107 protein-coding genes and 3 tRNA genes (1 of these 110 only partly in view) are annotated in these 114,234 nt (G+C 55.0%); 57 read left to right on the top strand and 53 right to left on the bottom strand.

Annotated elements, in window-relative coordinates:
• Positions 1–437 carry the 5' portion of an EF-P beta-lysylation protein EpmB gene (gene epmB, locus RAC65_RS19585; RefSeq protein ID WP_033739151.1) on the bottom strand. 592 nt of this gene lie to the left of the window's left edge, so 437 of the gene's 1,029 nt are visible here — the first part of the coding sequence; the start codon lies at positions 435–437; the stop codon falls past the left edge of the window.
• 40 nt (positions 438–477) lie between these two features.
• Here epmB and efp point away from each other — a divergent pair, with 40 nt between their 5' ends.
• The 3 genes from efp to RAC65_RS19570 all read left to right on the top strand — a co-directional run bounded on the left by efp (position 478) and on the right by RAC65_RS19570 (position 1,466).
• Positions 478–1,044 carry an elongation factor P gene (gene efp / locus RAC65_RS19580; RefSeq protein WP_006121713.1) on the top strand — a complete coding sequence of 189 codons (567 nt, stop codon included), beginning with the start codon at positions 478–480 and terminating at the stop codon, positions 1,042–1,044.
• Between the two features lie 49 nt (positions 1,045–1,093).
• The gene (locus tag RAC65_RS19575) at positions 1,094–1,225 is read left to right on the top strand and encodes an entericidin A/B family lipoprotein (RefSeq protein WP_006121714.1); all 132 of its coding nucleotides are present in this window, start codon (positions 1,094–1,096) and stop codon (positions 1,223–1,225) included.
• 106 nt (positions 1,226–1,331) lie between these two features.
• Positions 1,332–1,466, top strand: a complete 135-nt coding sequence (locus RAC65_RS19570; RefSeq protein ID WP_006121715.1) for an entericidin A/B family lipoprotein — start codon at positions 1,332–1,334, stop codon at positions 1,464–1,466.
• Between the two features lie 49 nt (positions 1,467–1,515).
• Here the strand turns inward: RAC65_RS19570 and RAC65_RS19565 are convergent, their stop codons facing one another.
• On the bottom strand, positions 1,516–2,040 hold the full coding sequence (locus tag RAC65_RS19565; RefSeq protein ID WP_375097058.1) for a lipocalin family protein: 525 nt from the start codon (positions 2,038–2,040) through the stop codon (positions 1,516–1,518).
• Between the two features lie 134 nt (positions 2,041–2,174).
• On the opposite strand from RAC65_RS19565, the gene epmA reads away from it, so the two are divergent.
• Complete coding sequence (gene epmA / locus RAC65_RS19560) at positions 2,175–3,152, top strand: elongation factor P--(R)-beta-lysine ligase (RefSeq protein ID WP_033739156.1); 978 nt, start codon at positions 2,175–2,177, stop codon at positions 3,150–3,152.
• 120 nt (positions 3,153–3,272) lie between these two features.
• Here epmA and degS read toward each other — a convergent pair whose 3' ends face one another.
• From degS to zapG, 3 genes are all read right to left on the bottom strand, one after another.
• Positions 3,273–4,334, bottom strand: coding sequence for an outer membrane-stress sensor serine endopeptidase DegS (degS, locus tag RAC65_RS19555; RefSeq protein WP_033739158.1), 1,062 nt, complete (start codon positions 4,332–4,334; stop codon positions 3,273–3,275).
• Positions 4,335–4,423: 89 nt separating this feature from the next.
• A complete protein-coding gene (gene degQ / locus RAC65_RS19550; protein WP_039338905.1) occupies positions 4,424–5,800 on the bottom strand; it encodes a serine endoprotease DegQ in 1,377 nt (458 codons plus the stop codon).
• Positions 5,801–5,909: 109 nt separating this feature from the next.
• Positions 5,910–6,311, bottom strand: a complete 402-nt coding sequence (gene zapG, locus RAC65_RS19545) for a Z-ring associated protein ZapG (protein ID WP_006121720.1) — start codon at positions 6,309–6,311, stop codon at positions 5,910–5,912.
• Positions 6,312–6,488: 177 nt separating this feature from the next.
• Here zapG and zapE point away from each other — a divergent pair, with 177 nt between their 5' ends.
• The 5 genes from zapE (at position 6,489) to sspB (ending at position 10,125) form a co-directional block, all read left to right on the top strand.
• The gene (gene zapE, locus RAC65_RS19540; RefSeq protein WP_058702619.1) at positions 6,489–7,616 is read left to right on the top strand and encodes a cell division protein ZapE; all 1,128 of its coding nucleotides are present in this window, start codon (positions 6,489–6,491) and stop codon (positions 7,614–7,616) included.
• 225 nt (positions 7,617–7,841) lie between these two features.
• Positions 7,842–8,270, top strand: coding sequence for a 50S ribosomal protein L13 (gene rplM / locus RAC65_RS19535; RefSeq protein WP_006121722.1), 429 nt, complete (start codon positions 7,842–7,844; stop codon positions 8,268–8,270).
• 15 nt (positions 8,271–8,285) lie between these two features.
• Positions 8,286–8,678, top strand: a complete 393-nt coding sequence (rpsI, locus tag RAC65_RS19530; RefSeq protein WP_006121723.1) for a 30S ribosomal protein S9 — start codon at positions 8,286–8,288, stop codon at positions 8,676–8,678.
• A gap of 316 nt (positions 8,679–8,994) precedes the next feature.
• A complete protein-coding gene (gene sspA / locus RAC65_RS19525; RefSeq protein WP_033739161.1) occupies positions 8,995–9,636 on the top strand; it encodes a stringent starvation protein SspA in 642 nt (213 codons plus the stop codon).
• Between the two features lie 3 nt (positions 9,637–9,639).
• Positions 9,640–10,125, top strand: a complete 486-nt coding sequence (sspB, locus tag RAC65_RS19520) for a ClpXP protease specificity-enhancing factor (protein ID WP_006121725.1) — start codon at positions 9,640–9,642, stop codon at positions 10,123–10,125.
• Positions 10,126–10,232: 107 nt separating this feature from the next.
• Here the strand turns inward: sspB and RAC65_RS19515 are convergent, their stop codons facing one another.
• Both RAC65_RS19515 and RAC65_RS19510 read right to left on the bottom strand, forming a co-directional pair.
• Positions 10,233–11,990 (bottom strand): sulfite reductase subunit alpha, encoded by a 1,758-nt coding sequence (locus tag RAC65_RS19515; RefSeq protein WP_006121726.1) that lies wholly within the window; start codon positions 11,988–11,990, stop codon positions 10,233–10,235.
• A 178-nt stretch (positions 11,991–12,168) separates the two neighbouring features.
• Complete coding sequence (locus tag RAC65_RS19510) at positions 12,169–17,700, bottom strand: glutamate synthase-related protein (protein WP_058702618.1); 5,532 nt, start codon at positions 17,698–17,700, stop codon at positions 12,169–12,171.
• Positions 17,701–18,592: 892 nt separating this feature from the next.
• Here RAC65_RS19510 and arcB point away from each other — a divergent pair.
• The gene (gene arcB, locus RAC65_RS19505) at positions 18,593–20,929 is read left to right on the top strand and encodes an aerobic respiration two-component sensor histidine kinase ArcB (RefSeq protein WP_033739163.1); all 2,337 of its coding nucleotides are present in this window, start codon (positions 18,593–18,595) and stop codon (positions 20,927–20,929) included.
• Positions 20,930–21,802: 873 nt separating this feature from the next.
• On the top strand, positions 21,803–22,522 hold the full coding sequence (gene mtgA / locus RAC65_RS19500; RefSeq protein ID WP_033739165.1) for a monofunctional biosynthetic peptidoglycan transglycosylase: 720 nt from the start codon (positions 21,803–21,805) through the stop codon (positions 22,520–22,522).
• 2 nt (positions 22,523–22,524) lie between these two features.
• On the opposite strand, the gene npr is transcribed toward mtgA, so the two are convergent.
• From npr to RAC65_RS19445, 11 genes are all read right to left on the bottom strand, one after another.
• Positions 22,525–22,797: a PTS phosphocarrier protein NPr gene (gene npr, locus RAC65_RS19495; protein ID WP_006121730.1), complete on the bottom strand. Its 273-nt coding sequence runs from the start codon at positions 22,795–22,797 to the stop codon at positions 22,525–22,527.
• Positions 22,794–23,648: an RNase adapter RapZ gene (gene rapZ, locus RAC65_RS19490; RefSeq protein ID WP_006121731.1), complete on the bottom strand. Its 855-nt coding sequence runs from the start codon at positions 23,646–23,648 to the stop codon at positions 22,794–22,796. The genes npr and rapZ overlap by 4 nt, the downstream gene beginning before the upstream one ends.
• 49 nt (positions 23,649–23,697) lie before the next feature.
• The gene (ptsN, locus tag RAC65_RS19485) at positions 23,698–24,177 is read right to left on the bottom strand and encodes a PTS IIA-like nitrogen regulatory protein PtsN (RefSeq protein ID WP_033739256.1); all 480 of its coding nucleotides are present in this window, start codon (positions 24,175–24,177) and stop codon (positions 23,698–23,700) included.
• Positions 24,178–24,329: 152 nt separating this feature from the next.
• Positions 24,330–24,617 (bottom strand): ribosome hibernation promoting factor, encoded by a 288-nt coding sequence (gene hpf / locus RAC65_RS19480; protein WP_006121733.1) that lies wholly within the window; start codon positions 24,615–24,617, stop codon positions 24,330–24,332.
• 18 nt (positions 24,618–24,635) lie between these two features.
• Positions 24,636–26,072 carry an RNA polymerase factor sigma-54 gene (gene rpoN, locus RAC65_RS19475; RefSeq protein ID WP_039338897.1) on the bottom strand — a complete coding sequence of 479 codons (1,437 nt, stop codon included), beginning with the start codon at positions 26,070–26,072 and terminating at the stop codon, positions 24,636–24,638.
• Positions 26,073–26,120: 48 nt separating this feature from the next.
• Positions 26,121–26,846 (bottom strand): LPS export ABC transporter ATP-binding protein, encoded by a 726-nt coding sequence (lptB, locus tag RAC65_RS19470; RefSeq protein ID WP_006121735.1) that lies wholly within the window; start codon positions 26,844–26,846, stop codon positions 26,121–26,123.
• A gap of 5 nt (positions 26,847–26,851) precedes the next feature.
• Positions 26,852–27,406, bottom strand: a complete 555-nt coding sequence (gene lptA, locus RAC65_RS19465) for a lipopolysaccharide ABC transporter substrate-binding protein LptA (RefSeq protein ID WP_033739170.1) — start codon at positions 27,404–27,406, stop codon at positions 26,852–26,854.
• Positions 27,375–27,956, bottom strand: a complete 582-nt coding sequence (gene lptC / locus RAC65_RS19460) for an LPS export ABC transporter periplasmic protein LptC (protein ID WP_262959772.1) — start codon at positions 27,954–27,956, stop codon at positions 27,375–27,377. Before lptC ends, lptA begins: the two co-directional genes overlap by 32 nt.
• Positions 27,953–28,519 (bottom strand): 3-deoxy-manno-octulosonate-8-phosphatase KdsC, encoded by a 567-nt coding sequence (kdsC, locus tag RAC65_RS19455; RefSeq protein ID WP_039338895.1) that lies wholly within the window; start codon positions 28,517–28,519, stop codon positions 27,953–27,955. Before kdsC ends, lptC begins: the two co-directional genes overlap by 4 nt.
• A gap of 13 nt (positions 28,520–28,532) precedes the next feature.
• Positions 28,533–29,519 carry an arabinose-5-phosphate isomerase KdsD gene (gene kdsD, locus RAC65_RS19450; RefSeq protein ID WP_006121739.1) on the bottom strand — a complete coding sequence of 329 codons (987 nt, stop codon included), beginning with the start codon at positions 29,517–29,519 and terminating at the stop codon, positions 28,533–28,535.
• Between the two features lie 16 nt (positions 29,520–29,535).
• Positions 29,536–30,516 carry a calcium/sodium antiporter gene (locus RAC65_RS19445; protein WP_006121740.1) on the bottom strand — a complete coding sequence of 327 codons (981 nt, stop codon included), beginning with the start codon at positions 30,514–30,516 and terminating at the stop codon, positions 29,536–29,538.
• 212 nt (positions 30,517–30,728) lie between these two features.
• On the opposite strand from RAC65_RS19445, the gene mlaF reads away from it, so the two are divergent.
• From mlaF to murA, 7 genes are all read left to right on the top strand, one after another.
• The gene (mlaF, locus tag RAC65_RS19440; RefSeq protein ID WP_006121741.1) at positions 30,729–31,544 is read left to right on the top strand and encodes a phospholipid ABC transporter ATP-binding protein MlaF; all 816 of its coding nucleotides are present in this window, start codon (positions 30,729–30,731) and stop codon (positions 31,542–31,544) included.
• 4 nt (positions 31,545–31,548) lie between these two features.
• Entirely contained in the window at positions 31,549–32,331 is a 783-nt protein-coding gene (gene mlaE, locus RAC65_RS19435; protein WP_006121742.1) for a lipid asymmetry maintenance ABC transporter permease subunit MlaE, read from the top strand.
• 4 nt (positions 32,332–32,335) lie between these two features.
• Positions 32,336–32,887 (top strand): outer membrane lipid asymmetry maintenance protein MlaD, encoded by a 552-nt coding sequence (gene mlaD / locus RAC65_RS19430; RefSeq protein WP_006121743.1) that lies wholly within the window; start codon positions 32,336–32,338, stop codon positions 32,885–32,887.
• Positions 32,888–32,902: 15 nt separating this feature from the next.
• Complete coding sequence (gene mlaC / locus RAC65_RS19425) at positions 32,903–33,535, top strand: phospholipid-binding protein MlaC (protein WP_006121744.1); 633 nt, start codon at positions 32,903–32,905, stop codon at positions 33,533–33,535.
• Positions 33,535–33,831, top strand: coding sequence for a lipid asymmetry maintenance protein MlaB (gene mlaB / locus RAC65_RS19420; protein ID WP_006121745.1), 297 nt, complete (start codon positions 33,535–33,537; stop codon positions 33,829–33,831). The genes mlaC and mlaB overlap by 1 nt, the downstream gene beginning before the upstream one ends.
• A gap of 122 nt (positions 33,832–33,953) precedes the next feature.
• Positions 33,954–34,211 carry a BolA family iron metabolism protein IbaG gene (gene ibaG, locus RAC65_RS19415; protein WP_006121746.1) on the top strand — a complete coding sequence of 86 codons (258 nt, stop codon included), beginning with the start codon at positions 33,954–33,956 and terminating at the stop codon, positions 34,209–34,211.
• A gap of 63 nt (positions 34,212–34,274) precedes the next feature.
• A complete protein-coding gene (gene murA / locus RAC65_RS19410; RefSeq protein WP_006121747.1) occupies positions 34,275–35,534 on the top strand; it encodes a UDP-N-acetylglucosamine 1-carboxyvinyltransferase in 1,260 nt (419 codons plus the stop codon).
• Between the two features lie 73 nt (positions 35,535–35,607).
• Here murA and RAC65_RS19405 read toward each other — a convergent pair whose 3' ends face one another.
• Positions 35,608–35,889 (bottom strand): helix-turn-helix transcriptional regulator, encoded by a 282-nt coding sequence (locus tag RAC65_RS19405; RefSeq protein ID WP_006121748.1) that lies wholly within the window; start codon positions 35,887–35,889, stop codon positions 35,608–35,610.
• Positions 35,890–36,110: 221 nt separating this feature from the next.
• On the bottom strand, positions 36,111–37,082 hold the full coding sequence (gene ispB, locus RAC65_RS19400; protein ID WP_006121749.1) for an octaprenyl diphosphate synthase: 972 nt from the start codon (positions 37,080–37,082) through the stop codon (positions 36,111–36,113).
• Positions 37,083–37,337: 255 nt separating this feature from the next.
• On the opposite strand from ispB, the gene rplU reads away from it, so the two are divergent.
• From rplU to cgtA, 3 genes are all read left to right on the top strand, one after another.
• Positions 37,338–37,649 (top strand): 50S ribosomal protein L21, encoded by a 312-nt coding sequence (gene rplU / locus RAC65_RS19395; protein ID WP_006121750.1) that lies wholly within the window; start codon positions 37,338–37,340, stop codon positions 37,647–37,649.
• 15 nt (positions 37,650–37,664) lie between these two features.
• Complete coding sequence (rpmA, locus tag RAC65_RS19390; RefSeq protein WP_006121751.1) at positions 37,665–37,922, top strand: 50S ribosomal protein L27; 258 nt, start codon at positions 37,665–37,667, stop codon at positions 37,920–37,922.
• Between the two features lie 243 nt (positions 37,923–38,165).
• A complete protein-coding gene (gene cgtA, locus RAC65_RS19385) occupies positions 38,166–39,338 on the top strand; it encodes an Obg family GTPase CgtA (protein ID WP_033739183.1) in 1,173 nt (390 codons plus the stop codon).
• A 444-nt stretch (positions 39,339–39,782) separates the two neighbouring features.
• On the opposite strand, the gene dacB is transcribed toward cgtA, so the two are convergent.
• Positions 39,783–41,216 carry a serine-type D-Ala-D-Ala carboxypeptidase gene (dacB, locus tag RAC65_RS19380; RefSeq protein ID WP_033739262.1) on the bottom strand — a complete coding sequence of 478 codons (1,434 nt, stop codon included), beginning with the start codon at positions 41,214–41,216 and terminating at the stop codon, positions 39,783–39,785.
• Between the two features lie 245 nt (positions 41,217–41,461).
• On the opposite strand from dacB, the gene greA reads away from it, so the two are divergent.
• Complete coding sequence (gene greA / locus RAC65_RS19375) at positions 41,462–41,938, top strand: transcription elongation factor GreA (protein WP_006121754.1); 477 nt, start codon at positions 41,462–41,464, stop codon at positions 41,936–41,938.
• 106 nt (positions 41,939–42,044) lie between these two features.
• Here greA and yhbY read toward each other — a convergent pair whose 3' ends face one another.
• Positions 42,045–42,338 (bottom strand): ribosome assembly RNA-binding protein YhbY, encoded by a 294-nt coding sequence (gene yhbY / locus RAC65_RS19370; protein ID WP_006121755.1) that lies wholly within the window; start codon positions 42,336–42,338, stop codon positions 42,045–42,047.
• Between the two features lie 126 nt (positions 42,339–42,464).
• Between yhbY and rlmE the strand changes: the two genes are divergently transcribed.
• The 17 genes from rlmE to RAC65_RS19285 all read left to right on the top strand — a co-directional run bounded on the left by rlmE (position 42,465) and on the right by RAC65_RS19285 (position 60,397).
• A complete protein-coding gene (rlmE, locus tag RAC65_RS19365) occupies positions 42,465–43,094 on the top strand; it encodes a 23S rRNA (uridine(2552)-2'-O)-methyltransferase RlmE (protein ID WP_006121756.1) in 630 nt (209 codons plus the stop codon).
• Positions 43,095–43,207: 113 nt separating this feature from the next.
• On the top strand, positions 43,208–45,136 hold the full coding sequence (gene ftsH, locus RAC65_RS19360; protein WP_033739186.1) for an ATP-dependent zinc metalloprotease FtsH: 1,929 nt from the start codon (positions 43,208–43,210) through the stop codon (positions 45,134–45,136).
• Positions 45,137–45,216: 80 nt separating this feature from the next.
• Positions 45,217–46,050 carry a dihydropteroate synthase gene (gene folP / locus RAC65_RS19355; protein WP_006121758.1) on the top strand — a complete coding sequence of 278 codons (834 nt, stop codon included), beginning with the start codon at positions 45,217–45,219 and terminating at the stop codon, positions 46,048–46,050.
• Between the two features lie 5 nt (positions 46,051–46,055).
• Positions 46,056–47,390 (top strand): phosphoglucosamine mutase, encoded by a 1,335-nt coding sequence (gene glmM / locus RAC65_RS19350; RefSeq protein ID WP_033739188.1) that lies wholly within the window; start codon positions 46,056–46,058, stop codon positions 47,388–47,390.
• A gap of 218 nt (positions 47,391–47,608) precedes the next feature.
• On the top strand, positions 47,609–47,944 hold the full coding sequence (secG, locus tag RAC65_RS19345) for a preprotein translocase subunit SecG (RefSeq protein WP_006121760.1): 336 nt from the start codon (positions 47,609–47,611) through the stop codon (positions 47,942–47,944).
• Positions 47,945–47,992: 48 nt separating this feature from the next.
• Positions 47,993–48,079, top strand: a tRNA-Leu gene (locus RAC65_RS19340).
• A gap of 59 nt (positions 48,080–48,138) precedes the next feature.
• A tRNA-Met gene (locus RAC65_RS19335) sits at positions 48,139–48,215 on the top strand.
• Positions 48,216–48,426: 211 nt separating this feature from the next.
• The gene (gene rimP, locus RAC65_RS19330) at positions 48,427–48,879 is read left to right on the top strand and encodes a ribosome maturation factor RimP (RefSeq protein WP_006121761.1); all 453 of its coding nucleotides are present in this window, start codon (positions 48,427–48,429) and stop codon (positions 48,877–48,879) included.
• A 24-nt stretch (positions 48,880–48,903) separates the two neighbouring features.
• Positions 48,904–50,391, top strand: a complete 1,488-nt coding sequence (nusA, locus tag RAC65_RS19325) for a transcription termination factor NusA (protein ID WP_006121762.1) — start codon at positions 48,904–48,906, stop codon at positions 50,389–50,391.
• 17 nt (positions 50,392–50,408) lie between these two features.
• The gene (gene infB / locus RAC65_RS19320; protein WP_028723648.1) at positions 50,409–53,093 is read left to right on the top strand and encodes a translation initiation factor IF-2; all 2,685 of its coding nucleotides are present in this window, start codon (positions 50,409–50,411) and stop codon (positions 53,091–53,093) included.
• Positions 53,094–53,158: 65 nt separating this feature from the next.
• Positions 53,159–53,566 (top strand): 30S ribosome-binding factor RbfA, encoded by a 408-nt coding sequence (rbfA, locus tag RAC65_RS19315; protein WP_006121764.1) that lies wholly within the window; start codon positions 53,159–53,161, stop codon positions 53,564–53,566.
• On the top strand, positions 53,566–54,510 hold the full coding sequence (gene truB, locus RAC65_RS19310; RefSeq protein WP_006121765.1) for a tRNA pseudouridine(55) synthase TruB: 945 nt from the start codon (positions 53,566–53,568) through the stop codon (positions 54,508–54,510). Before rbfA ends, truB begins: the two co-directional genes overlap by 1 nt.
• A 123-nt stretch (positions 54,511–54,633) precedes the next feature.
• On the top strand, positions 54,634–54,903 hold the full coding sequence (gene rpsO, locus RAC65_RS19305; protein ID WP_006121766.1) for a 30S ribosomal protein S15: 270 nt from the start codon (positions 54,634–54,636) through the stop codon (positions 54,901–54,903).
• Between the two features lie 305 nt (positions 54,904–55,208).
• Complete coding sequence (pnp, locus tag RAC65_RS19300; RefSeq protein WP_006121767.1) at positions 55,209–57,338, top strand: polyribonucleotide nucleotidyltransferase; 2,130 nt, start codon at positions 55,209–55,211, stop codon at positions 57,336–57,338.
• A 129-nt stretch (positions 57,339–57,467) separates the two neighbouring features.
• Positions 57,468–58,352, top strand: a complete 885-nt coding sequence (gene nlpI / locus RAC65_RS19295) for a lipoprotein NlpI (protein WP_033739194.1) — start codon at positions 57,468–57,470, stop codon at positions 58,350–58,352.
• A 103-nt stretch (positions 58,353–58,455) separates the two neighbouring features.
• Positions 58,456–58,536, top strand: a complete 81-nt coding sequence (yrbN, locus tag RAC65_RS19290; protein ID WP_100208641.1) for a protein YrbN — start codon at positions 58,456–58,458, stop codon at positions 58,534–58,536.
• Positions 58,529–60,397 carry a DEAD/DEAH family ATP-dependent RNA helicase gene (locus tag RAC65_RS19285; protein ID WP_263757030.1) on the top strand — a complete coding sequence of 623 codons (1,869 nt, stop codon included), beginning with the start codon at positions 58,529–58,531 and terminating at the stop codon, positions 60,395–60,397. Before yrbN ends, RAC65_RS19285 begins: the two co-directional genes overlap by 8 nt.
• 181 nt (positions 60,398–60,578) lie before the next feature.
• On the opposite strand, the gene RAC65_RS19280 is transcribed toward RAC65_RS19285, so the two are convergent.
• From RAC65_RS19280 to RAC65_RS19270, 3 genes are all read right to left on the bottom strand, one after another.
• Complete coding sequence (locus RAC65_RS19280) at positions 60,579–61,589, bottom strand: luciferase-like monooxygenase (protein WP_006121770.1); 1,011 nt, start codon at positions 61,587–61,589, stop codon at positions 60,579–60,581.
• Between the two features lie 112 nt (positions 61,590–61,701).
• Positions 61,702–62,586 (bottom strand): U32 family peptidase, encoded by an 885-nt coding sequence (locus tag RAC65_RS19275; RefSeq protein ID WP_375097057.1) that lies wholly within the window; start codon positions 62,584–62,586, stop codon positions 61,702–61,704.
• A gap of 9 nt (positions 62,587–62,595) precedes the next feature.
• Positions 62,596–63,591 (bottom strand): peptidase U32 family protein, encoded by a 996-nt coding sequence (locus RAC65_RS19270; RefSeq protein ID WP_039338888.1) that lies wholly within the window; start codon positions 63,589–63,591, stop codon positions 62,596–62,598.
• A gap of 206 nt (positions 63,592–63,797) precedes the next feature.
• Between RAC65_RS19270 and RAC65_RS19265 the strand changes: the two genes are divergently transcribed.
• Positions 63,798–64,322 (top strand): SCP2 domain-containing protein, encoded by a 525-nt coding sequence (locus tag RAC65_RS19265; RefSeq protein WP_375097056.1) that lies wholly within the window; start codon positions 63,798–63,800, stop codon positions 64,320–64,322.
• Entirely contained in the window at positions 64,316–64,822 is a 507-nt protein-coding gene (locus RAC65_RS19260; protein WP_033739203.1) for a GNAT family N-acetyltransferase, read from the top strand. The genes RAC65_RS19265 and RAC65_RS19260 overlap by 7 nt, the downstream gene beginning before the upstream one ends.
• Here RAC65_RS19260 and RAC65_RS19255 read toward each other — a convergent pair.
• A complete protein-coding gene (locus RAC65_RS19255) occupies positions 64,806–65,093 on the bottom strand; it encodes a GIY-YIG nuclease family protein (RefSeq protein ID WP_006121775.1) in 288 nt (95 codons plus the stop codon). The genes RAC65_RS19260 and RAC65_RS19255 overlap by 17 nt on opposite strands.
• Before the next feature lie 82 nt (positions 65,094–65,175).
• On the opposite strand from RAC65_RS19255, the gene RAC65_RS19250 reads away from it, so the two are divergent.
• Positions 65,176–65,604, top strand: coding sequence for a YhbP family protein (locus tag RAC65_RS19250; RefSeq protein ID WP_054688234.1), 429 nt, complete (start codon positions 65,176–65,178; stop codon positions 65,602–65,604).
• Positions 65,605–65,641: 37 nt separating this feature from the next.
• Here RAC65_RS19250 and RAC65_RS19245 read toward each other — a convergent pair whose 3' ends face one another.
• Positions 65,642–66,163, bottom strand: coding sequence for a type 1 glutamine amidotransferase domain-containing protein (locus RAC65_RS19245; protein ID WP_006121777.1), 522 nt, complete (start codon positions 66,161–66,163; stop codon positions 65,642–65,644).
• A 145-nt stretch (positions 66,164–66,308) separates the two neighbouring features.
• On the opposite strand from RAC65_RS19245, the gene RAC65_RS19240 reads away from it, so the two are divergent.
• A complete protein-coding gene (locus tag RAC65_RS19240) occupies positions 66,309–66,941 on the top strand; it encodes an NAD-dependent epimerase/dehydratase family protein (protein ID WP_110267944.1) in 633 nt (210 codons plus the stop codon).
• On the opposite strand, the gene nrdG is transcribed toward RAC65_RS19240, so the two are convergent.
• Both nrdG and nrdD read right to left on the bottom strand, forming a co-directional pair.
• Complete coding sequence (gene nrdG / locus RAC65_RS19235; protein ID WP_033739209.1) at positions 66,933–67,400, bottom strand: anaerobic ribonucleoside-triphosphate reductase-activating protein; 468 nt, start codon at positions 67,398–67,400, stop codon at positions 66,933–66,935. The genes RAC65_RS19240 and nrdG overlap by 9 nt on opposite strands.
• Positions 67,397–69,535, bottom strand: a complete 2,139-nt coding sequence (gene nrdD / locus RAC65_RS19230) for an anaerobic ribonucleoside-triphosphate reductase (RefSeq protein ID WP_054634593.1) — start codon at positions 69,533–69,535, stop codon at positions 67,397–67,399. The genes nrdG and nrdD overlap by 4 nt, the downstream gene beginning before the upstream one ends.
• 247 nt (positions 69,536–69,782) lie before the next feature.
• Here nrdD and RAC65_RS19225 point away from each other — a divergent pair, with 247 nt between their 5' ends.
• Complete coding sequence (locus tag RAC65_RS19225; protein WP_375097055.1) at positions 69,783–72,158, top strand: beta-N-acetylhexosaminidase; 2,376 nt, start codon at positions 69,783–69,785, stop codon at positions 72,156–72,158.
• On the opposite strand, the gene RAC65_RS19220 is transcribed toward RAC65_RS19225, so the two are convergent.
• A complete protein-coding gene (locus RAC65_RS19220) occupies positions 72,151–72,345 on the bottom strand; it encodes a hypothetical protein (RefSeq protein ID WP_375097054.1) in 195 nt (64 codons plus the stop codon). The two genes, RAC65_RS19225 and RAC65_RS19220, sit on opposite strands and share 8 nt — an antisense overlap.
• A gap of 21 nt (positions 72,346–72,366) precedes the next feature.
• Entirely contained in the window at positions 72,367–73,377 is a 1,011-nt protein-coding gene (gene galR, locus RAC65_RS19215) for an HTH-type transcriptional regulator GalR (RefSeq protein WP_039338882.1), read from the bottom strand.
• A gap of 187 nt (positions 73,378–73,564) precedes the next feature.
• Between galR and RAC65_RS19210 the strand changes: the two genes are divergently transcribed.
• The 5 genes from RAC65_RS19210 to RAC65_RS19190 all read left to right on the top strand — a co-directional run bounded on the left by RAC65_RS19210 (position 73,565) and on the right by RAC65_RS19190 (position 83,484).
• Positions 73,565–75,838, top strand: coding sequence for a molybdopterin guanine dinucleotide-containing S/N-oxide reductase (locus tag RAC65_RS19210; RefSeq protein WP_283788746.1), 2,274 nt, complete (start codon positions 73,565–73,567; stop codon positions 75,836–75,838).
• 274 nt (positions 75,839–76,112) lie between these two features.
• Positions 76,113–77,852 carry a penicillin-binding transpeptidase domain-containing protein gene (locus tag RAC65_RS19205; protein ID WP_039338881.1) on the top strand — a complete coding sequence of 580 codons (1,740 nt, stop codon included), beginning with the start codon at positions 76,113–76,115 and terminating at the stop codon, positions 77,850–77,852.
• 334 nt (positions 77,853–78,186) lie between these two features.
• Positions 78,187–80,337 (top strand): bifunctional acyl-ACP--phospholipid O-acyltransferase/long-chain-fatty-acid--ACP ligase, encoded by a 2,151-nt coding sequence (gene aas, locus RAC65_RS19200; RefSeq protein WP_375097053.1) that lies wholly within the window; start codon positions 78,187–78,189, stop codon positions 80,335–80,337.
• Positions 80,334–81,527 (top strand): lysophospholipid transporter LplT, encoded by a 1,194-nt coding sequence (gene lplT / locus RAC65_RS19195; RefSeq protein ID WP_324029189.1) that lies wholly within the window; start codon positions 80,334–80,336, stop codon positions 81,525–81,527. Before aas ends, lplT begins: the two co-directional genes overlap by 4 nt.
• A gap of 307 nt (positions 81,528–81,834) precedes the next feature.
• Positions 81,835–83,484 carry a methyl-accepting chemotaxis protein gene (locus RAC65_RS19190; RefSeq protein ID WP_324029188.1) on the top strand — a complete coding sequence of 550 codons (1,650 nt, stop codon included), beginning with the start codon at positions 81,835–81,837 and terminating at the stop codon, positions 83,482–83,484.
• A 98-nt stretch (positions 83,485–83,582) separates the two neighbouring features.
• Here RAC65_RS19190 and ridA read toward each other — a convergent pair whose 3' ends face one another.
• From ridA to argF, 4 genes are all read right to left on the bottom strand, one after another.
• Positions 83,583–83,969: a 2-iminobutanoate/2-iminopropanoate deaminase gene (gene ridA / locus RAC65_RS19185; RefSeq protein ID WP_006121790.1), complete on the bottom strand. Its 387-nt coding sequence runs from the start codon at positions 83,967–83,969 to the stop codon at positions 83,583–83,585.
• Between the two features lie 82 nt (positions 83,970–84,051).
• Positions 84,052–84,516, bottom strand: coding sequence for an aspartate carbamoyltransferase regulatory subunit (gene pyrI, locus RAC65_RS19180; RefSeq protein ID WP_054634587.1), 465 nt, complete (start codon positions 84,514–84,516; stop codon positions 84,052–84,054).
• Between the two features lie 10 nt (positions 84,517–84,526).
• Positions 84,527–85,462 carry an aspartate carbamoyltransferase gene (gene pyrB / locus RAC65_RS19175; protein WP_039338874.1) on the bottom strand — a complete coding sequence of 312 codons (936 nt, stop codon included), beginning with the start codon at positions 85,460–85,462 and terminating at the stop codon, positions 84,527–84,529.
• Between the two features lie 242 nt (positions 85,463–85,704).
• The gene (argF, locus tag RAC65_RS19170; RefSeq protein WP_006121794.1) at positions 85,705–86,712 is read right to left on the bottom strand and encodes an ornithine carbamoyltransferase; all 1,008 of its coding nucleotides are present in this window, start codon (positions 86,710–86,712) and stop codon (positions 85,705–85,707) included.
• Positions 86,713–86,875: 163 nt separating this feature from the next.
• On the opposite strand from argF, the gene rraB reads away from it, so the two are divergent.
• Together rraB and RAC65_RS19160 are read left to right on the top strand one after the other, a co-directional pair.
• On the top strand, positions 86,876–87,298 hold the full coding sequence (gene rraB / locus RAC65_RS19165; protein WP_006121795.1) for a ribonuclease E inhibitor RraB: 423 nt from the start codon (positions 86,876–86,878) through the stop codon (positions 87,296–87,298).
• 57 nt (positions 87,299–87,355) lie between these two features.
• Positions 87,356–88,117: a tRNA-(ms[2]io[6]A)-hydroxylase gene (locus tag RAC65_RS19160; RefSeq protein WP_033739224.1), complete on the top strand. Its 762-nt coding sequence runs from the start codon at positions 87,356–87,358 to the stop codon at positions 88,115–88,117.
• A gap of 5 nt (positions 88,118–88,122) precedes the next feature.
• Here RAC65_RS19160 and RAC65_RS19155 read toward each other — a convergent pair whose 3' ends face one another.
• From RAC65_RS19155 to pepA, 4 genes are all read right to left on the bottom strand, one after another.
• On the bottom strand, positions 88,123–88,620 hold the full coding sequence (locus tag RAC65_RS19155) for a GNAT family N-acetyltransferase (RefSeq protein WP_052133190.1): 498 nt from the start codon (positions 88,618–88,620) through the stop codon (positions 88,123–88,125).
• An 81-nt stretch (positions 88,621–88,701) separates the two neighbouring features.
• Positions 88,702–91,557 (bottom strand): valine--tRNA ligase, encoded by a 2,856-nt coding sequence (locus tag RAC65_RS19150; RefSeq protein WP_325991743.1) that lies wholly within the window; start codon positions 91,555–91,557, stop codon positions 88,702–88,704.
• A 5-nt stretch (positions 91,558–91,562) separates the two neighbouring features.
• Positions 91,563–92,021 carry a DNA polymerase III subunit chi gene (locus RAC65_RS19145; protein ID WP_033739228.1) on the bottom strand — a complete coding sequence of 153 codons (459 nt, stop codon included), beginning with the start codon at positions 92,019–92,021 and terminating at the stop codon, positions 91,563–91,565.
• 69 nt (positions 92,022–92,090) lie between these two features.
• Complete coding sequence (gene pepA, locus RAC65_RS19140) at positions 92,091–93,602, bottom strand: leucyl aminopeptidase (RefSeq protein ID WP_033739229.1); 1,512 nt, start codon at positions 93,600–93,602, stop codon at positions 92,091–92,093.
• 268 nt (positions 93,603–93,870) lie between these two features.
• Here pepA and lptF point away from each other — a divergent pair, with 268 nt between their 5' ends.
• Positions 93,871–94,971 (top strand): LPS export ABC transporter permease LptF, encoded by a 1,101-nt coding sequence (gene lptF / locus RAC65_RS19135; RefSeq protein ID WP_033739230.1) that lies wholly within the window; start codon positions 93,871–93,873, stop codon positions 94,969–94,971.
• Positions 94,971–96,047, top strand: coding sequence for an LPS export ABC transporter permease LptG (gene lptG / locus RAC65_RS19130; protein WP_033739231.1), 1,077 nt, complete (start codon positions 94,971–94,973; stop codon positions 96,045–96,047). The genes lptF and lptG overlap by 1 nt, the downstream gene beginning before the upstream one ends.
• Before the next feature lie 63 nt (positions 96,048–96,110).
• Here the strand turns inward: lptG and RAC65_RS19125 are convergent, their stop codons facing one another.
• The 7 genes from RAC65_RS19125 to RAC65_RS19095 form a co-directional block, all read right to left on the bottom strand.
• The gene (locus tag RAC65_RS19125) at positions 96,111–96,461 is read right to left on the bottom strand and encodes an SH3 domain-containing protein (protein WP_110268096.1); all 351 of its coding nucleotides are present in this window, start codon (positions 96,459–96,461) and stop codon (positions 96,111–96,113) included.
• 193 nt (positions 96,462–96,654) lie between these two features.
• The gene (locus RAC65_RS19120; protein ID WP_375097060.1) at positions 96,655–97,764 is read right to left on the bottom strand and encodes a M20 family metallopeptidase; all 1,110 of its coding nucleotides are present in this window, start codon (positions 97,762–97,764) and stop codon (positions 96,655–96,657) included.
• Complete coding sequence (locus RAC65_RS19115; RefSeq protein WP_033739233.1) at positions 97,764–98,519, bottom strand: glutamine amidotransferase; 756 nt, start codon at positions 98,517–98,519, stop codon at positions 97,764–97,766. Before RAC65_RS19115 ends, RAC65_RS19120 begins: the two co-directional genes overlap by 1 nt.
• A 12-nt stretch (positions 98,520–98,531) precedes the next feature.
• A complete protein-coding gene (locus tag RAC65_RS19110; RefSeq protein ID WP_375097052.1) occupies positions 98,532–99,611 on the bottom strand; it encodes a phosphotriesterase in 1,080 nt (359 codons plus the stop codon).
• Between the two features lie 3 nt (positions 99,612–99,614).
• Positions 99,615–100,616: an ABC transporter permease gene (locus tag RAC65_RS19105; RefSeq protein WP_375097051.1), complete on the bottom strand. Its 1,002-nt coding sequence runs from the start codon at positions 100,614–100,616 to the stop codon at positions 99,615–99,617.
• Positions 100,617–100,638: 22 nt separating this feature from the next.
• A complete protein-coding gene (locus tag RAC65_RS19100; RefSeq protein ID WP_161784123.1) occupies positions 100,639–101,385 on the bottom strand; it encodes an ATP-binding cassette domain-containing protein in 747 nt (248 codons plus the stop codon).
• A 376-nt stretch (positions 101,386–101,761) separates the two neighbouring features.
• Positions 101,762–102,784, bottom strand: a complete 1,023-nt coding sequence (locus tag RAC65_RS19095) for a LacI family DNA-binding transcriptional regulator (protein ID WP_039338863.1) — start codon at positions 102,782–102,784, stop codon at positions 101,762–101,764.
• A 324-nt stretch (positions 102,785–103,108) separates the two neighbouring features.
• On the opposite strand from RAC65_RS19095, the gene RAC65_RS19090 reads away from it, so the two are divergent.
• A complete protein-coding gene (locus tag RAC65_RS19090) occupies positions 103,109–104,059 on the top strand; it encodes a substrate-binding domain-containing protein (protein WP_039339103.1) in 951 nt (316 codons plus the stop codon).
• Here RAC65_RS19090 and RAC65_RS19085 read toward each other — a convergent pair.
• The gene (locus RAC65_RS19085; protein WP_375097050.1) at positions 104,052–104,933 is read right to left on the bottom strand and encodes a PfkB family carbohydrate kinase; all 882 of its coding nucleotides are present in this window, start codon (positions 104,931–104,933) and stop codon (positions 104,052–104,054) included. The genes RAC65_RS19090 and RAC65_RS19085 overlap by 8 nt on opposite strands.
• A 29-nt stretch (positions 104,934–104,962) precedes the next feature.
• Between RAC65_RS19085 and RAC65_RS19080 the strand changes: the two genes are divergently transcribed.
• Positions 104,963–105,808 (top strand): BtpA/SgcQ family protein, encoded by an 846-nt coding sequence (locus RAC65_RS19080; RefSeq protein WP_263757020.1) that lies wholly within the window; start codon positions 104,963–104,965, stop codon positions 105,806–105,808.
• A 623-nt stretch (positions 105,809–106,431) separates the two neighbouring features.
• On the opposite strand, the gene RAC65_RS19075 is transcribed toward RAC65_RS19080, so the two are convergent.
• Positions 106,432–107,721 carry a DUF445 domain-containing protein gene (locus RAC65_RS19075; RefSeq protein WP_375097049.1) on the bottom strand — a complete coding sequence of 430 codons (1,290 nt, stop codon included), beginning with the start codon at positions 107,719–107,721 and terminating at the stop codon, positions 106,432–106,434.
• A 248-nt stretch (positions 107,722–107,969) separates the two neighbouring features.
• On the opposite strand from RAC65_RS19075, the gene RAC65_RS19070 reads away from it, so the two are divergent.
• Positions 107,970–108,464, top strand: a complete 495-nt coding sequence (locus RAC65_RS19070) for a hypothetical protein (protein WP_006121814.1) — start codon at positions 107,970–107,972, stop codon at positions 108,462–108,464.
• Between the two features lie 32 nt (positions 108,465–108,496).
• Here RAC65_RS19070 and RAC65_RS19065 read toward each other — a convergent pair whose 3' ends face one another.
• From RAC65_RS19065 to RAC65_RS19045, 5 genes are all read right to left on the bottom strand, one after another.
• Positions 108,497–109,999, bottom strand: a complete 1,503-nt coding sequence (locus tag RAC65_RS19065; RefSeq protein WP_375097048.1) for a helicase HerA-like C-terminal domain-containing protein — start codon at positions 109,997–109,999, stop codon at positions 108,497–108,499.
• Between the two features lie 91 nt (positions 110,000–110,090).
• Positions 110,091–111,659, bottom strand: coding sequence for an ABC transporter substrate-binding protein (locus RAC65_RS19060; RefSeq protein WP_375097047.1), 1,569 nt, complete (start codon positions 111,657–111,659; stop codon positions 110,091–110,093).
• A 129-nt stretch (positions 111,660–111,788) separates the two neighbouring features.
• On the bottom strand, positions 111,789–112,457 hold the full coding sequence (locus tag RAC65_RS19055) for a MarC family NAAT transporter (protein WP_006121819.1): 669 nt from the start codon (positions 112,455–112,457) through the stop codon (positions 111,789–111,791).
• Positions 112,458–112,469: 12 nt separating this feature from the next.
• Positions 112,470–113,105: a hypothetical protein gene (locus RAC65_RS19050; protein WP_006121820.1), complete on the bottom strand. Its 636-nt coding sequence runs from the start codon at positions 113,103–113,105 to the stop codon at positions 112,470–112,472.
• Positions 113,106–113,286: 181 nt separating this feature from the next.
• A complete protein-coding gene (locus tag RAC65_RS19045) occupies positions 113,287–113,778 on the bottom strand; it encodes a DUF2501 domain-containing protein (RefSeq protein WP_375097046.1) in 492 nt (163 codons plus the stop codon).
• 231 nt (positions 113,779–114,009) lie between these two features.
• Between RAC65_RS19045 and RAC65_RS19040 the strand changes: the two genes are divergently transcribed.
• Positions 114,010–114,094, top strand: a tRNA-Leu gene (locus RAC65_RS19040).
• Positions 114,095–114,234: the final 140 nt, after the last annotated feature.

The raw sequence follows: 114,234 nt of genomic DNA, 5'->3' as shown, positions 1-114,234 counted from the left end.
GCCTGCCAGTTACGCTTATTGCCCTGATTATCCTGATAAGGAAAATGACGGCGGAAGCAGTAACGGCAATTCACGGCGCAGCCACCTTTGACCAGCAGCAGGGCCCGGTTTTGGTATTTGTGCAGTAATCCCGGCACCACGCTGTTTTGCTCATCTAACGGATCGGTGCTATAACCTGGCGCTTCAATGAATTCCTGGCGGCTGGTCAATACCTGAAGCAAAAGGGGATCCTGCGCATCGCCTTTTTTCATCCGCTGGATAAATGCGCGCGGCACGCGCAGGGCAAAAAGCCGACGTGCATCGCTGCCAGCAGCCAGATCCGGAAGATGATCGAGCGCTAAAAGTTGCAGTAATTCATGAGGATCAGTGACAACATCAGCAAGTTGCTGCAACCAATCTTCTCTGGAAGGGGAATTTAGGGTTACAATGTGTGCCATTTTTTTGGCTATTACCAGTTAATATCTACAGAGGGCCTTTATGGCGACTTATCTTAGCAACGATTTCCGTACCGGTCTTAAAATCATGTTCGAAGGCGAACCTTATGCCATCGAATCAAGCGAGTTTGTTAAGCCGGGTAAAGGTCAGGCGTTTGCACGTGTAAAAATGCGTCGTCTGCTGACCGGTTCACGCGTTGAGAAAACCTTCAAATCAACCGATTCTGCCGAAGGCGCAGACGTGAAGGATATGACGCTGCAGTACTCTTACAACGACGGCGATTTCTACTACTTCATGCACCCGGAAAGCTTTGAGCAGTACCAGGTTGAAGCTAAAGTGCTGGATGAAGTACAGAAGTGGTTGCAGGACAATGCGGAGTGTATCGTAACCTTGTGGAACGATAAACCGATTGCAGTTCAGCCACCGAACTTTATCGAAGCGGAAGTGATTGAAACTGACCCAGGCCTGAAAGGCGATACCGCGGGTACAGGCGGCAAGCCTGCCACGCTGTCTACCGGCGCCGTCATTAAAGTACCTTTATTCGTTCAGATTGGCGAGGTGGTGAAAGTGGACACCCGCTCTGGCGAATACGTTTCACGCGTAAAATAATCCTGAGAGGCGCATCCTGTGATGCGCCTTTTTTATGTGAGTTTCAACAATGAAAAAACTGGCAAAACTTATCGCGCTGGCGTTGCTGGTCTCTTCTGGACTGAGCGCCTGTAATACCTTTCACGGTTTTGGCGAGGATGTTTCTCACCTGGGTGGGGCTATTTCTCGCGCCGCGAAGTAACACGGCAGAATTTCCTTTTTTCAGCGGGTTAGGCTCGCAGCGTGGCGTAATCGGTCTATGCTTTAAAAGCTGTACTTTTAATGCAACGTAAAAAAGGAACTGGCTTATGTTAAAGAAAAGTATTGTTGCGATTTTTTCTGTGGTGATGTTATCAGCATTGTTGTCAGGCTGTAATACCACGCGTGGCGTTGGCGAAGACGTTGAAGCAGGCGGTCAGGCGATTCAACGTAGCGCGCAGTAAGCTCCAAAAACCGGTACGAACGTCTTTCGTACCGGCTTTATTTTCTCTTCTATCCCTGTTTAACCCAAATCAACTCATCCACCGGGAAACCGGCCTGACGTGCCTGCTGTACCAGCTTTTGCTTCACGTCGTTGTCCAGCTGCGGCGTGCGGGACAGAATCCATAAATAGTGGCGGTTAGGTCCGCAGACCAGCGCATAGCGGTAGTTGGGATCCAGCGCAATAACGTTATAGCCACCATAAAAGGGGCCAAAGAAAGAAACTTTGAGCGCGGCGCGTTGTTTGTCGCCGGTAAAGTAAGCTTTGCCCACGCTCTCCTGCCAGCGCTGCTTTTTCGGGTTATAGCCGCGGTTAACCACCTTGAGGCCGCCGTCTTCCCGAGGACTGTAGTTTGCCGTCACCTGTTCAAGACCGCGTTCAAAGCCGTGATTCAGCCGGGCGATCTCATACCATTGACCGAGATAACGCTCACTATCGAAGTGTTCAACGACGGTAACATTCTTCGGCGGTGTGGTTGAGCAGGCAACGGACAAGACGGTACTCAGGCTGGCGACCAGTGTTTTCCATGGAGACATAAAAAGATTCCTTTGTTATTTAACCTGTTAATTATAGAACCCGGCCAGTTTATTGGACAGTTTTGCGCCATGATTGTCTGGCACCGCCATTGCGAGTAGACTTCCCACCCTTATTTGTATCAGGAGTCATCACCATGAGTGAAACGGCAAGCTGGCAACCGGGCGCGTCCATTGCCAATTTAATTAAACGCGCAGGCATTGTGGCTGAAGTGCGTCGTTTCTTTGCCGATCGTGGCGTACTGGAAGTGGATACGCCAGCCATGAGTCAGGCGACCGTCACCGATATCCATCTGGTGCCTTTCCAGACGCGGTTTGTCGGCCCCGGCATGTCCGACGGATGCGACCTCTGGCTGATGACCAGCCCGGAATACCATATGAAACGCCTGCTGGCAGCCGGTAGCGGGCCGATTTATCAGATGGGACGTTGCTTCCGCAATGAAGAGGCCGGACGGCACCACAATCCTGAATTCACCATGCTGGAGTGGTATCGCCCCCATTATGATATGTACCGGCTGATGAACGAAGTGGACGATTTGCTTCAGCAGGTGCTGGAGTGCGACAGCGCGGAATCCCTCTCATATCAGCAGGCGTTTATTCGTCATCTTGATCTGGACCCGCTTTCTGCGGATAAAACGCAATTGCGGGAGGCCGCAGAAAAGCTGGGTGAGGGCGAGCTGGCGAATCGGGAAGAGGATCGCGATACCTTGCTGATGCTGCTGTTTATGTTGGGCGTGGAACCCAAAATTGGTCAGGATAAGCCCTGTTTTGTCTATCACTTTCCGGCCAGCCAGGCGGCACTGGCGGAGATCAGCACAGAAGACCATCGCGTTGCCGAACGCTTTGAGGTTTATTACAAGGGCATTGAACTAGCGAACGGCTTCCGTGAACTGACGGACAGCCGTGAACAGCGTCAGCGTTTTGAACAGGATAATCGCCGCCGTGCAGCACGCGGGCTGCCGCAGCACCCGATTGATCATTACCTGCTGGCGGCGCTGGAACATGGCATGCCAGCCTGTTCAGGCGTAGCGCTGGGCATAGATCGGTTGATTATGCTGGCACTGAAGGCCGACTCGCTGAGTGAGGTTATCGCCTTTCCGGTAGACCGCTGCTAGTCAAGGCTTCGCGCCAGCTTACGCTGAGAAGCCTACTGACCTGAGCCAGAAACAGACAAGGCCGCGCATTGCGCGGCCTTGTCTGTTTTTTCCGCGGGCGTTCCCGTCAAAATGTTTTGCCTACTGACTGTTGTCCGGAAACTCCTGAATCGTCACCGGCAGGGTCAGCTTCTTATCATTACGCAGCACCTGGACATCAATCACTGAGCCGGGACGGATTTCGGCAACCTGGTCCATGGTTTCCTGTGCCGATATAGCCGGTTTTCCGTTCACACTCAGCAACACATCGTTAGGCTCAATACCGGCTTTATCTGCCGGGCCGCCGGGCGTAACGACGCTGACGATAATCCCCTGAACTCTGTCCAGACTGTTTCCCTGACCGTGCAGCGGGGGCACTTCGCGCCCTGTGATACCGATGTAGCCACGTATAACCCGGCCATCGCGAATCAGCTTATCCATGATTTTCGACGCAAGTGCGGTGGGAATGGCAAAACCGATTCCCTCGGGCGTTTCACCGTCGCTGCTTTTGTCGAAGGTCAGGGTGTTAATTCCCATCAGCTCGCCCAGCGAATTGATTAACGCGCCACCGGAGTTGCCCTGGTTAATGGAGGCATCGGTCTGCAGGAAATTCTGGCGGCCTGACGAGCTCAGTCCGACCCGACCCGTTGCGCTGATAATGCCCTGCGTGACCGTTTGCCCAAGGTTATAGGGGTTACCAATAGCCATCACGACATCGCCAATGTGTGCGACACGTTTGGGATTAATGGGGATCACCGGCAGATTCGGCGCGGTGATTTTCAGCACCGCTAAATCGGTCATCGCATCCGACCCAACCAGCGTCGCCTCGAAGAAGCGGCCATCCTGCAGAGCGACGATGATTTGATCGGCATTATTAATGACGTGCTTGTTGGTCAGAATATAGCCTTTGGCATTCATGATCACGCCGGAACCCAGCGTGGTGATACCACGGTTATTGTTCCCTTGCGTACTGCGGTTATAAACGTTGACCACGGCAGGCACAGCGCGGCGCACCCCTTGATTGAAGCCAAAGGGCGTTTCATCGTTACTGTCATTTTGACTATAGAGGGCAGCACCGCCCAAACGCAGTGCGGGCAACGCTGCGAGCAAGATGCCCGCAACAATCAGTCCCAACACCACTGAACGCAAAAGTTTAAGAAACATGGTGTTAAATCACGTCAGGGGAGAACGTTGGGGAGAATACCATGCGCGGGGCGGACACACACGTGCTTGTGTCCGCCATTATGCGTGGTTTATCTCAATAACAGATAGATGCTTTCCTGACCGCGCACGACATTCAGCGCCAGCACAGGTGGTTTGGCTTCCAGCACTTTGCGCATTTCGGCAATATTCTGGACGCGCGTGCGGTTAACGCCAATGATGACATCATCTTTTTGCAGGCCCACTTGTTCAGCCGGCGTGCCTTTTTCGATGCCGTCAATCTTCACGCCTTTATCACCGGTTTTCGTCTGACCATCGCTCAGCGTGGCACCCTGAAGAGCCGGTGACAGCAGTTGTGCGCTGGCGGTTGTCTGAGCACTCTGCTCAAGAGTGACCTCAACGCTGACGGGTTTGCCTTCACGCAGCAGGCCCAGCTTCACTTTCTCGCCGGGTGCCGTGGTGCCGATTTTTACGCGCAACTCAGCAAAACTGGTGATGGGTTTATCATTCACAGAAACAATGATATCTCCCGACTTAATACCGGCTTTCTGTGCCGCCGACTGCGGCAGCACTTCTGACACAAACGCGCCGCGTTGGGCATCGACGTTAAACGCCTTGGCCATATCCGCAGTCATTTCCGTGCCTTTAATACCAAGCTGACCGCGTTTGACTTCGCCATACTTAATCAACTGATCGGCCAGGTTGATTGCCATATCGCTTGGAATCGCAAAGCCAATGCCGATATTACCGCCGCTGGAGGCGAGGATGGCGGTGTTAATACCAATCAGTTCGCCGTTTAAATTCACCAGCGCACCGCCGGAGTTACCGCGGTTGATGGCGGCATCCGTCTGGATAAAGTTCTCCAGCCCCTCAAGATTCAGTCCGCTGCGGCCCAGTGCCGAAATAATCCCGGACGTAGCCGTCTGGCCCAGCCCAAAGGGATTACCAATAGCGACGGCAAAATCGCCCACCTTAAGTTGGTCGGAATCCGCGACTTTAATCTGCGTCAGGTTCTTAGCGCCCTGGATCTGAATCAGGGCAATATCCGTTTGTTCATCGTGACCGATGAGTTTGGCGTCATATTCACTGCCGTCGCCCAACTGGACATTGATTTTATCGGCGCCGTTGACCACGTGGTTGTTCGTTAACACGTAGCCCTTCGCGGCGTCGATAATGACGCCGGAACCCAGGCCTTCAAACGGTTGTGGCTGAGACTGACCGCCGCCAGGCAGTTGGCCAAAGAAACGCTTTAAGGGTTCAGGAATATCCTGGGCCTGTGAATCCGACTGCGTGCCTTCAACATGCACACTGACCACGGCAGGTAACACTTTTTCCAGCATCGGTGCCAGGCTGGGCAGTGGCTGCCCCTGAATCTGTGCAGGTAGCGTCGCCATTGCGCCGGGCGCAGCGGCAAGACTCATTCCAATACTCAAGGCTAACGCGCTTAACAGTCGTGCTTGTTTTTTCATTGCTACAACGCTCTCGCTGCAAAAAGTGGGGGGAATAAATCAGTGAGACAGCCGTTTGCGGCCGGGGTTCGCAAAAACAGCGGGCACAGCGTGGCTGTGCCCGATGCGCTTAGTCGCGCACGGCGCGTTCACCGCGCAGTAAACCGGAAGCGCCTTCTGAGTAATCGCGTGGCATCTGAACCGGTGCCTGATCGTTATCGGCTTCCGCTTCGGTCAGTTGCCAGGCAAAGGGATTTTTGTCGCCAGGCATGTTTGGCAGCAGGTCATTAGATCCTTTCGCCATATGCTGGTAAAGCTGACGGTAATCGCGTGCCATGTTGTCAAGCAGCTCGGCGCTTTGCGCAAAGTGGTTGGTCAGCTCTTCACGATAATCAGCCAGTTCGGCTTTCGTTTTATCCAGCTCATACTGCATGCTGCGCTGCTCGCGCAGTTTCCTGTTGCCAAAACGCATGGCTACTGCGCCGACAATGATACCTACCACTAAACCAATTAGCCCGTATTCCCAGGTCATAATGACTCCCGTGTTATTTCCGTTGTTCCGTAGGGCGTTGCACCACTTAATAATAGTCACTATACCCGTTAATCTTATGGATGTGGAACTCTGGAGCGCCATGCCTTAGTGTAGAGCGGCCTTTTTTTCGACAAACGATGTGTGAATAAGACAACATTCAGGGACACTGAGCGAACCATGCAAACCTCATCTCCGCTTGCCCGCTATGAGCAGGCGCTATCGCAGGGCGATTTTAAGCCCGACGATGTACAACGTGAAGCGATCACCCGCTTAGATGCTATCCAGCAAGGGCTCATCGCCCGCCAGCAGACGACTGAACCTGCCTCGCAGGGGTTGTTTGGTCGTCTGTCGAAGCTGATGGGTAAAGAGAAGTCCCAGGTCAAAACGCCGGTACGTGGCTTGTATATGTGGGGCGGCGTGGGGCGCGGGAAAACCTGGGTCATGGATCTGTTTTTTCAGTCTATTCCTGGCAACCGCAAGCTGCGCTTACACTTTCACCGCTTTATGCTGCGCGTGCACGAAGAGCTGACCGAACTGCAGGGGCACAGCGATCCGCTGCTGATCATCGCCGATCGCTTCAAAGCCGAAACCGATATTTTGTGCTTTGACGAATTTTTTGTGTCCGATATTACGGATGCCATGTTGCTGGGCACGTTAATGGAAGCGTTGTTCGAACGGGGCATCAGCCTGGTCGCCACCTCGAATATTCCGCCCGATAACCTCTATAAAAACGGTTTACAGCGCGCGCGTTTCCTGCCGGCCATTGAGCAGATCAAGCAACATTGTGACGTCATGAACGTTGATGCGGGCATTGATTACCGTCTGCGCACGCTGACGTCGGCGCATCTGTGGAAGTCTCCTTTAGGGCCAGAAACCTACGCCGATATGGATCGCATGTTCCAGGCGCTGTCAGGGGAAAAACGCGACAGCGCACCGGTGCTGGAGATCAACCATCGCAAAATGCCCACGCTGGGTGTCAGTGAAGGCGTGGTGGCAATCGACTTCAAAACCCTGTGTGGGGAAGGGCGCAGCCAGCACGATTACATCGAACTGTCGCGCCGCTTTCACAGCGTGCTGCTGTTTGATGTGCCGGTCATGATTTATAAAACGGAAGATCAGGCGCGGCGTTTTCTGGCGCTGGTGGATGAGTTTTACGAGCGCCATGTCAAACTGGTCGTCGCCGCGGAAACCTCGCTGTTCGAAATTTATCAGGGTACGCGCCTGAAATTTGAATACCAGCGCTGCCTGTCGCGTTTGCAGGAAATGCAGAGCGAAGAGTATCTGCGGCTGGCGCATTTACCCTGAGATTCCGGGTAATAAATGAAAATAGAGTTCGATTTTTGTAATCGACTTCTCTATAATCTTGCGACCCCACGTTACGGCACTGGATTTTTTTCCCAAATCCTCTGCGCGCCGGTAACGCTATCCGAAGGGGTGGCTTGCTGGTCAAAATGGTCGTGTGAGCCTCATTCGTTTACTTAAGCGTTTGGGATTTCACCAACGTGTAACTTAATTTGGGTAAGCTTTTCGATGAAAACTTTTACAGCTAAACCAGAAACCGTCCAACGTGACTGGTATGTTGTTGACGCAACTGGCAAAACCTTGGGTCGCCTGGCGACTGAACTGGCACGCCGTCTGCGTGGTAAGCATAAAGCGGAATACACTCCGCACGTTGATACAGGTGATTACATCATCGTTCTGAACGCTGAGAAAGTTGCTGTCACCGGCAACAAGCGTTCTGACAAGATTTACTATCACCACACTGGTCACATCGGTGGTATCAAACAGGCGACCTTTGAAGAGATGATTGCTCGCCGTCCTGAGCGCGTGATTGAGATCGCGGTTAAAGGCATGCTGCCGAAGGGCCCGCTGGGTCGTGCTATGTACCGTAAACTGAAAGTTTACGCAGGTAACGAGCACAACCATGCGGCACAGCAACCGCAAGTTCTTGACATTTAATCGGGATTAAAGGCAATGGCTGAAACTCAAAACTACGGCACTGGTCGCCGCAAAAGCTCATCCGCACGCGTCTTCATCAAGCCGGGTAGCGGTAACATCGTCATCAACCAACGCTCTCTGGAGCAGTATTTCGGTCGTGAGACTGCACGCATGGTCGTGCGTCAGCCTCTGGAACTGGTTGATATGGTTGGCAAACTGGACCTGTACATCACCGTTAAAGGTGGTGGTATCTCTGGTCAGGCAGGCGCGATCCGTCACGGTATCACCCGCGCTCTGATGGAGTATGATGAGTCACTGCGTGGCGAACTGCGTAAAGCAGGCTTCGTTACTCGCGATGCTCGTCAGGTTGAACGTAAGAAAGTCGGCCTGCGTAAAGCACGTCGTCGTCCTCAGTTCTCCAAACGTTAATTGTTGCTGCTTCGGCAGTCACAGTTGGCACAAAAAACCCGCTTCGGCGGGTTTTTTGCTTTTCATGCCAGGCGGCGCAGTCACAGAAAACAACAATGCTGTTCGCATTTTACCCGCAAAAATGCATTCCCCCGCCCACAAGCTGCCTAAAATCTGGTAAACTCCCTGTCACTTTGCGCCCGCAAGCTGGCGCGTTATGCGCCTGGCATCAGTCGGGAGTGGTTAGCGCGGATTGCGAGCGAGTTCTATGAGCAGGTGAGTCGCCGTGTGGTTGGCCATTCGCAGTAACTTTTTGTGAACAAACTGGGAGGTTTTCATGGCTGTCGCTGCCAACAAACGTTCGGTAATGACGCTGTTTTCTGGTCCTACTGACATTTTTAGCCATCAGGTGCGTATTGTGCTGGCCGAGAAAGGTGTCAGCGTAGAGATCGAGCAGGTCGAAATGGATAACCTGCCGCAGGATCTGATTGACCTCAATCCGTACCGTACTGTGCCGACGCTGGTTGATCGCGAACTGACACTGTATGAATCACGCATCATCATGGAATACCTTGATGAGCGTTTCCCACACCCGCCTTTGATGCCGGTTTATCCGGTTGCGCGTGGCGAAAGCCGTTTGATGATGCACCGTATCGAGCAAGACTGGTACAGCCTGATGAGAAAGGTCGAGAACAGCAGCGGTCAGGAAGCCGAAGCGGCGCGTAAGCAGCTGCGTGAAGAGTTACTGGCGATTGCCCCCCTGTTTGGACGTTCACCTTTCTTTATGAGCGACGAGTTCAGCCTGGTTGACTGCTACCTGGCACCGCTGCTGTGGCGCTTACCGTCAATGGGCATCGATCTGCTGGGATCGGGCTCAAAAGAGCTGAAAGGCTATATGAACCGCGTATTTGAACGTGACTCCTTCCTTGCTTCACTGACTGAAGCTGAACGTGAAATGCGCCTGCAAGCCCGGGGCTGATTTATGGAAATGTCGCAACTTACGGCCCGTCGCCCCTATTTGCTGCGGGCTTTTTATGACTGGCTCCTGGATAACCAGCTGACGCCGCATCTGGTGGTCGATATTAACCTGCCGGGCGTTCAGGTTCCGCTGGAATATGCACGGGACGGTCAGATCGTCCTCAACATTGCGCCGCGCGCTGTAGGCAATCTTGAGCTGGGTAACGAGGAAGTCTCGTTCAATGCCCGCTTTGGCGGCGTGCCGCGCCAGGTGAACGTGCCGATGGCGGCCATTCTGGCCATCTATGCGCGTGAAAACGGTGCGGGGACCATGTTTGAGCCTGAACCGGCTTATGAAGGGGCATCCCAGGCGTTCCCGGAAAATCAGGAAGAGACGGTCATGTCAGTGATTGATGGCGATCGCCCTGACGATGCCAGCGATGACGACAACTCACCTGATGACGATCCGCCACCGCGCGGCGGTCGTCCCGCACTGCGTGTGGTGAAATAACTCAGAATGCCTGTCAGCCGACAGGCATTTTTTTGATCGTCAGAATGATGAGCGAAAAAAAATCCGGGCGCACAGCGTACCCGGATTTTTGCTTTCTGCGGCTGAGATTAGTACACGTCGCGCAGGTAGCGTTTCTCTTTCTTCAACTGATCGATGTAGTCCGCCGCGCGCTCGCTGGACAGACCACCAAACTGGCGTACGATTTCATACAGCGCATTATCCACGTCTTTCGCCATGCGTGAGGCATCACCACAGACGTAGAAATACCCACCTTCCTGCAACCAGGCGTACAGTTCGGCGCCCTGTTCCAGCATGCGGTTTTGCACGTAGACCTTTTTGTCCTGGTCGCGTGAGAACGCCAGATCGAGACGCGTCAGCAAACCGCTCTCATGCCAGGCCGTCAGTTCTTCACGGTAAATGAAGTCATGCTCCTGATGCTGATCGCCAAAGAACAGCCAGTTTTTGCCTTGCGCACCGGTCACCTGACGTTCCTGCAGGAACGCACGGAAAGGGGCGATGCCGGTACCCGGGCCGACCATGATCATGGGCGCATTGCCGTTGGCCGGAACCCGGAAGGATTTATTCGGCGAAATAAAGATCGCCGGCTTTTCGCCACGACGCACGCGCTCGGCCAGGTAGGTTGAACAGACTCCGCTACGGTTGCGGCCGCCACTGTGATAGCGCACAGCCGCAATCGTCAGGTGAACCTGGTTAGGATGCGCTTTGGAACTGGACGAAATGGAGTAGGCACGGTGCTGCAGCGGACGCAGCAGGGCGACGAACTCAGGCACGCTCAGGCTGCGGGTCAGCTCAAGTTGCAGCAGGTCCAGCGTATCTTTGCCCCACAGCCAGACACCCAGGGCATCTTTATCATCGTGCTGAAGTACGTGACGCAGTTCCTGGTTCGTGGTGTTCTGTCCAACCCACTCAATCAGCTTGCGTGAAGGCTCAGAAATTTCAAACTGGTAGGTCAGCAGATCGCCAAGACTTCTGTCGAAGCCGGGGACGGGCGTCTGATAATCGGCGTTCAGTTGTGTCAGCAGCAGGCTGACCAGCGACGGTTCGTTCACCGGGATCACACCCAGCGCATCGCCCGCTTCGTACTTCAGACCGCTGTCAGTCAGATCAAATTCGAAATGGCGAATGTCTTTCGCAGACTGCTCACTCGACAGGCGCTTGTTGGTGATGAGGGCTGCGGCATAGGGATTGGATTTGTTGCTGCCGGGGATGACCGGGGCTTCCGGTGCACTTTCCAGAACCGTGCCGCTGCTGCCTGCGCTGCTGGCGAACTGTGGCATCGTGCTGTTCAGCCACGCATGCGAAGGCTCTTCATAATCAATATCGCAGTCAATACGATCAACAACACGTTTGGCACCCAGCTGTTCCAGGCGCATATCCAGGAATTTACCGGCCTGGCAGAAACCGTCATAGCCGGTGTCGCCGATAGCCAGAACGGCAAAGTGCATCTGCTCCAGACGCGGTGCGGTACTGGCGGAGATGGCGTCCCAGAATAACTGGGCATTGTCCGGCATTTCACCTTCACCGTAGGTCGAGGTGACGATCAGCACGTGGCGCATTGTGGCAAACACGTCGAGATCCACATCGCCCAGCGCCTGAACGACAGGCACCAGGCCTTTAGCACGGGCCGATTTGGCCGCAGACTGGGCCAGAGCTTCAGCGTTACCGGTCTGCGAACCATAAAGAATGTGCAGTTGGGTCGTTGCAGCGGCGGCGTTGCCCGCGGCAGGTTGCTGTTTGTCTTCTAACACCAGCAAACGGGAGTGCAGGCCAGCCAGAAAGCCCGCCAGCCAGTATTTCTGATCACCATTGAAAGGTGCATCTTCAGGAATGTATGGAATTTTCATGGATACCTTTACTCAATCCCGCTCTTAACCATCATGTTTCGCACCGCCGTGAGTATGGCGAAACCCGTCCTCTCAGCGGCCGTCTGCCACAGAGAGGCTCGGGATTGACCTCCGCCCGGTACCGCGAAACCCTCCGGGTAATCATGATTAAACACAGTTCAGTTTACAGACGCGGCTGTCAGGCCAGTTTCCCTACCGCCGCCGCAATTTCAGGTAATGCCGCACGTGCAAACAACTCTTCAAAATCAGGCAGACGACCAAGGATTTCACGGTTGCAGGCATCTTGATACATGATCCAGCCATAGGTGGCCAGGCTGTCCATGGAACGGATGTTGCGTTGCGTCAGTGCCGCTTTGTAATCGGACATGCGTTTTGAACCGATCAGGCTGGCTAATTCGCTGTCGCTGTAGTTCTCAATGGCTGCCCGCGCATGGCGCTGCAGTTTACTGACCAGCGAAAAGTCCTCTGTCATCAGTAAATTACGAACCGCTTTCTCGACCGCCGGATCCTCAACGTGGGTGCCTTTCGGTAACTTGCCGAGAGCCAGCTGCTGTGCGAAGCTCAATACGGTGTAGTTATTGAGCAATACAAACATCTCGACCGTATCTGTCGCACCATAAGCCGGTACGGCACCGTCTGCAATGGTTTTGCCCTCACGCCACGCGGCTTTGAATTTCGCCACCTGATGCGCTGCCAGCGCGGTTGAGAGTTCTTCCAGCAAATCCTTACGGGATTTCGCCTTCAGGATTTCACCGCCATCCTGATACAGCAGCAGAGAGCGCGGCATCACATACACGAAGTGCTGACATTCGGTTTCCCAGTGCTCCAGCAGCCAGGCCGCACGTGGTGACTGCGTGGCGTCCAGATGCCAGTTCAGCATGGTCAGCACGGCCTGCTTATGAATCTGTGCCAGCTCATCGGCATCGGCAATGGAACCAAACAGAACGGAATCGCCCGCTGCATGGTTAGCCAGGGAGCCGTACGGATCGTACTGGTAAGCAAAGCCGCCGCTCATGCCGTTACCGAAGCCTTTACCAAAGGTGCCCAGGTTCAACACGGCACCGTTGGTCATGTATTCGCAACAGAAGTCACCGACGCCTTCCACTACCGCAGTGGCGCCAGAGTTACGCACTGCGAAGCGGTCACCCGCCTGGCCCTGCACGAACAGGCGGCCGCCCGTTGCGCCAAACAGAGCAAAGTTACCGATCAGGACGTTGCCATCGCTGTCCTGTGCGCCGCCGCCCGGTGATAACACCACCAGCTCGCCGCCGCACTGGCCTTTGCCCACCCCATCGTTGCAGGTGCCACGATGTTGCATCAGCATGCCGTCATTGCAGAAGGCACCGAAGGACTGACCGGCTGAGCCGGTGGTCGTAATATGCACCGTGGCCGGCGCCAGATAGCGACGACCGCGATCGTCCTGCAGCACAGAGGGCATCGCCTGCAGTTGCTCTGCTGTCAGGGTATGATTCAGCATGCGCTCGATATCGATCGCCAACTGACCGCCCACGCTTTTATTGCGGTTGTTCAGGACGACGTCGTGACCTAACTGCAGCGATGTCTTGCCCGCTGTCACCAGTTGCTGGTTGAGTTCTTCCACCCAGCCATCATCCAGCTCAAAATCTTTTTCCAGATAAACCGGCTTGTCGATTTTCAGCTCTGGCACCACGGTGAGCATGGCGCGCAGATCCAGCTTGCCGACTTCCAGCGGGTGATCCATCAAATGGAGCAGGTCAGCGCGCCCACGGGCCTCACGCAGCGAGCGCAGGCCCATACGCGCCAGGATTTCGCGGACTTCGTGTGCCACATTCAGGAAATACTGTGCGAGCTGACGCGGATCGCCATCAAAGGCTTCAGCATTCGTGGTTAACCCTGCCGGGCATTTGACGTTACAGTTCTTCGCCATCACGCATTTCAGCATCATCAGCGCAGTCGTACCGAATTCAAAGCTGTCACCGCCCAGCAGCGCGGATTTCACCACGTCGCTGCCCGTCTGCTGTGCACCTGAACAGCGCAGCAGGACTTTGTCGCGCAGGCCGTTCGCACACAGCGCCTGATGGACTTCGGCAATGCCGATTTCCGCGACGCGACCGGTATATTTCAGACTGGTCACCGAGGCGGCGCCCGTACCGCCCGTGTTACCGGCGACGTTAATAACGTCAGCACCGGCTTTCGCTACGCCCACGGCAATGGTGCCAATCCCTTCAGAGGACACCAGCTTCACAATGACGCGAACACGCGCCGCTTTGCAGTCGTGAATCAACTGGGCCAAATCTTCGATAGAGTAGGTGTCGTGGTGCGGTGGTGGCGAGACCAGCTCAACGCCCGGTGTGCCGCCACGTGCCGCCGCGATTTCGACGGTGACTTTCGCCGCAGGCAACTGGCCACCTTCGCCAGGTTTTGCACCCTGACCAATTTTGATCTCCAGCTCTTCCAGCATCGGATCGGCCAGGTACGCCGCCCAGACGCCGAAACGACCTGACGCCAGCTGCTTGATACGGGACGCACGGATAGTGCCATGACGGGAATAGTGCTCGCCGCCTTCCCCGCAGTTGCTCATGCCGCCGACCATGTTGGTGCCATGTGCGACAGCTTCATGTGCCGGTGCCACCAGCGCGCCGTGACTCATCGCCCCGGAGGCAAAAGTACGAGTGATTTCACAGGCAGGCTGAATTTCGCTTAACGGCAGTGAGGGCAGCGCAGTAAAAATGCGCGACAGATAGTCGGCAGCTTTACCTACGGCGGTGATTTTCAGGCCGCCTGCGACCACGTCCGCCGATTCGATTTCGTCACTGAAGCGGGCTTTCAGAGCCCGTGACAGATTCAGCAGACGTTCGCTTTCCGGCTTCAGTCCGGCGATGGCATCGGTCAGCCGCAGCATAAAGGTGTTCGGGCTGCCTTCGATGGCCTCGCATTCCAGGCCGCGAGTAGCAAATCCGTTGTTGGTCAGCGAATAACGGCCCAGTTTACGGCGGAATTCCGCTTCGCTGTCGATATGCGTCAGATCGGCCGGGAAGGCCAGAATGTCACGCAGCGCAGCAGGGCGGCGTTTACGCTCTTCATACATCAGGCTGGAGAACTGACGGTAATCGGCTGTGATGGCAAAGTTATTCATCACGTCATCAGGAATGCGCTCAAAGCTGCTGTCCTTGAACGTGTCAGGCTTGATGCCAAACGCATTATCCAGACGGGCCAGCGTCATCAGACGAATGAAATTGTCCTCTTCGCGCGCTTTGTCCGCAAAGCGAATCGGCTCTTCCGTCATATCAATAAAGGTACGCACGGCAATGGTGCCGTAGGAGTGGCCTGCGCCCTCTGCGCGCTCTTTAAACAGCCCCAGTAATGGCACTTCTGATTCGCCCTGAATTTTCAGCGCGCTTTGATGCCAGTCCACTGCCATTTGCGCGATGGTGGCAAAGCCCGCGCCACCAACAGGCGTTTTGATATTCGGGAAATACTTCTTCAGCACCGGATCGTCAGTGTTAAGGAAGTTAGGTTCAAAGAACTCACCGCTACTGTAGCTTTCAACGGTACACAGGCCTACTTTACCCATGGTCTTCATCAGGGCCTTTTCGGCGGCTTTGGCATAGCGTTTAAAGGCTTTATTGCCTTCTTCACCTTCACCGAATTTCTCCTCGGCACGCATCTGTACGCCGAGCGGATAGACAGCAGAGGCACCAAAGCCCAGCGTCGCGGCAATGTGATGCGACGAGATAATCTGCCCACTCTCCACCACCAGGGACACGTCAAGACGTAATCCTTCCTGTACCAGGCGCTGGTTCACCGCAGAAACCACCAACAGCATGGGCAGGGCGGCATGGGTGGACGAGATGTGGCGGTCGGTCAGGACGGCTATCCCGCCCTGAGAACGCGCGAAATCCACGACCTGCTGAGCCAGATCGTCAATCGCCTTCTCCAGCGCAGTGGCGTTGGCCGTACGGCTGAGCAGGTCTTTGCCGGTGACAGGTTCGTACAGCATGTCAAAACGGGCATAAGGTGCGACGTTCTGTTCGCGCAGCTGTAGCATGTCCAGGTGCGTCAGAATAGGCGTCGGCACAATAATCTGACGGCCTTTACTGCGTCCCAGGTGCGGTTTGGCTCCCAGTGCCACGCGCAGCGTCATACCGTCCGCTTCACGGATGGAGTCCAGCGGTGGGTTAGTGACCTGTGCAAAACGCTGCGAAAAGTAGTGCGCCATGCCGCCTTCGTGATCGGACAGACCATTGATCGCGTTGCCGTAACCCATAGCAGAGATTTTCTCGGCCCCGGTGTTCAGCATCGGGTCCATCATGAATTTGAAGCTTTCCTGGTTATAGTAGTAAGCCACAAAGCGCTGATAGGTTTTCAGATCGCCGCGATAGCGCAGAGGCGACCCTTGTTTCTCAGCAGGGATGACAGGCAACTCCTTGAGATCGACGCGAGATTTGCCGAGCAGTGCAGCGTAATCTTTTTCCGCAGCCAGCTTTTCCAGCGCTTCATGCGTGGTATAGCTGCGTTTTTCGCGATGATCAAAATAGAGCATGCCGCCGGCTTCGATACGACCACGGCGCAGTACGCTTTCCGGGGGAAAGGCAATCTGGCCGGCTTCCGACATGGCACCAATATACTCGGCGGTTTCTACCGAACGCAGTGGACGAAGACCCAGACGGTCAAGACGTGCGCCAATCACTTCCCCATTACCAAAGATCAACGCCGCAGGGCCGTCGTTCTTCTCTTCATAAAGTGAGAAATATTCCAGCATGTCACGCACCGCCGGAGAGAGCGCGGTGTCATTTTCCCATGCAGGTGGCATCATCGACACCACGGCGGTAATTAAGTCGAGATCGTCTTCCATCAGGCGGCTGTGAATGCTCTGGTCAAGACGGGAACTGTCTGACTGACCTTTCGGGCGAACGATAGTTTTTCCACGCGCAGAGGCCAGCGCGGATTCAGCAATCCGGTTTTTACGATCGGTATTCAGCTCACCGTTATGGGCCATTAACCGGAAAGGTTGCGCCATAGTGGTGTGCGGATCGGTATTGGTTGAGAAGCGGGTATGGAAAAACAGCCCACGGACCTGATGATCGGGATCGGTCAGATCTTTGAAATAAGGAATGACCTCATTGGAATTCAGACGGGCTTTGAATACCTGGGTACGGGACGAAAGCGACAGCGGATACAAACCGCCAAACTCACTTTTCGTAAAGGCCTCTGCCTCAATCGCCAGCAGGGCGCGATAAATCCGTTTTTCAAAATCGTTCTGGTGGCTGACATCCTGAGGCGCAGCAAAAATCCATTGCACGATGGGCAACTGAAACTGGACAGCGGCCGGACGCGTCACGCTGTTATCCAGCGGCATTTCGCGTTTCATGATCACCGGCAGATTAAAATGACGCAGCGTCTCTTCTACCAGGCGCTCCGCATTGGCACGCAGTTCAGCATCTTTAGGAACGAAGAAGTTACCCACGCCAAAGCGACCGGCTTCCAGCGCCTGACCGGTAATTTTACGGAAAAAGTGCAGTGAAAGATCGACGTTGACACCCGCGCCATCACCCACGCCTTCAGCGGACATGCCACCACGGTGCGGAACCGTGCAGAGTGCACTGTGCGCCATACGCAGAATGTCGTGGGTCTGCTCGCCGTCCTTACGGGTAATGAAACCTACACCACAGCTGTCACTTCCTGCTGCTGGGTTATATAAGCCATAGGATTCAGGTTTTTTAGTGGACATTGAGGGTCTCCTTAAACTGCTTTTGACATTACCTGCATTGTTTCAGGCACTGAGCTTTGTTAAACACTCTTCCCAGCGCGCATTCTTTTATTCCCGCGCCTGACAGCCTGCGCGATTTCGTTTTACGCACTTTTCATCGGCAGGAGGATAAGTCCGTGGATGTGTAGCGCGTGGTGTTTCCGTTCTCGAAAGGAGATGACTCAAACCATGCGGGCGTCATGTTGCATAGATATGCCGTGACGCTTGCCCATCATGAAAGCTTTCAGCGGAATTCCAACTTATCGGGAAAGCGAATCAAGGTCAAATAGCGAGCCTGACACAGTTTAATCACGTCTTTATGTCGATAACCAAATGAATTTATTATGCTTTTGTGTCTAAAATGTGTCAGTTTTTCATTAAGCGGCAGAGAGGGAAATGTGAACTCTATCACTGTGCCAGTGGCGTGAAATCGCTGAAGTATGCTGGCGACAGGGTACTAAACAGCATCAAATGCTGCTACAGGCAGTGGAAGCGCAGGATGTATCTGTTTTTCTTATAGCAGCAAATTTGAATCAATAAGGGGCATGTGATTAGTAAAATTAATCAGGTCGCGCTGCTTAAAACTTCGAATAATGTGAATGGCTATGCATGAAAAACAGGGCGTCGTGACAATAAAGCCTTGTCAGACGGAAAAGAAGAGGTTGGATACGCGCGCCTGTTTAGCAGACGGCCCTACAGATTCATTGAGTTAGCACAATTAGTCAAGGGTTTTAGCAATAATGGGGCAAACGTCGGCGAAGCAACGGCGTTTTGCACCATATAAGTGCATGACGGTCGCGATCTCGCCGGATGCACTAAGACGACGGTGACGTAAATACGCTATCATGTGGCTGTTCTCACCCAGGGAGTGTTTATGAAACAGATTCGCCTGCTGGCGCAATATTATGTTGATTTAATGGTCAAGCTTGGCCTGATCCGTTTTTCGCTGCTGCTGGCGTCTGCACTGGTCGTGCTGGCCATGATTGTGCAGATGGCGGTGACCATGGTACTGCGTGGCCATGTCGAAAGTATTGATATGGTGCGATCGGTCTTTTTCGGTCTGTTGATCACGCCCTGGGCGGTTTATTTTCTTTCCGTGGTGGTCGATCAGCTGGAAGAGTCACGCCAGCGTCTTGCCAGGCTGGTGGATAAGCTGGAAGAAATGCGTACGCGCGATCTTGAGCTGAATCAGCAGATGAAAGAGACCATTTCCCGACTCAATCAGGAAATTGCCGATCGTAAAAAAGCGGAGCAGGCACGTGAGCAGGTCATGGCTAAGCTACGCGAAGAGGTGGCGCGGCGCGAGCAGGCGCAAATAGAGCTGGAACAACAGTCGTCTTTCCTGCGCTCTTTTCTGGATGCATCACCAGATCTGGTCTTTTATCGCAATATCGACAAGCAGTTCTCAGGCTGTAACCGCGCCATGGAGCTGCTGACTGGTAAAAGTGAAAAACAGCTTATCGGGCTCACGCCACATGATATTTATGACAATGACACGGCGACTAAAGTGTTGGAAACCGATGAAAAAGTCTTTCGTCATAACGTCTCGCTCACCTATGAGCAGTGGCTGCAGTATCCCGATGGGCGGAAAGCCTGTTTTGAAATTCGTAAAGTGCCTTATTATGACCGGGTCGGTAAGCGCAGCGGCCTGATGGGCTTTGGCCGCGATATAACCGAACGTAAACGCTATCAGGACGCGCTGGAGAACGCGAGCCGGGAAAAGACCACCTTTATCTCTACGATCAGCCACGAGCTTCGTACGCCGCTTAACGGCATTGTCGGTCTGAGCCGCATTTTGCTGGATACCGATCTGAATCAGGAGCAGCTCAAGTACCTGAAAACCATCCATGTCTCTGCCATCACCCTGGGCAATATCTTTAACGACGTCATCGAAGTGGACAAAATCGAGCGACGCAAGGTACAGCTGGACAACCAGCCGCTGGATTTCACCAGTTTCCTGGCCGATCTGGAGAATCTCTCTGGCTTGCTGGCGCAGCCAAAAGGCCTGAAGTTTGTCATGGCCCCGCAGTTACCGCTGCCCCATAAAATCTCAACGGATGGTACACGACTACGGCAGATCCTGTGGAACCTGATCGGCAATGCCGTGAAGTTTACTCAGCAGGGTGAAATCATCGTGCGTATTGCCTATGAACAGGATGAAACGCTGCGCTTTGAGGTACAGGATTCCGGGCAGGGCATTCGCGAGGAAGAGCAGGACAAAATTTTTGCCATGTATTATCAGGTTACCGATCAGCATGGCGGCAAACCAGCAACCGGAACCGGTATCGGCCTGGCGGTCTCCCGCCGTCTGGCGCAGGCGATGGGCGGGGATATCAGCGTCAGTAGTGCACCGGGCCAGGGCTCCTGTTTTACCGTGGTGATTAAAGCGCCGCGTATTGCCGAGGAAGTAGAAGATGAAGGCGTTGACGATACGCTGCCGCTTCCGGCCCTGCACGTGCTGTTGGTGGAAGACATTGAGCTGAACGTCATTGTGGCACGCTCGGTTCTGGAAAAACTGGGATGCAGCGTTGACGTTGCCATGACGGGGCAAGCAGCGCTTGAGATGTTTGACCCGCTGGAGTTCGATTTGGTGCTACTGGATATTCAGTTACCGGATATGACCGGCATGGACGTGTCGCGTGCCATTCGTCAACGGTATCCTGATGCGCATTTGCCGCCGCTGGTTGCCTTAACCGCCAACGTATTGAAAGATAAAAAAGAGTATTTTGATGCGGGCATGGACGATGTGCTCAGTAAACCGCTTGCCGTACCTGCGTTAACGGCCATCATCAAAAAGTTTTGGGATGACCAACCCGGAAACGATGATCAGGCCGTTATGACGCCGGGCAGTCGTCAGTCCGATACCTTGCTGGACATTCCAATGCTTGAACAGTATCTGGAGCTGGTGGGACCCGGTCTGATTACGCAAAGCCTGACCATCTTCGAACAGATGATGCCGGGCTACCTGGAGGTACTGGACTCCAACCTGATGGCACGCGACGAAAAAGGCATTGCTGAAGAGGGCCACAAAATCAAAGGTGCCGCAGGGTCCGTTGGCTTACAGCATCTTCAACAGATCGCGAAACAAATTCAAAGCCCAGAATTACCGGCCTGGTGGGATAACGTGGGCGAATGGGTGGAAGAGCTGAAGCGTGAATGGCGGCACGATGTGCAGATATTGCGCGAGTGGGTGGCTGAGAAACAGCGGTGATCCAAAAAAAATGACCCCAGCCGAGGCCGGGGTGCGCTAATACTGCGCCAACACCAGGGAAAAAGTCGCTGCTGCTATGCTTAGTGTTTTTCAAGGCAACAACGGGTATTGGTTAACACATGCAACACCTTATCAAATTCGAATTAGCTTGTGACAAGATTCATTAAAATTTGTGATGTTGAACAGCGTTTAAATACAGGAAACATTAATTTGCCAACATAGTCAAGAAAGGAATCAATTTTACCGTTACATTGGTTGTTTTTTGAACAAAAGTTCTGTTTTTTGTACGGGTTTAACCCAAATTTGTTAACAAAGCCTGTGTTAAGCCTCTTAACACAAATGATTCGTCACTGATGCGAACTAAATTGGCTATAAGCTTATGATAATAAAGAATAATAAAAGGATTGGGTCAGGAAGGTCCAAAACGTTTCGGAAAACGTCATCCGCCCTGGCGCTTAAAAGGTTTTATCAATAGAAAAGTTTGTAATGTTTGGAGAAACATATTAATAAAAAAACATGCATTGCGGTTAAGAAATGCCATAAGTACGTTAATGCCTGCCGCATTGCTGCAACCTGTGTTCAGGCGCGCCCGAAATAAAATATAAGTTTTATGAAACATTGATGGCTGCAATTATCACGAATTAGTCTCATCGCTCTGCAAGGAATGGTGTGAGACTTCGTAAATGGAACCGATTCCTTTTTAAGGGAACTTATTGAACTCATTCATACTATTGTTGCATCGCAGATGCATTTTCTTTGCCATATCATAAAGGTGACAGGCCCGGACGGCGAATTTTTCAGGAACGCTTTTTATCATCAGGGGTGATTACACCTGAAATTAATTAAAAAACGACATAATGATGAGACGATTGTATGAGTAAGCATAAAGGGAAGCTTTGGCAGGGTGTAAAGCGCATTGTGCTGCGCATTCTGCTGATTTGGGCAGGGCTGTGGCTGGCAGGTATTTTACTTTTTTCCTTTCTCCCGGTGCCTTTCTCTGCCGTGATGGCTGAACGCCAGATCGGTGCCTGGCTGCGTGGCGATTTCAGCTATGTCTCACATTCGGATTGGGTGGGGACACAGGCGATGTCGCCCTGGATAAGGCTGGCCGTTATCGCGTCGGAAGATCAAAACTTTCCTCACCACTGGGGCTTTGATGTGGCAGCCATTCAGTCTGTACTGGACAGCGATGATAACCGGATGCGCGGTGCGTCAACGCTGTCACAGCAAACGGCTAAAAATCTGTTTTTGTGGGATGGACGTAGCTGGATGCGTAAAGGACTGGAAGCGGGTCTGACGGTCGGCCTGGAAACCGTTTGGACTAAACGCCGTATCTTAACGGTTTACCTGAATATCGCGGAGTTTGGTAAAGGGACCTTTGGTGTTGAGGCGGCGTCCCGGCGTTTTTTCAACAAGCCTGCCAGTCGCTTAACCATGTCAGAAGCGGCGTTACTGGCGGCCGTTTTACCTAACCCGCTGCGCTTTCGTGCCGACGCGCCGTCAGGCTATGTGCGTCAGCGCCAGCAATGGATACTCCGACAGATGCGCCAACTGGGAGGAGAGGGCTTCCTGCAGCGCAATCATCTGGACTGACGTTACTCTTCGTCGAAACCGGCTTCGAAGAGTTCAATGACGGCGGCCAGCGCGTCAGTTTCCTGGGGGCCGCTGGCTTCGATCTCAATATGGCCGCCCTTGGCGGAATCCAGCATCAGCAACGCGATAACGCTGCTGGCTTCGGCTTCTGTGCCGGCCTCGTTGCGTAACAGCACTTCGGCATCGAAACTTTGCACCAGTTCAAACAGCTTCATGGCGGGGCGTGCATGCATGCCCAGCTTGTTTCTGATTTCCACGGTTTGCTTAACGGTCATGATTTACGTTTTTCCAGTGTGCGATGACGGGACTGTACATTTTTACCCCGGGAGCGGAAATAATCAGCGAGCTGTTCTGCAATATACACCGAGCGGTGTTTGCCACCGGTGCAACCAATCGCCACGGTGAGATAGCTGCGGTTGTTCGTTTCCAGCATGGGCAGCCAGAGTTCCAGATAACTGCGTGTCTGATAAATGAAGTTATGGACTTCGGTATGACGATCCAGAAAAGCCGCGACGGGACGATCCAGCCCCGTCATCGGGCGCAGTTTGGGATCCCAGTGTGGATTGGGCAGGAAACGCACGTCAAAGACGTAGTCCGCATCAATGGGAATACCATGTTTGAAGCCAAACGACTCAAACACCATAGTCAGCTCCCGCTCGCGTTTACCCAGTAAGCGGGTACGCAACATCTCAGCCAGTTCATGCACCGACATCTCTGACGTATCAATGATCAAATCGGCACGCGAGCGCAGCGGCTCGAGCAGGTCACTCTCTTCATCAATCGCGCTTTCCAGCGACAGATTTTTGCTGGACAGGGGATGGAGGCGACGCGTATCACTGTAACGGCGGATCAGCGTATTGCGGTCGGCATCAAGAAACAGCAACTGGGGCGAGAATCCGGAAGGCAGATTATTCAGCGCGGTTTCAAAAATTTCAGGCGACTCAGGCATGTTACGCACATCGATACTCACCGCCGCTGAGATATTGCGCTCAACCAGTGATTCTGCCAGCTGAGGCAACAACACGACCGGCAGGTTATCCACGCAGTAAAAACCCATGTCTTCCAGTGCGCGCAGCGCCACTGATTTTCCTGAGCCTGACCGACCGCTGACGATCATCAGCACCATGACCTTCTCTCCCGTTTTAAAGCCGGCTCACGCCGGTAAATCACGCGCTTTATTGCTCTGTTTGTTCTTCGGTAATGATGGCATACAGCTCTTCATCGCTCTGCGCAGCACGCAGACGGCGGCAAACCGTTTTATCCGCCAGCCGTTTGGCGACTAACGACAGTGTATGTAAGTGAGTTTTACACTGGTCCGCGGGCACGAGGAGCGCAAAAAGGAGATCGACAGGCTGATTATCCACGGCATCAAATGCGATGGGTTGCTCAAGGCTGATAAAGACACCGACGGCACGTAACGTATCCTCCTCCAGCTTGCCATGCGGAATAGCAATACCGTTGCCAATACCGGTACTTCCCATGCGCTCGCGGGTCAGTATCGCTTCAAACAGCGTTTGATGCGGCAGGTTGAGCTGCTTAGCGGCCAGTTCACTGATAATTTCCAGCGCCCGTTTTTTGCTTTGGCAGTGTACGCTGCTGCGGGTGCAGTCTGGCGAAAGCACTGTGCTCAGTTCCAGTGTTAAATCATTGTTCATTTTCGTTTCACTTGCGAGTTCACTTAGCCAGTAAACCGGTACGCGGTAATCACGTAGCGGAATCATGGCGCTGGCACAGATGACAAAACGGGGCGGTTAATCCGCCCCATCCTTTCAGCTCTGCGCGCCCGGCGCGCCTGCCAGCGTGAAGGTTAGTGTTTTTTTAACTTGTCTTTATATTTGGTCAGTTGACGGGCCAGCTTGTCAATCAGCCCGTCAATTGCCGCATACATATCTTCCGCTTCCGATGTGGCGTGCAGCTCGCCCCCGTTCACGTGCAATGTGGCATCAGCAACCTGTGTCACCTTCTCAACGTTCAGGACAACATATACCTGGTTGATATGATCAAAGTAGTGTTCCAGTTTGGCAAATTTCGCCGTGACGAATTCACGCAGTGGCTCGGTGATTTCAACATTTTGCCCGGTAAGGTTCAGCTGCATAGGTCTTCCTTCTCTCTGTTAAACCAACTGCTTACGTTGGTTTGAAGGCGGTATGGACAAAGACTCTCGATATTTTGCAACGGTACGACGTGCCACTATGATCCCTTGATCAGATAACATGGAGGTCAGTTTACTGTCACTCAAGGGCTTAGCGGGATTTTCCGCCGAGATTAATTTTTTTACCAGTGCCCGTATCGCAGTAGATGAGGCTTCGCCTCCTCCTTCAGTATTAACATGACTGGAGAAAAAATACTTCAGTTCAAAAATGCCACGCGGGCTGTGAAGATATTTTTGCGTGGTGACGCGGGAAATCGTGGATTCATGCATATCCACCGCCTGGGCAATATCGGCCAGCACCATCGGACGCATAAACTCTTCGCCCTGCTCAAAAAAGGCCTGTTGCTGTTCAACAATGCAGCGTGAGACTTTTAACAGCGTCTCATTGCGACTTTCCAGACTTTTGATCAGCCAGCGCGCCTCCTGCAAATTACTGCGGATAAACTGACTGTCACTGTCATTACGCGCAGCACCGCCCATGGCGGCATAGTGCTGGTTGATTTTAAGCCGCGGCAGACTGTCGGTATTGAGTTCTACCGTCCAGCGCGTCGCAATTTTACGGACCAGCACATCAGGAATAACGTATTCAGGTTCGCCAGTATTGATCGACTGGCCCGGACGTGGATCGAGCGACTGAATCAGCAGCATTGCCTCTTTCAGTACGTCTTCCTTTAAACGCGTGACGCGCATCAGGCTGCGGAAATCATGGTTGGCCAGCAGATCCAGATGATGGCTGACGATCAGGCGGGCTTCAGAGAGCGTTGGCGTTTCAGGCGCATACTGCGACAACTGTACCAGCAGGCAATCACGCAAATCACGTGCACCTACGCCGATCGGATCAAAATGTTGAATGCGCTTTAAAACGGCCTCAACTTCGTCCATTTCCAGCTCATCGTCGCCGATACTGTCGAGAATGTCTTCAAGCGAAACGGTAAGGTAACCCGTATCGTCAATGGCATCGACGATAGACGTTGCGATCGCCCGATCGGTATCGCTAAACGGCGTCAGCTCAACCTGCCACATCAGATAATCTTGCAGCGACTGGGTGGTTTCGCCCTGGTAGATGGGCAGTTCGTCATCCTGATAGTCCGTACCGGTTCCTGATGGCGTTCCCGCGGTATAGATTTCATCCCAGGTCGCGTCGAGCGGCAGCTCTTCGGGCATATCCTTTTGTTCCAGCGCTTCACGCGTATCAAGTCCCGCTTCGCCTTCCTGATACTCTTTTGCGTCTATTTCTTCATGCTGTTCAGTCTGTTCAAGCAGGGGATTACTTTCCAGGGCCAGCTGTAGCTCTTGCTGAAGTTCAAGCGTAGAAAGCTGCAACAGACGTATCGCCTGTTGCAGTTGTGGGGTCATCGCCAGTTGCTGGCTGAGCCGGAGTTGTAAACCTTGCTTCATAGACAGGATGAATATTCCCGGGTAACCATCAGTATTAACGACACCTTATCAGAGTCTGAACTCTTCACCCAAATAAACACGTTTAACCTGCTCATCTGCAAGGACTTCATTCGGCGTACCGTGAGCAATCAGGTTGCCCTGGCTGACAATATAGGCCCGTTCACAGACCGCCAGCGTTTCACGCACGTTGTGGTCAGTGATTAACACGCCAAGCCCACTGTCGCGCAGATGTTCAATAATCTTTTTGATATCAATAACGGAAATCGGGTCAACACCGGCAAAAGGCTCATCCAGCAGAATGAATTTGGGATTTGCGGCCAGCGCACGGGCAATTTCCACACGGCGACGTTCACCGCCCGACAGTGACTGTCCCATATTGTCGCGCAGATGTGCAATATGGAACTCATCCATGAGCTCATTCGCCCGATCCTGTCGCTGTTCTTCGGTTAAATCATCACGAATTTGCAGCACGGCCATCAGGTTGTCGTAAACGCTCAGACGCCGGAAGATTGACGCTTCCTGGGGCAGGTAGCCGATACCGCGACGCGCACGCGCGTGGAGCGGCAGAATACTGATGTCTTCATCGTCGATGACAATGCGGCCCGCATCGCGCGGAACAATCCCGACCACCATATAGAAGGTGGTGGTTTTACCGGCACCGTTTGGGCCGAGCAGGCCGACGATTTCACCGGATTTTACCTGCAGACTGACGTCTTCAACCACGCGACGGCCTTTGTACGCCTTCGCCAGGTTCTCTGCGATTAATGTGGCCATAGTGATCAGTTACTCTTTTTTTCGCTATTGGTTGACGCGGGCTTGTCCTGCAACTGCGACGGCACCAGAACTGTGGTCACGCGCTTGCTCTGGCCCTGGCTGTAAGCCTGCATTTTTTGCTCTTTGACCAGGTAAGTAATGCGGTCGCCTTTAATATTGCTGTCCAACTGCTCAATGTACGCATTGCCCGTCAGCTCAACAAAGTCATTAGCAAGCTCGTAATGCAGTTTGGACGCGTGTCCCTGTACCGGTTTACCGTTGTCCTGCATCTGATAGAAGGTCGCCGGATTGCCGTAGGCATCAACGATAGTTTTTTTGCTGTCGCCGCCCGGACGGGTCACCACGACTTTATCTGCCGTAATCTTGATCGACCCCTGAGTTACGACCACATTACCGGTAAAGGTCGCGACGTTGCCTTGCAGGTCCAGCGACTGATTTTCAGAGTCGATATTAACGGGTTTGTCCGAGTCACCGGTCAGCGCCAGCGCCGGCAGGCTGGCTGCAAGCAGCAGGCTGGCCAGTAAAAACTTAATGCTGTTTTTGTTCATTTTGAATTTCATAAGAGGTTTTGACCTTTTCGAGTAACTCGGCTTGCTTTGTCCGTAAATTTCCACGCATTTTCATGCCGGTAGAGTTAAAACTGCGGCCATATAACGTCACCTGATCGTCCGAGGCGACGTCCTGAGTGACAAGATTGACCTGAGCGTTATCCGTTTTGATGCGCTCCAGTTCAGAATCTGGCGCCAGCGCATTCAGCTCAACATGACCATATAAATACAGCATACGATCTTTAGTGAGCTTTGCTTTATCTGAACGTACCGTCCAGGTCGGCATTTTATTCTCGTCGTAGGTTGTCATGACCGGATTATCAAACCAGCTGGTTCCCGTATTTTCGAAATACGTAACTTTGTCCGAGATCAGCTTATAAGCCAGGCCACCCTGAGGGTTGTAGACTAAGGTATGCGAATTGGCACTGGTGTAGGTTGGCGTTTGATCATTATTCATTACCGGTGCGCCATCGTCGCTGTCCCGGTTAGTGAAATTCCAGCCAATGAGCACCAGCGCAATCAAGGCCAGCCCCAACGTTATCCAACGCCTGCTTTTACTCATACTGATTGCCCTTTGGCATCCTCAAATTTATTTTGCGCCATCAAAATGAGATCGCACAGTTCACGCACTGCGCCGCGCCCACCGGCGATACGTGTGACGTAACGCGCTCGTGCTAACAGCAGCGGGTGCGCATCGGCCACCGCTACGCTGAGCCCTACTTTTGCCATAACTGGCCAGTCGATCAGATCGTCACCAATATAAGCCACCTGCTCGTCAGAGAGCGACAGTGTATCCAGAAGTTCGCGATAGGCCAAAAGCTTATCTGATTGCCCCTGATAAAGATGGCGAATCCCCAGCGTTTTGCAGCGGTCTTCCAGTAACCGGGCCGTGCGACCGGTAATAATAGCCACTTCAATGTCCGAGGTCAGCAGGCAACGAATGCCGTAACCGTCGCGCACATTAAAGGTTTTCAGTTCTTCTCCACTGTTACCCATGTAGATCAGGCCATCAGACATCACGCCGTCCACATCGCAAATCAGCAGGCGAATGTGCCCGGCACGGGCCATAATGTCGGCACTGACCGGGCCGTAACATGTTTCTATAGCGGCAATCTCAGACTGCATTGTGTCTTCCTGTTTACACTACGCCTGCGCGCAGCATGTCATGCATATGTACCACACCCAGCAGATGGTCGTCATCGGCTACCAGCAGGGAGGTAATGTTTTTGGTTTGCATTAAATTCAGCGCATCGACGGCCAGCACGTTCGGACGTACGCGGATGCCGCCACGCGTCATGACTTCTGCAATGGTCGCTTTTTGAAAATCGATGCCCATGTCAAAGATGCGGCGCAGGTCACCATCGGTAAAAACGCCTTCAATCTTCATCAAATCGTCAACAATCACGGTCAGGCCCAGATTTTTACGGGTTATCTCCAGCAACGCATCCCGCAATGATGCATCCCGCGTGACGTGCGGTAACTCATCACCGCTGTGCATGATGTCGCTCACGTGCAGCAGCAGTTTACGGCCCAGCGCACCGCCCGGATGCGACAGCGCGAAATCTTCAGGCGTGAAGCCGCGTGCCTCCAGCAGGGAGACCGCCAGTGCATCGCCCATTACCAAAGCTGCGGTGGTACTGGTTGTAGGGGCCAGGCCCATTGGACAGGCTTCCTGCGGCACCTTGACGCAAAGATGAATATCGGCGGCCCGGGCCATGGCGCTTTCAGGTCGACTGGTCAGACAGATCAGTTTAATCTGCTGGCGTTTCACCACCGGAATCAGCGCCAGAATCTCGCTGGATTCGCCGCTATTGGAAATGGCAAGCACCACGTCGTCTTTACCCACCATTCCCAGGTCGCCGTGGCTGGCTTCCGCTGGATGCACAAAGAAAGCCGGCGTGCCGGTGCTGGCAAAGGTCGCCGCCATTTTTTTACCAATATGACCTGACTTGCCCATCCCCATAACCACCACTTTTCCCTTACAGGCATAAATCATGGCGCAGGCGTCGGAAAAAGCCTCGTTGATATACTGGTCAAGCTGCTCAAGGCCTTCGCGCTCAATGCGCAGAACCGTTTTACCGGCTCGCTGAAAATCAAACTCTACCGTTGGTTGCTGATGTGACATGGCAAATCTGTCCTTTTTAGCCGCCCATAAACGCTGGCTGTAGCCACAGCAACGTTACCCAGACGAAGAAACCACAGAGTAAAAGCGTCCCCGCCGTACGGCCAATGCGTCGGTGGCGCAACAGACAAAGCATGGCGAACAGTACGCTTACGCCAAGCATTATCCAGTAATCGCGTGCAAAAGCGTGATAATCGACGCTGCCGGGGTGAATCAGTGCCGGCAGGCCCAACACGATAGCGAGGTTATAAATATTGGCCCCAATCAGGTTGCCAATCGCAATATCATCTTCGCCTTTCAACGCACCGGCGATGACCGTAGCCAGCTCCGGCAGACTGGTGCCGACGGCGATAAGCGTCAGCCCCATAACCAGTTCACTCACGCCAAAGTAGTCGGCAAAGACCGTCGCATTATCAATCACCATGTGTGTCGACATGGGCAGGATAATCAGGGCGACAGCCAGCCAGAGAAAGGCCACGGTGTTACCCGTCTCTTCGCGTGGCAGCTCAGCCAGTTGTTCACGCGTCAGCGTATCGTTATTGTCATTTTCTGCTTTACGCGCGATGCGAATAGTCACAATCAGATAAATCGCGGCGATGGCAATCAGGGCGATACCGTCCAGTCGACTAAGATAGTTATCAAACAGCGTAATACCGCTCAGTAATGAGACCAGCACCATCAGCGGCAGTTCACGGCGAATTAAGTTGGAATGGATACTGAGCGGATGCAACAGCGCCGCGCCGCCGAGAATCAAAAGTATATTGGTGATGTTCGAACCAAGCGCGGTGCCCACCGCCAGATCCATTTGGCCATACTGCGCAGCGGAGAAGGAAAGGATGATCTCCGGAAGCGAGGTACCGATACTGACGACGGTCATGCCGATGATTAACGGTGGGATCCCGAACGATCGGCAAAGTATTGCAGCACTAAACACCAGACGATCGGCACCATAAGCCAGTAAAAGCAGTCCGATAATCAGCAGTGCGGTTGCGACGAACATGAAAAATCCTTGCTTAAAACCCCTGTTGGCTTGCCTTCAGGTTCGATGTGACAAAACAGGCGCTGATTTTGACCGTCCGAGCGACAAAAGTAAATTTTATGACCGTTTTCGCCAAATCTTTGCATTAAGTTTCTGTAAAGCTATCGTGCGTTTAACCTTAACAGGCTACCATCGTACCCTATGTTTACGCCCGATCCGTAATAGAGGTGATAATGATCCAACAAAAAACGAACCTGGTTGAGGTTCGTGGCGTGAGTTTCTCACGTGGCGATCGCAAAATTTTCGACGATATTTCCCTTACGGTACCCAAAGGCAAAGTGACGGCGATCATGGGGCCGTCAGGGATCGGGAAAACAACGCTGCTGCGCTTGATTGGCGGGCAACTTCAGCCTGACAGCGGCGAGATCTGGTTCCGGGACGAGAACATTCCGACATTGTCGCGCACCCGATTGTATGAAGCGCGTAAAAAGATGAGCATGCTGTTTCAGTCCGGTGCACTTTTTACCGATTTAACCGTCTACGAAAATGTGGCCTGGCCGCTTCGTGAACACACACGGTTGCCGGCGGCGCTTCTGCACAGCACCGTCATGATGAAGCTGGAAGCCGTGGGGTTACGGGGTGCCGCGCAGTTGAAACCTGCGGAGCTTTCGGGCGGAATGGCGCGCAGGGTGGCCCTGGCTCGGGCTATTGCCCTGGAGCCCGAGTTAATTATGTTCGATGAGCCGTTTGTGGGTCAGGATCCTATTACCATGGGCGTACTGGTTAAACTGATTGATGAGCTTAACCATGCACTGGGACTGACATGCATTGTGGTGTCGCATGACGTGCCTGAAGTGTTAAGTATTGCCGATTATGCTTATATCGTGGCGGGACAAAAAATTATCGCGCACGGGACCACGCCCGATTTGCGTGCCAACAATGACCCACGCGTGCGCCAGTTTATCGACGGCATTGCGGACGGGCCCGTACCGTTTCGTTTTCCGGCGGGCGATTATTTGGCCGATTTAACCGGGTCAGGGAGAAGCTAAGCTGATGTTGTTAAAAGCACTGGCGTCATTAGGACGTCGGGGGATTGGAACCTGCGCCAGCTTTGGGCGTGCCGGATTGATGCTTTTTCATGCGCTGGTCGGTAAACCCGCGTTTCGCAAACACTTCCCGCTGTTAGTCAAACAACTCTACAGCATTGGCGTCCTGTCTTTGGTGATCATTGTGGTCTCCGGGTTATTTATCGGCATGGTGCTGGGGTTGCAGGGCTATCTGGTATTAAACACCTATGGTGCAGAAACCAGCCTGGGCATGTTGGTGGCACTGTCATTGCTACGTGAACTGGGGCCGGTTGTCACAGCCCTGCTGTTTGCAGGTCGGGCAGGGTCGGCGTTAACGGCTGAGATTGGGCTGATGAAGGCCACGGAACAGCTGTCCAGCATGGAGATGATGGCGGTCGATCCTCTGCGCCGTGTTGTCTCACCACGTTTTTGGGCAGGCTTTATCAGCATGCCGCTGCTGGCACTCATCTTCACCGCCGTAGGGATTACCGGCGGCGCGCTGGTGGGCGTGAGCTGGAAAGGTATTGACCCTGGCTTCTTCTGGTCGGCGATGCAAAATGCCGTCGATTTTCGTAGCGATGTGGTTAACTGCATTATTAAAAGCGCCGTTTTTGCCGTCACGGTTACCTGGATCGCGCTGTTTAATGGTTACGATGCGATTCCGACCTCTGAAGGTATTAGTCGCGCCACGACGCGCACCGTGGTGCATGCATCACTGGCGGTCCTCGGTTTAGATTTTGTGCTGACAGCACTGATGTTTGGGAATTGATGCGATGCAAAGCAAAAAAAGCGAAATTTGGGTTGGCGTTTTTATGATCATGGCACTGTTAGCGGTGCTGTTCCTTTGCCTGCGCGTGGCGGATCTTAAATCGCTGGGGACAGAACCCACCTGGAAGCTGTATGCCACCTTCGATAATATCGGCGGCCTGAAAGTCAGTTCGCCTGTTAAAATTGGTGGTGTCGTGATTGGTCGGGTGACAGATATTTCACTTGAACCGAAAACATTACTGCCACGCGTCACGATGGATATCAGCGACAAGTATGCCAACCAGATTCCGGACACCAGTTCGCTGGCCATCCGTACTCAGGGCTTGCTGGGCGAGCAGTTTCTGTCGTTAAACGTTGGCTTTGACGATCCTGAGCTGGGCTCGGCGATGTTAAACGATGGTGGCACGATACGCGATACCAAGTCGGCGATGGTACTGGAGGACCTGATAGGCCAGTTCCTGTATAAAAGCGGCGACAACAAAGGTAACAAGCAAACCGGTGACAGTAAGGATGCGCAGGGTGGCGATACTGCCGCTCCCGCAGCCGCTCAACCTTAACAGAGGGATAACATGATGTTTAAACGTTTTCTGATGATTGCCATGCTGGCGATCGCGCCATTGGCGGCGACAGCAGCCGATCAAAGCAATCCTTATACGTTGATGAATGAAGCGGCTAATAAAACTTTTACCCGCCTGAAAAGCGAGCAGGCGAAAATCAAGCAGGATCCCAACTACCTGCGTGATATCGTCCGCCAGGAGCTGCTGCCTTATGTGCAGATTAAATATGCGGGGGCGTTAGTCCTGGGCCGTTTCTATCGGGAAGCCACACCGGCACAGCGCGAAGCCTATTTTAAGGCTTTTGGTGATTATCTGGCTCAGGCCTATGGCCAGGCGTTAGCGCTTTATCACGGTCAGACTTACCAGATCGAACCTGCGAAACCGCTGGGCAATGCCAATATTGTCGCCATCCGTGTGACGATCATCGATCCTCAGGGCCGTCCGCCAGTGCGCCTGGATTTCCAGTGGCGTAAAAACAGCCAGACCGGTAACTGGCAGGCGTTCGATATGATCGCAGAAGGGGTCAGCATGATCACCACGAAACAAAATGAGTGGGGCGATCTGTTACGTACGAAAGGGATTGATGCATTGACTGCGCAACTTGAAGCGTCAGCGAAACAGCCAATCACACTGGATCAAAACAAATAATGCAGCCCTCACTGCACTGGAGCCGCGAGGCGAACACGCTACGGCTGGAAGGTGAGCTGGATCGTGACACGCTGCTGGATCTCTGGGAGCAGCGTGAAACGTTGATTAGCGGGGCGACGCTGATCGACGTTTCAGCTCTGGAACGTGTGGATACCTCAGGCCTGGCGCTGTTGGTCCACCTGCGGGAAATCGTCTCGCAGCAGGGCGGCGCGCTGCAGTTTGTTGGCATCGGTGACAAACTGCAGTCGTTGATCACCCTTTACAACCTGCAACAAATTATTGTTTCTGCGGATTAAAGCGCCTGTATTCGCCTTCTCAGCCTTAGCCCCGGTCGCCGACAGGGGCTTTTGCGTATTTAAGAATCAGGCACTTTCCTCTACTATGTCAGCCTTATTATTATTAAGTGAAGTTAAGAGCAATGGAAAACAGTGAAATTCAGGCTGTGCTGATGGCAGCACTGCCTTTAGAAGAAGTTCATGTCATGAGCAACGATGGCAGCCATTTCCAGGTGATCGCCGTGGGCGAACTGTTTGGTGAGTTAAGCCGCGTTAAGAAACAGCAGGCTGTTTATGCGCCGCTGATGGAATTCATTGCGGATAACCGCATTCATGCGGTATCCATCAAAACCTACACGCCTGCAGAGTGGGCGCGTGACCGTAAACTGAACGGTTTCTGATCCCCGCAAGGGCTGCGCCACCTGCGCGACCGTTTAATAGCCAGTTAATTGAGAACCGTGTTAATGGATAAATTTCGTGTGCAAGGCCCCACCCGTTTAAGTGGTGAAGTCACCATTTCCGGGGCGAAGAACGCCGCACTGCCAATTCTGTTTGCAGCTTTACTGGCCGAAGAGCCGGTTGAGATTACGAATGTGCCGAAGCTGCGTGACATCGACACCACTATGAAGCTGTTAACCCAGTTAGGTGCGAAGGTTGAGCGCAACGGTTCCGTTCACGTCGATGCCAGCGGCGTAGACGTTTTTTGTGCACCCTATGACCTTGTGAAAACCATGCGTGCCTCTATTTGGGCGCTTGGTCCGTTAGTGGCCCGTTTCGGTCAGGGCGAAGTCTCACTGCCTGGCGGTTGCGCCATCGGTGCGCGCCCGGTAGACCTGCATATCTCGGGTCTTGAGCAGTTGGGTGCCGAGATTAAGCTGGAAGAAGGCTATGTAAAAGCCTCAGTTAACGGTCGCCTGAAAGGGGCGCTGATCGTGATGGATAAAGTCAGCGTAGGCGCGACGGTGACCATTATGAGTGCCGCGACGCTGGCAACCGGGACCACGGTGATTGAGAACGCGGCGCGTGAACCTGAAATCGTGGATACCGCCAATTTCCTTAATACGCTGGGTGCAAAAATTTCGGGCGCAGGCACGGATAAAATCACCATTGAAGGCGTTGAGCGTCTGGGCGGTGGGGTTTATCGCGTCCTGCCAGACCGTATTGAGACCGGCACCTTCCTGGTGGCGGCTGCTATTTCGGGGGGGAAAGTGCTGTGCCGCAATGCGCAGCCTGACACTCTGGACGCAGTGCTGGCGAAACTGCGTGATGCCGGTGCAGACATTGAAACCGGTGAAGACTGGATCAGCCTGGATATGCACGGTAAGCGCCCTAAAGCGGTCAACGTGCGTACCGCTCCTCATCCGGGTTTCCCGACCGATATGCAGGCGCAGTTCACCCTGCTGAATTTGGTCGCGGAAGGCACGGGGCTAATCACCGAAACCATTTTTGAAAACCGTTTTATGCACATCCCTGAACTGATTCGTATGGGTGCTCACGCAGAAATTGAGAGCAATACCGCAATCTGTCACGGTGTGGAAACCTTGTCGGGCGCGCAGGTGATGGCGACGGATCTCCGTGCATCGGCAAGCCTGGTGCTGGCAGGGTGTATTGCGGAAGGCACAACGCTGGTCGATCGCATTTACCACATCGATCGGGGTTACGAGCATATCGAAGATAAGCTAAAAGCGATGGGCGCAAACATCGAGCGCGTCAGCGGCGAATAGTGTTTCGGACAGGCCTGTAAAAAACCAGCCTGGCATACGGGCTGGTTTTTTTTCGTCTGGCACTAACCCGATGTTAGTTTTTGGTCGTCTGATCGGACGATCGCACACGTTTTTTTCGATCCAGTAGGCTGTTCGTTTCAGGATCGTAATAGCGGCTTGGCCATATCTCTGATGGGTGGACATTGATCGCATCAGCAATCAGCCATTCCCCTTTTGGCCATGGCCGTGAAAGGGCGTTAGCCAGTGTTGATGAGCTTAATCCTGCCTGGCGGGACAATGCCGCCAGCGTTGTACCACGTTTGCGCAGTGCGGCAATAATATCGGCAGGATGCCAGTCCTCTGTCCTTTTTTGCATTACTGTTTTCTCCTTGTCAGTGCGAAGCGTGCGGGGGGATTCTGACGTGCTTTAAAATACATCTGGAAACTTATGGTGGTTTATATCAGAAAGTTTCCATAAGGTTCCAGTAATATTTCCGTAAGCAGACAGAACTGCGCGGCCTGACGCAAAAGGATGGTAATGACTGCAACAGCGGCGGGGGAAAGAAAGAAGACGAGGCCGTCAGGCCCCGTCAGCGATTAGAAATCGCGTTGAACCGACATGTGAGCCAGAGATTCCAGCGCCGTGCGCCATGGGGTTTCAGGCAGGATTTGTAATGCCGCGATGGCTTTATCCGCTTCCTGCTCAGCACGCTTGCGCGTCCATTCCAGAGAGCCGCACTGGTTCATCGCTTCCAGAACGGGAGCCAGTAAATGGCGGCCGTTCCCCTGTTCAATCGCCTCACGGATCATTTTAGCCTGTTCAGGCGATCCGTTGTTCATGGCATGAAGCAGAGGCAGCGTGGGTTTACCTTCGCTGAGATCGTCACCGGTATTTTTGCCCAGGGTTTCACCATCGGCACTGTAGTCCAGTAAATCATCGATTAACTGGAAAGCCGTTCCCAAATAACGTCCGTAATCCTGCAGCGCTTTTTCCTGCGCTGGCGTCGCTTCCGCCAGAATCGCCGAGGCCTGAGAGGCGGCTTCAAATAAGCGCGCGGTTTTGCTGTATATCACCCGCATATAGCTCTCTTCGGTGATGTCGGGATCGTTGACGTTCATCAGCTGGAGCACTTCTCCTTCAGCGATCACGTTCACCGCCTCGGACATCAGCGCCAGAATGCGCAACGAGCCCATGCTGGTCATCATCTGGAAAGCGCGGGTATAAATAAAATCACCGACCAGTACGCTGGCCGCGTTACCAAATGCGGCGTTCGCGGTGGCTTTTCCACGGCGCATATCGGATTCATCCACGACATCGTCATGCAACAGCGTGGCGGTGTGGATAAATTCGATTAGCGCCGCGTTGGTCACGTGTAAATCGCCCTGGTAACCCATGGCGCGAGCAGACAGCACGGCAATCATGGGCCGGATGCGTTTACCGCCGCCACTGATGATGTAATAACCCAGCTGGTTGATGAGCGAGACATCTGAATTCAGCTGGTCGAGTATGGTCTGGTTAACGGCAGCCATGTCCTGTGCGGTTAATTCGTTAATCTGTTCTAAGTTCATTCGTCTTTTCAGCTATGACTCGTTTCTCTGCCATGGTAAGCGGTTTTACCCAGCCAGCGTTCAGTAATCTGTTACTGATTGTACTTGAATTTTCAGGTTGAGAAACGTTTGCATTGAGCCTGTGTTTTTTTTCTGCAAGAGTGTGCAAAGTGCTCTTGTCTTCTGTTTGAGTTTTGCGTAGAATTCGCGCCCTATTGTGAATATTTAGCGCGCCGCCTGATGAACTAAAAGGCAAGCGCAGAAGCGGAGTTTTATATGTACGCGGTTTTCCAAAGTGGTGGTAAACAACACCGAGTAAGCGAAGGTCAGACCGTTCGCCTGGAAAAGCTGGACATCGCAACCGGTGAAACCATCGAGTTTGACCAGGTTCTGATGATTGCAAATGGCGAAGACGTGAAAATCGGCGCGCCACTGGTTTCAGGCGGTGTGATCAAGGCAGAAGTTGTTGCTCATGGTCGTGGCGAGAAAGTTAAAATCGTTAAGTTTCGTCGTCGTAAGCACTACCGTAAGCAAGCTGGCCATCGCCAGTGGTTCACTGATGTGAAAATCACTGGTATCACGGCGTAAGAGGAGATCTGACAAATGGCACATAAAAAGGCTGGTGGTTCGACTCGAAATGGTCGTGACTCCAATGCAAAACGTCTGGGTGTAAAACGTTTCGGTGGTGAATCTGTTCTGGCAGGTAGCATCATCGTTCGTCAGCGTGGTACCAAATTCCACGCCGGTAACAACGTAGGTTGTGGTCGTGACCACACTCTGTTTGCTACCGCAGACGGCAAAGTAAAATTCGAAGTTAAAGGTCCGAACAACCGTAAATACATCAGCATCGTTGCTGAGTAAGGTTGTCGTGACGCAGACGGCTACCGTCTGAACGCACGAATTGAAGGCCCCGCAACTCTTGCGGGGCTTTTTACATTCTGCGACCTGTCGCCAGACAGGCGACATAGCCTGGCTGCGTGTTGTACACTTTATGTACATGCTGGCGAGAGCCAGTTTTGATTTATCCGCCGCTGGTCAGCGCAGAACGACCCTGGCGGACCCGTTTGCAGCCTGTTGCAGACGATTGTGTGACGGAGAAAGAAAATGAAGTTTGTTGATGAAGCGACAATTTTGGTCGTCGCAGGTGATGGCGGTAATGGCTGTGTCAGTTTCCGCCGTGAAAAATATATCCCAAAAGGCGGCCCGGACGGCGGTGATGGTGGTGACGGCGGTGACGTATATTTAGTCGCTGACGAAAACCTTAACACCCTGATCGATTATCGTTTCGAAAAATCTTTCCGCGCTGAGCGTGGTCAGAATGGTCAGAGTCGCGACTGTACGGGTAAACGCGGCAAAGATATTACGATTAAAGTCCCCGTCGGAACCCGCGTTATTGACCAGGGAACGGGCGAGACACTGGGCGATATGACGCGTCACCAGCAGACGCTGATGGTGGCAAAAGGCGGCTGGCACGGTCTGGGTAACACCCGTTTTAAATCCTCGGTCAACCGTACCCCACGGCAGAAAACCATGGGCACCGCAGGCGAGAAACGTGACCTGCAACTGGAGCTGATGCTGCTGGCTGACGTGGGCATGCTGGGCTTACCGAATGCCGGTAAATCCACCTTTATCCGTGCGGTTTCCGCTGCCAAGCCGAAAGTGGCTGATTATCCTTTTACCACCCTGGTACCCAGCCTGGGCGTTGTACGTATGGACAGCGAGCAGAGCTTCGTCGTCGCCGATATTCCGGGGCTGATTGAAGGTGCTGCAGAAGGCGCCGGTCTGGGGATTCGCTTCCTGAAACATCTGGAACGTTGCCGTGTTCTGTTGCACCTGATTGACATCGCCCCGATTGACGAGAGCGATCCGGTTGAGAACGCCCGTATTATTCTGGGTGAGCTGGAAAAATACAGCGATAAGTTATTCAACAAGCCGCGCTGGCTGGTGTTTAACAAAGTCGATCTGATTGATGAAGAAGAAGCACAGGCGCGCGCAAAAGCCATTGCTGAGGCGCTGGGCTGGGAAGAGAAGTACTACCTTATCTCGGCGGCCAGCCGTCAGGGCGTGACCGACCTGTGCTGGGATGTGATGAGCTTTATCAACGCCAATCCGAAAGAAGCGGACGTTGAAGAAAAACAGCCTGAGAAAGTGGAATTCATGTGGGACGACTACCACAAAGAAGCCCTCGAGAACGCGGCTGTTGAAGACGATGAAGAGTGGGATGACGACTGGGATGAAGATGACGACGAAGGCGTCGAAATCATTTATCAGCGTTAACACACTTTGCTGCCCCCTTCTGCCGGAATGGGGGCAGTTTTCTTTCCGGCCTGTCTTTGCCCGCTATCACGCCTTGCCGTTGATAACTCAAATGCCGCAGGCAGTGGACAAACCGCCTGCTACCCGCTTCGACGTATACGCCGAAATCCAGCGGGCAGGCGCTGGGTTCACCCGCGCAGCCCTGGCGTATGTCTGCCAGTTTCTTCATACAGCCTGTATCTCACTATGCTTTCCCTCCTTCGCATAAAAGCCTGAGGTTCACTTACGTGGCTAACGTGTCGCGGCTCACGGCGTGTTTAATGGCCCGTGGCGTCAGCCCGAGGAACGTCACTAACGCGATGGCAGTAAGAATAAAACAGTGAGGCAAAGGGGAAGGGCGAACGCCTGTCAGGGCAATAAAAAAGCGCAGCGGCGTTGATCCCACTGCGCTTTTATCGACATCAGTTAGTAGTTCTTGTTGATATCGCGATAGAGCCGACTTTCGAACCGCACCAGTGGAATACGGCGCGTGCGCTGATCTTCCGGCGGTACCGCATAGCCGGACAGGAACTGCACAAACGCGACGCGCGCCCCGCTGGACGTGGTGATAAAACCGGCAAGGTTGTAAACGCCCTGCAGTGAACCCGTTTTGGCAGAGACTTTGCCATCCAGACCGGCTTCATGCAGGCCGCCGCGATATTGCAGCGTGCCGTCATGACCCGCCAGGGGCAGCATGGAAATATAATCCAGCTTGCTGTCATTTTGCGCAATGTACTGCAGCACCTGCATCATGGTGGCGGGAGAGATGAGATCGTGGCGCGACAAGCCGGAACCATCAACCTGAATACTGTTACCCAAATCGATATTCGCTTTTTCACGCAGGATACGGCGCACCGCGTCTGACCCGGCGCGGAAGGTGCCCGGCACATTAAAGTAATGATGGCCAATGGTGCGGAACACCGTGTCGGCGATCATATTGTCGGACTTCTTCAGCATCATATGCAGCAACGTATGCAGCGGCGCAGACTGGGTTGAGGCCAGCACGGTGCCCGGCTCAGTGACCTGTGTCTGGCGCAGCAGATGTCCGCTGTAATCAATACCGGCGGAACGCAGTTCAGATTTCAGAATCTCGCCGGCCCAGGCGGCACCATCCTGAACGGCAAAGGCCAGCGGAAGGGGATCGCTACGCTGACGCAGACAGCCGGTCAGGGTATAGCGGTTCAGCTCACCTGGCACCACATCCAGTTCGCAATACTGACCCTCGCCACTGTTGCGCCCAATGGTGCGCACCTGGCTCAGCATGTGCGCCGGATAATAAGAGGCGATGCGCACGAAGGCGTTTTCGCCGGGCTTATCCGCACTGTAGAGCGACACGGAGAAACAGTTTTTATCGACGATAGCCGCAGCGGGCGGTGCGCTAAAGCACTGCGTCATATCGTTCCACGGCCAACCCGGCGCCGCATCATGGCTGGCAAACACCGAGGTATCAATGACCAGATTGCCTTTGATATGCGTGATGCCTTGTTTTTTTAAGGCTGCGACCATATTACGCAGATCCTGGCGGCCCAGCGTGGGATCGCCAGCGAAACGGGCAACAAGATCGCCATTCAGTGTGCCATCGATCAGCGCACCTTTGGTCTCAAAGGTCGTTTGAAAACGATAATCACCGCCCAGTTCCAGTAATGCCGCCAGCGCGGTGATGACTTTCATGGTACTGGCGGGAAGCGCCATCTGTTTCCCGTGGTAATCAATGATCGGCGTAGTTGCGCCCACTTTTTGCACCAGTAAAGCCAGGTTGGCACCATCTGGCAGATACTGCATGTATTCATCAACGGGTGCTGCTTGTGCCTGCAGCATAAACGCACAGGTTAATCCGGTAACAAGTCGTGAAAATCGCATAATCTCGCGGCAACTGACAGGTGAAGGCGACAATACTACGTCCCTGGACGGTGCAAAGTAAACGATGACCCGCAGGGAACTCTGGGGTAAAATACGTATCAAATTGCAAAACCTTTTCTGGCCTGGAACATTTCCGGGTCAGTCTTCTTTTATTTGCAAAATGAGGCATGGCGCCGCAGAACGCTTTTTTCTGCAGTCACCGGTCAGGATGCACCGTGAAACAGGATTGATGACGAGGAGCTAAAATGAACCAGATTCCGATGACGTTAAGAGGCGCTGAAAGGCTGCGCGAAGAGCTGCATGAGCTGAAAACGGTGAAACGCCCGCGCATTATTGCCTCCATCGCGGAGGCCCGCGAGCACGGCGATTTGAAAGAGAATGCCGAATACCACGCTGCGCGTGAAGAACAGGGGTTCTGTGAGGGACGTATTCAGGAGATTGAGGCCAAACTCTCTAATGCGCAGGTTATCGACGTCACCCAAATGCCTAAAACCGGCCGCGTCATTTTTGGCGCGACGGTGACGGTCCTGAATGTGGATACGGATGAAGAGTTTACGTACCGCATCGTAGGTGACGATGAAGCAGACTTTAAGCAAAATCTGATTTCTGTTAACTCGCCAATGGCGCGTGGCCTGGTGGGGAAAGAAGCCGATGACGTGGCGATTATTAAAACGCCGGGCGGCGATGTGGAGTACGAAATCCTGAAGGTGGAATACATCTGACAGGTGGCAACCTTTTGTAACGGGTTGCAGTACAATGTAAAGAAAGGAAAAAGGCCGCGCTGCGGCCTTTTATCCCATGTAAGAGCATGGCACTTTCTTTGCCCACTTAACGTGGCAGAGAAATCTTGCTCTCTTTAGCGGGGCGATACAGCACCAGCGTTTTACCTATCAACTGAACGTTGACGGCGCCAGTTTCACGTACGATAGCGTCGACGATCAGCTGCCGGGTCTCACGATCTTCAGAGGCGACTTTCACCTTGATTAACTCGTGGTGTCCCAGCGCGTGTTCGATCTCTGCCAGCACACCTTCGGTCAGGCCATTGCCTCCGAGCATGACGACTGGCTTGAGCGGATGGGCGAGGCTTTTCAGGTGCTGTTTTTGTTTGGTACTTAGATTCATCGTATTATTTACTTACTCGGGGATTGAAAACGGTTCATTCTACCGCCATCTCGGGTATATCGCCAAATCGACGCAACCTACTGCGTGCAGATTTATCGCTACGATGACGATTTAGTTGGAAATTTTATGACCGGTAAAAAGCGTTCAGCCAGCTCCAGCCGCTGGCTACAGGAACACTTTAGCGATAAATACGTGCTCCAGGCACAGAAAAAAGGGTTGCGTTCGCGCGCCTGGTTTAAACTTGATGAAATACAACAGGGTGACAAGCTTTTCAAACCCGGTATGACCGTGGTAGATCTGGGTGCTGCACCCGGTGGCTGGTCGCAATATGTGGTACAGCAAATTGGGTCCAAAGGGCGTGTCATTGCATGTGATATCCTGCCTATGGATCCTATTGTTGGTGTCGATTTTCTTCAAGGCGATTTTCGTGAAGAATCGGTGATTAACGCGTTGCTTGAGCGTGTGGGCGATCAGAAAGTCCAGGTCGTCATGTCTGATATGGCACCGAATATGAGTGGTACACCTGCCGTAGATATTCCCCGGTCGATGTATTTGGTTGAGCTGGCGTTAGAGATGTGTCGTGACATTTTGGCTCCCGGCGGGAGTTTTGTAGTGAAAGTGTTCCAGGGGGATGGCTTTGATGAATACCTGCGGGAAATTCGATCCCTGTTCACGAAAGTGAAAATACGTAAGCCTGACGCTTCACGTTCACGTTCACGTGAAGTTTATATTGTGGCGACTGGGCGCAAGCTGTAGCCAACGTGGTGGATCATCCAGCCTTCCCGCTGCGATTCCATGTACGAAGGATCTATAGTACCCTACGCTATCTGTTAACACCGTTGTAATATGAGGTTAATCCCTTGAGTGACATGGCGAAAAACCTGATTCTCTGGCTAGTCATCGCGGTTGTACTGATGTCAGTCTTCCAGAGCTTTGGGCCCAGCGAGTCAAATGGCCGTAGGGTTGATTATTCAACCTTCCTGTCGGAAGTGAACCAGGATCAGGTCCGCGAGGCACGTATTAACGGGCGTGAAATTAACGTAACCAAAAAAGACAGTAATAAATACACCACCTACATTCCTGTCAATGATCCCAAGTTACTCGATAACCTGTTGACCAAGAACGTTAAAGTGGTTGGTGAGCCGCCTGAAGAGCCAAGCCTGCTGGCGTCGATCTTCATTTCCTGGTTCCCAATGTTACTGCTGATTGGTGTGTGGATTTTCTTCATGCGGCAAATGCAGGGCGGTGGCGGCAAAGGCGCAATGTCCTTTGGTAAGAGCAAAGCCCGCATGCTAACGGAAGATCAGATTAAAACCACTTTTGCTGACGTAGCAGGCTGTGACGAAGCGAAAGAGGAAGTCGGTGAGCTGGTCGAATACCTGCGTGAACCGAGCCGTTTCCAGAAGCTGGGGGGTAAAATCCCGAAAGGCGTTCTGATGGTCGGCCCGCCGGGTACCGGTAAAACCCTGCTGGCGAAAGCCATTGCCGGTGAAGCGAAAGTACCGTTCTTTACCATTTCAGGTTCTGACTTTGTTGAAATGTTCGTCGGTGTGGGTGCGTCTCGCGTCCGTGACATGTTTGAACAGGCTAAGAAAGCGGCACCGTGCATTATCTTCATCGATGAGATCGATGCCGTTGGTCGCCAGCGTGGTGCCGGTTTAGGGGGAGGGCACGATGAGCGTGAACAAACCCTGAACCAGATGCTGGTTGAAATGGATGGCTTTGAAGGTAACGAAGGCATCATCGTGATTGCCGCGACCAACCGTCCAGACGTACTTGACCCTGCGCTGCTGCGTCCGGGCCGCTTTGACCGTCAGGTTGTCGTGGGCTTGCCAGACGTACGTGGTCGTGAGCAGATTCTGAAAGTGCATATGCGTCGTGTACCCTTGGCAACCGACATTGATGCGGCCATCATTGCGCGCGGTACGCCAGGCTTCTCCGGTGCCGATCTGGCGAACCTGGTGAACGAAGCGGCGCTGTTTGCTGCACGCAGCAATAAACGCGTTGTGTCGATGGTGGAATTCGAAAAAGCCAAAGACAAAATCATGATGGGTGCAGAGCGCCGTTCCATGGTGATGACCGAAGCACAGAAAGAGTCTACGGCTTACCATGAGGCCGGCCACGCGATTATTGGTCGTCTGGTACCGGAACACGATCCGGTGCACAAAGTGACCATTATTCCGCGCGGTCGTGCATTAGGTGTGACCTTCTTCCTGCCTGAAGGTGATGCGATTAGCGCAAGCCGTCAGAAGCTGGAAAGTCAGATTTCGACCCTGTACGGCGGTCGTCTGGCGGAAGAGATCATCTACGGTGCAGAACATGTCTCTACCGGTGCCTCTAACGATATCAAAGTGGCAACCAACCTGGCCCGTAACATGGTAACCCAGTGGGGCTTCTCTGAGAAACTGGGCCCGCTGCTGTATGCTGAAGAAGACGGTGAAGTGTTCCTGGGCCGTTCAGTGGCAAAAGCCAAGCATATGTCAGATGAAACTGCCCGTATTATCGACCAGGAAGTTAAACACTTGATCGATACGAACTATCAGCGCGCTCGCCAGATCCTGGGCGAAAACATGGACATTCTTCACGCGATGAAAGATGCGCTGATGAAGTATGAAACCATTGATGCACCGCAGATTGACGACCTGATGGCACGCCGTGAAGTGCGTCCGCCAGCAGGCTGGGAAGATCCGGGCAGCAGCAATTCAGACAGTAACGGTACGCCAAAGGCCCCGCGTCCGGTCGATGAACCGCGTACGCCGAATCCAGGCAATACCATGTCAGAACAGTTCGACAAATAAGACGTCAGGTCTTTTAATAAAACCCCGGCTGGTCCGGGGTTTTTTACATCTATACATTGAGCCACAAGGAGTTTTTCACCATGAAACTGTTCGCCCGTGATTCCCATCTCGATTTGTCATTTCCACATGTGATGGGCATTCTCAACGTCACGCCGGACTCTTTTTCCGATGGTGGTAAACACAATGCGCTGGTCGATGCGTTAACGCACACTAACGAGATGGTGAACGCTGGCGCAACAATCATTGACGTGGGGGGCGAGTCCACGCGTCCGGGCGCTGACGAAGTGAGCGTTGAGGAGGAGCTTGAACGGGTGATTCCGGTGGTCGAAGCTATCGCTCAACGCTTTGAGGTATGGATATCAGTCGATACGTCCAAAGCCGACGTGATTCGTGAAGCCGCCAGCGCAGGGGCTCACATTATCAATGATGTGCGCTCGCTGTCTGAGCCTGGCGCGTTGGCAGCGGCAGCGGCAACGGGCTTACCGGTTTGTCTGATGCATATGCAGGGCGAACCGCGTACGATGCAGCAGGCACCCGCCTATAAGGATATTGTAAGCGAAGTGGACACTTACTTCGTTGAACAACTGGCCCGCTGCGAAGCCGCAGGCATAAAAAAAGAGAATCTGTTACTCGACCCGGGCTTCGGTTTCGGTAAGAATCTCAGCCACAATTATGAACTGCTGGCCCACCTCAGTAAATTTCACCGTTTTGCGCTGCCGCTGTTGGTTGGCATGTCACGCAAATCAATGATTGGACAACTGCTGAATGTGGGGCCTTCCCAGCGCCTGACGGGCAGCCTGGCCTGTGCGGTTATTGCCGCCATGCAGGGCGCGCACATTATTCGCGCCCACGATGTAAAAGAAACCGTCGAAGCGATGCGGGTGGTTGAAGCGACACAAAGAGCGAAAGGATGAAGAGGATGAGCGAACGTAAATATTTCGGTACCGATGGGATTCGCGGCAAAGTCGGTGAGTCACCGATTACCCCTGACTTTGTATTAAAGCTCGGTTGGGCGGCGGGTAAAGTACTGGCCCGTCACGGCTCCAAAAAAATTATCATTGGTAAAGACACGCGCATTTCAGGCTATATGCTGGAATCCGCGCTGGAAGCCGGTCTCGCAGCCGCAGGGTTGTCCGCGGCGTTTACCGGCCCAATGCCCACGCCCGCTATTGCCTATCTGACCCGCACGTTCCGTGCCGAAGCCGGCATCGTGATTTCCGCGTCGCACAATCCGTTTGATGATAACGGCATTAAGTTTTTCTCCGCCGAAGGGACGAAACTGCCCGATGACGTGGAAGAGGCGATCGAACTGGAAATGGAAAAACCGCTTACCTGCGTGGAATCCGCCCAGTTGGGGCGTGCCAGCCGTATTGTTGACGCGGCCGGGCGTTACATTGAATTTTGTAAAGGTACGTTCCCCAGCGAACTCAGCCTTAGTGGCCTGAAAATTGTCGTCGACTGTGCAAACGGTGCCACTTATCACATTGCGCCTAATGTCCTGCGTGAACTCGGTGCGACGGTGATTGCAGTTGGCGTCCAGCCTGATGGCATGAACATTAATAAAGCATGCGGTGCGACCGATCTCAGGATGCTGCAGGAACGCGTACTGGCTGAAAAAGCGGACATCGGTCTGGCCTATGACGGTGACGGCGATCGCATCATGATGGTCGACCACCTTGGCAAGAAAGTGGATGGGGACCAGATTCTGTATATCATCGCCCGCGAAGGTCTGCGTCAGGGGCAGTTGCGCGGTGGTGTGGTCGGCACGCTGATGAGCAACATGGGGCTGGAGCTGGCGCTGAAACAGCTGGGTATTCCGTTCGTTCGTGCAAAAGTGGGCGACCGCTATGTACTGGAAAAAATGCAGGAAAAAGGCTGGCGCCTGGGAGCGGAAAACTCCGGTCATGTGATCCTGCTGGATAAGATCGCTACGGGTGACGGCATCGTTGCAAGTTTGCAAGTACTTACAGCTATGGTTCGTAACCATATGAGCCTGCACGATCTCTGCACCGGCATGAAAATGCTGCCTCAGGTGCTGGTAAATGTCCGCTTCGCCGGCGAGCACGATCCGCTGGAAAGCGATGCCGTTAAAGCGGTAGCCGAGGACGTGGAAAAAGCCCTGGCCGGAAAAGGACGCGTGCTGCTGCGTAAATCGGGCACGGAACCGCTAATCCGCGTAATGGTAGAGGGTGAGGATGAAACCCAGGTGACGGCGCTGGCGAATCGAATTGCCGATGCGGTTAAAGCCGTCTGAGGCAGCTGGCAGGCGGGGACATCGCAGTGAACCTGCCTGCAAAATCATCGCACTGGCGCTTTTTTCTGCAATCAGCGTGCCGCATGTAAATTGCACTTGCAGAGGTATGCGCCATTGGTTAGTATTCACACCCGCTTCTGATGGGTGATGAAGAAACTCCCCGTCAAATTGGTTGAAGCTTTAACTGTGCGGATTACGCGCAAGGAAACAGGTTGATTATGTACGAAGCTCTGTTGGTTGTTTTCCTTATTGTAGCAATTGGCCTGGTAGGTCTTATCATGCTGCAGCAAGGCAAAGGCGCTGATATGGGTGCATCATTCGGTGCAGGCGCGTCAGGTACGCTGTTCGGTTCAACCGGGTCAGGTAATTTCATGACTCGTATGACCGCCGTACTGGCTACGCTGTTTTTCGTCATCAGCTTGATTCTGGGTAACCTGAACAGTAATAAAACAGCCAAAGGAAGTGAGTGGGATAACCTCACTGCGCCAGCTCAGTCTCAACAGCAGACTCAGCCAGCTAAACCGGCTACGCCGGGCAACGATATCCCGCACTAATAGCGTTAAGCGTCATAAGCGGCAGTTCAACGTCGCAGTCAGTGCAGTACCGAGGTGGTGAAATTGGTAGACACGCTACCTTGAGGTGGTAGTGCTCGAAAGGGCTTACGGGTTCAAGTCCCGTCCTCGGTACCAAATCTTAGTTAGACTTGCATTTTATGCATGATCGGCGTAACATTCGCCACGTTTTCGGACGCGGGGTGGAGCAGCCTGGTAGCTCGTCGGGCTCATAACCCGAAGGTCGTCGGTTCAAATCCGGCCCCCGCAACCACTTTCCCTTAGAGTTCTTTTTCAAATATACTGTATGCATCGACGGGCGCATTAGCAGCGAATTTTGAAAAAAATTCTTTTGGATGGGCGTCCGGGCCGCAATGCGGCATACAGGGTCCAGTGATAAAAAGCCCCGACTATTCGGGGTTTTTTGTTATTAGCGAATCGTAATACTGGGCTATAGGCCCTTTTTTTATGTCTTGGGGGTGGGCTTGTCCACATTAGAGCAAAAATTGACAGAGTTGGTATCTGCTCCGGTAGAAGCGCTCGGCTACGAACTGGTCGGAATTGAATTCGTTCGTGGTCGCACATCAACCCTGCGCATCTATATTGACAGTGAAGATGGCATCAATGTTGACGATTGCGCGGACGTCAGCCACCAGGTGAGTGCCGTGATGGATGTGGAAGATCCCATCACCGTCCCTTACCACCTTGAAGTGTCCTCACCGGGGCTCGACCGTCCTCTGTTCACTGCAGAACATTATGCACGCTTTACCGGCGATGAGGTGAGCCTGGTGCTGCGTATGGCCGTTCAAAACCGCCGTAAATGGCAGGGAATCATCAAGTCTGTAGAAGGCGAGATGATAACGGTAAACGTTGAGGGTAATGACGAGGTGTTCGCGCTGAGTAATATTCAGAAAGCGAACCTGGTCCCCCACTTTTAAAAGTCCGGATTGAGGCTAACCAGGATGAACAAAGAGATCTTAGCTGTTGTAGAAGCCGTTTCTAACGAAAAAGCCCTGCCGCGTGAGAAAATCTTCGAAGCGCTGGAGAGCGCGCTGGCGACTGCGACCAAGAAAAAGTACGAGCAGGAAATTGACGTCCGCGTCAGCATCGACCGCAGAAGTGGCGACTTTGATACGTTCCGCCGTTGGGAAATCGTAGAGCAGGTCACTCAGCCAACGCGTGAGATCACGCTGGATGCGGCTCGCTACGAAGATGAGTCCCTCAATCTGGGCGACTACGTTGAAGATCAGATTGAATCTGTCACCTTTGACCGCATTACTACCCAGACCGCAAAACAGGTTATCGTGCAAAAAGTACGTGAAGCCGAGCGCGCAATGGTCGTGGATCAGTTCCGTGAGCAGGAAGGCGAAATCATCACCGGCGTGGTGAAAAAAGTTAACCGTGACAATATTTCACTGGATCTGGGCAACAATGCTGAAGCGGTAATCCTGCGTGAGGATATGCTGCCGCGCGAAAACTTCCGCCCTGGTGACCGTATTCGCGGTGTTCTGTATGCCGTTCGCCCGGAAGCGCGTGGTGCACAGCTGTTTGTGACCCGCTCAAAGCCAGAAATGCTGATCGAACTGTTCCGCATTGAAGTACCAGAAATTGGCGAAGAAGTGCTTGAAATTAAAGCCGCAGCCCGCGATCCGGGTTCACGCGCTAAAATTGCAGTAAAAACGAACGACAAACGTATTGATCCGGTGGGTGCCTGCGTCGGTATGCGCGGTGCGCGTGTTCAGGCCGTGTCCAGTGAACTGGGCGGCGAGCGTATCGATATCGTGCTGTGGGACGACAACCCGGCACAGTTTGTTATTAACGCCATGGCTCCGGCTGATGTGGCGTCAATCGTGGTTGATGAAGACAACCACACGATGGATATCGCCGTTGAGGCTGGCAATCTGGCCCAGGCGATCGGCCGTAATGGCCAAAACGTGCGTCTGGCTTCACAGCTGAGTGGCTGGGAGCTGAACGTGATGACCGTCGATGATCTGCAGGCGAAGCATCAGGCTGAAGCCCATGCAGCGATCGATATGTTCACTAAACATCTCGACATCGACGAAGAGTTCGCCACCATTCTGGTGGAAGAGGGCTTCTCATCGTTGGAAGAACTGGCCTATGTGCCAATTAACGAGCTGTTGGAAATCGACGGCCTCGACGAAGAGACCATTGAAGCCCTGCGTGAACGAGCAAAAAATGCGTTAACCACCCTGGCACTGGCTAAAGAAGAGAGCTTGGGGAATCAGGAACCTGCAGAAGACCTCTTGAATCTTGAGGGTCTGGATCGTGCACTGGCTTTCCGCCTGGCATCCAAAGGCGTTTGCACGCTGGAAGACCTTGCTGAGCAAGGTGTTGACGATCTGACTGATATTGAAGGGCTGACTGATGAGCAAGCTGGCGCGCTGATTATGGCCGCACGCAATATCTGCTGGTTCGGCGATGACGCGTAATAACAGGAAGGAACAGCATGACAGATGTAACCGTAAAATCGCTGGCAGCAGAAATTCAGACTTCGGTCGATCGCCTGGTACAGCAGTTTGCTGATGCGGGGATCCCAAAGTCTGAAAATGATGCGGTGACCCAGCATGAGAAAGAAACCTTACTGTCTCACCTGAAGCATGGTCAGGCCGGTTCAGGCAAACTGACCCTGCAGCGCAAAACGCGTAGTACCTTGAATATTCCTGGCACCGGGGGTAAAAGTAAATCGGTGCAAATCGAAGTCCGCAAAAAGCGCACGTATGTAAAAGGTGATGCAGAGTCTGAGCAAGCTCAGGCAGAAGCAGAAGCCGAGGCGCAGCGTGAAGCGGAAGAGCAGGCGCAACGCGAGGCCGCTGAACAGGCGCGTCGTGAAGCGGAACAAAAAGCGCAACGTGAAGCCGAAGAGAAAGCCAGGCGCGAAGCCGCTGAAAAGGCTAAGCGTGCAGCAGCGGAAAATGAGAAAGTGACTAATCAACCTACCGACGAAGTGACCAAGGCCGCCCAGTCCGATAAAGCACGTCGTGAAGCTGAAGCCGCTGAACTGAAGCGTAAAGCGGAAGAAGAAGCGCGTCGTAAGCTGGAAGAGGCTGCCCGCCTCGCCGCGGAAGAAGCCCGCCGTTTAGCCGAAGAAAAAGCGGCTGAATGGGAAAAGCCTGAAGAAGAGGATAAGGGCGACTATCACGTCACCACCTCAACACATGCCCGTCAGGCCGAAGACGAGAACGATCGTCAGGTCGAAGCGGGTCGTGCCCGCACGCGCAGTGCTAAAGCCGCGCGTCCGGTGAAAAAAGGCAACAAGCATTCAGAAGCCAAAACCGACCGCGAAGAAGCCCGTGCGCAGGTTCGTGGTGGTAAAGGTGGTAAGCATCGTAAGCCAAGCGCTCTGCAGCAGGGCTTCAACAAGCCAGCACAGGCGGTTAACCGCGATGTGGTGATTGGCGAAACCATCACCGTTGCTGAACTGGCTAACAAAATGGCCGTTAAAGGTTCACTGGTCATCAAAGCGATGATGAAAATGGGCGCTATGGCGACCATCAACCAGGTTATCGACCAGGAAACCGCACAGCTGGTTGCCGAAGAAATGGGCCACAAGGTGACCCTTCGTCGTGAAAACGAGCTGGAAGAAGCGGTAATGGACGATCGTGATACCGATGCAGCGCAGGAAGCACGTGCGCCGGTTGTGACCATTATGGGCCACGTTGACCACGGTAAAACCTCACTGCTGGATTACATCCGCTCGACCAAAATCGCCTCTGGCGAAGCGGGCGGGATTACACAGCACATCGGTGCATACCACGTCGAAACCGACAACGGTATGATCACCTTCCTGGATACCCCGGGCCACGCCGCGTTTACCGCGATGCGTGCACGTGGTGCGCAGGCAACGGATATCGTTATCCTCGTGGTGGCGGCAGATGATGGTGTGATGCCACAAACCATCGAAGCGATTCAGCACGCCAAAGCCGCGAAAGTGCCGGTTGTGGTAGCTGTCAACAAGTGCGATAAGCCAGAAGCCGATCCGGATCGTGTTAAAAATGAACTGACACAGTACGGCATCATTCCGGAAGAGTGGGGCGGCGAAAACATGTTCGTCAACGTCTCTGCGAAAGCGGGTACCGGTATTGACGATCTGCTGAACGCGATTCTGCTGCAGGCAGAAGTGCTTGAGCTGACGGCCATTCGTGCCGGTATGGCCAGCGGCGTTGTGATCGAATCGTTCCTCGACAAAGGTCGTGGTCCGGTTGCGACCGTTCTGGTACGCGAAGGTACGCTGAACAAAGGCGATATCGTTCTGTGTGGCTTTGAATACGGCCGTGTTCGTGCAATGCGTGACGAACTGGGACGTGAAGTCATGGAAGCGGGCCCGTCTATCCCGGTTGAGATCCTCGGCTTGTCCGGTGTTCCGGCGGCAGGTGATGAAGCGACCGTGGTGCGTGACGAGAAGAAAGCCCGTGAAGTGGCACTGTATCGTCAGGGCAAATTCCGCGAAGTGAAACTGGCACGTCAGCAGAAATCTAAGCTGGAAAACATGTTTGCTAACATGACCGAAGGCGAAGTATCTGAACTGAACATCGTGCTGAAAGCCGACGTTCAGGGCTCTGTGGAAGCGATCTCCGACTCCCTGCTCAAACTCTCCACCGACGAAGTGAAGGTGAAGATTGTGGGTTCAGGCGTAGGTGGTATCACCGAAACCGACGCGACGCTGGCAGCCGCATCTAACGCGATTATCCTTGGCTTTAACGTCCGTGCTGACGCATCTGCGCGTCGCGTCATCGACGCTGAAAGCCTGGATCTGCGTTACTACTCCGTCATCTATAACCTGATTGACGAAGTGAAAGCCGCAATGAGCGGTATGCTGGCACCAGAGTACAAACAGCAGATCATCGGTCTGGCTGAAGTGCGTGACGTGTTCAAATCACCGAAATTTGGTGCTATCGCAGGTTGTATGGTGACGGAAGGTAACATCAAGCGTCACAATCCAATCCGCGTACTGCGCGATAACGTGGTGATCTACGAAGGTGAGCTTGAATCACTGCGTCGCTTTAAAGATGACGTTAACGAAGTGCGTAACGGCATGGAGTGCGGTATCGGCGTGAAGAACTATAATGACGTTCGTGTCGGCGATATGATCGAAGTCTTCGAAGTGATTGAAGTTAAACGCACCATCGCTTAAGTCCTGGCGTTGATGATGCAATTTGGGAGGCCGCTGGCCTCCCGAATTATTTGGGAGAAATAAAAATGGCGAAAGAATTTGGCCGTCCGCAGCGTGTATCACAGGAGCTGCAAAAAGAGATTGCGATGATTCTGCAGCGTGAGATTAAAGATCCACGCCTTGGCATGATGGTGACCGTTTCGGGTGTTGAGGTATCACGTGACCTCGCTTACGCCAAAGTGTTTGTGACATTCCTCAACGATCAAGATGAAGAAGCCGTAAAAAATGGCCTGAAAGCGTTGAAAGAAGCCTCGGGTTATATCCGTACGCTGCTGGGTAAAGCCATGCGCCTGCGTATCGTGCCTGAACTGACCTTCTTCTACGATAACTCGTTGATTGAAGGGATGCGCATGTCCAACCTCGTGACTAACGTGGTGAAAAAAGACGTTGAGCGTCGTGGTCCAGAAACCACGGATGATGACGAGGAGGCGTAATGAGTCGTCCTCGTCGTCGCGGTCGCGACGTCCATGGCGTTTTGTTGCTGGATAAGCCACAAGGCATGTCGTCTAACGATGTTCTGCAGAAGGTGAAGCGCATTTTTAACGCTAACCGTGCAGGACACACCGGTGCACTAGATCCGCTGGCAACCGGCATGTTGCCGATCTGTCTGGGTGAAGCCACCAAGTTCTCGCAGTATCTGCTGGATTCCGATAAGCGTTATCGCGTGATTGCCCGGTTAGGTGAACGTACCGATACCTCCGATGCGGACGGGAACCGGGTACAAACCCGTCCCGTGACCTTTACCCAGGCCGATCTGGATACCGCACTGGACAGTTTTCGTGGTGACATTATGCAGGTGCCGTCGATGTTTTCAGCATTGAAACATCAGGGCCGGAAACTGTATGAATATGCCCGCGAAGGCATCACTATCGAACGTGAGCCCCGGCCGATCACCGTGTATGACTTGCAGTTTATTCGCTGGCAGGGCAGTGAGCTTGAGCTGGAAATTCACTGCTCTAAAGGTACCTACATCCGTACCATTATTGACGATTTGGGTGAAAAGCTGGGCTGCGGTGCGCATGTCATCATGCTGCGTCGTTTGCAGGTAGCACGCTATCCCTTCGAAAGAATGGTCACGCTGGAGCAGCTTCAGGCGTTGCAGGCAGAGGCGAACGCCTCAGGCGACGATCTGGCGTTACAGCTCGATCCTCTGCTGCTGCCCATGGACAGTCCGGCTGCGGATTTTCCTGCGGTCAACCTGTCAGCGGATGTGGCGGCCTACTTTAAACAGGGCCAGCCGGTGCATGCAAGTCAGGCACCTGACCAGGGGCTGGTTCGGGTCACCGAAGGTGAAACACGCAAGTTTATCGGTATGGCAGAAGTGGCCGACGATGGCCGGATTGCTCCACGCCGTTTAGTGGTTGAGTATCAGAATTAAGTTGTGCGCTTTTCATTAAGGGCATTTGCGTTGCCTTCTGGCGAAGAGTAGAATAGTGCGGCTTTAAAGCGGGATGCTGAATTAGAGATCGGCGCCCATACATTCATTTAACTGGAGTTTATTATGTCTCTAAGCGTAGAAGCTAAAGCAGAGATCGTTGCTAAATATGGTCGTGGTGCTAACGACAGCGGTTCAACTGAAGTTCAGGTTGCACTGTTGACCGCGCAGATCAGCCATCTGCAGGGCCACTTCTCTGAGCACAAAAAAGACCACCACAGCCGCCGCGGTCTGCTGCGCATGGTATCTCAGCGTCGTAAGCTGCTGGACTACCTGAAGCGTAAAGACGTTGCACGCTACAGCAGCCTGATCGAAAGCCTCGGTCTGCGTCGCTAAGTCTTAAAATCGGATCGTCTGGGATGCCACAAATGTGTGCTAAAACCCCTTTGGCGATCAGATTTGTGCGAGTTTCATGAAAAGGGGGCCTTTATGGCCCCTTTTTTCGAGCAATGCGCAGCAATCCTGAGCAAACTCATGTATTGTTGTTGGGTGTGATCTTTGTTTGCAGAGGTTCGCGCGGCTAATGAGAGGCTTTACCGCAGGGGCGGTTAAGGGTTGTCATTAGTCGCGAGGATGCAACGGAGATCGGTAATTAATGGCAGGCTCAAGATAGCACTGCCCCGATGTTAAGGACTTTGATTTTGCTTAATCCGATCGTACGCAAATTCCAATATGGTCAACATACCGTCACGCTGGAAACCGGCATGATGGCTCGCCAGGCGACTGCCGCCGTTATGGTGAGCATGGATGACACCGCTGTTTTTGTCACCGTTGTTGGCCAGAAAAAAACCAAACCAGGCCAGGACTTCTTCCCACTGACCGTTAACTATCAGGAGCGTACTTACGCTGCTGGTCGTATCCCGGGCAGCTTCTTCCGTCGCGAAGGCCGTCCAAGCGAAGGTGAAACGCTGATTTCACGTCTGATTGACCGTCCGGTGCGTCCTCTGTTCCCGGAAGGGTTCGTTAACGAAGTTCAGGTGATTGCGACCGTTGTTTCGGTCAACCCACAGGTTCACCCAGACATCGTTGCGATGATCGGTGCCTCTGCCGCGCTGGCGCTGTCGGGTCTGCCTTTCAATGGCCCAATCGGTGCGGCGCGTGTGGGTTATATCAATGACCAGTACGTACTGAACCCAACGGCTGACGAACTGAAAACGTCACGTCTGGATCTGGTGGTTGCAGGTACGCAGAACGCCGTTCTGATGGTGGAATCTGAAGCAGAAATCCTGTCTGAAGAACAAATGCTGGGTGCTGTGGTGTTCGGCCACGATCAGCAGCAGGTGGTGATTGAAAACATTAATGCACTGGTCGCTGAAGCGGGCAAACCGCGTTGGGACTGGCAGCCAGAAGCGGCCAATACTGCACTGATTTCACGTGTCGCGGCCCTGGCTGAAGCGCGTATCAGCGATGCGTACCGTATCACTGACAAGCAAGCGCGTTATGCCCAGGTTGACGCCATCAAAGACGAAACCATCGCGGCGCTGCTGGCGGAAGACGAATCTCTGGATGCGGCTGAAATCGGTGATATCGTGCACAGCCTGGAGAAGACGGTTGTTCGTACCCGTATTCTGAACGGCGAGCCGCGTATCGATGGCCGTGAAAAAGACATGATTCGTGGTCTGGACGTGCGGACCGGCGTACTGCCGCGTACCCATGGTTCAGCCCTGTTCACCCGTGGTGAAACACAGGCGCTGGTGACCGCAACGCTGGGTACCACCCGCGATGCGCAGAACCTGGATGAACTGATGGGTGAGCGTACCGACAGCTTCCTGTTCCACTACAACTTCCCTCCCTACTCAGTAGGTGAAACCGGTATGGTGGGCTCGCCTAAGCGTCGTGAAATTGGTCACGGTCGTCTGGCGAAGCGCGGCGTGTTGGCCGTAATGCCAAAAGTGGAAGATTTCCCTTACACCGTTCGTGTCGTGTCTGAAATCACTGAATCAAACGGTTCATCTTCTATGGCTTCCGTCTGTGGTGCTTCTCTGGCGCTGATGGACGCGGGCGTACCTATTAAAGCGTCTGTTGCCGGTATCGCGATGGGCCTGGTAAAAGAAGACGACAAATTTGTTGTTCTGTCTGACATTCTGGGTGATGAAGATCACCTGGGTGATATGGACTTCAAAGTGGCGGGTAGCCGTGACGGTATCACCGCGCTGCAGATGGACATCAAAATTGAAGGCATCACCCGCGAGATCATGCAGGTAGCGCTGAATCAGGCCAAAGGTGCACGTCTGCACATTCTGGGCGTGATGGAGCAGGCTATCAGCACGCCGCGTCAGGAAATCTCTGAGTTCGCACCGCGCATTTACACCATCAAGATCAGTTCAGATAAGATCAAAGATGTGATCGGTAAAGGCGGTTCTGTTATCCGTGCGCTGACCGAAGAAACTGGCACCACCATCGAAATCGAAGATGACGGTACGGTGAAAATCGCGGCAACTGATGGCCTGAAAGCGAAAGAAGCGATTCGTCGCATCGAAGAGATCACCGCTGAAATCGAAGTGGGCCGCATTTACAGCGGTAAAGTCACGCGCATTGTCGATTTCGGTGCTTTCGTTGCTATCGGCGGCGGTAAAGAAGGTCTGGTGCACATTTCACAAATCGCTGATAAGCGCGTTGAGAAAGTGACGGATTATCTGCAGATGGGTCAGGAAGTACCGGTGAAGGTGATGGAAGTGGATCGCCAGGGCCGTGTTCGTCTGAGCATCAAAGAAGCGACAGAAACCAAGCCTGAGGCTGTTGCAGCTGAGAGCGCACCTGACGCTGAATAAGTCTTTCCTGATTTGCCTCTCCTTGCCTGGCAGGGGGAGGCTTTTGTGTCATCGCGAGGGCAGGAATCCTTGTGCACAGCAGGCGGATGACAGGACGGTTGTCCCAATGTTTGTATTCGGGAGTGGGAAATGAAGCCTTTTTTGCGCTGGTGTTTTGTTGCGACAGCTTTGACGCTGGCAGGATGCAGCAACTCCAATTGGCGTAAGAACGAAGTTCTTGCAGTACCTTTACAGCCCACACTGCAGCAGGAAGTGATTCTGGCTCGCATGGAACAAATTCTTGCCAGTCGAGCCCTTACCGATGATGAACGCGCACAGCTGTTATATGAGCGCGGAGTGTTGTATGATAGTTTGGGTCTGAGGGCATTAGCGCGGAACGATTTTTCGCAAGCGCTGTCTATAAGACCTGATATGCCAGAAGTGTTTAACTATCTTGGTATATACTTAACGCAGGCGGGCAACTATGATGCCGCCTATGAAGCGTTTGATTCTGTACTTGAGCTTGATCCAACTTACAACTATGCGCATTTAAATCGTGGTATCGCCCTCTATTACGGTGGTCGATACAAGTTAGCGCAAGATGATCTGCTGGCGTTTTATCAAGACGATCCTAACGATCCTTTCCGTAGCTTGTGGCTCTATCTTGTTGAAAGCAAGATGGACGCAGCCAAAGCAAAAGTGGCGCTTAAACAGCGTTACGACAAAGCGGTTAAGGACCAATGGGGATGGAATATTGTCGAGTTCTACCTGGGCGACATCAGCGAAGCAACACTGATGGAACGTCTCAAGGCGGACGCAACGGATAACACCTCGCTCGCTGAACATCTCAGTGAAACCAACTTCTATTTAGGTAAGTATTACCTAAGTCTGGGGGAGAAGGACAACGCAGAAGCGTTGTTCAAACTGGCGGTCGCCAACAACGTGAATAACTTTGTTGAACACCGATACGCATTGTTGGAACTGGCGCTACTCGGCCAGGCACAAGACGATTTATCAGAATCTGACCAGCAATAGCTGACGAACTTTTTTGCCTGTAAACCTGTCAAGTCATCATCTTCAGGGATGAGGGCTTTTCTGTTCGTCAAAACTTCTAATTTGAGCCGGTTCACACTTTTTGATGAAAATGACTGAAAGTTTTCACGACGAGTTATGTAGACTGGCCGCCGCAATCAACGAGGCACGTGTACTACATGACTGATATTCAAACCACTTTTGCAGACCTTGGCCTGAACGCCGACATCCTTGAATCACTGAACGGTATGGGCTACGTAAAGCCATCCCCAATCCAGGCTGAGTGTATTCCTCACCTGTTGGCGGGCCGTGACGTGTTAGGCATGGCGCAGACCGGGAGTGGTAAAACGGCAGCGTTCTCTCTGCCGCTGTTAAACAACATTGATCCGACTATTAAAGCACCGCAAATTTTGGTGCTGGCTCCGACCCGCGAACTGGCGGTTCAGGTTGCTGAAGCGATGACCGAATTCTCTAAGCACATGCGCGGTCTGAACGTAGTTGCCCTTTACGGCGGCCAGCGTTATGACGTGCAGCTGCGTGCTCTGCGCCAGGGACCCCAGGTTGTTGTGGGAACCCCAGGTCGTCTGCTGGATCACCTGAAGCGTGGCACGTTAGATCTGTCTAATCTGCGTGGTCTGGTGCTGGACGAAGCAGATGAAATGTTACGTATGGGCTTCATCGAAGACGTTGAAACCATCATGGCGCAGATCCCGGAAGGTCATCAGACCGCGCTGTTCTCTGCCACCATGCCAGAAGCGATTCGTCGCATCACCAGGCGTTTCATGAAAGATCCGCAGGAAGTGCGTATTCAGTCGAGCCTGACAACGCGTCCTGACATCAGCCAGAGCTACTGGACGGCTTACGGCCGTAAAACCGATGCACTGGTTCGCTTCCTGGAAGCAGAAGATTTTGATGCGGCGATCATCTTCGTTCGTACCAAAAATGCCACTCTGGAAGTCGCTGAAGCGCTGGAGCGTAGCGGTTACAACAGCGCGGCCCTGAACGGTGATATGAACCAGGCCCTGCGTGAGCAGACGCTGGAGCGTTTGAAAGATGGTCGTCTGGACATCCTGATCGCGACTGACGTTGCGGCCCGTGGCCTGGACGTTGAGCGTATCAGCCTGGTTGTTAACTACGATATCCCGATGGACGCCGAATCTTACGTTCACCGCATTGGCCGTACGGGTCGTGCGGGTCGTGCGGGTCGTGCACTGCTGTTCGTTGAGAACCGCGAGCGTCGTCTGCTGCGCAACATCGAACGCACCATGAAGCTGACTATTCCGGAAGTTGAGCTGCCAAACGCAGAGCTGCTGGGTCAGCGTCGTCTGGCTAAGTTTGCCGCGAAAGTTCAGCAGCAACTGGAAAGCAGCGATCTGGAACAGTACCGTGCACTGCTAACCAAAATGCAGCCTGAAGAAGAGCTGGATATCGAAACGCTGGCTGCCGCCCTGCTGAAAATGGCACAGGGTGAGCGTCCGCTGATCGTACCTGCTGACGCACCGCGTCCTCCGCGCCGCGAATTCCGTGAGCGTGATGATCGTCGCGACAGCCGTGGTCCACGTGACAACCGTGATGGCGATCGTCCACGTCGTGAGCGTCGCGATGTTGGCGACATGCAGCTGTATCGCATTGAAGTGGGCCGTGATGACGGTGTTGAAGTTCGTCACATCGTTGGCGCGATTGCTAACGAAGGCGACATCAGCAGCCGTTACATCGGTAACATCAAACTGTTTGGTACGCACTCGACGATCGAACTGCCGAAAGGCATGCCGGGCGATGTCCTGCAGCACTTTACCCGTACGCGTATTCTCAACAAGCCGATGAATATGCAACTGCTGGGTGATGCACAGCCGCATGAAGGTGGCCGTGGTGAGCGTCGTTCAGGTTCTGGCGAGCGTCGTGGTCCTCGTCCTGAAGGTCAGGGCCGTCGTTTCTCTTCTGAGCGCCGTGAAGGTGGTCGTGAAGGTGGACGCAGCTTTAACCGTGAAGGCGGTCGTGGTCCACGTCGTGAAGACGGTGCTGCTGCACCTCGTCGTCGTGACGCATAAGCGAGACGATTTCGCATGATAAAAAGGGAAGCCTGCGGGCTTCCCTTTTTTTTGCCCTTGCGGTAAATCCATGTCAGGGCAGACCGGCTGAGACAGCGGGGAAGCAAGATAAGTAAAGGGAAGCCAGCAGGCTTCCCTTTTTGTCTTTGTCTTTTACCTGGCGCGAAACAGAACGAGGCGTTTACAGCCCGCGTGCCGCCTCCATCGCCAGCTTAAAGGAGTGCAGACGTGCATCGGTATCGTAAATCTGACCGTTAACCATGATCTCATCGGCCTGCGTTTCACGCAGCAGCGAGGCCAGACCGTGACGCACTTTATCCACGTCCCCGACCAGCGACATGCTCAGAGCCTGCTGGACGCCATACTGTTCTGACGGCGACCAGAGACTGTCCATGTTCTGCACCGGGGCAGGTAACGGACCGGGCTTGCCGCGACGCAAATTAATAAACTGCTGCTGCATTGAGGTAAACAGAAAACGGGCGTCGCTTTCCGTGTCCGCCGCCACGATGTTAATGCAGACGGTAGCATAAGGTTCAGCAAGGCGCGCTGACGGTGTAAAGTTTTCACGATAAACATGCAGAGCCTGGAACAGCTGGTCCGGTGCGAAATGCGAGGCAAACGCAAACGGCAGCCCCATTTTGGCCGAGAGCTGGGCGCTGTACAGGCTGGAACCCAGTAACCAGACGGGAATTTTCATCCCTAAACCAGGTACCGGCTGAACAGGCGGCTGCGCGCCAGCTTCTGCATCAAACCAGTGAATCAGCTCGGCCACATCATCCGGAAACGTATCGGCCTGCATGCCTGACAGGTTGCGACGTAAAGCCAGCATCGTGCGCTGATCCGATCCTGGCGCACGGCCTAATCCCAGATCGATGCGATCGGGATACAGCGATGCCAGGGTGCCGAACTGTTCTGCGATCACCAGCGGCGCGTGATTGGGCAACATAATGCCGCCAGAGCCCAGACGCAGCGTCGTGGTGTTTGCGGCCAGATAGCCGATTAACACGGCTGTGGCGGCGCTGGCGATGCCGGTCATATTATGGTGCTCAGCTAACCAGTAACGTTCAAATCCCAGAGCTTCGGCCTGACGTGCCAGCGCAAGTGAATTCTGAAACGCATCACGTGGCGTAGCGCCCTGAGGAACAGGGGCAAGATCGAGTACAGAGAGGCGAACGTTTTTTTTCTCAGACATGGGTACTCCAGAGGTTATAGCGCAGGTTTCATACCCTGCACTATTAAGTATTGCGCAACATTCGCTATATTAAAACGCTTTACGCCCACTCTCTGTTGCCTGTATGTGCGTTTCAGTCGGTGGTCTGTAAAACCATCCCCGGCAGTTTACGCCAGTAGCCATTGCAGTCCCGGTTTTTCTCGATCGCTAACGGGGCCTGACCCGCTTCGTTGTCGCGAAAACGGTCAACAAGGCTTAAGGTTTCCTCGCTTTGTGGTGAAAGTCGCACGATATCGACACAGTTGTGCATGCTTACCAGATCATTGCCCAGGTTGTAACAGTAGCCACTCAGCGTCTGAATACCGTTCAGAACGAAAACCTGTTGTTGCTCCTGCGAAAGCACCCTGCGTCCGTTCGGATAATGACGGCAGCAGGTTTCGCAGTCATCTTTAGCACGATTCTCCGAGCGGGCCGTAAAGCATCGCGCTGACAGGGCTAGCGGTAAATGCCCATAGCCCAGCACCTCCACTTCAAACTGTTCGCGAATACCGCGCGTTTCGCACTGCGCCAGCAGAGTTAACAACCAGTCTCGTGGCATTTCAACGGGCAGGCACCAGCGCGTCATACCTTCTTTCACCAGCAGATGTAAGGTGTCAGCGTTATAAACGTTCAGGGTAGGACCGGCGACAAAGGGCAGCTTGCGCTCCGCCGCCATATTGACCGCCCCCATGTCGTTGGCCTCGATAAGAAACTCGCCATTTTCGACATAACGCTGTAACTCTTTCAGTTCGGATGGGGATTGCAGCAGCGCCAGCGTGCTCACGACAACCTGCTTGCCGCTGGCAGCCAGCTCACGCGCTAAATCCATCCAGGCGGCAAACGAGGTTGCGCGGCGCTTGCTGCATACGGTTTCGCCCAGGTAAATGATGTCGGCACTGCTTTGGGCGGCGAGGTGGTAAAAGTATTGCAGTGTGTCGCCAGGCCAGTACCACAGCACCGGGCCAAGGGAATATTTCATGCTGTCTCCTTATTGCCAGTCACGATGGTAAGCACCTAACGTGGTTTGCGTTCCTTCAGACAGCGCCCCTAATGTCTGCATCCATTTCTCGCTGACATCAAAGCTATCCGGCGCGGCCTGACAGCGATTGATCGCCTGACGCCAGACGCGCGCCACCTCAGAAATATAGGCGGGGCTGCGTTGACGGCCTTCAATCTTCACTGAGGCAATGCCCGCCCGCAGCAGCTCAGGCAGCAGTTCCAGGGTATTCAGGCTGGTGGGCTCTTCCAGCACGTGGTAGCGCTGTTCGTCAATCTCGTAACGCCCTTTACACAGGGTGGGATAACCCGCGCTTTCATCCGCACCGTAACGGTCAACCAATACGTCATTCAGGCGCACCTCCATCCCGGCAGGCGTTTGCTGCCAGCGCACAAACTTCGCTGGCGAGCAGGCGCCTTTGCTGTTTGGCGATTCCCCTGTGAGCCAGGAGGACAGGTAGCAGCGACCTTCGGCCATAATACACAGGCTGCCAAAGGCAAATACTTCCAGCGGGACTGGCGTACTGCGCGCCAGTTGTTTTACCTGATGGAGGGATAAAACACGGGGCAGCACTACGCGATGCAAAGTGAAATGACGGTGATAAAAACGGATGGCTTCCAGATTGGTGGCCGAGGCCTGAACGGACAAGTGTCGCGCTATGTGTGGATAGCGTTCGCGGGCATAGGCCAGCGTGGCGATATCGGCCAGTATCAGCGCATCCGCTCCACAGTCCGCCGCCACATCAATGGCCCGCTGCCAGCGATGCACGCTATCAGGGTGTGCAAAGGTATTAATGGCAACGTGCAGTTTGCGACGATGCTGATGTAAATAACAGGCTGCTTCACGTAATTTCTTATCCGTAAAGTTTAGCCCGGCAAAATGACGCGCATTGGTATCGTCTTTTAGCCCGACATAGACCGCATCGGCCCCATTCTCAACGGCGGCGCGCAGGGCTGGCAGGCTCCCGGCCGGACACAGCAACTCCATACCCAATCCTCTCGACATACAGATGGAGCCCGAGTCTAGTCATGCCGCGTTGCGCAAATCTTGATTTGGGGCAGTGAAAGCCATTTTGATGCGTGAGGCTGGCGTATTTTTAATCGGTCAGCTGTTGGTTTTATTGATCTCACCGACAGCGATAACCGGTGTCTGTGGCAATATAGCTAAAATTTTTTTTAACAGGAGTGACGAGCGTGCTTCAGCGGTTTTCAGCCAGTTTAGTGAAAAATGGCCCTAAAATTATTGGTTTACCGGCGAAGATTGCCCCGTTTACCTTGAAGAAGCCCCTCTTGCAGCAACTCTTAAACTGGCAATTTCGTCATGTTTTGGCTGAAGGTGAGTTAGACTTCCTTCAGGGACGCTTTTTAGGCATTGAGATCCTTGATATGCATCTCACCTGGATGACCACGCTAGAGGATGGCCAACTGAAGGTGTTGCAGCATGCCGAAGCAGATGTCTGGTTCCGGGGCAATGCCAATGATTTGTTGCTGGTAGCCGCGCGTAAAGCGGATCCTGATATGCTTTTCTTTCAGCGTCGATTGCTGATTGAAGGGGATACTGAACTGGGACTGGAGGTTAAGAACGTAATGGATGCAATAGAACTCGACACCATGCCCGTAGGGTTACGTACCGCCATTCAGCACATGGCTGCGATTGTGGAAACAACGATGCAACAGGACGCGAACGCCGCACAGGCACGCGCAGGTGTTTCATGTTAATACGAACGGAAATTGGCGTTGACGCCGCCGGAATTGATGCACTGCTGCGACGTTGTTTCCCTACATCGGCCGAGGCGGAACTGACACAGGCACTGCGCGAAGATGGCCTGTTAACGCTTGGCGTCGTGGCAACCGATGATGAAGGACAAGTGCTGGGTTATGCTGCCTTTAGTCCGGTCACGATGCAGGGCGAGGATCGCGGCTGGGTCGGCCTTGCGCCGCTGGCCGTTGATGAACCTTTACGGGGGCAGGGCATTGCGAAACGCCTCATTTACGAAGGTCTGGATACGCTCAATGAGTTTGGTTACAGCGCGGTAGTCGTACTTGGCGAGCCTGCGCTGTTTCATCCGCTGGGATTTGAACCTGCGGCGCGCCGGGGATTGCACTGTCGCTGGCCGGACAGTGAAGCCGCTTTCCAGGTTTACCGTCTGGCCGATAATGCCTTTGACGACGCGGAAGGGCGCATTGAGTATGCAGCTCCCTTTAACGCACTGCGCTAAGCCAGGTTTCGAGACTCTGCGGTTGCTCGGCAACCAGTTGCAGTTTGCGTTGCCGGGGAAGTTGTTTGACCTGATATTCCAGCCTGGATGCCTGCGCGCGGTCACCTGCCGCGCAGGCATAAACCAGCGCCAGTGGGCCTTTTCCGCGCAGGGCCCGGGCTCCACGACCACACTCATGTTGCGCAAGGCGGCGCGTGACGTCGGTCGTGATGCCGGTATATAACAGACCGGCGGCCGTTTTTATCAGGTAAAGTTGCCAGTGCTGACTCATAATCTGTCCCAGAAATGCCTGCCCGGCAGTGTAACGCGCTTCCCCATCGTGCGCTATCCGTTGCCCTTATCCGGAGTTGATTGTGTCTGATCTTTCCCATCTTATTCGCTACCTTAAGAAGCAACATGTCCTGTCACTGTGCTGCAGTGCCGGAAATGAACTGTGGTGTGCAAACTGTTACTACGTGTTTGATGAGGCACGTATGGCATTCTGGCTGATGACGGAACCGGATACACGCCATGGCCTTCTGGCCAGCAAAAATCCTCACGTGGCCGGAACGATCAATGGACAGCCGAAAACGGTCTTACTGATAAAAGGGGTGCAGTATCGTGGACGCATCAGGCAACTGTGTGAGGAGGAGGCGGTTGAAGCACGCCATGCCTATCAGCGCCGTTTCCCGATGTCACGCAGCGTGTCTGCACCGCTGTGGGAAATCACGCTCGATGAGCTGAAAATGACCGATAACGCGCTGGGATTTGGCAAAAAGATTGCCTGGCTGCGGGAAGAGTAGTGCGCCCTGATCCCTGACGGAAAAGGGCGCCAACGCGTTACAGCGCTTCCAGAATGCGCAGGGACTCACGGTTAAAAGCAGGCAGGTCAGCCGGGGTGCGGCTGGTTACCAGCTTGTCACTGTCCACCACCACTTCTTCATCGCGGAAATCAGCCCCGGCATTAATCAGGTCGACCGCAATGGCTTTTACGCTGGTCATTTTTCGGCCGCGGACACCATTGGCACTGATCAGCAACTGTGGCCCGTGGCAGATCGCAAACACCGGTTTGCCGCTTGCCACGAAGTCTTTGGTGAAAGCGACGAAGCGGTCGTCGCCGCGCAGGGCGTCAGGTGAATGGCCGCCAGGCAGCAGTAGCGCGTCAAACTCAGCCGCACTGACATCGTCGATGCTGCGGTCAATCTTCACTTCCGCATCACCCTGTTTGCCTTTAACGGTTTTACCCGCCTGCTCCTCAATGGTCACCACCTCGTAGCCAGCACGTTTATACACTTCCGCTGGCGAGGTAAACTCAGAGTCTTCAAATTCATCGGTGATCAATACCGCAATTTTGGTGCTCATCTTTACCCTCCTGTAGGCATGTTAGGCGCTTAATGCGCTATCCTGATACGCATTAAGCCTGGCTGCCGACATCAGGAAAGCAAGCCAGACGGCGCACATTGACCAGATTTTGCACGGCTGGTGATGAAACAGGGACAATTCTGAGATGAATCGCGTATTAGTGACCGGCGCAACCGGATTAGTCGGGTCATATCTGCTGCGTTTACTGGTTGATGATCCTCGCATCGATGAGATTATCGCTCCGACGCGCCGCGCGTTGCCTGTTATGAACAAGGTGATCAATCCGGTTGAGGACGATCTGACCGATGTGCTTCAGCCCCTGGATGGGCCACTGACCACGGTATTTTGCTGTCTGGGCACCACGCGCAAACAGGCAGGCAGTAAAGCGGCCTTTATTCATGTGGATTACACGCTGGTGGTGGACACCGCCTTGAATGGCTTACGACTGGGCGCCACGCAGATGCTGGTGGTGAGTGCGCACGGCGCGCATCGCCATTCGCCCTTTTTATACAGCCGCGTAAAAGGTGAGATGGAGAATACGCTGCGCCACCAGAACTGGGCACGCCTGGTTTTCGTCCGGCCATCTTTATTGCTCGGTGAAAGAAAAGAGAAACGCCGCGGAGAAAGCCTGATGGCACCGTTGTTTTCCTGGTTGCCCGGCAACTGGCGTGCAGTGTCAGCACAGGATGTGGCCCGCTGTCTGCATCAGCAGGCCTTCATGGATAAAGCCGGCGTCACCCTCATTGAATCCGGGGCGATTCCCCGCTCTTCAGCGTAAATACCAGATGTGCTGATTACGACTGCCGCGCCATAAGAGGGTGGCGTCTTTTTCGGCCTCTTCAAAGCGCCCGTCGATCAGAACGTCAATCCAGGGCAGCACTTCACGCTGCGCGGACGTCAGTGACGCCATTTCATAGCCGGTCCATAGCCAGATATCTTTGCCCGGGCAGGTCTGTTTGACGCGTTTCACCAGACGACGAATATGCGGCACATTCTGTGGATGCAGGGGATCGCCGCCGCTTAACGATAAGCCCTGTCGTGGGATGCGCGTGTCGTTCAGATCGGCCAGCAGTTGTTCTTCCATCGCCAGGGTAAACGGCACCCCGGAATCCAGCCGCCAGGTACGTTGATTGTAACAGCCGCGGCACTGGTGCTCGCAGCCAGAGACAAACAGCGTACAGCGGGTGCCGGGGCCGTTCACGATATCGACATCGTAGTAACGATGGATGCGCATCATTCCAGCTGGCCGCTAGTAAGATGTTTCACCCGACGCTGCACTTCCTGTTGTTTTCCCGCATTAAACGGGCGCGCGTCCGGACTGCCCAGATAGCCACAAACCCGCCGTGTGACTGAAACCCGTGCAGGATCGTGATTGCCGCAGTTCGGGCAGGTAAATCCGCGGCTGGTACAGGTGAATTCCCCGTTGAAGCCACAGTCGTAACATTCGTCAATTGGCGTGTTGGTGCCGTAGTAAGGCACGCGGTCGTAGCTGTAATCCCAGACGTCTTCCAGCGCCTTAAGGTTGTGCTGCACATTGGGATATTCGCCGTAGCAGATAAAACCGCCATTGGAGAGTGGCGGATAGGGAGCTTCAAAATCGATTTTTTCGTAAGGATTCACCTTCTTCTCAACGTCCAGATGGAAGCTGTTGGTGTAATAACCTTTGTCGGTCACGCCTTTTACCACACCAAATTCAGCCGCATCCAGACGGCAGAAACGGTCACATAAGTTTTCGCTGGGTGTACTGTAGAGGCTAAAGCCATAGCCTGTTTCCGCTTTCCAGGCGTCGGTCGCCGCGCGCAGACGTGCCACGATGGCCACGCCTTTGGCGCGCAGGGCTGCATCATCAAAAGGATGGACTGAGGCGCCGCTCAGCGCATTCAGTGTTTCGTGCAAGCCGATGAAACCGAGAGACAAGGAGGCGCGGCCATTGCGGAAAATCGAACCCACCTCATCGTCTGCCTGCAAACGCACGCCGCAGGCACCTTCCATATAAAGAATGGGCGCAACCCGGGCTTTGGTTTTTTCCAGCCGGGCAACACGCGTCATCAATGCCCGTTTCGCCAGCATCAGCCTGTCATCCAGTAACGCCCAGAAACGCGCCTCATCACCCCGTGCTTCCAGCGCGATACGTGGCAGATTCAGACTGATGACGCCGATATTGTTGCGCCCTTCATGAATCTGCTCGCCATTTTCTTCGTAAACGCCCAGAAAACTGCGACAGCCCATCGGCGTTTTAAAGGAGCCGGTAACCTTAACAACCTGATCATAGTTGAGAATATCGGGATACATTCGTTTGCTGGCACAGGCCAGCGCCAGTTGCTTAATGTCATAGTTCACATCGCCCGGACGACGGTTAACGCCTTCCCGAATCGCAAACACCAGCTTCGGGAAGACGGCCGTTTTGCGATTTTTACCCAGTCCTGCCAGGCGGTTACGCAAGATGGATGTCTGCACCAGACGGGCGGCCCAGCTTGTCCCCAACCCGAACCCAAACGTGACAAACGGTGTCTGACCATTTGCCGTATGCAGCGTGTTCACCTCATATTCCAGCGACTGAAAGGCGTCATAACACTCTTTTTCGGTACGCTGGCGGGCATAGGCTTCCGCCTGCGGGATATCCCAGTGCTGCGCTACCTCTTTATGCCGGGCAAAACTTTTTTCAACATAGGGTGCCAGCACCTCGTCAATTCGATTCAGCGTGGTTCCGCCATAGATATGGCTGGCAACCTGGGCAATGATTTGTGCGGTCACTGCAGTGGCGGTAGCAATCGACCTGGGCGGCTCGATCTCCGCGTTACCCATTTTAAAACCGTTGGTCAGCATGCCTTTCAGATCGATCAGCATGCAGTTAAACATGGGGAAGAAAGGCGAGTAATCAAGATCGTGATAATGGATCTCGCCGCGCTCATGCGCCTGAACCACATCACGAGGCAGGATTTGCTGCTGGGCGTAATGTTTCGCCACAATCCCGGCCAGCAAATCGCGTTGGGTCGGGATCACTTTGCTGTCTTTATTGGCATTTTCATGAAGCAGGGCGGCATTGGTCTGATCGACCAGGCCACGGATGGCATGATGCAGCTGGCTGCGGCGTTCGCGCTCGACGTCACGATCGTGACGATAGGCAATATAAGCCCGTGCCAGTTGTGGATAAGGTCCGGCCATCAGCGTCTCTTCCACCGCACACTGAATATCCTGAATGTCGACGTCCTGACGATCCACCAGTTGTGCGCTAACCTGTCCGGCTACCGCGTCGCACCATGCGGCATCGTCGACGTTCGCTGCCCGCGCAGCCGCCATAACGGCCGCTGCGATACGTTGTGCATCAAAGCTTACGCGGCATCCGTCGCGCTTTATCACCACCGTTGCCATGCTCTCTCCGTTAACTACATATAGGTGTTGTTTCGGATTTTAGGCTCAACATGTAGTGACTGCAGCGAATTAATTCGTCTCGTTTTGACCTGAAACAAAGAAGCCGTAAACACGCGCAGAAAATCAGCACGACAAAAAAATCGCCCCGGGGTCGCCTTTTCGGACGGACTGATTTGATTAGCCACGCAAAATGACATTACTCTGGTGACCGACCTTTTTTGCCATCGACTTGCAGGGTACCGTGCCAATGTCGCTACGCCGAAATGTGCTTATCTGTTGTTGTGCTTTGTCCTTTTCTGCCGCAGCGGACACGTTGCCGTTAATGCCATGGCCACAGCAGGTAGAGCAACCTGCCAACGCAGGCTGGCTGACGTTGACGCCACAGCTCACCTTGCGCATCGAGGGGGACAGGTTACCCGGTGCCGAAACGCGCTGGTTGTCACGCATTGCCCGACAAACCGGCTGGCCTTTACTGCCCATCGATCAGACTGTGACTCCGCCTACGATTCGCGTGCAGATTGCAACGGTCACCGATCCCATTCCACAGCCAGACAGCGATGAAAGCTACCAGCTTAACGTCAACAGTGATGGTGTTCTGCTACGGGCTACTACCCGTTTTGGCGCGATGCGCGGCATGGAAACACTGCTGCAACTAATTGAAAACACGCCCGAAGGCACCCGCATTCCCTGGGTGACGATCCAGGATAAACCGCGCTTTGCGTGGCGCGGCATCCTGATCGACAGTGCCCGCCATTTCATGCCGGTCAGAACGATTAAGCGGCAGATTGATGGCATTGCGGCGGCACGGATGAACGTGCTGCACTGGCATCTGACGGACGATCAGGGCTGGCGTTTCGCCTCCAGCCGCTATCCTCAGCTACAACAAAACGCCAGCGACGGCCTTTTCTATACCCAGGAAGAGATGCGCGACGTGGTGCAGTACGCGGCGGAACGTGGCGTGCGCGTAGTGCCGGAACTCGATTTTCCCGGACATGCCTCTGCGCTGGCAGTGGCGATGCCGGAACTGATCAGCGCCCCCGGTCCTTATCGGATGGAGCGCGGCTGGGGCGTCTTTAAGCCGCTACTGGATCCCAGTAATGAGCAGGTTTACCAGGTCATTGATGCGCTAATCGGGGAGGTCGCCGCCATTTTTCCCGATCCGTATGTGCATATTGGCGGCGATGAGGTCGATCCCAGCCAGTGGCAGGCATCATCCCGCATTCAGCAATTTATGCACGATCGTGGTCTTGCCGACAGTCACGCGCTTCAGGCGTACTTTAATCAGCGCCTTGAAAAAATTCTGGAAAAACATCAACGACACATGGTGGGCTGGGATGAGATCGCCCATCCGGATCTGCCCCACAGCATTCTGATCCAGTCCTGGCAGGGCCAGGATGCGCTGGGTACCGTCACCAAAAATGGCTATCGCGGCATTCTCTCCACCGGGTTCTATCTGGACCAGCCTCAACCGGCCAGCTATCACTATCGCAATGAAATCTATCCCCAGGGGCTTGAGGGCAAAGATGTCATTCAGCCGGGTGACAAGGCGCAGAGCTGGTCGTTCTCTATGCCGCGGTTAAAAGGCAGTCCGGTGACGGGCAGCTTTACGCTGATTAAAGGTCGTGACGGCTGGCGCGGGTTTATTGATTTCGCGGGTAAGTCGCGCCGTCTGGTGAAAGGGATTGCGTGGCTGGCACCCGATCGTCTGACGTTCGAGGTCGATACGTGGATGGGACCGTTCCAGCCCGTGGTGACGCTGACGGGTAACCAGCTCAGCGGGTATATGCGGGTGGGGAACGTACGCTATGCCACCGAAGGCCGACGCCTTGATGCCGTGCCAGCCGGTATTCAGCCGGTGCTGCCCGATGCGCGGCAGAAGCAGCAAAACCTGCTGGGCGGCGAGGCCGCGCTGTGGGCTGAAAACGTCAACAGCACGATCATTGATACCAAACTCTGGCCGCGCGCTTTTGTGGTGGCCGAACGGTTATGGTCAGCGCAGAACGTCACCGACCCTGACAGCATGTATCAACGGCTGGCGGCGATGGATCGCTGGACAACGATCTCCGTCGGCCTGCAACAGCACGATCAGACGGAACGACAGATGATGCGGCTGGCCAACAGTACCCATATCGAGCCGCTGCGCGTGCTGGCCCAGGCGCTGGAACCGGCACAGTACTATACGCGTCAGCATCTCAAGTTTCAGGCCGGGCATTACAACTACTTTGAACCGCTGAATCGCCTGGCGGACGTCTTACCGGCTGAAAGTGATACCGTCCGGGCGCTGGATAAGCAGGTTGCCCTGCTGATTGAAGACCGGACCGATCCTGCCGCCGCGACGGCGATTCGTGCACAGTTACAACGCTGGCACGAAAATTATTCGCAGGTTCAGCCGCTACTGAATGCCACCCAGCCGCTCCATGCGCTGGCGGGCAGCGCCAGGCAGGTTGATGCACTGAGCGTGATGGGCATGGCGATGGTGGATGCCTATGTACGTAACCAGGCCTTTGGGGCGGGCGAGGTGGCGCAGATGCAGGCGAAGCTGGATGCAGCGGCACAGGTGCAGGATGAGACGGTCATTGCACTCGTACGGCCGCTTGAACGCCTCCTCCATGCTTTCAAATAAGCTGGCGACCTGCGCACAGCAGGCGCGTTGTCAGCGGTTCGCCATCACGGTCACTGACAACAGTAAGTTCCCGGGGATGACTCATCTTGCCGCCTTCCTGCAGCGCGAAGGCCCGGCTTATTTCGCAGAACAGGCAGAGAGAGAAAAGATGCAAAAAATGGTGGGTATCATCCTGCACCATCAACATATGCCGCGCCAAAGCAGGAACTCAGGACGAGGTGGCCGGGCCGCTGACCGAGTGGCGGCGGACTAACGTCGGGCTGAACATATTGGTCACTTCAGGAACGGGCTGGTGGTGAGCCAGCGCCAGCGCCAGTTCGGCGGCTTGCTGCGCCATAGTGACGATGGGATAACGCACCGTCGTCAGGCGCGGGCGAACGTAGCGGGAAACCAGCACGTCATCAAAACCGATCAGGGACATTGCTTCGGGAACCTGTACGCCATTATCGCTTAAGACCGCCAGCGCCCCGGCAGCCATAGAGTCGTTATAGCAGGCTACGGCAGTAAAGTTTCTGCCGCGTCCCAGTAATTCCGTCATCGCCTGCTCGCCGCCGACTTCATCCGGTTCGCCCCAGGCGACCAGCCTGTCATTGCAGGGCAGGCCGTGCTCTTCCAGGGCATCGTAATAGCCCTGCAGGCGGTCTTCCGCATCCGAAATGGTGTGAGTGGAACAGATAAACGCGATATTTTGATGGCCCAGTTGAATCAGATGGCGCGTGGCCAGCCAGGCACCGTAGCGGTCATCAAGCGCAATACAGCGTTGTTCAAACCCCTTTAGCAGGCGATTCACTAATACCATGCCGGGCATCTGCTTCATCAACACTTCCAGCTCGCTGTCGGGGATTTTCTTGGCGTGAACCACCAGCGCCGCGCAGCGATGACGCATCAGTTGTTCGATAGCCTGGCGCTCTTTTTGCTCATTATGGTAACCGTTACCAATCAGCAAAAAGTTGCCTGTCTGGCCTGCCACTTCATCTACTGCTTTCACCATCGCGCCAAAGAACGGGTCGGATACATCGCCCACCACCAGCCCCAGGGTTTCGGTTGACTGCTGTGCCAGCGCCCGTGCATTGGCGTTTGGATGGTACTGGAGCGATTCCATGGCCTGATTCACCGCCTGGCGCGAACTGTCACTGGCCTTAGGCGAATTGTTGATCACGCGGGAAACCGTGGCGACAGAAACACCCGCCAGCCGGGCAACATCCTTAATGGTAGCCATGGGTTTACCTGATTTTGGGGAAACGTTTACACATCGCTCCAGTGTTACGGAAAAGCGCACGTACATCAAGCCAACAGAATGCCAGCAAGGTCGCAAACAGGGCAAAATCAGACGATGGGTGATGCCTTCTGCTACGGTCACAGCCCGTGATATGCTGCTTATCCCAACACCTGCCGAAGCGATGACCATGAAAATAAAAGTGCCACATCTGGCGCACTGGGGCGCCTTTACCGCGGTAAGCGAAAACGACCGTCTCATCGGTTGCGAACCTTTTTTTGCCGACGCCGATCCGTCGCCCATGCTCAACACCATTCCTGAACTGGTCTACTCGGATAAACGCATCCGCCAACCTATGGTGCGGCGTTCGTGGTTAACCTCCCGCGAGAACAGCGATCGCACCTTGCGTGGACGTGAAGATTTTGTCGCCGTTGACTGGGATACGGCGCTGGATCTGGTGGCTGAGGAAAATCGCCGCATTCGTGAACGCTACGGTGCCTCCGGCATTTTTAATGGCTCTTACGGCTGGTCATCGGCAGGGCGCGTCAACCATGCGCGCACGCTGGTACGGCGTTTCTATTTTCAGGGCGGCGGCGGGGTCGATCAGCAAGGCAACTACAGCTGGGGCGCAGCGCAGTTTTTCCTCCCTTATGTCATGGGCACCTACATGCCGCTCACCGGGCGCGTCACCGACTGGCCGCAGGTGGTGGAACACGCCGAGATTTTTGTCGCCTTTGGCGGACTGGCGCTAAAAAATGCCCAGGTGGCTTCCGGCGGTGCAGGTCAGCACAGCCTGAAACCGGCGCTGGAACAGCTGGCCGCGAAAGGCACGCCCGTCATCAACATCAGCCCCATGCGCGACGACTGCCCTGAATTTGTTCGCGCCGACTGGATCCCGATCCGGCCGAATACCGATGTGGCGCTGATGCTGGCCCTCGGTTATGAAATTTATCAGCGCGGTGCGACCGACGAGGATTTCCTTGCCCGTCACTGCACCGGCTGGCCGCAGCTGCGTGCTTATCTGCTGGGCGAAAGCGATGGCATCGCCAAAACGGCGGGCTGGGCGAGCCGGATCACCGCGGTCCCGGCGGAGCGCATTGTGCAACTGGCGCAGCAGCTGATCGGCAAACGCAGTTTTATCACCTGCTCCTACTCTGTCCAGCGTGCTCATCGCGGCGAACAGCCCTACTGGATGATGATCGCGCTGTCCTCCATGCTCGGACAGCCAGGCCTGCCGGGCGCGGGCTTCTCATTTGGTCACGGCTCCATGAACAGCGTGGGCAATCCGCGCCAGGAAGGGCCCGCGCCGATGATGAGTACCGGGCCCAATCCGTCGGGCCTCTCTATTCCCGTGGCGCGCATCAGTGACATGTTGCTTAACCCCGGCCAGCCCTATAGCTTCCAGGGCGAAACCCTGCACTACCCGGACATTCACATGGTGCACTGGGCGGGCGGCAACCCGTTCCACCATCATCAGCAGTTGAACCGGCTGGTGGAAGGCTGGCAAAAGCCGGATACCGTCGTGGTGCAGGATATCGTCTGGACACCGGCCGCACAGATGGCCGATATCGTACTGCCGGCAACCACCACGCTGGAGCGCAATGATATCGGGGGCTCGTCGCGCGATCGCTTTGTGCTGGCGATGCATCAGGCGATTAAACCCCAGCATCAGGCACGTAACGACTTTGATATCTTTGCGGATCTGGCCGAGCGACTGGGCTATCGGGATACCTTCACGGAAGGGCGCAACGAGATGCAGTGGATCGCGCATCTTTACCAACAATGCGCCGTCGCCCATGGTCGTCGCGGCATTGCTTTCCCCGAATTTGAGGCGTTCTGGCAGCGCGGCTTCGTTGAAATCCCCGAAGGCGGTAAACCCTACGTCTTTATGGCGGACTTCCGCGCCGATCCCCTCGCGCATCCGATCCAGACCGCCAGCGGCAAAATTGAGCTGTTCTGCCAGACCATTGCGGATTATCAGCTGGAGGATATGGCCGGTCACCCGGAATGGCGTGAGCCGCGGGAATGGCTGGGAGCGCCGGCAAGTCAGGACTATCCACTGCATATGATCTCCATTCAGCCCTCGGATCGCTTGCACAGTCAGCTGGATGCCACTGCCACCGTGCAGGGCAATAAAACCGCCGGCCATGAAACGCTGTACATGCATCCTGAGGATGCGAACCCGCGCGGCATTGTCGATGGTGATGAGATTGAAGTCAGCAATGCGCGCGGCAGGATTCTGGCTGGGGTGCGTTTAACCGATGGCCTGAAGCAGGGCGTGGTGATCATCTCTACCGGTGCCTGGTTTGATCCCGGCTTTGGCAACGCCTGGCAGCCGTTTGATCGGGCGGGCAATCCGAATGTCTTAACGCTGGATATCGGCACCTCGTCACTGACCCAGGGGCCGAACGCCATGAGTTGCCTCGTGGACATCAAAAAACATGTCGTTTGCACAAATACGTAAGGATCACACGGCTGGTTACATTTTGCAGGTAACTGTTGCGTTTCTGTCGTGGCAGAACGGGATCGCCGCTTGCTACAGTCAGGATCCCAGAGGTATTGATGGGTGAACATCAACTGATTTTTTTGATTACACCAACCTGCGTAGATACGCAGGTTTTTTTTGCCCCGAGGAAAACGATCAATAACGAACTGATACACAGTTTTCCTGTGTTTTCACCCGCGCTTTGATTATAACTGCTGGATTGACCTCTTTTTTTTAAGCGCAGCGGATTGCTATGCCCCGGATAAAAAAATTACTGGGTAAAGACCAGATAAAAGCCCCGTTTAACCCGTTTCGTTTTCGCCTGATTTGTCTGGGCGTATTGGCCTGTATGGTCGTTTTGCTGGCGCGCGTGGCCGATTTGCAGTTCCTGAATCAGCCGATGCTGGAGCATGAGGCGGATCAGCGTTCCCTGCGTACCGTGACGCTGCCCACCAGCCGGGGCACCTTACTGGATCGCAATGGTGAGGCACTGGCACTCAGCGTGCCCTCGCGTGACGTGATCGCCGATCCGCAGCGCGTACTGGAAAGTAACCCCGACTTTACCAGCGCCAAATGGGCCTATCTGGCGGCGGCGCTGGGCATGCGGCCTGAAGAGGTCGCGTCACAGATCACTGCGAATCCTAAACGTCGTTTTCTCTATCTGGGACGTAAAGTGGAGCTGGGGATCGCCAAAGACATCAAAGATCTCAAGCTGAAAGGCATCAGTGAGGTCTATGACGACAGCCGCTTCTATCCGATGAGTGAAGCCTCGGCACCGCTTATCGGCATCGTTGGTGCTGACAACACCGGTCTGAACGGCCTGGAAAAAGGCTTCGATAAAGTGCTGCAGGGTCAGCCGGGCAAAGAAGTGTATCGCCAGGATGCGGCCGGCAATATCATTTCGATGATTAGCTATCAGCCGCCAACGCAGCCGCCGACGGTACAGCTCAGCATTGATAAATTCAGCCAGTACACGCTGTACAGCAAACTGCGTGACGGCGTGTTGCTCAACAAGGCCGACTCCGGTGCGGCGGTGCTGGTCAAAATTGATACCGGCGAGATTCTGGCGATGGCCTCTTATCCGTCGTTCAACCCCAACAACTACCAGGGTGCCACACCGGCACAGATGCGCAATACCGCCATCAACGACAGTTATGAACCGGGTTCGACAGTGAAACCGCTGGTAGTGATGGAAGGGCTGGAGCGCCACCTGGTGCGACCGGATTCTGTACTGGATACCACGCCTTATCGCGTGAACGGCCACCTGATCCGTGACGTCGGGCACTGGCCGCGTCTGACGATGACCGGCATCCTGCAAAAATCGAGCGATATCGGCGTCTCGCATATTGCCCTGGCAATGCCTGCGGAAGCCCTGGTGAACACCTACTATGCCTTTGGCCTCGGTAAACCCACCGGACTGGGCTTAACCGGCGAAAGCGTCGGCTACTTCCCGCTGCACCGCACGCGCTGGGCCGATATCGAACGCGCGACCTTCTCCTTCGGCTATGGTTTACGCGTGACGCCGCTACAGATTGCCCGGGAATATGCCACGCTGGGTTCCTATGGGGTTTATCGTCCGCTGTCGATCACCAAGGTCACGCCACCCGTGCTGGGCAAGCAGGTGGCCAATCCTGAAACGGTGAAAGAAGTGGTGCATATGCTGGAAAGTGACGTCTTACCGGGCGGGACCGGGGTGAAGGCGGCGGTACCCGGCTATCGTCTGGCTACCAAAACCGGGACAGCGGAGAAAATGGGCAGCAGCGGTAAATATGACGGCGGCTATGTGAACTACACCGCTGGTATTGCTCCCGCCAGCCATCCTGAAGTGGCGCTGGTCGTCATGATTAACCACCCGACCGCTGGCGATCACTTTGGTGGCTCCGTGGCCGCGCCGGTATTCGGCAACATCATGGGGCCGGTGCTGAAGCACATGAATATCGCCCCCGATGCTATCTACAGTAAGCCTGTGGATAACGGTTCAGATAAATCCTAATCAAATCAAACTGTAAGCGAGGTGTGGATGTTTTTACACCTCGTTTCATTTCGGCGAATTCATTTTCTTTTTTCATCTGTCTCTGACCGACTAAAGGGTGAGAGGATAGAAATCCCAGAGGTATTGATGGGTGTGAAAACGGGCACTGCTCCGGCAAGGCCAGTCGTTATTACACCGACCCACGCAGATGCGTGGGTTTTTTTTGCCTGAAATCTGGCCTGGTCTTGTCATGATCTGCGTCAGCTTTCTCCGGCGCATCCGCCAATAATCAGTTGTCGATTACCGCTAAATCCTGCATCGTGAGTGGCTGTTTTCACCATGCTAAGGAGCCGGCATGCTATTCACTTTTTTCCGTCTGCTTTTTCGCCTGCTGTGGCGGGTTGAACTGCGGGGCGATACCGCTGAGCTGCGCAAGCAGAAAGTGTTGATTACGCCCAATCACACTTCATTCCTGGATGGCGCGCTACTGGCGCTGTTTCTGCCCGTTAAGCCAGTATTTGCAATCTACTCGTCTATTAGCGAACACTGGTTTTTACGCCTGATAAAACCCTATGCGGATTTCGTGCCGCTCGATCCTATGAAGCCGATGGCGCTGAAGCAGCTGGTGCGGCTCATCGACAGCGGCCGCCCGGTGGTTATTTTCCCCGAAGGCCGCATTACCGTGACCGGATCGCTGATGAAGATTTACAGCGGCGCGGGCTTTGTCGCAGCCAAATCCGGCGCGACCGTGGTGCCGATGCGCATTGAAGGGGCAGAATTTACGCCGTTCGGTCGCCTGGCGGGCGTTTTCAAGCGTCGCCTGTTTCCCCGTATTACCCTGAGCATTTTACCCGGCACCCACATTCCGATGCCCGAGGCGAAGCGCGCCCGCGACCGTCGCGTGCTGGCCGGAGAGCACCTGCACCATATTATGATGGAAGCACGCATGGCGGTGCGACCCAGGGAAACCCTGTATGAGGCTTTTCTGAGTGCCCGTCAGCGCTATGGCGCGTTTAAGCGGTGCATCGAAGACGTGAATTTCAAACCCGACAGCTATACCGGCCTGCTGAAAAAAGCGCTGGGCGTTGGACGCATTCTGCAACGGTACAGCCAGCCTGGCGATTACGTCGGGTTGCTGCTGCCCAACGCCACGGTCACGGCGGCGGCGATCCTGGGCGCATCATTACGTGGGCGCGTGCCCGCCATGCTGAACTACTCTGCGGGCGTAACGGGCCTGCGTGCGGCGCTGACTGCGTCACAGGTAAAGACCGTGTTCACGTCGCGGCAGTTCCTGGATAAAGGCAACCTGTGGCATCTGCCGCAGGCGCTGACCGAGGTGCGGTGGATCTATCTGGAAGATCTGAAAGATACCGTCACGTTGCAGGATAAGCTCTGGATACTGGCGCATTTGCTGGTGCCGCGTCAGGCGCAGGTGACGCAACAGCCGGAAGATGCCGCGATGGTGCTGTTTACCTCTGGCTCCGAAGGGCATCCGAAAGGCGTGGTGCATTCTCATAAAAGCCTGCTGGCGAACGTTGAGCAGATTCGCACGGTAGCCGACTTTACGCCACGCGATCGCTTTATGTCAGCGTTGCCGCTGTTCCATGCCTTCGGCTTGACTGTGGGGCTGTTTACGCCGCTGATGACCGGGGCGCAGGTCTTTCTGTATCCCAGTCCGCTGCACTACCGCGTGGTGCCTGAGTTGGTGTACGACCGCAACTGTACCGTGCTGTTTGGCACTTCAACCTTCCTGGGGAATTACGCCCGTTTTGCGCAGCCTTATGACTTTGCCCGTCTGCGCTATGTGGTCGCGGGGGCAGAAAAACTGCAGGAGAACACGCGCCAGCTGTACATGGAAAAATACGGCATCCGGATTCTGGAAGGCTATGGCGTCACCGAATGCGCGCCTGTTGTCGCCATCAACGTGCCCATGGCCGCCAAAGCGCACACGGTAGGTCGTATTCTGCCGGGAATGGATTCGCGCCTGATGTCCGTGCCGGGCATTGAACAGGGCGGGCGGCTGCAACTGCGTGGTCCAAATATCATGAAAGGCTACCTGCGGGTGGAGAATCCCGGCGTACTGGAAACCCCGGCGGCGGACAACGGGGAAGGGCAGATGGAAGCGGGCTGGTACGATACCGGCGATATCGTCAGCTTTGATGACGGCGGATTCTGCCAGATCCAGGGCCGGGCGAAGCGCTTTGCCAAAATTGCCGGGGAAATGGTCTCGCTGGAAGTGGTCGAGCAGATCGCCCTGAGCGCGTCGCCGGATAAACAGCACGCGGCCTCGCTGCGGCCCGACGGTAATCGGGGTGAAGCATTAGTGCTGTTTACTACCGACAGCGCCTTAGCGCGTGAGGATTTGCAAAAGGCGGCCCGGTCGCTGGGTGCCGCGGATCTGGCCGTACCGCGCGATATCCGCGTGGTCAAACAGCTGCCGCTGCTGGGCAGTGGCAAACCTGACTATGTCACCCTGAAGAAAATGGCGGAAGAGGACCAGGCATGATCCCAGAACGTGATGCGCCGTTACTGTCGCGCGGCATGATAGCGGTAATCGTGGCGCAGTTTTTCTCCGCGTTCGGCGATAACGCCCTGCTGTTTGCCACGCTGGCGTTGCTGAAAAACCAGTTCTATCCCGACTGGAGCCAGCCGGTACTGCAGATGCTGTTTGTTGCCACTTATATTCTGCTTGCGCCCTTTGTCGGCCAGATGGCAGACAGCATTGCCAAAGGCCGGGCCATGATGTTTGCCAACAGCCTGAAGTTGCTCGGTGCGATGGTGATCTGCTTCGGTTTTAATCCTTTCCTGGGTTACACCCTGGTGGGAATCGGGGCTGCCGCGTACTCCCCGGCGAAGTACGGCATTCTGGTTGAAATTGCGCATGGCGAAAAGCTGGTTAAAGCCAACGGGCTGATGGAAGCCTCCACCATTGCAGCTATTCTGCTGGGCTCGGTGGCGGGCGGCATCCTGTCGGACTGGAATCTGGTTGCCGCACTGGCCGCCTGTGCTCTGACCTATGCGGTGGCGGTGGTGGCGAACCTGTTTATTCCCAGACTGCGCGCCGCGCGTCCGGGGCAGAGCTGGAATGTGGCGGCCATGCTGGGCCGTTTTCTCCGCGCGACGCGCCTGCTGTGGAACAATGCCGAAACCCGATTTTCTCTGCTCGGTACCAGTCTGTTTTGGGGCGCAGGTGTAACGCTGCGTTTTCTGCTGGTGCTGTGGGTACCCGTGGCGCTGGGCATCAGCGACAACAAAACGCCGACCATGCTGAATGCTATGGTCGCGGTAGGGATTGTGGTGGGCGCGGCACTGGCGGCAAAGCTGGTGACGCTGGAAACCGTGCGCCGCTGTATGCCCGCGGGCGTTCTGATCGGCGTGATGGTGGTGATTTTCGCCCTGCAACATACCCTGCTGAATGCTTACCTGCTGCTGATGATCATCGGCGTGCTGGGCGGTTTCTTTGTTGTACCCCTCAACGCGCTGCTTCAGGAACGCGGTCAACAGAGCGTCGGCGCGGGCAATGCGATTGCAGTGCAGAACCTGATTGAAAACACCGCCATGCTCATCATGTTGGCGCTGTATACGCTGGCTATTCGCGCCGGTGCGCCCGCCGTGGCGACCGGCATTGGCTTTGGCGCCTTGTTCGCGCTGGCGATTACCCTCCTGTGGCTGTGGCGTCCGTCTTCCCGCACCTGATGCAACAACCGCGGGGCGCGCTGTCCCCGCGGTTCCGCTTTTCTCCTTTATGCTGGCCCCGAGGGTATTACGCCTTTTTTTGATGTATCACCAAAAATTTACTATTCAAAAAAATATAGTTTATTTTGTTATTGTTTTTTTTCGGTCGTTTATTTAACTTCGATAATTTTTTGCAATGAATAATTAATTTAAACTTGAAATCGAATTCAGGTTTAAAAAAATTGAAATAAATTTTTATTTATTATTGCCGATTAATTTCTGGCTTCCTTCGGGAATAGGCTCGGAGGAAAGAAAGGAGCTCGGTTTAATGAATATGACGCAAAGACTTTCTCTGGCTTTTTCGCTTTTAGCAGGTTCGTTGATTATTCTGGGGATCGTAACGCTTTCACTTCTCGCCGGTTTTCAGGCGAGATTTGAATATGTGCAGGTAAACACGATTGATTCGCTCAAGGTATTAAACCGGCTGGTGGATGAAAGTAATCGCCTCTCTGTGGCGTTATATCGTCATCAGACAGAGGATGAGAGCGGCAAGCTGGCCAGTCTCGAAGCGGTTATTCAAAAACGCATTGAGGACATTTCGACACTGACGAAATATTATTTCGATAACGACATTACCAACGATGACGATCGGGTGATGACAGAAAAGTCATTCCGGTTAATCGATGCCGTTAAACAAAATCTTCCGGCATTTCTCACGGCTTCCCGGGCACATCAGAATGAACGCAGCCTGGCGCTGTTAAGTGATGATGAAGGTATTGGCGGCGCCATCACCCAGCTAAAAAACAGTTACCGCGATCAGTTTGAATTTAACAGCAAAATGGGTGAAGCGTTACGCCTGCAAAACCAGCATATTTATCGGCTGACCAAATGGGGCATGGCCGCCGGTATTGCCCTGGCGATTACTGGCCTGGGGATGCTGACGATACTGACCATCTTGCGCGTCCGCCGCAGCCTGAATGCCATGGGCGGGCTGATGGAACGCGCCAGCAATACGCTTGATCTTTCCCTGAAGGCCGATGACAGCCGCCGTGATGAAGTCGGTATCATGGCACGCTCTTATAATCGTCTGATGACAAGCATTTCGTCCGCTATGCATGCGGTCAGCAGTGCCTCGCAGTCCGTCAGCAGTGCGTCGGCACAGATTGCGGCAGGGAATGAGGATTTGTCTGCCCGTACAGAAGAGCAGGCTGCCTCGCTGGAGCAAACGGCTGCCAGCATGACGCAAATAAGCGAAACCGTCAGACAGACCGCCGACAACACGCGCCAGGCGAGCAATCTGGCTGAAAACACGCGCAACCTCTCCGAAACCAGCTCTGCGGCGCTCACTACCATGCTGGATACCATGACGTCGATCCGTGACAGCGCGGGCAAGGTGGGCGACATTATCACCCTGATTGAAGGCATTGCGTTTCAGACCAATATTCTGGCGCTGAACGCGGCGGTTGAAGCGGCGCGAGCCGGCGAACACGGGCGCGGCTTTGCGGTCGTGGCAGGGGAAGTGCGCAATTTGTCGCAGCGTTCCACCACCGCCGCCCGTGAAATCAAAACGCTGATTCAGTCGTCGAATGCGTTGATTGAATCGGGAACGTCCCAGGCGGATAACGTGAATCAGAATATGGAGACGATGCGCGGTGCGGTCAGTCAGGTTACCGATCTGGTTAACGAAATCGCCGCTGCTGCCACAGAGCAGAGCCAGGGGATCGCGCAGGTGCATCAGGCGGTCAATCAGATGGACGACGTGACCCAGCAGAATGCGGCCCTGGTGGAAGAAGCCTCGGCCGCATCGCTCTCACTACAGGAGCAGGCCAACGGCCTGGCTGCGCTGGTGCGCAGGTTTACGCTCGCGGATCAGCAGGCGGCTGATGTGACGCCTCAGCGCCAACCCACAGCCGTTGTTGCGCCCAAACCCGTGATGGCTCTGGCGACAGGCGGACAGGATAACTGGCAAAGCTTTTAAGGCTGATTACACCGTGAACGGTCGGCGTTAAGCAGGGCAAATTCCGTGCTTAATGGCAGACCGAAAGCCGCGTGCGCACCCGGTGCGCACGCGTTTTATCAGCGACGCAGTGCAATCGCTTCGATTTCAATCTTCACATCTTTTGGCAGACGGGCGACTTCCACGCACGAGCGCGCCGGGAAGTTTGCCTTGTGCTCAGTAAAGAACGCCTCGTAGGTGGCGTTTACGGTCGCAAAGTCATTCAGATCTTTCACGAACACGGTGGTTTTAACGATATCGCCTACCGTCAGTCCCGCCGCTTCCACGATTGCCTTCACGTTTTCCAGCGACTGACGTGCCTGCGCAGACACATCATCGGCGACCTCACCGGTGGCCGGGTTCACGGGAATCTGGCCCGAGGTGATGATCATGTTGCCGAGATCAACGCCCTGTACGTAAGGGCCAATGGCCGCAGGGGCTTTTTCCGTACTGATTTCACGAGACATCATTTCTCCTTAAAGTAAGGCCGGGGCAGCAACGATGCCGCCCGCAACAGAACGCGTTCCATTATAGGCGCGCCCGGGACGATTAAAAGTGGCCCAGCACGACATGGCGGGCGAACTCTTTCTCACAGTATTTGCACTTCAGGTGCACTTCATCGGCGCGGTGCTTGACGGCGAAGCTGGAGAACACCGGCTCGCTGCGGCTGATGCAGTTGCTGTTCGGGCAGGTAAGCACCCGATCGATGTGATCCGGCAGCGTCGGGGCGATCTTGGCCACCACTTCATAGTCGTCGATGCGGTTGACCGTCGCATGCGGCGCATAGAACGCCAGCTGATTGATCTGATCGTCGGTCAGGTAGGTGTTTTCGATCTTGATCAGGTCCTTACGGCCCATTTCACCTGACGGCAGGTTCAGACCAATAGTGATGCGCTGGTCAGTTTCGGTCAGGCGAAACAGCGACAGGAGCTTAAAGCCCACCTGCGCCGGGATATGATCGATAACCGTGCCGTTTTTGATGGCTTCGACCTGCAGTTTGTTATCGTGGCTCATTGTTCACTCCTTACAGGGCGATGTCGCTGTTCAGTACCAGCGCCAGCAGGGCCTGGCGCGCATAAATACCGTTACCTGCCTGCTGGAAATACCAGGCGTACGGCGTGGTGTCCACGTCAGGGGTAATTTCATCAATACGGGGCAGCGGATGCAGCACTTTCATGTTATCGCGGGCCCCGACCAGATCGGCTGCCCGTAAAATAAACTGGGCTTTGACGTTGGCATATTCTGAGGGATCGAGCCGCTCTTTTTGCACGCGGGTCATATAGAGAATATCCAGCTCAGGCATCACCTCTTCAAAGCTGTCATGGCGCGACCAGGCAATATTCTGCTCATCCAGCATATCGGTGATATAGGCAGGCATTGCCAGCGCATCCGGCGCGATAAAGAAGAAGCGGTTACCGTCGAACTTGGCCAGCGCCTGGGTCAGCGAGTGAACGGTACGGCCATATTTGAGATCGCCCACCATGGCCACGTTCAGATTGCTGAGACGACCCTGGGTTTCGTGGAGAGTAAACAGGTCCAGCAGCGTTTGTGTCGGGTGCTGATTCGCGCCGTCGCCCGCGTTCAGAATGGGAATGCCGTTGGAGAACTCCGTGGCCAGTCGGGCTGCCCCTTCCTGCGGATGACGCATCACAATCGCGTCCACATAGGTGCTGATGACGGAAATGGTATCCGCCAGGGTTTCCCCCTTCTTGCCCAGCGAGGTGTTACTGCCATCGGCAAAGCCGACGGCGGAGGCACCCAGGCGATGAATGGCGGTTTCAAACGACAGCCGGGTGCGGGTGGAGGCTTCAAAGAAGCAACTGGCGATCACGTTGTGTTTCAGCAGTTCCGGCTGAGGGTTGGCTTTGAGCCGGGCGGCGGTATGCAGCACCAGCTCCAGCTCGTCGCGGCTGAGATCGTTAATTGAAATGATGTGCTTGCGATATAGCGGGTTAGCCATAGCTCTCTCCTCTGCGCGGCCGGATTGCGGACAAAAAAAAGCCCCTTAGAAAGGGGCTTTTTTGAGATCGGTTCGATGACGGAAAGAAACAGCGGTGCCGCCTGCGGTCAGGCGAGATAGCGCGTCACATTGTCCACGATGCTGTTGCATGTTTCCTCCGGCAAATTGTGGCGCATTATACGCCATCGCGGGTTGGCATCAAGGAAAAATCGCGTAACAGGTAACCGTTTGCGTCTGTCTGATTAGCGCTGTCCCAGCGTGGCGACCATTACCGCTTTGATGGTGTGCATCCGGTTTTCAGCCTGGTCAAACACGATGCTGTGTGCCGACTCAAAGACCTCATTGCTGACTTCCATGCCGTCTTTAAGGCCATACTGTTCTGCCATCTGGCGGCCCAGCGTGGTCTGATCGTCATGGAAAGCCGGTAAGCAGTGCAGGAATTTCACCGCCGGGTTGCCTGTCAGCGCCAGCATCGCACGGTTCACCTGATAGTCGCGCAGCAGGGCAATCCGTTCTTCCCACACCGCTTTGGCTTCGCCCATGGAAACCCAGACGTCGGTATAGATAAAATCGGCACCTTTTACGCCCTCGGCAATATCCGCCGTCAGGGTGATTTTACCGCCGGTCTTTTCGGCGACCTGACGGCATTCTGCGACCAGCCCGGCTTCCGGCCAGCAGCTTTGTGGCGCAACCATGCGCAGATCCAGCCCGACCAGCGCGGCGGCTTCCAGCATGCTGTTGCCCATGTTATTGCGGGCATCGCCAACGTATACCAGCGTCATCTTATTCAGCGGTGTAGCGGGCAGATGCTCCTGCATGGTCAGCAGGTCAGCCAGCAACTGGGTGGGGTGAAACTCGGTGGTCAGGCCGTTCCAGACCGGCACGCCCGCGTGCTCGGCCAGCGTTTCCACCAGTGCCTGACCGTAACCCCGATACTGAATGCCATCATACATGCGGCCCAGCACGCGTGCGGTGTCTTTCATCGACTCTTTATGGCCGATCTGGCTGCCGCTCGGGCCAAGATACGTGACGTTAGCTCCCTGATCGTAGGCGGCAACTTCGAAAGAGCATCGGGTGCGGGTCGAGTCTTTTTCGAAGATGAGCGCGATGTTTTTGCCTTTCAGGTATTGGGTTTCGCTGGCGGTTTTTTTGGCGTGTTTTAATTCGGCAGACAGGGCAAGCAGGTAATCGATCTCGGCCGGGGTAAAATCCAGCAGCCTGAGAAAATGACGGTGATACAACTGACTCATACAGCACTCCGGTACGGGTTTCGTAATGAATTAAAATTCAATTTAACCGTATGAATATGCATTTTCAACCCTGGCGAGAATAATCTTTTCTGTTTTGTGTAGTGGCGCGACAGGCAGTATGGGAAAATAATGACTTATTGCCGAACTCAGAGAGGATATCGCCATGGCATTTGAAGCATTGTTGGAAGAGCAGCGTGAAGAGACGCGGCTGATCATCGAAGAACTGTTAGAGGATGGCAGCGATCCCGATGCGCTCTATACCATTGAGCACCATCTCTCCTGTAATAACTTTGACTCGCTGGAAAAAGCGGCGGTGGACGCGTTTAAGCTGGGCTATGAAGTCACCGAGCCGGAAGAGCTGGAGCTGGAAGACGGCACCACCGTCATGTGCGTGGACATTCTCAGCGAAGGCGCGTTGAAAGCGGAGCTGATCGACGCGCAGGTAGAGCAGCTGGTGAATCTGGTGGCAAAATATAATGTCGACTACGACGGCTGGGGCACCTACTTTGAAGATCCGAATGCCCAGGATGACGATGAAGACGATGGCGATGTCATCGACGAAGACGATAACGGCATTCGCCACTAATCTGACGAGGGCGGAGTCTGCTCCGCCTTTTCTGTTTTCCGGCCCTGTCTGAAATTCATGAATTACGCACCCTTACTTGAACCGATACAGCAATTTTTACACTGCCGCACGCCGCAGGCCTGGATTGATGAAGCGCGCAAACCTGAAAACCTCACACTGCTCCTGACCGACCATCTGGTGTGTGAACTGAAAGCCGCACAGACCGCCGTCTGGCTGATTCGCAAATATGTCGCCGACAAGCCAAGTGGAGACCGGATTCTGGCGTGGCTGCGGCCTTACGAGAATTTTATCTTTCGCGAAGACGGCGACAGCGATTTTATCAACGCCCATAAAAATCTGACTAAAACGATCATCGTACGCAATGCGCTACCGTGGGCGGACGATCTGGTAGAGAAAATGGTGCTGCTGATTAAAGAAGAGCTGCATCACTTTTACCAGGTGTGGGAAATTATGCAGTCGCGTGGTCTGGTGTACGAGAAAATCACCTCAAGTCGTTACGCCAAAGGGCTGCTGCGCGAAGTGACCACGCACGAACCCGATACGCTGGTGGATAAGCTGATTTGCGGTGCCTATATCGAAGCGCGCTCCTGCGAACGGTTTGCCAGCCTGGCGCCTTTCCTGGACAGTGAACTCGAGAAGTTTTATATCTCGCTGCTGCGTTCTGAAGCCCGCCATTACCAGGATTACCTGGCGCTGGCGGCACAGATATCACCCAAAGACATTACGGCGCGCGTACGGGCGATTGGTGAAGCGGAGGCCAGGCTGATTAGTGAGCCGGACACGGAGCTGCGCTTTCACAGCGGCGTCCCGGCTTTTTGACGGCGTTACAGCGTTTTCAGCATCCTGAACTCGCAGTCGCCATGGCCGGTGCAGCCCAGCGCATGGTCGATACGCGCAAAGCCCAGCGATTCATAAAGCTTAATGGCGCGCGTCAGGCTGCCGGTGGTTTCCAGATAGCAACGACGAAAGCCCCGCTGGCGCGCATGATCCATGGCTAACAGCGCCAGTTCGCGCGCCACGCCGAAGCCGCGGATAGCGGGCAGGAAATACATCTTTTGCAGTTCACAGATATCCGGCGCGCTGCAGGCGAGCGGGGCAATGCCGCCGCCGCCCATCACCTTCCCCTGATGTTCCACCACCCAGTAAGCGCTGTGTTCAGCGCTGTACAGCTCAAACAACTGGTCCAGATTAGGATCGGCAACGGTGTAGCCTTTATCCGCCGTCAGGCCAAATTCCGCAGAGACGTCGCGGATGACCCGGGCGATATGGGGATTGTCGGCGGCAGTAATGGGCCGCAGCTGAATATCGGCAGTGGTTCTCATCAGGATTCCGGTACAAAGTCAGCGCAATAAAAAAGCCGGGCAAAGCCCGGCTTCAGGTTCAAGCTATCGGACTACGACGCATTACAATGCCGCAATCACCGCCTGCTGTTCAATCAGTTTTGCTTTGGACTGTTCCATGTCGGCAACGCGTTCACGCTCTTTGGCGACGACCGCTTCCGGGGCACGGGACACAAAGCCTTCGTTGGCCAGCTTGGTCTGAATCTTCTCGATTTCAACATCGAGTTTCACCAGCTCTTTCGCCAGACGTTCCAGCTCGGCGGCCTTATCCACCAGATCCGCCATCGGGATCAGGAGCTCGGCGCCTTCGACAATTTTGGTCACCGAAACCGGCCCTTTCTCGCCCGCAGGCAGAATGGTCAGGCTTTCCAGACGCGCCAGGCGCGACAGGAAGTTACGGTTGGCCTCAACGCGGCGCTGGGCCGCCGGCGAGCAGTCACGCAGCAGCACATCCAGCAGCTTGCTCGGCGCGATGTTCATCTCCGCACGGATGTTACGCACCGCGATGATCGCCTGCTTCATCCACTCAATGTCGGCTTTGGCGTCGGCATCTTCTTTCGCCGCATCAAACTGCGGGAACGGCTGCAGCATGATGGTGTCATCGCTGATATTTTTCAGGCCCTTCACGCGCTGCCAGATGGTTTCCGTGATGAACGGAATGATCGGGTGCGCCAGGCGCAGCAGCGCTTCCAGTACATGAACCAGCGTATGGCGCGTACCGCGCAGTTCTGCTTCGCTACCGCTGTTCATCACCGGCTTGGTCAGCTCCAGGTACCAGTCACAGAACTGGTTCCAGGTGAAGTCATACAGAATGTTGGCGGCGATATCGAAGCGATAGCTGTCCAGGGCTTCACGGTAAGCTTTCACCGTATGGTTGAACTCGGTCAGAATCCAGCGATCGGCCAGCGACAGCGTCATCTCGCCACCGTTCTGACCACAATCCTGATCTTCGGTGTTCATCAGCACAAAGCGGCTGGCGTTCCACAGCTTATTACAGAAGTTGCGATAACCTTCCAGGCGCTTCATGTCCCAGTTGATATCACGACCGGTTGATGCCAGCGCGGCCAGCGTAAAGCGCAGCGCATCGGTACCGGATGGCTCAATACCGTTCGGGAACTGTTTCTCGGTGCGCTTACGGATTTTCTCGGCCAGCTGCGGCTGCATCATGTTACCGGTGCGTTTTTCCAGCAGATCTTCCAGCGAAATGCCGTCAACCATATCCAGCGGGTCAATCACGTTGCCCTTGGATTTGGACATCTTCTGGCCTTCTTCATCGCGGATCAAACCGGTCATATAGACGGTTTTAAACGGCACCTGCGGTTTGCCGTTTTCATCTTTGATGAAGTGCATGGTCAGCATGATCATGCGGGCAATCCAGAAGAAGATAATGTCAAAACCACTGACCAGCACGCTGGTCGGGTGGAAGGTCCGCAAGGCCTCGGTGTTTTCCGGCCAGCCCAGCGTTGAGAACGTCCACAGACCTGAGGAGAACCAGGTATCCAGTACGTCGTCGTCCTGGCGCAGCGCCACATCGGCGGCCAGGTTGTTTTCACTACGCACTTCGTCTTCGGTGCGACCAACGTATACGTTGCCGTCGTTATCGTACCAGGCCGGAATGCGGTGACCCCACCACAGCTGACGGGAAATACACCAGTCCTGAATGTCACGCATCCAGGAGAAGTACATGTTCTCGTACTGTTTTGGTACAAACTGAATATCGCCGTTCTCAACGGCTTCAACGGCCACTTTTGCCAGCGGTGCCGTGCGGACGTACCATTGGTCGGTCAGCATCGGCTCGATGACCACACCGCCGCGGTCGCCGTAAGGAACGGTCAGATCGTGTGGTTTGATCTCTTCCAGCAGGCCCAGTTCGTCCACCGCGGCCACGATGGCTTTACGCGCCGCAAACCGTTCCATCTTCTGGAACGCAGTCGGGATCGCGTCACTGTAGACAGTGCTGGCTTCGCCGTTGGTATCGTAAACCTGCGCGCTTTCACGGATATCCCCGTCAAAGGTCAGGATGTTGATCATCGGCAGCTTATGACGACGGCCCACTTCATAGTCGTTGAAGTCGTGCGCCGGGGTAATTTTCACGCAGCCGGTGCCTTTTTCCATATCCGCGTGCTCGTCACCCACGATTGGGATCAGGCGATCAACCAGCGGCAGCATGACAAACTTGCCGATCAGATCTTTATAACGTGGATCGTCCGGGTTCACGGCTACGCCGGTATCGCCCAGCAGCGTTTCCGGACGCGTGGTGGCGACAACCAGATAATCTTTCCCGTCGGCGGTTTTGGCGCCGTTGGCCAGCGGATAGCGGATGTGCCACATGGAGCCTTTGCTCTCACGGTTTTCCACTTCCAGGTCAGAGATCGCGGTGCGCAGTTTCGGATCCCAGTTCACCAGACGCTTGCCGCGGTAAATCAGGTTCTCTTTGTACAGGCGCACAAACACTTCTTTTACGGCATTGGACAGGCCTTCATCCATGGTGAAGCGTTCACGCTCCCAGTCCACAGAGTTGCCCAGGCGGCGCATCTGGCGGGTAATGGTGCCGCCGGATTCGGCTTTCCACTGCCAGATTTTGTCGATAAAGGCATCACGACCGTAATCCTGACGGGTTTTGCCTTCTTCTGCGGCGATCTTACGCTCAACCACCATCTGCGTGGCGATGCCCGCATGGTCGGTACCGGCCTGCCACAGGGTATTTTTGCCCTGCATGCGCTGGTAGCGAATCATGGTATCCATGATGGTTTGCTGGAAGGCGTGACCCATGTGCAAGCTACCGGTGACGTTCGGCGGCGGGATCATGATGCAAAAGCTTTCCTGGCTGGTGTCGCCATTCGGTTTGAAGTAGCCCTGCTTTTCCCAGTGCTCGTAAAGCGGCTGCTCGATATCTTGCGGGTTATATGTCTTATCCATTTCTGCTATGTCGTTTGCGGCTGTGGTGGCGTTGCCGTATTCAATTGGAAGCCAACGCTGCGATAGGCTTTATAGCGATCGCGCGCTAACTGTTTGAGCGATTCTTCATAAGGAACGAAGTCTATCACTTCATGGAAAGCAGTAGCAAAATCTGCAAACTGCGGCAGCAGGCTGATCAGCAGGTCGCGCGGTGAATTGCCCCGACGCTGCGGCCAGGCCAGCTCGACCGGTGCGCCGTAGCGCGGGCCTTCGCCAGCCAGATTATGTGGCACAAAGGCATTGGCAGGGCGCTGCCAGAGCGCCTCATCCAGCCGAATGGCTTGCTGCTCATCTTCACAGGCGATGAGCACTCGCTTACCGGCCCGCCAGCGTGTTTCCGCCAGATCGCACACCAGCGCTTCCACAGCGGTTAAGCCGTCGCGGGATGCATCGGTTTCCAGCACGTAGAAGGTTGCGTTTTTCATCGAATTGCCTGCTAAAAGAAAAGCGGGGCGACATGGCGTCCACCCCGGTTGGTTCGGTTGCCTGGGCGTTTAGTCGTCGCCGTTCAGACCTGCACGGTTCAGCAGGAACTGTGACAGCATCGGCACCGGACGGCCGGTGGCCCCTTTGGCCTTGCCGGAGCGCCACGCGGTGCCGGCGATGTCCAGGTGCGCCCAGTTATATTTGCGCGCAAAACGCGCCAGGAAGCAAGCGGCGGTAATCGCGCCGCCCGGACGGCCACCGATGTTGGCCATATCGGCAAAATTGGATTCCAGCTGTTCCTGGTACTCATCGGCCATCGGCAGGCGCCAGGCGCGGTCGCCCGACTGTTCTGACGCGCTGATTAGCTCATGGGCCAGCGGGTTGTGGTTCGACAGCAGGCCGCTGACGTGATGGCCCAGCGCGATCACGCAGGCGCCGGTCAGCGTCGCCACGTCGATGACCACTTCCGGATCAAAACGCTCGACGTAGGTCAGGGCATCGCACAGCACCAGGCGACCTTCGGCATCGGTATTCAGCACTTCAACGGTCTGGCCAGACATGGTGGTCAGCACATCGCCCGGGCGCATGGATTTGCCGTCCGGCATGTTTTCACAGCCGACCAGTACGCCCACGACGTTCAGCGGCAGGTTCAGCTCGGCGACCATGCGCATCACGCCATAAACGGATGCCGCACCGCACATGTCGTACTTCATTTCATCCATGCTGTCCGCAGGCTTAATAGAAATACCGCCGGAGTCGAAGGTCAGCCCTTTACCGACCAGCACGATGGGGCGTGCATCGGTATCCGGGTTGCCTTTGTACTCAATCACCGACATCAGGGATTCATTGTGCGAACCGGCCCCGACGGCAAGATAGGCGTTCATGCCCAGCTCTTTCATTTGCTGCTCGCCAATCACGCGGGTTGAGATGTGTTTACTGTAGGCATCCGCCAGCTGACGCGCCTGAGAAGCCAGGTAAGCCGGATTACAGATATTTGGCGGCATGTTGCCCAGATCTTTGGCCGCTTTCACGCCCGCCGCAACGGCCAGGCCGTGCTGAATCGCCCGTTCTCCGCTGGTTAACTCACGGCGGGTCGGCACGTTAAACACCAGCTTGCGCAAAGGACGGCGCGGTTCGGCTTTGTTGCTCTTCAACTGGTCGAAGTTATACAGCGCCTCTTTAGAGGTTTCGACAGCCTGACGCACTTTCCAGTAGGTGTTGCGCCCTTTGACGTGCAGTTCGGTCAGGAAGCACACGGCTTCCATCGAGCCGGTGTCATTCAGCGTGTTAATGGTTTTCTGAATCACCTGCTTGTACTGACGCTCATCCAGCTCGCGTTCTTTGCCGCAGCCAATCAGCAAAATACGTTCTGACAGGATATTCGGCACATGATGCAGCAGCAGCGTCTGACCCACTTTACCTTCCAGCTCACCGCGGCGCAGCAGGGCGCTGATATAGCCATCGCTGATTTTATCTAGCTGCTCGGCAATCGGTGACAGACGGCGCGGTTCGAAAACACCAACTACAATGCATGCACTGCGCTGTTTTTCCGGACTACCGCTTTTTACACTGAACTCCATGCACTCTCCTGAATCTTAAAGACAACAGCCGTAGCTGCCGCTAGAATGTAGCGCATTCATGACTCATTTATTAATCGGTGCAACATGCTAGCATGCTGTCGACGGTCGTAATGAATCAGGGTGACAACGTGTTGTTTTTTCACCACCCACTTGCAATTCGTATACATTTTTAGCGCTGGCTTCGGCCATTTATGAAGAAAAATGGCTAATAAGCGTTGAAATTAGCGATTTTCCTGCAAAAAGACAAGTTTTCACAGGCGTATTAAGCGTGATCATTATTAGATATCTGGTTCGGGAAACGCTCAAAAGCCAGCTGGCTATCCTGTTTATCCTGTTGTTGATCTTCTTCTGCCAGAAGTTGGTCAGGATTTTAGGGGCTGCGGTGGATGGCGAAGTGCCGACAAACCTTGTTCTGACGCTGTTAGGACTCGGTGTGCCTGAAATGGCGCAACTTATTCTGCCCCTTAGCCTGTTTCTGGCGATTTTAATGACGCTGGGAAGGCTGTATACGGAAAGTGAAATCACCGTGATGCACGCCTGCGGGCTGAGCAAAGCGGTGCTGGTCAAAGCGGCGATGATTCTGATGCTGTTCACGTCGATTGTGGCCGCGATTAACGTCATCTGGCTCGGCCCCTGGTCGTCACGTTATCAGGATCAGGTTACGCAAAACGCCAAGGCCAACCCCGGCGCAGCGGCCATGGCGGCCGGGCAGTTCCAGACCTCCAGCGACGGCAATAATGTGCTGTTCGTGGAAGACGTAAAAGGCAACCATTTCGGCCATGTCTTCCTGGCGCAGCTACGGCCAAAAGGCAATGCCCGCCCGTCCGTCGTGCTGGCCGACAGCGGCCATATGCAACAGGAAAAAGACGGTTCGCAGATCGTCACCCTGGATAAAGGTACTCGCTTTGAGGGCACAGCGTTGTTACGTGATTTCCGTATTACGGATTTCACCAACTACCAGGCCTATATAGGCTATAAACAGGCGACGCTGGATCCTAACGATGTGGATCAGGCTCCCCTGAGTACGCTCTACGCTAACAACACGCCGGAATTTAAGGCCGAGTTTCACTGGCGTCTGACGCTGGTGTTCTCTGTGCTGGTGATGGCCCTGATGGTGGTACCACTCAGCGTAGTCAATCCACGTCAGGGGCGCGTACTGTCCATGCTGCCCGCCATGCTGCTGTACCTGATCTTCTTCCTGCTGCAGAGTTCGTTGCGTTCAAGTGGAGCCAAAGGCCGCCTGGATCCGGCCATCTGGATGTGGGTGGTTAACCTCAGCTACCTGGCGTTAGCGATTGTGCTTAACCTGTGGGATACGGTGCCTGCGCGCCGGATTCGCGCGCGCTTTTCACGCGGAGGATCGATCTGATGTTTCGCGTTCTTGATCGCTACATTGGTAAAACCATCTTTAATACCATTCTGCTCACGCTGTTTATGCTGGTCTCGCTGTCCGGCATCATCAAGTTTGTCGATCAGTTGCGTAAGACCGGGCAGGGTGCATACAGCGCGCTGGATGCGGGCTACTACACCTTGCTGAGCGTGCCAAAAGATATCGAAATCTTCTTCCCGATGGCCGCCCTGTTAGGCGCATTGCTGGGACTGGGAACGCTGGCGCAGCGCAGTGAGCTGGTCGTGATGCAGGCGGCGGGTTTTACCCGCATGCAGGTGGCGCTGTCGGTGATGAAAACGGCGATTCCGCTGGTCCTGTTGACCATGGCTATCGGCGAGTTCGTTGCCCCGCAGGGCGAGCAGATGGCGCGTAATTTCCGCGCGCAGCAGCTCTACGGCGGCGCGCTGGTTTCAACACAAAACGGCCTGTGGGCAAAAGACGGCAACAGCTTTATCTACATTGAGCGCATTAAAGGCGACGATGAGATCGATGGCGTCAGTATTTATAACTTCAACGACGCGCGCCGCTTAGAGAATGTTCGCTACGCGGCCTCGGCCAAGTGGGATAAAGACAAAAAGCTGTGGGTGCTGTCGCAGGTGGATGAATCGAACCTCACCGATCCCAAACAAATTACCGGCTCACAAAGCCTGGGCGGCGAATGGAAAACAAATCTGACGCCTGACAAGCTGGGCGTGGTGGCGCTGGATCCGGATGCGCTCTCGATTACCGGCCTTTACGATTACAGTAAATACCTGAAGCAGAGCGGCCAGGAATCCGGTCGTTACCGCCTGAATATGTGGAGCAAGATCTTCCAGCCGCTGTCGGTTGCGGTGATGATGCTGATGGCGCTGTCGTTTATCTTCGGCCCCCTGCGCAGCGTTTCAATGGGCGTTCGCGTGGTGACCGGCATCAGCTTCGGCTTTCTGTTCTATGTGCTGGACCAGATTTTCGGCCCGCTCAGCCTGGTTTACGGCCTGCCGCCGATTTTCGGCGCGATACTGCCAAGTTTCGTCTTCTTTGCCATCAGTCTGTTTATGCTGGTGAAACGGCGTTAAGCGTCTGCCGTGAAAAAGGCCGCCCGAAAGGCGGCCTTTTTGTTTGCAGCTACTACGCATCGGTCAGTCATCCAACAGCCTGATGCATTCTCCAGGCACCCAGCCGCACTCGCCCGATGCGCGTTCAGCCCAGTACCAGTCGTTCAGCGATGTCGTTACGCTCACCGGCTCACCAGGACTGACCGTCAGTTCCTGCGCACTGTAGGCTTGCCGACAGATAACCTGATTTGGACTACGTAGCGAAAAGTATTGCTGAGGTGCCCAGCCTGCTTTTCCACCGGGCAAAATTATCCACAGCCAGCCTCGCCATGCCAGATCACAGTGGCTGACCACCGCAACGTCGCCTGCCTCCACGAAAAGGGGATCGGGATATGCAGACACATAACGCTTTATCACGCATGCTCGCCGTCTCATCATGTTCTCTCTGGCCTGAAACACCGCAATCATTATAGAGGGGAAATCCCTGATCGCTTTTACGCCGATATCAGGCCGTGTCGGCGCAGCGTAAAGGCGGAAAGGTTTGAAGTGAAAAAGCCCGCCGTGCAGGAAAAGATTAAGCCTCAGGAAAACGGGGCTGACACCGCTCCGCGCATGCATCATCTCTTCATCACGTCATCCAGTCGTGAATCAACGCACCATACAGCACCTCCGCTTCCGCTAACCGGCTCAGCAGACAGTATTCATCGGTCTGGTGCGCCATCGACGGCTCGCCGGGGCCGAGGATAATACAGGGCGGATTGCCCAGCGCGGGCAGCAGCAAGGACGCATCGGTGAAGTAGGGCACAATGCGCGGTGTCAGCGGTGCATCATGTAACGGCTGGCAGTGCTGATAAACCGACTGAATCCAGGCCTGATTGTCTTGGCTCAGCACCGCGGGCAGATCCACCAGCGTGGTCACCGTTACGCTGTCGCCCAGTAACGTCGTGAGCTGCTGACGAATGGTGGCGTGCTGCAGATTGGGGGCGCTGCGGATATCCACGTCAAACTGCGTGTGATCGGGCACGGAGTTAATGTTCAGGCCGCCCACGATGCGGCCGACGTTGAGGGTCGGCTGCTTCATCAGCGGATGCGGCGCGCCGGGTGAGAAATGCTGAATTTTGCCCAGCGCGTCCGCCGCCAGATAAATGGCATTGATACCCAGCTCCGGCATCGCGCCGTGGGCCGTTTTGCCCCGGGTTTCACAGCGCAGCCAGAGTGCGCCTTTATGGCCGATAACCGGATAGTTGGCGGTGGGCTCGCCGACGATCAACGCGCCCACTTCGGGCAGGTCAGCGCTGTCGATCAGCGCCCGCGCACCATCGCAGCCTGTTTCTTCGCCGCCGGTAATTAACATCACCACGCCGGAACCCTGTCGAATCGCCTGCTGGTGCGTAACGCAGGCGACGGCAAAGGCCGCAACGGCGGCCTTCATATCACTCGAACCGCGCCCATACAGTTTATCCCCGACGATTTCACCGAACGGATCGTGCTGCCAGTCGGCATTGCCGAGCGGAACCGTATCCAGATGGCCGGTAAATCCCAGTTGCGGTCCGGGCTGGCGGCCAGGCAGGCTGGCAATCAGGTTCAGGCGGTTTTCGCCGAAGGTGGACAGGGTGACGTCAAAGCTCCGTTCCGCCAGCCAGTCCGCCAGAAAGTGCATGCAGGCTGCTTCGTTGCCCGGCGGATTAATGGTGTCAAAGCGCAACAGCTGCTGCGCCAGTGTCTGGCTCTCGCTCATCAGCCGCGCACCGTTAACCAGTCCAGGCAGTTGATCCACAGCTGGCGATAACCCGGCCACTGAGCAAATTCCTGCGGCAGCCAGTGGGCAGACATATCGCTGGTCCAGACCAGCGAGCGGCCCTGTTGATATTCGCGCACCGCCAGCAGGGGATGTGACGTTCCGGCAATGGTCGCCAGCAGTTTACCTTCCGGGTGCATTTCCACTTCGTTATAGCCCAGTAACCATGGCCAGTCGCCCGGCATATCGGTAAACAGCGCGTGAGATTCGGTCACGCTGGGATAGGCCCCTTCGGGCGTTTCGATGCGGTCATCCCAGGCCAGGCAGCGCACCGGCAGCACCTTCTCGACCGCCGTGTTGCGATAGCGCGCGCCGCCGTTGATGCCCTGAAAACTAAAATAGCCGCCAATCATCATCAGCGCGCCGCCCGCCGCCACGTAATCGTGGATCAGCGTCAGGCGGTTTGCCGTGCGCTGGCTCTTCAGCCAGGTATCCGGGTGCAGCAGCAACGTATTGGCGCCGATGTCGGACAGAATAATCGCATCCCACTGCTGAAGCCCGGCAGGCGTCAGCGGAAACTCGGTCGCGGCGGCATGGGCGGGCATGTAGGTAATGGCATAATCACTGTCGGCCAGCGCCGCCATAAAGTCGGTTGCGCCATTGTGCCAGGTGGCGGTGGCAAACTGATCGAAGCCTTTGACGTGAACGGATGTGCTTGTCCAGGATTCCCCGACCAGTAAAATTTTCTTCTGCATTACGCTTCTCCCTTACCCACCAAAAACGCGCTGTGGGTTAGCAATCAGTAAGGTTTCAAGTTGTTCGCCGCTGACGCCGTGGCGTTTCAGGCGCGGGACAAAATGTTTAAGGATGTAGCCATAGCCGTGACCACCGTAGCGGGTCAGCATGGTTTTCAGGAACACGTCCTGCGATAACAAAATCTGTTCGATAAAGCCGTCATCGATCAGCTCGCGAATGGCGCGGGCATTCTCTTCATCGGATGGTGACTGCGCGGACTCATCGGCGTAGTAATAGCTCATGCCGATCATGTCGTATTCCAGAAAGGCGCCGCGCTGCGCCAGGTCGCGCTGGTAGCGCTTATCGGCAAAGCTGGGGTTCATGTGGCACAGCACCACGTGACGCAGGTCAGCGCCTTCTTCTTCCAGAATATCCAGCACCCGATGGCCTAATCGCTCCCAGCCGGGCAGATGCACCTCAACCGGCACCCGTGTCGCGGCACTGGCGCGGCCCGCGGCCCGCAGGGATTTCTCCTCGTTGGGAGTAAAGCGGCTGGAGACGCCGATTTCGCCGATCAAACCGGACAGCACCTCGGGTTTCTCTTCCCGGCCGCCCAGGTCGTAAATCAGCTTGTCAGCAAGCGCTTCGATGCTGATCGTTTTGACCCAGTCCGGATGAGATGGCTCCAGATACAGCCCGGTGCTCATGATGATGTTCAGCCCGGTCAGGCGTGCGATGCGCTGCAGCGCTTTCGGGTCACGGCCAATGCCGATATTGGTGGGATCCACCACCGTCTCGCCGCCCAGTGCCCGAAACTTCATCAGCTCTTCAATCGCCAAATCCACATCAAACAGCTGACAGTTATCGCGGCTGATCAGCGGGTTAAGCGACAGCTCGCCCAGGTTTTCGATGCTGACCGGCATTTCCGCCAGGTGACGATCGCCACAGCAGCAGGGCGGCACCCACTTGCCGGAGGCATCCAGCAGAATATGTTCGTGCATCAGCGTCACGCCCATTTCACTCACCGGCAGCGGACCGAGTACGGTCATCACATAGCCGCTGTTGATGCCCAGCGGCAGCGGATCGGGATGGCGAAAAATAGAATGTTTCATCAGCTATCCTTTCGCCGCCGATCGCGTCGGGTTGAGAATGCGGGTGTTCAGCCAGATGGCCAGCAAAATAATCGTACCGGTGGCGATCTGCGTATAAAACGGGGAGATGTGCGACAAAATCAGGCCGTTCTGGATGATGGCAATCGACAGCGCGCCGAGCAGCGTGCCGATAACGGTACCGAAACCACCGAACAGGCTGGTACTGCCCAGCACCACCGCCGCGATAACCTGTAACTCGAAGCCTTCGCCCTGGTTAGAGGAGCCGCTGCCCAGACGCGCAGTGATGATCATGCCCGCCAGCGCCGCCGCCATGCCGCTGATGAGGTAGACCTTCATGGTCACGGCTTTGGTGTTAATCCCGCTCCGGCGCGCGCCTTCCGCATTCGCGCCAATCGCCGTGACATAGCGACCAAAGCGCATATGATTCAGCACGATATGGCCGACGATCAGCACCACGATGCCGATCAGCGCGGGCATCGGCACGCCCAGTACCCAGGCGCGGCCCATAAAGGCGAACGGGCTGTCGGCAGGGATGGGAATGGAATAGCCCTGCGTAATCAGCAGCGCCACGCCGCGCACTACCGCCAGCGTCGCCAGCGTGACGATAAAGGCCGGAATGCCTTCATAGGCGATAAAGAAGCCGTTGATGGCTCCTACCAGCGCGCCCAGCAGCAGGCCACCCAGCAATACCACCGGCCAGGGCAGGCCCCAGTTATTCAGCGCGATAGCCGACAACGCGCCGACCAGCGCCAGCGTCGATCCTACGGAAAGATCGATGCCGCCCGTGGTGATCACCAGCGTCATCGCCGTGGCGACGATCAGCAGCGGCGCGCTCTGGCGAATGATATTCAGCCAGTTAGCACTGCTGAGAAAGTTGCCGGTGATCAGGGAGAACACCACGCAGCAGAACACAAAAAACAGCGCGATGCTCACCACGCCAGAGTGGTTGTGCAGCAGGCGGCGCGGCAACGAGTGTTGCGCCATACGGGAACTGCTCAGATTCATAATAGTCATCCTGTTACCTCGCTCAGTGCGCGGCGGCCGAGCGGGCGACAAACTTCTCACCCACGATCAAATTGACGATCTCGGTCAGATCCGTGTCGGCCACGCGGCGCTCCGCTACGTTGGTGCCCTCGTACATCACCATGATGCGATCGCACACCAGGAACAGATCCTGTAAGCGATGGGTGATCAGGATGACGCTCACGCCACGCGCCGAGACCCGACGGATCAACTCCAGCACCGCCTCGACTTCGGCGACGGCCAGCGCGGCGGTGGGTTCATCCATAATCAGCACTTTGGGATCGAAGGCGGCGGCGCGCGCAATGGCAATCGCCTGGCGCTGACCGCCGGAGAGATTGCGCACCAGTAAGCGCGTGTCGGGGATTGAAATGCCCAGGCCTTTCAGCATTTCCCGCGCATCTGCGTGCATTTTTTCTTCGTCCAGAAACGGAATGCCGAGAATCGACTTCATCGGCTCACGTCCCATAAACAGGTTGCCCGCCACATCGACGGTGTCGCACAGCGACAGGTCCTGATACACCATCTCGATATGGCAGCGGCGGGAATCCGCCGGGTTACTGAAATGCTGGTCTTCACCATCGATACGAATCGTGCCGCTGGTAGGCACGACTGCGCCTGACAGCACTTTGGTCAGCGTGGATTTACCCGCGCCGTTGTCGCCCACCAGGCCCAGCACTTCGCCCGGGGCCAGTTGCAGATTAACGCCGCGCAGGGACCGTATCGCGCCATAAGTCTTGGTAATATTCACCATTTCTACCCGTGCCGGGGCAGGTTGTATTTGCTGCATGTGATCACTCCCATCACCGCTAACGGGAAAGTTGTTCTGCGGGCAAAAAGAGGTTATCCGGCACGGTTTACGCCCTTGTAAACCGGTTTACCTGCGAGATAAACCCTTTGTCATTACATACAGAACAACGCGCTACAACGATATTTGTTTGCCGGGTACGACATTGCAGCTTCCGTGCCAGCCTGGGAACAGGCGCGACATTCACGGTCTAACCTTTTGTAATGAAAAGCATTTAAATGTTAATTACAGGTAAACCGGTTTACTCACTATAACGCTGTGAAATTAAAAAGCGCGTTATTTGCGCTAAAACTGTGCACTTTTGCGCCATTTTGGGACGTTGTTAACACATTTGTATCGAATCGCGCGCCACCCATTCCACCGGCAGGCGGGTTTCGGCGGGCACAGCGAGGTCGTCATTCAGAATGCGCAACATGATGTGAACCGCTGTGCGGCCCAGTTCCCGCGCAGGCTGGCGGATGGTAGAAATGCGCGGTTGGGTAAAGTCGGCATAGGTCGCGTCATCAAAGCCCACCAGCGACAGCGCCTCAGGGGCTGTGAGTCCGCGTGCGCGCAGGCCATCCAGCAGTCCCAGCACCAGATAATCACTGGCGGCAAAGACAGCGGTAGGGCGCTCATCGCGGCTGAACAGCCGTTCCAGCGCCTGCTCACCGAATTCACGCTGGTATTCGCCGTACATCACCCATTCGGGCGGCACGTGCAGGCCCGCCTGCGTCATCGCGGTGCAAAAGCCCTGATAGCGTTCGCGCACACTCATCAGCTCATCCGGCCCGCCGACAAAGGCGATATGGCGGTGACCGGCGGCGATCAGGTTTTCGGTGGCAATCCGGCCGCCCTGTACGTTATCGGCAAAGACCTTGGGCACCATGCTGCCGGGAATGTCTTCATCCAGCAGTACGATGCGCTGGTGGCGGTTAATTTCTTTGCGTAACAGGCCGTTATCAGGATGGTTAGTGGTAAACAGCAGGCCATCCACCTGGCAGGTATCCAGCCAGCGAATAAACTGGCTCTCTTTGTCAGGATGGTTGCGGGTGAGGCACAGCACCAGGCTGTAGCCGTGGGCCGAGGCGGCTTCTTCGGCGGCATCGGCCAGTTCGGCAAAGAAGGGGTTGGTAATATCGGGCAAGACCAGCCCTAAGGTTTCGCTACCGCCCTTGCTCAGACGGCGTGCCAGGCTGTTGCCGCGATAATCCAGTTGACGAATCGCCGCTTCAATCCGGTCGATGGTTTCCTGCGGCAGCATAATGCTTTGATTCATATAGCGGGATACGGTCGCTTTTGACAGCCCGGCCAGCGCTGCGACGTCGGATAACAACACCCGTTTTTTACTCATATCTTCTGCCATCTTGCCCGCAATCGGCTATCAGTAACACAGTTACGCGCAGCGAATACAGTGTTTTCCCTGACCGCTGACGATAAAATAATCGCTTGACAAAATTTTGCCGGAAGCGAATGGTAGAGACAGTTTACCGCATGACCCGGGAGTCACTCCCAAACCCGATTAATCCCTTTCACAAGTTCACCATAATGGACGGCGAACAGAAAGTCGGTTATTCAGGTCCTGGCTGAATCAGCCATTCAGACGATATTTGCCCGCCAACAATAATCCCTCTGCATTACGATGCGGAGATCGACTGGTTATCGCACATTCCCGACGAGGAATTTTATGATGATGGCATTTAACACCAGAAAACTGCGCGCGGTTGCGCTGGCTACGGGCTTACTGTCTGCGGGTTCGTTATTTTCACTGGCGCATGCCGCCACGACGTATGCGCTGGTTCAGATTAATCAGCAGGCCCTGTTTTTTAATCAGATGAATCAGGGCGCACAGGAAGCCGCGAAAGCCAGCGGTAAAAATTTAGTGATCTTTAACGCCAACGATAATCCCGTATCGCAAAACGACGCGATCGAAAATTATATTCAGCAGGGCGTGAAGGGCATTATGGTGGACGCGATTGACGTCAACGGCATTATGCCGGCCATTAAAGAAGCGGCCGCCGCCAAAATACCGGTCATTGCGATTGATGCGGTATTACCGGCGGGCCCACAGGCGGCACAGGTGGGCGTGGATAACCTGGAAGGCGGCAAAATTATTGGTAAATATTTTGTCGACTACGTGGCGAAAAATATGGGCGGCAAAGCGCGACTGGGCATTGTGGGCGCGCTGAATTCAGCCGTGCAGAACCAGCGTCAAAAAGGGTTTGAAGAAACCATTAAAAGTCATCCAGGCATCACCGTCGCGGATGTGGTTGATGGCCAGAACGTGCAGGATACGGCGATGACGGCGGCAGAAAACCTGATCACCGGCAACCCGGATTTAACCGCCATCTACGCGACCGGCGAACCGGCCCTGCTGGGCGCGATTGCGGCGGTGGAAAACCAGGGCCGCCAGAAAGACATCAAAGTCTTTGGCTGGGATCTGACCTCCAAAGCTATCAGCGGCATCGATGGCGGGTATGTCACGGCTGTCCTGCAACAGGACCCGAAAAAGATGGGTGAAGAGGCGGTGAAGGCTCTGAACGCGATTACCGCAGGCAAAACCGTGTCGAAAACCATTCTGGTGCCGGCCACGGTAGTGACCAAAGCCAACGTGGACAGCTATCGCGCGATGTTTAAATAACCGCTGACTCGCCGCCTGCCTGGAGCAGCGCGGCGAGCTCCTCTGCGGTGGGAAAGGCCTGACGTGTGCCATGCCGACTGACGGTCAGCGCGGCAGCCTTACTGGCGTGTGTAAGTGCTAACTTATCAATCTCGCCCCCACGGAGGAGTGCGGATGCCAGCATCACGGCAAGAAAGGTATCGCCTGCACCGGTGGTATCCACGGCATGAGCGGGCTGCGCCGGGCAAAACGTCCGCTGCTCGCCCTGAATCAGCCAGGCCCCGGCGCTGCCGTGAGTAACCACTAACGTTTTAACGGCGCCGGGCGCTAACTGTTGGGCTTCATGCTGATTCACTACCGCGATATCCACCTGCGGCCAGCACGCGCGAAAACCGGCGTGCACTGGCGAGGGGTTAAAGACGGTGATCAGACCAAGGGATTTCGCCAGGCTGAACAGCGCGTGGGTTTTCCCGGGCGAGAAATTACCCTGCTGGACCAGCAGATCGCCCGGACGCGCGCCGGCAAGATGGTGACTGAGCGTCGCGATATCCAGCGCCTCAGCCGCCGCTGTACTGGTAATAATGGCGTTATCGCCGTCGGCGCTGTTTAAAATAAGTGAGGTATCGCTCAGGGCCGCAACAGGCTGTGCAGGCAGTAACGTCACCGGCTCGTGTATAAGCTGCTGACGGATCCAGTTTCCTTTACTGTCATGACCGGTCGCGGCAAGTAAAACCGTCTCGATGCCGCAGCGGGATAATACGATCGCCTGATTCGCGCCTTTACCGCCGATATCCTGCGAACGATGATAACCATGCACAGAGGCGCCCTTAGCCGGAATATCCGTGACAGACCAGGTTTCATCGACAGTAATATTACCAGCCACATAAACACGCATAGTGTTTTCCTGAACAGGATAAAGACGCGATGGTTGCTATATCAGCAGAAAAAAATGACGCAATACAAGCGATATTTTCCCGCCCCAAAGCCGTTATTGGCGTGATTCACTGTGACCCGTTTCCGGGCTCGCCAAAATATCGCGGCAAATCCGTCAGCGCGATCATTGAGCGCGCCTTACGCGATGCCGAAAACTATATTCTCGGCGGTGTTCACGGCCTGATCGTGGAAAACCATGGCGATATTCCCTTTTCAAAACCCGAGGATATTGGCCCGGAAACGCCGGCATTCATGGCGGTAATTACGGAAAAAGTGCGCGAACGTTTCGGCGTACCGCTGGGTATTAACGTGCTGGCGAACGCCGCGCTGCCTGCTTTTGCCACCGCGCTGGCGGGCGGGGCCGATTTTATCCGCGTCAATCAGTGGGCGAATGCGTATATTGCCAACGAAGGCTTTATTGAAGGGGCCGCCGCCAAAGCGCTGCGCTACCGCAGCCAGCTACGTGCCGAACATATTCGGGTGTTTGCCGACAGCCACGTTAAACACGGCAGCCATGCGATAGTCGCCGACCGCTCCATTCAGGAACTGACCCGCGACGTTGATTTCTTTGAAGCCGACGCGGTTATCGCCACCGGACAGCGTACCGGCGACAGCGCCACGCTGGACGAAATCGACGAGATCCGCGCCGCCACCGCCTTACCGCTGCTGGTGGGTTCGGGCGTCACGCCCGCCAATGTCTGCCAGATTCTGGGGCGCACCCAGGGCGTGATTGTGGCCAGCGCGCTCAAGGTGGACGGCGTCTGGTGGAACGACGTGGACCGGGACAGGGTAAAACAGTTTATGGCCGTGGCGCAGGCGGCGCTGGATCAGGCATAACCGCCGTTTATTCTCTGGTGCAGACAACAAAAAACCCCGCGGGTGAGGCGAGGTTTTTTGTTTACGTCAGCACGATTGCGTGCGGTGCACATCATGCACTATCAACGTTTTGAACTATACGAATTAATCCGGCATGGTGCAAGCAGGTGATGCTTTATTGTACGCTCTGACTGGATTGGTTTGAGGCTTCGCTCGCAATCATTGTATTTTTCTGTTTATTTATACAGTGTTTTTGTTATGCTTTTCCAGGTTGATGTTGATGTGCTCTGAGGCCGCACCGTGCTGTGAAAGATGCGTTTCATGACCGACAAGTCCTGGCTGCAACGGGTGGTGCCGTCAGTGCCTTAACCTCCAGGGGCACATCATGCATTATCAACCTAATCAGCCTGTTACAGGCAGCGGAAAGGTACGCAGGCTGTAAGTGCTCCTGACCACAGGAGCCAGCGTATGAGATGGATAGAAATCGCTCGCGTATTTCTGAAGCTCATGGTTGCACTACTGCAACTGCTTGAAATTATCGTGAAGTCCTTCAGGTAAATCACGTTCAGGCCGCACCTAAGGGAGGTGATGTTTACCTCCCTTTAATCATGTAGTTGAATTAAGCAGAACAGGGCAGTGTTAAATCAGGCCAGCCAGCCTTTCACCACCGGCAGCAGCGCCGGAATCTGCGACAGCAGATACAGCACCAGCCCGATGGTGCCGCCCACCAGCGTGCCGTTGATGCGGATAAACTGCAGGTCCTTACCGATGTTCAGCTCAATCTGCTGCGACATCTCCCGCGCATCCCAGCTTTTCACCGTGTCGCTGATATGGCGCGTCAGGAACGCCGCGAACTCCGGCGCAACGCTGCGGGCAGCGTCTTCCAGATGCTGATTCATCGAGCTGCGCAGCCCTTCATCAGCGGCCAGGGTTTCGCCCAGCCACAGCGCCGCCTGACGAACCTTGTCCTGCACTTTTGACGCCTCGCTGTTGAGATCCGCTTTCAGCCAGTCGCGCAGATCGCCCCACAGCTCGCCGATATAGCGGTTCAGCGTAGGATCGTCTTTCAGCCAGCCTTTAATTACCTCGGCGCGTTCCGCCATTTCCGGATCGTTTTTCAGCTTCTCAATCAGGCGATCCACCGCGCGGTTAAAGCCCAGCCGCAGTTCATGGCCCTGATCCAGCGCCACATCATCCAGCAGCGAATCCACCGCATTCGCCACCAGTTCTGCGCTGTGCTCGCCCAGCCACTCGGTCGGTAACATTTTGGCCTTGATGGGATGCTCGCGCTTCAGCCAGCGCACCAGCTGGTTAGCAATAAATTCCCGGGTACTGGGTTTATCCAGCAGCCGCAGCAACTGATCGACCGCGGCATCCAGCAGCTCCTGATGGCGGTTATTTTTGGTCAGGCTTTCCAGCATCAGCGCGCCGGTCTGGCTGAGATCCACCTTGTCGATCGCCTTGTGCACCGCCCGGCGCATAAAGTGCTGGATGCGTGCGTCATCCGTCAGATCGAGAAAGCCGCGCATCACCTGCAACAGATGACGACCTACCCGATCGGCATTACCGGGCGCGCTCAGCCATGTCGCCAGCATGTGCGACGGATCGTGGCGGCGGATCAGATTCAGCAGCGAATCGGTATCCAGAAATTTTTCCTGCACAAAGCGGCCCAGATTCTCACCGATGCGATCTTTATTACGCTGAATGATGGCCGTATGACGGGCAATAAACGGCACCGGCACGCGGCGAAACAGCGCCACCACCGCAAACCAGTCGGCCAGCGCCCCGACCATCGCGGCTTCGGCAATGGCTTTAATACCGCTGACGTAGAAGTTGGGCGGCAGAAACAGCGTGACAACAAAAGTGATGGCGGCCAGCAGCAGCAGCGAGAGCGCCAGGCGTTTGGTCCGTTTTAATTCGCGTTGTTTATCCATATCCTGATCTTAGCAGCTTGCCTGCTGAGTAAGTCAACGTTGCCCGATCCAGGCCGAAAAGCGCAGTTAAGTCTGGCACTAAACCGGCCTGTCTTAACGCGGTGGGCGATTCCCGCATCAGACTGTTCCTAAAAACTAATAACATTAAAAATTACCACTCTTATAAACAGTTACAGCAGTGTACATTTCGGGAGCAGTCTCCGTACGTTGACGCACCCTATCCATGGAACCAGACCAGGAGAATTCACGTGAAAGCAATCGCAACGGCAACCGCAAGTCTGTTGATGTTAATGAGTGGCATCGGCGCGCACGCAGAAGGGCTGACCACCTCTGCCGATGGAAAAAATCTGACCGTCAGCTTCGGAAAGCCCACCATTAAGCAGGTTCTGCATTACCGTAAAATGTACGACAAAAAACCCTTCCCCGATGCCGAAATTTATTACTACGACAACGGCACCTATAAAATCATCTCGCAGGGGGAAAACCATTACGGCGTGTACGTGATGCAGGGCAAGTTCGATGATGAGACCTTCACGGTGCGCTTTATCTCGCTGCCGTCCACCGACTGGGGCAACAAGACCGCCTTCCATCAGTTGACCTTTGTGCGCGGCGATAAGCAGAACGTGTTTATCCAGAACGCGATTGTCGATACCGGCGAGGCGATTGCCCAGCAGAACGGCACCTACACGCAGGAAAAGAACACTGTCACCAACCCGGTGTCTACCAGCTGGAAACACAAGTAGCGTTAAGGTGGCAGCCAGGCTGCCACCAACCTTTAGCGACGGCGACCGCCAAACAGGCTGCCCAGCACGCCGCGAATAATCTGGTTAGTAATCTGTCGTCCCGCGCTTTTCGCCATGGTTTGCACCACGCCATCCCGCTTGCCGCCGCGTGGACCGGTGCTCCCAAACAGAATCTCTTTTAATCCCCCCAGAATACCGTCATCGACCGCCACCGTGTTGCCTTTGGCTTCGGGCGCATTGGCCTTGTCACTGGCGGCCTGCACGCCCTGTTGCAGACGTTCGTAAGCCGATTCCCGATCGATTTCCGTGTCGTATTTGCCCGACAGCGGAGAATGGTTGATCAGCCCGTTGCGCTCGTCCGTGTTTACCGGCCCCATGCGTGAGCCGGGAGCGATCACCATCGCCCGTTCCACCACCGACGGGCTGCCTTTGGCATCCAGAAAGGAGATCAGCGCTTCGCCGGTGCCCAGCGCCTGGATCGCCTCTACGGTCGTAAAGGCCGGATTGGCGCGCAGGGTTTCGGCGGCGGTTTTCACCGCTTTCTGATCGCGCGGGGTAAAAGCGCGCAGCGCATGCTGCACCCGGTTGCCTAACTGGCCCAGCACCGTATCCGGAATGTCCGCCGGATTCTGCGTCACGAACCAGATCCCTACGCCTTTGGATCGGATCAGGCGGATCACCTGCTCAATCTTCTCCAGCAGCACCGGCGGCGCATCGTTAAACAGCAGGTGCGCCTCGTCAAAGAAGAACACCAGCTTCGGTTTGTCCAGATCGCCCGCTTCCGGCAGGTATTCATACAGTTCTGACAGCATCCACAGCAGGCTGGTCGCGTAAAGCTTTGGCATCTGATACAGCTTCTCGGCCGACAGGATGTTAATGATGCCCTTGCCGTCGCTGTCGACGCGCATCCAGTCGCTAATTTCCAGCATCGTCTCGCCAAAGAAGTGCTCCGCGCCTTGTTCTTCCAGCGCCAGCAGCCCGCGCTGGATCGCGCCCACCGAGGCGCTGTTGATATTGCCGTACTGCGTCTGAAAGCTTTTCGCGTTATCGCCTATGTACTGCGTCATGGCGCGCAGGTCTTTAAAATCCAGCAGCAGCAGGCCCTGATCGTCGGCAATACGGAAGATGATCTGCAGCACGCCGCTCTGTACCTCGTTCAGGTTCAGCAGCCGTGCCAGCATCAGCGGGCCCAGATCCGACACGGTCGTGCGCACCGGATGGCCTTTCTCCGCAAAAATGTCCCACAGCACCACCGGATTGCGCTGCGGTTGCCAGTCGGTCACGCCGATGTTGGCCAGCCGCGCCTGCAGCTTTTCACTGCTCTGGCCTGCCATCGCCACACCGGTTAGATCGCCTTTCACATCCGCCATAAATACCGGCACGCCAATAGACGAAAAGGATTCCGCCAGCTTTTGCAGCGTCACGGTTTTTCCCGTGCCGGTCGCACCGGTGATCAGGCCGTGGCGGTTTGCCATCTGCGGCAGCAGGTGCAGTTGAACGTCAGGGGTTTGGGCGATAAGCAGGGGAGCGGTCATAGCGCAGTACTCACAAATAGTCAGTCATGCGTCAAGCATAGCCAGCGGGGCGGCAGCCGTCAGTAAAGATTGCGTGTTGCCGCCCGGAAATTTACTTCTGCACCTCTTCAAAATTCAGCAGCGTCACGCCAATGCCCTGCTGGGCGTGCGTCACGTTCTTGCGCAGCGCGACCTGTACCTCGCCCTGCAGCATCACCACGTAAGGCGAGTTCTGCTGAAGCTGCTGTTGCAGCGAGACGTAATCGGCCCGGCGCTTCGCGGCATCGCTTTCTCCGGCGGCTTTGCGGGTCAGGGCGCTCAGCTCTGGAATATCCCAGCCCACGCGCCAGGCCAGCGTTTTGCTGCCGTTTGGCACGTTATAAGCGAAGGTGCTGGCGTTAGTGTTCGGGTCGATATAGTCCGCGCCCCAGTAGGTAAAGATGGATTCGAACTGACGGCTGCGCATCTTGCTCCACAGCTCGGATTCCGCCACCGGCTGGATATCAAGATTCACGTCCGCCTTGGCAAAGCTCGACTGCAGCGCCTGGGCAATATCGATATACGGCGGCTGATTCACCACCGACAGCGCGATATGCGCGCCAGGCTTAATGCCGCCTTTGGCTAAAATCGCTTTGGCCTTCTCGACATCGTAGTGGAACGGTTTGGTCTCCAGCGCGCCGTCAAAGCCCTGCGGCAGGAAGCTCTGGTGCACGCGATATTGCCCCTTCAGCAGCTGATTCGCCAGGCTGTCGTAGTCCACCAGCCAGCGCGCCGCCTGCCATAAGGCCGGATTGCCCAGCGCAGGCTGCTGCGTGCTTTTGGTGTTAAAGCCCAGGTAGTAGATCAGGCTGGAGGGAAAGGCCGCGATGTGCACATTGGGATCGCTTTTCAGCGAGGCCAGCTGATCCGGCCCCAACTGGTACGCCGCATCCACATCGCCCTGCTGGATCAACAGCCGACGGGTGCCCGGATCGGCCACGCCTTTCAGCAGCACCCGTTTCAGGTGCGCTTTCTGCGTGCTGTTGGGATTGGCCTCCAGCACCAGCGCCTGCAGGGGCACGAACTGTTTGATCGCATAGGCCGCGCTGCCCGCCGAGTGGGTTTTCAGCCAGCCGTTGCCGTAGTCGTTACTGACGGCATGCGACTGCGCCAGCTTGCTGTCGACAATGGAGGAGACCGGCGCAGTCAACAGGCGCAGGGCCAGATCCTGGCCGATTTGTGCCGGCCAGCGCAGCTCCAGTTGATGATCGTTGATCACGGTGAACTGCTGGTCGATGTTTTCCGGCGTCCAGCCAAATTCACTCAGGATAAATGAGGGCGCTTTGTTCAGCTTCACCGCGCGGGTAAAGGAGAACACCACATCCTGCGCTGTTAACGGATTGCCCCTGGCAAAACGCGCCTGCTGATTCAGGTCAAACACCAGACTGTTTGGGGTTTTACCCGGCTGCCAGCGCAGCGCCGCCAGCGGGGACAGCTTCTGCGGATCCTGATGGTCCGGCTCCAGTAACGTCTGGTAGATGTTGCGCAGGCTGCTGTTGCTGACGGTTTCAAAGCTTTCCGCCGGGTCAAAACTGATAATGCCGTCCAGCGGCACGGCGACCACGAACGTATCTTTCGGCATTGCCGCGTGGGCGGCAGAGGAGAGAGCAAGGGCGGTAAGCAGGAGCAGCGGTTTGCGCATGGCGGTTATCCTTAATGATTGATAACCCTACTGTAACCCGCACCAGAGCAGGTCAAAATGCCGGTTTGTTCTGAGCTATGCCAGTTTCGTCTTAGCTGATAAGCCGCCCGTTAAGGGCGGCTCAGATCGTCAGTGGAAGTTATGAATCACTTCCAGCACGCCGTTGATAATGAACTGCACGCCCATGCACACCAGCAGAAAGCCCATCAGACGCGAGATCGCCTCGATGCCGCCTTTGCCCACCAGGCGCATAATCGCCCCTGAACTGCGCAGGGAAATCCATAAAATCACGCTCACCACCAGGAACGTCAGCACCGGCGCGACGTTAATGACCCAGGCCGGAAAATCCACCCCGCTGCGCACGGTAGACGCCGAGGAGATGATCATCGCGATCGTCCCCGGCCCGGCGGTGCTGGGCATCGCCAGCGGCACAAAGGCGATGTTCACCGGCTCCTGCGCGGTTTCCAGCTCATCGTGCTTGTGTTTGGCTTCGACCGAATGGCCCACCGGCTTCGCCGGAAACAGCATCCGAAAACCTATAAACGCCACGATCAGCCCGCCCGCGATGCGCAGCCCCGGAATGGAGATGCCGAACGTGTGCAGCACCGCGCTGCCTGCATACCAGGCCACCATCATGATGGCGAACACATAGATGCTCGCCTGCAGGGCCTGACGGTTGCGCTCCCGAAAATTCATCTCACCGGCCAGGCCCAAAAATAGCGCCACGGTGGTGAGCGGGTTGGCGAGCGGCAGGATTACTACCAGTCCCAACCCGATTGCTTTGATTAACTCCAGCATGCCTTATTCCGCTTAGTGTTTAGGCCGTTCCAGCGCTTCCAGCAGCTCCGGGAAGAAGTCTTGCAGGATTTCCGGCGTCATCAGCTCTGGGTACTGCATCAGGTGCTCGCGGATGCGTTCGTTCACGTCCGGGATCAGGCGCTGTGCCGCATCGCTGGCGCTGATTTTATGCTTCTTCATGCTGCGCAGCAGGTCGGCGGGCAGATTGTCTTCGTCTTCGTTGTCTTCCACCATCTCCAGCGCATCCAGCTCGTCGAACATCTCCATTAACGCTTCGGTTTGCGGCGTGCGGGATTCATATTCTCGCGGATGCTCTTCGGCCATGTAGCGCAGCATCAGGCGCATTGGCGTACCATCGGGGGACTTAGGTGGTTCGGCGGCGAACCAGGTCAGCAACTGGTGGATGGTGACCTGATGGACGTGATAACCGTTATCCACCAGTTCGTCGGCCAGCAGCTCAGCGCTTTCGTTTTCAATCAGGCAGATATGCGTGCGGTTGGGATCGTACTCTTCGAGCCACTGGTAGATCTCTTCGATCACCCCGTCGTCGTACTCGAACTTTTTGTTTACATAGCTCCCTTCTGACGCATTTACGCAGGCTGTGATCAGGTCTGGATCGAAGTAAATTGCGATGTTGATACCTTTCATGCGTGCCGTCCTGTTCAAATCCAAAACATCACTATAACGCTCAACGCATTAGGAAGGAAAACTTATGACTTAACGTGTTGCGATACAAGATGATACAGACAGCGGGCGGGGTGCTGACAGGCGGTAAACAGGCGGAAGGGAAGGGCGATAAACCTGCCAGCGCGGGGCTGGCAGGCGACGGTCAGGAGATAAAGTTTTTACCCTGCTTCAGCACCACGTCACAGGCTTTGGTTTTCAGCTTCTCGCCCATCGGCGAGTTGCTGAGGCTTTGCAGGTTCAGCTGCTGGCCATTGCCGGTGTTCAGCAGCCCGGCCACGCCCTGGGTGTAATCCGGTTTCTGTTCCTGTGCCGCCGTGGTATTCAGGCCCAGCTTGCTCAGCACCTGGTCTTTTACCGACTGCACGTTGTTTTTCACCACGTTGTGCTCGACGCAGTACTGCATCACGCCGGCGGCATTGGTCATGCTGTTGGCGCTCATGGCTTTGTCGTTGCTGTTCAGCAGGCTGGTAATGGAGGACATCGACAGCCCGCTGTTCTGCTGACCTGCTGCACCGTTGTTTTGCTGGCTGAGCTGGTTGGCGGCACTGCTCAGTTGATCCTGCCAGCTTGCGGCTGACGCATTGCCCGCCAGCAGCAGGGCTGCCAGGGCGCAGGCGATATGGCGCTTTTTCATTTCGACCTCGGTTGGGTTTTGTGCTTCGTGTTGCTAAGAGGCGGTGCGGATGAGAAAGTTCCGACGGAAAGGTGAGGGGAAGGCGGTTTGGGAAGATTCTGGCGGTGGTAAAGTGCGGGTTTATCCGGTTCCGTGTGTTTTTTCGCCGCTTAGCGCACAACACAGCGGAATAGAGTTGCGCGCCGGGCACGTAACGGTATAATCGCCAACGTTTTCCGCATCCTCTTCAGTGCCGAAGTGGCGAAATCGGTAGACGCAGTTGATTCAAAATCAACCATCGAAAGATGTGCCGGTTCGAGTCCGGCCTTCGGCACCATTAGTACTTCCAAGACCATCCGAGAAAGTCCAATTAACCCTTAAAAATCAATGGGTAAAGCGATTTTTATGTCCTGTGTTGTCCGAGGTTGTCCGTTGAAATCCGGATGCCGTTGGGGGCATAATTGGGGGCATCTTAAC

It is taken from the genome of Pantoea sp. BS_8 (assembly GCF_041954965.1).
GTDB lineage: Bacteria > Pseudomonadota > Gammaproteobacteria > Enterobacterales > Enterobacteriaceae > Pantoea > Pantoea stewartii.
This window is presented reverse-complemented; position numbering and strand designations above follow the sequence as displayed.

What these genes read in the sequence shown, in the direction of transcription:
- mlaE (WP_006121742.1), top strand. Translation starts at nt 31,549, where the DNA reads ATGTTGTTAAAAGCACTGGCGTCATTAGGACGTCGGGGGATTGGAACC.
- RAC65_RS19060 (WP_375097047.1), bottom strand. Translation starts at nt 111,659, where the DNA reads ATGCGCAAACCGCTGCTCCTGCTTACCGCCCTTGCTCTCTCCTCTGCC.
- galR (WP_039338882.1), bottom strand. Translation starts at nt 73,377, where the DNA reads ATGGCTACCATTAAGGATGTTGCCCGGCTGGCGGGTGTTTCTGTCGCC.
- RAC65_RS19155 (WP_052133190.1), bottom strand. Translation starts at nt 88,620, where the DNA reads ATGAGAACCACTGCCGATATTCAGCTGCGGCCCATTACTGCCGCCGAC.
- RAC65_RS19565 (WP_375097058.1), bottom strand. Translation starts at nt 2,040, where the DNA reads ATGTCTCCATGGAAAACACTGGTCGCCAGCCTGAGTACCGTCTTGTCC.
- yhbY (WP_006121755.1), bottom strand. Translation starts at nt 42,338, where the DNA reads ATGAATCTAAGTACCAAACAAAAACAGCACCTGAAAAGCCTCGCCCAT.
- pyrB (WP_039338874.1), bottom strand. Translation starts at nt 85,462, where the DNA reads ATGGCTAACCCGCTATATCGCAAGCACATCATTTCAATTAACGATCTC.
- RAC65_RS19110 (WP_375097052.1), bottom strand. Translation starts at nt 99,611, where the DNA reads ATGAAACATTCTATTTTTCGCCATCCCGATCCGCTGCCGCTGGGCATC.
- RAC65_RS19120 (WP_375097060.1), bottom strand. Translation starts at nt 97,764, where the DNA reads ATGAGCGAGAGCCAGACACTGGCGCAGCAGCTGTTGCGCTTTGACACC.
- RAC65_RS19080 (WP_263757020.1), top strand. Translation starts at nt 104,963, where the DNA reads ATGGTTGCTATATCAGCAGAAAAAAATGACGCAATACAAGCGATATTT.
- RAC65_RS19205 (WP_039338881.1), top strand. Translation starts at nt 76,113, where the DNA reads ATGCCCCGGATAAAAAAATTACTGGGTAAAGACCAGATAAAAGCCCCG.
- dacB (WP_033739262.1), bottom strand. Translation starts at nt 41,216, where the DNA reads ATGCGATTTTCACGACTTGTTACCGGATTAACCTGTGCGTTTATGCTG.
- rlmE (WP_006121756.1), top strand. Translation starts at nt 42,465, where the DNA reads ATGACCGGTAAAAAGCGTTCAGCCAGCTCCAGCCGCTGGCTACAGGAA.
- ibaG (WP_006121746.1), top strand. Translation starts at nt 33,954, where the DNA reads ATGGAAAACAGTGAAATTCAGGCTGTGCTGATGGCAGCACTGCCTTTA.
- nrdG (WP_033739209.1), bottom strand. Translation starts at nt 67,400, where the DNA reads ATGATGCGCATCCATCGTTACTACGATGTCGATATCGTGAACGGCCCC.
- RAC65_RS19125 (WP_110268096.1), bottom strand. Translation starts at nt 96,461, where the DNA reads ATGAGACGGCGAGCATGCGTGATAAAGCGTTATGTGTCTGCATATCCC.
- RAC65_RS19115 (WP_033739233.1), bottom strand. Translation starts at nt 98,519, where the DNA reads ATGCAGAAGAAAATTTTACTGGTCGGGGAATCCTGGACAAGCACATCC.
- RAC65_RS19510 (WP_058702618.1), bottom strand. Translation starts at nt 17,700, where the DNA reads ATGTCCACTAAAAAACCTGAATCCTATGGCTTATATAACCCAGCAGCA.
- rpsI (WP_006121723.1), top strand. Translation starts at nt 8,286, where the DNA reads ATGGCTGAAACTCAAAACTACGGCACTGGTCGCCGCAAAAGCTCATCC.
- RAC65_RS19075 (WP_375097049.1), bottom strand. Translation starts at nt 107,721, where the DNA reads ATGGATAAACAACGCGAATTAAAACGGACCAAACGCCTGGCGCTCTCG.
- murA (WP_006121747.1), top strand. Translation starts at nt 34,275, where the DNA reads ATGGATAAATTTCGTGTGCAAGGCCCCACCCGTTTAAGTGGTGAAGTC.
- hpf (WP_006121733.1), bottom strand. Translation starts at nt 24,617, where the DNA reads ATGCAGCTGAACCTTACCGGGCAAAATGTTGAAATCACCGAGCCACTG.
- RAC65_RS19145 (WP_033739228.1), bottom strand. Translation starts at nt 92,021, where the DNA reads ATGAAAAACGCAACCTTCTACGTGCTGGAAACCGATGCATCCCGCGAC.
- kdsD (WP_006121739.1), bottom strand. Translation starts at nt 29,519, where the DNA reads ATGTCACATCAGCAACCAACGGTAGAGTTTGATTTTCAGCGAGCCGGT.
- lptC (WP_262959772.1), bottom strand. Translation starts at nt 27,956, where the DNA reads ATGAGTAAAAGCAGGCGTTGGATAACGTTGGGGCTGGCCTTGATTGCG.
- lptB (WP_006121735.1), bottom strand. Translation starts at nt 26,846, where the DNA reads ATGGCCACATTAATCGCAGAGAACCTGGCGAAGGCGTACAAAGGCCGT.
- rbfA (WP_006121764.1), top strand. Translation starts at nt 53,159, where the DNA reads ATGGCGAAAGAATTTGGCCGTCCGCAGCGTGTATCACAGGAGCTGCAA.
- RAC65_RS19090 (WP_039339103.1), top strand. Translation starts at nt 103,109, where the DNA reads ATGATGGCATTTAACACCAGAAAACTGCGCGCGGTTGCGCTGGCTACG.
- infB (WP_028723648.1), top strand. Translation starts at nt 50,409, where the DNA reads ATGACAGATGTAACCGTAAAATCGCTGGCAGCAGAAATTCAGACTTCG.
- ridA (WP_006121790.1), bottom strand. Translation starts at nt 83,969, where the DNA reads ATGTCTCGTGAAATCAGTACGGAAAAAGCCCCTGCGGCCATTGGCCCT.
- rpoN (WP_039338897.1), bottom strand. Translation starts at nt 26,072, where the DNA reads ATGAAGCAAGGTTTACAACTCCGGCTCAGCCAGCAACTGGCGATGACC.
- RAC65_RS19570 (WP_006121715.1), top strand. Translation starts at nt 1,332, where the DNA reads ATGTTAAAGAAAAGTATTGTTGCGATTTTTTCTGTGGTGATGTTATCA.
- mlaB (WP_006121745.1), top strand. Translation starts at nt 33,535, where the DNA reads ATGCAGCCCTCACTGCACTGGAGCCGCGAGGCGAACACGCTACGGCTG.
- argF (WP_006121794.1), bottom strand. Translation starts at nt 86,712, where the DNA reads ATGAGTCAGTTGTATCACCGTCATTTTCTCAGGCTGCTGGATTTTACC.
- sspB (WP_006121725.1), top strand. Translation starts at nt 9,640, where the DNA reads ATGGAAATGTCGCAACTTACGGCCCGTCGCCCCTATTTGCTGCGGGCT.
- aas (WP_375097053.1), top strand. Translation starts at nt 78,187, where the DNA reads ATGCTATTCACTTTTTTCCGTCTGCTTTTTCGCCTGCTGTGGCGGGTT.
- zapG (WP_006121720.1), bottom strand. Translation starts at nt 6,311, where the DNA reads ATGACCTGGGAATACGGGCTAATTGGTTTAGTGGTAGGTATCATTGTC.
- rpsO (WP_006121766.1), top strand. Translation starts at nt 54,634, where the DNA reads ATGTCTCTAAGCGTAGAAGCTAAAGCAGAGATCGTTGCTAAATATGGT.
- RAC65_RS19285 (WP_263757030.1), top strand. Translation starts at nt 58,529, where the DNA reads ATGACTGATATTCAAACCACTTTTGCAGACCTTGGCCTGAACGCCGAC.
- RAC65_RS19095 (WP_039338863.1), bottom strand. Translation starts at nt 102,784, where the DNA reads ATGGCAGAAGATATGAGTAAAAAACGGGTGTTGTTATCCGACGTCGCA.
- RAC65_RS19160 (WP_033739224.1), top strand. Translation starts at nt 87,356, where the DNA reads ATGAATTACGCACCCTTACTTGAACCGATACAGCAATTTTTACACTGC.
- RAC65_RS19055 (WP_006121819.1), bottom strand. Translation starts at nt 112,457, where the DNA reads ATGCTGGAGTTAATCAAAGCAATCGGGTTGGGACTGGTAGTAATCCTG.
- zapE (WP_058702619.1), top strand. Translation starts at nt 6,489, where the DNA reads ATGCAAACCTCATCTCCGCTTGCCCGCTATGAGCAGGCGCTATCGCAG.
- RAC65_RS19245 (WP_006121777.1), bottom strand. Translation starts at nt 66,163, where the DNA reads ATGAGCACCAAAATTGCGGTATTGATCACCGATGAATTTGAAGACTCT.
- nlpI (WP_033739194.1), top strand. Translation starts at nt 57,468, where the DNA reads ATGAAGCCTTTTTTGCGCTGGTGTTTTGTTGCGACAGCTTTGACGCTG.
- cgtA (WP_033739183.1), top strand. Translation starts at nt 38,166, where the DNA reads ATGAAGTTTGTTGATGAAGCGACAATTTTGGTCGTCGCAGGTGATGGC.
- glmM (WP_033739188.1), top strand. Translation starts at nt 46,056, where the DNA reads ATGAGCGAACGTAAATATTTCGGTACCGATGGGATTCGCGGCAAAGTC.
- RAC65_RS19225 (WP_375097055.1), top strand. Translation starts at nt 69,783, where the DNA reads ATGTCGCTACGCCGAAATGTGCTTATCTGTTGTTGTGCTTTGTCCTTT.
- RAC65_RS19260 (WP_033739203.1), top strand. Translation starts at nt 64,316, where the DNA reads ATGTTAATACGAACGGAAATTGGCGTTGACGCCGCCGGAATTGATGCA.
- folP (WP_006121758.1), top strand. Translation starts at nt 45,217, where the DNA reads ATGAAACTGTTCGCCCGTGATTCCCATCTCGATTTGTCATTTCCACAT.
- rplU (WP_006121750.1), top strand. Translation starts at nt 37,338, where the DNA reads ATGTACGCGGTTTTCCAAAGTGGTGGTAAACAACACCGAGTAAGCGAA.
- epmA (WP_033739156.1), top strand. Translation starts at nt 2,175, where the DNA reads ATGAGTGAAACGGCAAGCTGGCAACCGGGCGCGTCCATTGCCAATTTA.
- yrbN (WP_100208641.1), top strand. Translation starts at nt 58,456, where the DNA reads ATGAAAATGACTGAAAGTTTTCACGACGAGTTATGTAGACTGGCCGCC.
- degQ (WP_039338905.1), bottom strand. Translation starts at nt 5,800, where the DNA reads ATGAAAAAACAAGCACGACTGTTAAGCGCGTTAGCCTTGAGTATTGGA.
- RAC65_RS19045 (WP_375097046.1), bottom strand. Translation starts at nt 113,778, where the DNA reads ATGAAAAAGCGCCATATCGCCTGCGCCCTGGCAGCCCTGCTGCTGGCG.
- rraB (WP_006121795.1), top strand. Translation starts at nt 86,876, where the DNA reads ATGGCATTTGAAGCATTGTTGGAAGAGCAGCGTGAAGAGACGCGGCTG.
- kdsC (WP_039338895.1), bottom strand. Translation starts at nt 28,519, where the DNA reads ATGCAGTCTGAGATTGCCGCTATAGAAACATGTTACGGCCCGGTCAGT.
- RAC65_RS19210 (WP_283788746.1), top strand. Translation starts at nt 73,565, where the DNA reads ATGAAAATAAAAGTGCCACATCTGGCGCACTGGGGCGCCTTTACCGCG.
- mlaF (WP_006121741.1), top strand. Translation starts at nt 30,729, where the DNA reads ATGATCCAACAAAAAACGAACCTGGTTGAGGTTCGTGGCGTGAGTTTC.
- RAC65_RS19100 (WP_161784123.1), bottom strand. Translation starts at nt 101,385, where the DNA reads ATGGTGAATATTACCAAGACTTATGGCGCGATACGGTCCCTGCGCGGC.
- RAC65_RS19050 (WP_006121820.1), bottom strand. Translation starts at nt 113,105, where the DNA reads ATGAAAGGTATCAACATCGCAATTTACTTCGATCCAGACCTGATCACA.
- arcB (WP_033739163.1), top strand. Translation starts at nt 18,593, where the DNA reads ATGAAACAGATTCGCCTGCTGGCGCAATATTATGTTGATTTAATGGTC.
- mlaD (WP_006121743.1), top strand. Translation starts at nt 32,336, where the DNA reads ATGCAAAGCAAAAAAAGCGAAATTTGGGTTGGCGTTTTTATGATCATG.
- efp (WP_006121713.1), top strand. Translation starts at nt 478, where the DNA reads ATGGCGACTTATCTTAGCAACGATTTCCGTACCGGTCTTAAAATCATG.
- RAC65_RS19405 (WP_006121748.1), bottom strand. Translation starts at nt 35,889, where the DNA reads ATGCAAAAAAGGACAGAGGACTGGCATCCTGCCGATATTATTGCCGCA.
- nusA (WP_006121762.1), top strand. Translation starts at nt 48,904, where the DNA reads ATGAACAAAGAGATCTTAGCTGTTGTAGAAGCCGTTTCTAACGAAAAA.
- lplT (WP_324029189.1), top strand. Translation starts at nt 80,334, where the DNA reads ATGATCCCAGAACGTGATGCGCCGTTACTGTCGCGCGGCATGATAGCG.
- RAC65_RS19240 (WP_110267944.1), top strand. Translation starts at nt 66,309, where the DNA reads ATGAATCGCGTATTAGTGACCGGCGCAACCGGATTAGTCGGGTCATAT.
- RAC65_RS19280 (WP_006121770.1), bottom strand. Translation starts at nt 61,589, where the DNA reads ATGTCTGAGAAAAAAAACGTTCGCCTCTCTGTACTCGATCTTGCCCCT.
- RAC65_RS19105 (WP_375097051.1), bottom strand. Translation starts at nt 100,616, where the DNA reads ATGAATCTGAGCAGTTCCCGTATGGCGCAACACTCGTTGCCGCGCCGC.
- RAC65_RS19220 (WP_375097054.1), bottom strand. Translation starts at nt 72,345, where the DNA reads ATGTTGATGGTGCAGGATGATACCCACCATTTTTTGCATCTTTTCTCT.
- RAC65_RS19065 (WP_375097048.1), bottom strand. Translation starts at nt 109,999, where the DNA reads ATGACCGCTCCCCTGCTTATCGCCCAAACCCCTGACGTTCAACTGCAC.
- RAC65_RS19255 (WP_006121775.1), bottom strand. Translation starts at nt 65,093, where the DNA reads ATGAGTCAGCACTGGCAACTTTACCTGATAAAAACGGCCGCCGGTCTG.
- RAC65_RS19190 (WP_324029188.1), top strand. Translation starts at nt 81,835, where the DNA reads ATGAATATGACGCAAAGACTTTCTCTGGCTTTTTCGCTTTTAGCAGGT.
- mtgA (WP_033739165.1), top strand. Translation starts at nt 21,803, where the DNA reads ATGAGTAAGCATAAAGGGAAGCTTTGGCAGGGTGTAAAGCGCATTGTG.
- rapZ (WP_006121731.1), bottom strand. Translation starts at nt 23,648, where the DNA reads ATGGTGCTGATGATCGTCAGCGGTCGGTCAGGCTCAGGAAAATCAGTG.
- lptA (WP_033739170.1), bottom strand. Translation starts at nt 27,406, where the DNA reads ATGAAATTCAAAATGAACAAAAACAGCATTAAGTTTTTACTGGCCAGC.
- truB (WP_006121765.1), top strand. Translation starts at nt 53,566, where the DNA reads ATGAGTCGTCCTCGTCGTCGCGGTCGCGACGTCCATGGCGTTTTGTTG.
- npr (WP_006121730.1), bottom strand. Translation starts at nt 22,797, where the DNA reads ATGACCGTTAAGCAAACCGTGGAAATCAGAAACAAGCTGGGCATGCAT.
- pyrI (WP_054634587.1), bottom strand. Translation starts at nt 84,516, where the DNA reads ATGAGCCACGATAACAAACTGCAGGTCGAAGCCATCAAAAACGGCACG.
- lptG (WP_033739231.1), top strand. Translation starts at nt 94,971, where the DNA reads ATGTTTCGCGTTCTTGATCGCTACATTGGTAAAACCATCTTTAATACC.
- secG (WP_006121760.1), top strand. Translation starts at nt 47,609, where the DNA reads ATGTACGAAGCTCTGTTGGTTGTTTTCCTTATTGTAGCAATTGGCCTG.
- rpmA (WP_006121751.1), top strand. Translation starts at nt 37,665, where the DNA reads ATGGCACATAAAAAGGCTGGTGGTTCGACTCGAAATGGTCGTGACTCC.
- mlaC (WP_006121744.1), top strand. Translation starts at nt 32,903, where the DNA reads ATGTTTAAACGTTTTCTGATGATTGCCATGCTGGCGATCGCGCCATTG.
- RAC65_RS19085 (WP_375097050.1), bottom strand. Translation starts at nt 104,933, where the DNA reads ATGCGTGTTTATGTGGCTGGTAATATTACTGTCGATGAAACCTGGTCT.
- RAC65_RS19150 (WP_325991743.1), bottom strand. Translation starts at nt 91,557, where the DNA reads ATGGATAAGACATATAACCCGCAAGATATCGAGCAGCCGCTTTACGAG.
- RAC65_RS19275 (WP_375097057.1), bottom strand. Translation starts at nt 62,586, where the DNA reads ATGAAATATTCCCTTGGCCCGGTGCTGTGGTACTGGCCTGGCGACACA.
- ispB (WP_006121749.1), bottom strand. Translation starts at nt 37,082, where the DNA reads ATGAACTTAGAACAGATTAACGAATTAACCGCACAGGACATGGCTGCC.
- RAC65_RS19270 (WP_039338888.1), bottom strand. Translation starts at nt 63,591, where the DNA reads ATGGAGTTGCTGTGTCCGGCCGGGAGCCTGCCAGCCCTGCGCGCCGCC.
- ftsH (WP_033739186.1), top strand. Translation starts at nt 43,208, where the DNA reads ATGGCGAAAAACCTGATTCTCTGGCTAGTCATCGCGGTTGTACTGATG.
- nrdD (WP_054634593.1), bottom strand. Translation starts at nt 69,535, where the DNA reads ATGGCAACGGTGGTGATAAAGCGCGACGGATGCCGCGTAAGCTTTGAT.
- RAC65_RS19515 (WP_006121726.1), bottom strand. Translation starts at nt 11,990, where the DNA reads ATGAAAATTCCATACATTCCTGAAGATGCACCTTTCAATGGTGATCAG.
- RAC65_RS19575 (WP_006121714.1), top strand. Translation starts at nt 1,094, where the DNA reads ATGAAAAAACTGGCAAAACTTATCGCGCTGGCGTTGCTGGTCTCTTCT.
- degS (WP_033739158.1), bottom strand. Translation starts at nt 4,334, where the DNA reads ATGTTTCTTAAACTTTTGCGTTCAGTGGTGTTGGGACTGATTGTTGCG.
- sspA (WP_033739161.1), top strand. Translation starts at nt 8,995, where the DNA reads ATGGCTGTCGCTGCCAACAAACGTTCGGTAATGACGCTGTTTTCTGGT.
- pepA (WP_033739229.1), bottom strand. Translation starts at nt 93,602, where the DNA reads ATGGAGTTCAGTGTAAAAAGCGGTAGTCCGGAAAAACAGCGCAGTGCA.
- ptsN (WP_033739256.1), bottom strand. Translation starts at nt 24,177, where the DNA reads ATGAACAATGATTTAACACTGGAACTGAGCACAGTGCTTTCGCCAGAC.
- greA (WP_006121754.1), top strand. Translation starts at nt 41,462, where the DNA reads ATGAACCAGATTCCGATGACGTTAAGAGGCGCTGAAAGGCTGCGCGAA.
- rplM (WP_006121722.1), top strand. Translation starts at nt 7,842, where the DNA reads ATGAAAACTTTTACAGCTAAACCAGAAACCGTCCAACGTGACTGGTAT.
- RAC65_RS19445 (WP_006121740.1), bottom strand. Translation starts at nt 30,516, where the DNA reads ATGTTCGTCGCAACCGCACTGCTGATTATCGGACTGCTTTTACTGGCT.